Origin of the sequence: Paraburkholderia aspalathi (assembly GCF_900116445.1) — a bacterium.
Lineage (GTDB): Bacteria > Pseudomonadota > Gammaproteobacteria > Burkholderiales > Burkholderiaceae > Paraburkholderia > Paraburkholderia aspalathi.
The window spans coordinates 1-115,343 of record NZ_FPBH01000004.1; the positions used below are offsets into that span (position 1 = coordinate 1).

Below are 115,343 nucleotides of genomic sequence, written 5' to 3' on the forward strand. Positions count from 1 at the left end.
GATCACCGGTGGTTCGAGGAACGGGCGCCGGCGTGCACGCTGCTGGTGTACGTCGACGACGCGACCAGCCGGCTGATGGCGCTGCACTTCACGGCAAGCGAATCGACCTTCAGCTACCGCGCATCTGGCGCAACGCAATCAACCAAAGCAACAGCACAAACCTGCGCCATCAGTCTGCAGGAACTCACTGAACGGCCGTAAGCGCCCTGCCCGTTCACGCGCTGTCCTTCAACGCTACATGAGATTCAAACGGTTAAAGACAGCGTCAAAACAGGAACCATTCATCGCAGCTTCAGAAGTTCTCTGCCGCTCAACCCGCGTCACGAATAACCTCCTTAATCCAGGTTGTGAAAGCATCCATCGTGACCTGGGTCCGTGTCGGCAGATGGCGGTCTCTCGGATAGAGAATCGACACTTCGGGCGCTGGCGTCTCCCACGACGTCAGGAGCCGCTCCAGCTTGCCTTCGCGTAGTGCGGGTGCCGCGATGAAAGAGAGACTCTGCACGATACCCATGCCCGCAATCGCCAGTTGCAGCCGGGCATCGGAGTCCCCAATCGACGCGATACTGCGAGGAAATAGTTCCTCCCGCTTCCCTTTCCTGTCGAACTCCCACTCGAGCCGTGCGCCTGGTTGCGGTAACAGGAAGTCGATCAGATGGTGTTCCGCGAGGTCTTCCGGACACTTCGGCCTTCCCATTTTCCGCAGATACTCGGGAGACGCGACCGTGACGCGTCGTGGACGCCCCAACGGCCGCAGTACCAGATCCTGATCCTCAAGTCCGCCAATGCGTACCGCGAAATCGATCCCGTCGCGTACAAAATCGCTGCGCCGGTCATTCATCACCAGTTCGATGTGGATCTGCGGATGCTGTTCAAACCACTGAGGAAGGCGGGGTATGAGAATCGACCGGGCAATCGAGATGTTCGCGCTGACCCGGACCCGCCCCGCAAGCGCTTCTTGAGAGCAAGTCAGTGAAGCCTCGACTTCGTCCAGTTCGCCGAGCACCCGACGACAGACCTCGTAATAGCGCGTACCGGCCTCGGTAGGGGCAACTGCACGCGTCGTGCGGGCCAATAGTCGCAAGCCAAGGATTTCCTCAAGGCGAGCCATCCGCTCCGTTGCATTCGAAGACGACATGTCCATTGATCGGGCTGCCTTACCGAAAGAGCCCGTTTCCACAATGCGAACAAAAAGGCGCATGGCCGCCAACTGATCAACACGCATCACATTACTCGCTCAGACCGAAAAGAGTCTTCGTATCTTACGCTCTGGGCGACTTACCGTTGAATCCGTATTGTGTGACCTGTTCTCAACATAAACGGAATTTGCTGTCATGAACTACTGCACATTCGGCCGCTCCGGGCTGCGTATTTCCCGTCTCACACTTGGTACCATGACGTTCGGCGCAGGTGACGGTATCTGGGCATCGATTGCCGGCTTGAATCGTGAGCAGGCAGCACGTCTTGTGGGTCTTGCCGTGGATCAGGGGGTGAATCTGATTGATACTGCCGATGCCTATTCGCAGGGTCAGTCCGAGGTAGTGGTCGGCCAGGTACTGGCCGATCTTGGCCTCGACGAAACGCGCATGCTCATCGCGACCAAGGTGCGTCTGCGCACAGGCCCCGGCCCCAATCAGGTGGGCCTTGGCCGCTCACATATCATCCGCACCGTCGAAACGAGCCTGAAGCGCATCGGCCGCGACCACATCGATCTGTTGCAACTGCACGATCGTGATGCACTCACACCGCTCGATGAAACATTGCGTGCGCTCGACGATCTGGTTGCACAGGGCAAGGTCCGGCACATCGGCGTATGCAACTTCAGCGCTTCTGAACTCGAACAGGCGCACTCAATCACGTCGCAGGCGCATTGGGCGCAGATAACCAGTAACCAGGTGCACTACTCGCTGGCCGCACGCGACATCGAGCACGAAATTGCGCCCGTCGCACGGCGGCACGATGCGGCATTGATGGTTTGGAGTCCACTTTCAGGCGGTTATCTGAGCGGCAAATACACCGCTCAGAACGGCCAATCTGAAAAGGGGCGACGCACCAATCTCAACTTTCCACCAATCGACCCGAAAAAGGTTGATCCCATCGTTGAAGAACTACGCGCCGTCGCAAATGCATTGAACACCACGCCAGCACAGGTCGCGCTCGCGTGGTTACTCGGGCGCGACGAAGTGGCAACCGTGATGATCGGGGCGAGTTCCGAAGAGCAGCTTGGCGCCAATCTGCAAGCAGCAGAACTCCTGCTCCCGCCAGAGTACCGTGACCGGCTCGATCACGTCTCCCAACCGGACGTACCGTATCCGCACTGGATGCAGCGCTTTCATGACAAGGACCGTATCTGATCCCACGGGAAGCCGGATTCGTGACCGGGATCTGCGCCCGGTCACGCTCGAGGAGAATCTCATGCAGATGACAAACAAGTTGCGCTGCTCAGCGCGGCTGCTCGGCATGCTCGCCGCGCTAGCCAGTCCTTTGTGCTGGAGCGATGTTTCGACCGCCCAGACGGTTGCCGCACCACAAGTCGGCTCAGCCACGGCGACACCCGATAACGCGGTGCTGCTCACGGTCTTCTTGCGACATGACCAATCCCGTCCACTGGGTGAGCTGAATGCACAGCTCGCGAAACAGGGTTTCTACAAGGCATTCCCCCCGCCTGGCGTCGAGGTGGTCAGTTGGACCGTCGTAATGGGAATCGGACAGATCGTCACGCTTCGTCTGCCGGCCTCTCGGATCCGCGAGGTCAATCGCGTCCTTGAAGATAGCGCCTGGGGCGTATATCACACCGATTTCTATCCCACCTACGACTACAAGGCCGTCGGCCTGGCCGAACACGACAAGGCCAGGTGACGGGACGCTGCGCGCATGCGCCGACTGGCGGACAGCGTCTGCGACAAAACCGCCATTTGCGTGTTCTGGACGACAAGGAGAGTTGTCGTGCGAATAGCAGACATCGCTGGCATCAAGAAATGGAACTGTCCTTGTTACACAACGTGGGATGCGCAACGACGCTACGGTGTAGCAACTATCTCGAAGCGAGAAAAATATCAGGAGCGGTGAGTCTTGGCCGTGAACCGACCGATCGCATGCGGAGCCGCGTTGATGAAGGCGTCAATTGTTACATCGAGAACCGTTTGGCTTAGCTCGTGGTCCGTTGACGTGCCAAAGGCGCAACGCCGAATTCCATGATAGAAAATCCCACCGTGAAAGGACCATACATAGTCAAGTTCGTCTTCTGTAATGGGAATGTCGACCGCAGACGCCATCCTGTACTCGGCGCGTAATTCCTCGCACAGCGGCATCAGAATGCGCTGCTCAAGGATACGAAAGTACCTGCGATTGATTTCCACACCCGAAAGACCCGCGAAGACATAAAGTCTCATCCAATCTCGATTGAAGACCACCTTCAGGTACGAGTTATAAAATCGGACAAGCCGTTCCCGAAGTGGAAGTGAACGGTCACGGATCAGCTTGGGCCATTGGCTGTCCCAGCGTTGGGTGAACACGGCGTCGAACACGGCGTCAATCAGATCGTCTTTCGATTCGAAGTAACGAAACATGAGCGGCTGCGTGACTCCAATCTGTTTCGCCAGGTCATGGGTCGAACCAGCAAAGCCATGCTCGGAAAAGAAATTGATGCTCTCGCGGATTATCTGCGCCCGCCTCTCATCGGGCGATTGCCGGCGCCGCTTTTCTGGCACAGCAGCCGCAACAGCGCTGGTGCGGGTCGATTTCGCTCTGCCGTTCACGTTACTTTGCATCCTCTCGAAAGTCGGTTGCCATGTTTTGGGCTGTCTCGTGACCTGGATCTTGGGCGATGGCCATCTGCTACGTTGTCAACAAAGTAACTGGCTGCCGACGCGCTGCGATAGGCCCGGATGCGTTTTTTCAGAGCCACTGACCGTAGCCCGGATTGTGCAGCCAGTTCATAGCGAACAAGCCACGGCACTGAAACCCAAGTAGCTCCCATGCGGTGGAGCGTCGATGCCGCGTCGGAAAGTATTATATCGACAATGCGTACAGTAGGACCGGTATTGGGCGATCCCCTGTTGCACCAGGCAGTCGACGCGGCTCAGCCAGACGACCAATCCGGCTTTCCATCCACTACGCAGTATCCGCGATGAACCCGTCGTCACTCGCCGATGACCGTTTCCAATCTCCGTCGTCGAAAAAATAGACTGCCTCCGCCTGGCCGCGCAGCCGGATCGCCTCATCAAGCCAGCGACGCGATCCTGCAGAAATCCTTCGCCACGCGCCACACATTGCGACCCAGTTAAAGTTCATCTCCGCCTCCTGCCCTGTTTGCTCCTCGGAGGGTGACTTTTCCTGACATACGCGATGCTCTGGAGAATCATCACGTTTCATTTTCTATGATAGTTATTGATTGATAATTTATACGTCATGGATGCATGAAGTCAAGACTCCCCGCTTAGGGGTTTCCCCATCAGGATATGATCTGGGTTTACTGCATCCCGAGCCACGGCATGCCGGCGATACACAGCAACGATTCAACGGAAAGCACAGATGAAGTCCGATCCGGTCAATATGGAAGTGGAGTCCGAACGGCGCCCAGCTACTGCCTATGAGGTCGCTGAACTCGCGGGCGTATCCCAGTCCGCGGTATCTCGTGTCTTTACTCCTGGTGCCAGCGTGTCGGCGACCATGCGCGCGAAAGTCCTGGATGCGGCACAGCAACTTGGCTATCGCCCCAACCTGGTTGCCCGCTCGCTAATTACCAGACGCTCGAGTCTCATTGGCGTCGCGGTACCTGGTACCGCCAACCCTTTCTACCAGGCAGCCCTTGACGCGCTTTCCACCTCTTTTGCCAGAATCGGCTACCGGGTATTGCTATTCACCTCCGATCCAATGGCCGGCTCCGACCCGATCCTTGACGAGGTGCTGCGCTACCGGGTAGATGCGCTCGTTCTCATATCGACAAGCCTTTCATCCCATTTCGCGGACGAGTGCCTGCAACTGGGTCTTCCGGTGGTCATGCTAAACCGCAAGACCGACAGCGATTCTGTTTCCAGTGTTACTGGCGATAACCGGCGAGGAGCAAAGGAGCTTGCCGCCTTCCTGCTCGCCGGCAAACATCGGCGTTTCGCGTACGTCGCCGGACTTGAACATTCATCAACCAGCCGGGACCGGGAGGCGGGATTCCTGGAAGGTCTCGCCGAACGCAAGGTCCGCCATGTTGAACGCGTGGTCGGAAACTATTCCACTGCTGACACAGAGTCGGCCGTACGCACGCTACTGTCGTCCGCGACACCTCCAGACGCCATTTTCTGCGCGAACGATTACATGGCACTTGTGGCTATCAATCTTGCCCGGGCGGAATTCGGACTCCAGGTCGGTACCGACCTCTCCATCGTCGGGTTTGACGACATTGAGATGGCGCGATGGCCCATCTTCGGGCTGACCACCTACTCGCAACCCGTCGAGCTAATGGTCCGGCGAGTCATCCAGGTTGTGGAGCGTCAGCTTTCCACCGCGGCGGCGCCCGCCGTGCAGCACATCGTCGACGGAGAATTGATCGTGCGTGGATCCGCGCGCATACCACAGACCGGCGTCGTGCGGTCCGCAGACCATTGGATCTGGCGCTCGCGGAAGCGCTCCGATGCATCACGGTGAGCGCCATCGAGGCTCGCATCAAATCACAAATTATCGACCGATAACTTGAACTTCCACTAAGAGAGCGCTATTCTTGGAGTGCGTTTGCATTCGCATGCAAACGCTATTGCATTCGAATGCAAATTTCTGACCTAAACATGAAGGAGAGCTCCAAATGGCCCAATGGCTCAAGCGCGGCGCAGAAGCCGAAGTGATCAAGTCCGCGGCGAAAGAAGTGCGCGATACCGTGGAAGCAACACTCGCGGACATCGAGACGCGTGGGGATGAGGCGGTGCGCGAACTGTCGATCCGGTTCGACAAGCTGGATCGCGAGGACTACCGGCTGTCGCAGCGTGAAATCGACGATTGCCTTTCCCAGTTGACCAACCGCGACATCGCGGACATCGAATTCGCGCAGAGGCAGGTGGAAAATTTCGCACGACACCAACGGGAATCAATCCTCGACATCGAAGTAGAAACGCTTCCCGGCGTAATCCTCGGGCACAAGAACATTCCAATCAACGCCGCAGGATGTTATGTGCCGGGCGGTAAATACCCGCTACTGGCTTCCGCGCACATGTCGGTCATCACCGCTCGTGTCGCCGGTGTGCCACGCATCATTACCTGCGCACCGCCCTTCCACGGCAAGCCAGCCCCCGCCATCGTCGCTGCACAGCATATGGCCGGTGCGAACGAGATCTATTGCCTCGGGGGCATCCAGGCGATCGGCGCCATGGCAATCGGCACAGAGAAGATTGCACCGGTAGACATTCTGGTCGGCCCGGGTAACGCCTTCGTCGCAGAAGCCAAGCGGCAGCTTTTCGGTCGCGTTGGCATCGACCTCTTCGCAGGTCCGACAGAGACACTCGTGATCGCGGACGAATCGGTCGACGCTGAGATGTGCGCGACCGATCTGCTCGGACAGGCAGAACACGGTCCGGACTCACCCGCCGTATTACTGACAACCTCCGAAAAGCTCGCGCGTGAGACACTGACGGAAATCGAGCGGCTGCTTAAAATCCTCCCGACCGCCGACATTGCCCGCAAATCGTGGGATAAATACGGCGAAGTCATTGTTGCGGACAGCGACGAGGAGATGGTCAAGATCGCCAACGACATCGCCTCCGAACATGTTCAGGTGCTGACCCGCGACGTTGACTATTTCCTGAAAAATATGACCAACTACGGTGCGCTCTTTCTCGGCCCGCGCACGAACGTTGCGTTCGGCGACAAGGCCATCGGCACGAACCATACGCTACCCACGAAGAAGGCGGCGCGCTATACCGGTGGGCTTTGGGTGGGCAAATTCCTGAAGACCTGCACGTATCAGAAGGTAATCACCGACGAAGCGTCTGCGTTGATCGGTGAATACTGTTCCCGCCTGTGCGCGCTAGAAGGGTTCGCCGGTCATGGCGAACAGGCTAATCTGCGGGTGCGCCGTTACGGACACAAGGAGGTGCCGTACGGCGGAGCCGCGGTCTGAAAAACTTTCAGACCGCCTGGTTGTGCTACGCGTAAGGAGCCACTCGCAGGTGGCTCCTTACATCGCGTACCGAACAAGCCAGAGCGACTATTTCACCTTTGGCACTATCGGCAAGAGCACGTAGTTCTCACGTCCACCACCCAGGTGCAGTGTCGTTGTGCCACCGAACACGTCGGCAGGCCGGTCACGAGGATCATCGTGGAGAAACGGGCCACAACCGGTAAACTCATTCTTCATGTTCGACAACTTGCCACCGCTCCCGCCTGGGTAGACGTAATCCTTGCCGCGCACGCTCAGGGCGATACGCGCTCCCGGCGGCACAACGATTGACGTCGGCCACAGCTCAATATCGAGTTCGTAGATCTGGCCAGGCGTGAGTGGTTGAATCTCATCGTGAGTGTGATACGGCCGGAAAGGCAGCGATTTATCCGGGTCGAGCTTCCGGTGGGACGCGCGCAGCCACCCCTGTGCGATCGGCGTATGAGGGTCCAAGGCCCCGACGAATACCACCTCATTGAAGTCGGCAGAAAATACACGCAAGACCAGAAACAGATCCGCGTCCTTTGTCGTAGACGACACATGAAGTCGCGCTGCGATAGGCCCGGTCACCTCCACCTCCTCCTCAACCGGTGGCGTAACAAATGTGAGGCCGTCACCCAGCGCGTCGAATGGCAGTCTCGCAACCTGTTGCTGCTGCAAGGTATCCAGCACGTGACCCTCAGCGTGAAGGTGGTAACGAGTCCACTGCGTGTGCGGGATCGGCCAGTTCTCCTCAAAGCGCTCGACGAATGTCTCCCCCGGATGGCGAACCTGTAAGCGTACCTTCGGTTCCTGATCCCAGCCGTTGCTCTCGCCCTTCAGGAAGTAATCGAAAAACCGCTTCTGGATGGCGATGCCGTAGTCGGTGTAGTAGTGCGTCCAGTGCTCGATACCGTGAACCTCGAGCCACTTCTGCTTCGAGGCCGCGAGCATGTAACCCTCGAAATTGCCGCGTGGATGGAGTCCCTGCCCGCCCCAGTTAGCAGCCGACAGCACGGGCACTTCGATATCGTTCCAGTCGGGCGTGCGGCACGTGTGAAATTCGTCGATCAATGGATGCTTGATAATCTCGTCCCACATGTCGATCCTGTTGCTACCGAGTTCTTCCTCGGTCAGCGTCGCGGGGCCCGACACCCATTCGCCATTCAAGCGGCTACGATGCCCGCGCTTGCCGAGACCGTGTTGCACGGTCTTCACCTGCATGTCGTACCAGTTCTGAGCGAACGTGCAGTAGATCCCACCGTGGAAAAACATCTCCCGGTAGTAATCCTGGAAGCCTTCCCAAACACAGATCGCAGCGAGGTGCTTCGGCTTTTCCGCAGCAACCTGCCACTGATTGTTTGCATAGTACGAGATACCGCTTAATCCGACCTTTCCATTACACCAGGGTTGGACACCCGCCCAGTCAATGCAACGCGCGAAGTCCTTGATCTCCTGAGCCGACCATGTCTCAAGGTAGCCCGGCGAGCGACCCGCACCGCGGCTGTCGACGCGGACGCAGATGTAATCGTGCGGCACCCATTTCTCCGGGTCCGCCACCTCCCAGCTCTGATACGCGTTGGAGGAGCCAGCTGCCACGTCGGGATGTTCGTCCACCATCCGATCCCACGCCGTCTTGTAGCCGTCTTCGAAATGCAACAGCTTTCCATAGGGTCCATGCGACATCAGGACCGGAAAACGGCCCTCTTTGGCCGGCCGGAATATGTCCGCCCTCAGGACAGTGCCATCGTTCATTCTGATCGGCACATCCCATTCGATAATCATACCCAGCCGGGTCTCGGTCCTCAGCGCCCGTGATTCGCCAGCCGGCGCATGATCGGGCTCAAGTCTCGTTGAAGTCATTTCGTTTCTTCCTCTTTCAGGTGAATCCTGGGGTCCAGGGCGCGACAGCCCCTCTATCTCGACCGCGTTCAATGGGCGATACCGTTGACCGCTTGTCCCGGTGTATCTGATAGCGTTTCAATGCCGGTTTCGCCTCGTTCAGAGGCGTCAGCGGGAGCCAGCACGGCAAACAGAATGCCGATCAGAAGACCACAACCGGCGAGAAACAGAAACGCGGGAAGAACCGCATCTGTTGTTGCGCGCGGTGTGATGACGTTGCCCGTTCCCGCAATAACGGCGAGGCACAACGGGCCGAGAATCTTGCCAATGCCGTTGGCGGCCTGGCCTACGCCGATGGCGCGAGCTGCAAGCCGTGTGGGGAATATTTCCGCCGAATAAGGGCCGATCACGCACCAGCCACCGTCGAAAAATAGAGCACCAACCGCAACCATGGCCACAAAGAACGGAAATCCCGCGACGGTATGCTGGGCGCCCAGCCCGGCGACACCAAGCGAGAGCGCGATGCCAAAGCCGAAAAGAGCGCAAACCCTCCTACGCGTCATCCACCTGGGTAGCAAGGAAAGAAGCAGCCGGCCAGCAATTCCCGCGAGCGCTACGACGATGAAGTATCTGGCGGCTTCTGCAGGCGATATCTTTAGCAGCAACGCGACGATCGTTGGCCCCCAGAGATAGACTCCGTAGCCAGCCGTACTCAGTGCGGCCCACGTCACGATCACCAGTAGTGTGCGACCGGGAAACAACAGTAGCTCGCTGATCCGCCCATTGGGCGCAGGCGCATTTGTAACGCTCGTCGCTGTAGTCATCGTGGGTAGGTCATCAGCATCCACGCCGAGCAGGAGCGCGAATACGTTGCGTGCCTCGCTAAACCGCCCTTTGCTGATCAGCCACTGTCCTGATTCGGGGACGAACAGCGTAGCGAACAACGTCACGAGCAGCGGTGCAAAACCCAGGGCTGCGACGCCTCGCCAACCGAATGCGTGCAGAAGGGTCGCAGCGGAAATCGACGCAATCAGCGATCCGACAGAAGCGGCGATGAACGGAAAACCCGTCAACCGCGTGCGATAGCTCGCTGGTGTGTGCTCGACGAGAAGAACTGTCTGTGTCGTCGCCGCGCCTGCAAGCCCGCAGCCGACGAGAAAGCGCAACGCGGCGAACCCCAACCACGCCCCTTCCGGTAGGAATGCAACCGCGCCTGCACCGAATCCGCAGATCGTTGTACTGATCAACAACACGCGCTTTCGGCCAAACGCATCCGCCAGAGAGCCACTGAATAGCGAACCCACGATCGCACCGGCCCCAGCGCTAAGGAGAATCAGCGACGATTCTCCATACGTCAGGTGCCATCCTGGACCGAGAACAGCGAGCAGGAAGCCGACGAGGTAAAAGTCAAAGAAGTCGAGTGTAAAGCCGAGGCAAAACACGGAGAATGCGCCGAAGTAGCGCTTTGTGGGTCGCGAACTCGCGTATAGATTCAGCAAGTCCCGCCGCTGCGTGAAGGGTTGCATGAGCTGTCTCCATCTGTAATTTAGTCTGTGTAGCGATATCGTCGCTGCTAGCGGTTACGGCATGCAGCGCGCCATCTGCTGCTTCCATCACTGCGCAGTCCAGCCTCCGTCTATCCTCAGACTTGTTCCTGTCACCATCGCAGCTGCGGGTGACGCCAGGTAACAAACGGCCGCCGCGACATCCTCCGCCGGTAACAGCCGCCCCATTGGCAATCGCTCCATGACCCAGCTATGAAACCTGGCGTCCTCGAAGAAGGACTTCGTCATCGGAGTCTCGACGAATGTTGGAGCTACCGTATTCACGCAGATGCGGTATGCGGCGAGCTCCAGAGCCATCGCCTTGGTAAGCCCCTCGATCGCATGCTTTGTCATGCAGTACACCGACCGACGGGTGGCACCCACATGCCCCATCTGCGACGACATGTTGATAATCGAGCCTCTGCCCGTACTGCTCGCAATCATCTTGCGAGCACACGACTGCGCTACCGTAAACATTGATCGCACGTTGAGCGTCAGCATGGTGTCGAGCTGCTCCAAAGTAACGTCAACGAATTCGGTCGGGAAATTCGTTCCCGCGTTGTTCACGAGGACATCCAGCCGATCCATGCGGTCGACCATCGCAGAAAACGCGTCGACATCTGTGACATCGCATACGAGTGCAGACGCCTGACCGCCGGCATCGTGGATTTTCGTCACCACCTCGTCAAGTTCGCTCGCACTGCGACTTAGTGCGTAGACTTTGGCGCCACGTTGTGCGAGCGCGCCTGCGATTTCCGCACCGAGCCCTCTTCCGGCTCCCGTCACGAGAGCCGCCAGACCATCAAGGTCTGAAGACGATTTCTGCGACCGCATCATTGTTCCCGTGGAGTTATCTTCGGCATCCCGCTCTTCCGATGTACCGTTCAAGGGACTACTTGATGGCGAGCGGATTGAGAGGCGAGCCAACTGCTTTCGTAATCGGCAATGGCGGCGCGGTGAACATGAACTCGTACACGCCATCTTTCGCACAGTCCTCCGCGAGTTCCTTCACGTAGAAAATCTCCCCCATGCTGATCCCAATCATCGGGATCACGACCCAATGCCACGGCTGCGTGCAGTCGTCTGTTTCATTCGGGCGCACTTCACATCCCCATGTGTCAGTGCAGATTGCCGCGATCTGTTTGTCGTGCACCCAGTTCGCCGTCTCAAAGGCGAGACCTGGAGCCGAACCACCTGCGTATCCGCCCCAGTCCCCCTCGTGAAGACAACGCTCCATATGGCCCGTCCGTACGATCACAAAGTCGCCTCGACGCACGGTCACACCCTGAGCTCGCTGTGTCGCCTCGAGATCCTCGATCGAGATTGCATCGCCGTCCCGCAGCGAATGGACACCCAGATAGCGCGCAACGTCGAGCAACACACCGCGGCCTACCATCTTCGCCTTCGTCTTCTCAATGCCGTTCTTCTGCGCGCCATCGCTATCCACAAGTCGTGCGTCGTAGCCGTTCCACATCTTGTCGTCGAAGAAAATGTGACTCAGGGCGTCCCACTGTGTGCCGCACTGCAATGGCAGCGACACGGCGTCATCCGCATATCTAAGACCGCCCGCGTCCTGGTTTCCGGCAACCGCGTCGGTCCCAGTGGCGAGCATGGTGTGGATCGGGTTAAAGCGATTGCCCCAATGCCCCTTCTGCGGACCGTCGCGATCGAAATTCAAACCGAGGGAGAACACCTTGCCTTTGCGGACAAGCTCCGCAGCGGCCTGGATGTCTTCTTCCGCGACGTAGTTGAGGGTTCCAATTTCGTCGTCGGGCCCCCACTTACCCCAGTTCTTGCACCGCTCGGCGGTGCTACGCACGTGGTCCAGAGTGAATTTGTTTGCGTCGTAACGATGTACCATTTTCCGTCTCCTTGTTTATTATTTGATAAATTATAAGTCGCCAAGGCAAATGTCAAGAGACTCATCTGTCGTCAGCCAATTTTTTTGCAGAACCTGGGGTACTTCCTGATCTACCGTACAGCGATGAATACAGAATCCCCTGGCGTCGCTGCGGCCGCATCATGGGGCCGCCGGGCCGGCCGAGCGATAGCGGCACACGGCACACTCAACCGGTCAGACGCCTCGTCACACCGCTTTACGTTTGGATGAGCTTGTCAGGTGTGATTGGCAGATCGCGTACACGTACGCCGATTGCGTCGAATACAGCATTCGCTACGGCCGCTGCGACGCCTGTCGCGCCGAGTTCACCGATCCCCTTGGCACCAAGCGGACCGGAGTTCGCGTCGAATTCGTCGATAAACGCCACGTCTATGTCAGGTGGGATGTCCGCGTTCACCGGGATGGGAACGCCCGCAAGATCTTTTGCAAGCCAGCGCCCGAGTGTCGGCTCGTAGTGGCTGGCCTCCATGGCGGCCATACCCCAGCCCCAGACAATGCCGCCGATCATTTGTGATCGGGACGTCATGGAGTTGATGATTCGGCCCGCGCTATAGACTCCTGTTGCCCGGCGAAGTCGCAGCAGTCCCAGCTCGGGATCAACAGCGACTTCCACAAAGACAACCCCGAAAGATCGCGTTGGGAATCCCGGAGAACCCATATCGACCGGCGCGTTGCCAGGCAAATCAAATGCGCCCTCCGATGCGAGTTCGGCCACACCCGCTTCGCCCAGAATGTCCCGGATAGTGCGCGACGTACTGCCGTAAGCGATATGTCCGCCCTCCAGCGAAACCTGGTCCGCGGGCCAACCGGCGAGCCTCGCCAGTTTGGACCGAACATCCTGTGCGGCCTTTTGTACTGCGGCACCCGTGCTTATTGTGGTGCTCGATCCGTAGGTGGGCCCGGCATACGGCAGGTTCGTGTCGCCCGATAGCGCCGTCACCTGCGCCGGGTCCAGCCCGAGCACATCGGCAACGATCTGAGGAAACACCGTGGCAGGCCCCGTGCCAATGTCGCAGAAGCTTGATTCAAGTTGAGCCGTCCCGTCCGCGCGTAGCCTCACCTTCGCGGTCGAGTGAAACCGTGCCTGCCCCTGGCTGCAATCCGCCATTCCGCATCCGATCCGCCAATGACCGTCAAGCGTTCCGCCTTTCGGGCGCTCGCGCCACCCGAAGCGTCTTGCACCTTCGTCGTAGGCTTCCCGAAGCTTTTTCGACGACCACGGCTTTCCGCTCTCGGGGTCCAGCTCCGTGTAGTTAGCCAGGCGCAGATCGAGAGGATCGACGTTTAGCGATCTCGCCAGTTCATCCATGGCCGAGCCCAGTGCCCAGGACCCCGGACCATCCCAGGGTGAACGCATGAAGGTCGGCAATACAACGTGACCACGGCGGATTCGGTGGGTAGCAGAAATGTTCTCGCAGGCGTAGAAGGACTTCGCGGGTACCGCACCAAATTCCACATAGTCGTCGGTCATACCTGTGACATTTACGGCCTCATGGCTAACACCGAGAAGCCTACCCTGCGAATCCGAACCAAGACGTACTTCATGGGTCATCTGGGGTTGATAGCCGACCATGCCGTACTGCTGCTGGCGGGTCAGCACCATCTTGACCGGCCGACCCGCGACGCGGGCAGCCATGCTGACCAGGATTTCATGAGGCCATACAAAGGCCTTGGTGCCAAAGCCTCCGCCCGTGTGCGGGGCGACAACGCGAACTTTAGAATGATCGATTCCGAATGCCGCCGCCAGTGTGTTCTGCACTGCTGGAAGATGCTGCACCGCATCGTACACAGTCAGCCTCCCGCCCTCCCAAACCGCGAGAATGGCGCACGGCTCCATCGGATTGCCATGACGAGAGGGTTGCGTATATTCGCCGCCTGCGCGGAATGCAGCACCCGCAATCGCCCCAGCGGCATCGCCCTTGTGGAATTCGAGTGCATTCGCTTTCGAATAATTACCCTTATCTGGAGCAACGTCTGCGGCAGGCGCGGTGTCAGGTACGACAAACGGGCGCCTTTCATAGCGCACGCGGACGACAGCTGCGCCCGCTTCGGCTGCCTGCAAACTCTCAGCCAACACCATGGCAACCGGCTGCCCCTCGTAGACGATGTCGTCCGATTGCATGGGCATGAATCGCGTCGCAAGCGGTGGCACACTGATTTCGTCCAGCTTCCGATGCACTCGCGGCATGTCGGACGCCTTCAACACTCTGACCACGCCGACTCGTGCCAGAGCGGCCGTCGTCTCGATCGAGACGACATGTCCTGCTGGAATCGTCGCATTGACGAACACCGCATAGAGTTGGGACGGGAGGTTCCGGTCGCCCGCATAGAGCGCGGAACCTGTGACCTTGATGGGGCCGTCATGCCGGGGGATGGATTGACCCAGATTGCTCATCATGTCCTCGCTGCCGTATCGATGGTGCGCAATACTGCGTTGCGTGCGATAACAACCTTATAGCCGTTGCGCGAGAGTGGGCGCGCATCGACAAGACCTGCGTCGACGGCCGCATTTATGCCTGCGGAGCCCAGACGCTGACCAACCAGCCTGCGCTCAGTTTCGTCCAACCTCCATGGCCGCATCGCCACCGAACCCAGCGCGATCCGCGCATTCGTGATGACGTCACCGTCAAGTTCGAGCGCCACGGCTGCCGACACAGTCGCGTACTCGTAGCTTTCGCGCTCGCGAATCTTCAGATAGGCGGACTTTGGCCAGGCTCTCGGCAATTCAACCGCCGTAATCAACTCCCCGCCCGCGAGTCGGTGATGCGCCGCCGGGTTCTCGCCGGGCAGCACGTGGAAGTCGCGGGCTGGAATTCGCCGGCCTCCCCCGGGACGGTCGGTTATGAATACCGCGTCGAGGGCCGCAAGCGAGACCGCTGGGTCGGATGGTTGTACGGCCACACAGTCCTCGGTCCAGCCGAAAATGGCGTGCTTCTCGTTGAAACCGTGCAGCGCAGCACAGCCCGAACCCGCAACGCGTTTATTACAGGGGGTCGGCTCGTCCGCGCGGAAATATGGGCATCGCACACGTTGCAGCGGATTTCCACCTATCGTCGCCAGATTCCGGATTTGCGCCGATGCAGCCTTCAATATCGACTGCGAGAGGACAGGATAGTCACGCATGACCTGCGGATGCAGGGCGATATCGTTCAGCTTGCTCAACGCACCGATAGTCAGCCCCCCGGACGATGTCTGACGGATCTCCGACAAGCCCTCAATTCGACCGATATCAATGATCTTCGTTGGCCGCTCGATCCCAATGCGCATCCAGTTCAACAGCTCGGTGCCACCTGCAAGGAACGCTGAGCCGCTGGAATGGGCAAGTGCGAGTGCTTCACCTGTCGATGACACCCGTTCATATTCAAACGGCTCCATGGACGCCTCCGTGCATTTCGACCGAAGCAGTCTGGACTGCCTCGGCGATTTGAGGGTAGGCCGAACATCGACAGATGTTTCCGCTCATCCATTCCCGGATTTCCGCATTGGACTTGGTGTGCCCCTCTTCAATGCAGCCGACCGCGGACATGATCTGCCCCGACGTGCAGAACCCGCACTGGAAAGCATCGCATTTTATGAAAGCACGCTGCACCGGATGCAACGAATCGCCAGCCGCGAGTCCCTCGACCGTCGTCACGCGCCGGCTCTCCAGGGTGGCCGCGAGAACGAAACAGGAGTTGACTCGTCTTCCGTCCAGCATAACCGTACAGGCGCCGCACTCCCCGCGGTTGCAACCTTTCTTGGCACCGGTGAGGTGCAACTGCTCCCGCAGTAGATCGAGCAACGTCACGTCGGAGCGCACCTCTACACGATGCGCGACGCCATTGATCGTGACCGATATTCGAACAAGATTGTTTGCACGCGGAGCGTGAGACCTGCCCTGCGCCGACGTAGGAACGGGTGCAGCCTGGACGCCATTCAGCGCCACTGACGTCGCGGCGGCGAGAGTTGACCGGAATAGACCGCGGCGAGTCATCGCCACGCCGCCCCCTCCTTGGTGTACATCGCCGTCGGCCAGATCTGATTTTGCTTCCTGATCGTCTTTCATGTGTATTCCTCAATATCTGCATAACATCATGAACACAAAGCGTGCTTCGATTTCATGGAAGACAACCACTCAAGAACCCGTCGAGACGCTTTCGAACCGAGGATCTGGTTTATTGTGCGCGCACGACACCGAAGGCTCGATAGCGTTTATGTCATTTTTTAAATGACGATTTGTCATCAATATCGACTGCGAGTTGCTTGTTCCCCGTCTAAGTGCCGCGTACAACCCCAACTCCACGCACGACCAGGGCGATTCGTTTGCTCCATCGAGCCGTCATTTAATTATTAAACGATAATTACAAGAAATGCAAGCGACGACTGACACCTTTACCAAGGTCGAAACAGCGGTACAGTCAGACGGTTTCAGACATACGTTGGATCACCCCGCGCACGACTGTTTCCAGCGGAACGCTGCCTTTGACTGTACTCGCCGGGCGTTCGAATTCGATCCACCCTTCGTTGAAACCATCCAGCATCTGGATACGCGGCAATGAATTTTTCATTCCTTGGGACGCGAACAGACGCTCCCACGTGTCCCGAGCCACAGGCTCCATCCGAACATTCCTACCTAGTAATCGGGAGAACACTTCAGCGACTTCGTTGGGCGTCGTCCGACGCGGTCCCTCGAGTTCTATGATCCGGTGCTCAGTCCAATTTTGGCGGAGCAGGTTCGCCGCCATCCGGCCTACATCGGTGGTTGCTACCATAGGAACAGGCCTGTCCAACGGATAAAGGAAACTGGGAATTACACCGGACGCGAGCGCCGGCTCCAGGTCGAATGCCGTGTTTTCCATGAACCATCCCGCGCGGAGGCACGCGACTGGCATAGGCAGCAAGCCGAATGCTCGCTCCATCATTCCTGATTGCTGCAGCAGGTTGGGCTGCGTTGCCTGGGCACCGATCGTGGACAGACAAACTACACGCTTGGGCATTGACGCGGTCAGGGCGTCGCTCAAAGCGGCGATTGCGGCCTTCGACTCAGGAAACCCGGGCGCCGGATCAAAATTCGGGGGGAGCGAAATGAAGACCGCGTCGGCTCCGTCAAAAGCACGTGCCAAGGCGACTGCGTCGTTCATTTCGGCTATTGCCACCTCACATCCCTGGTTTGCCCAGCCCTCTCCTTTGACAGGATCCCGAACGACTCCACGCACGTCCAGTCCTGCCGCAAGCAGAACACGTGCAACGACCCCTCCTACTTGCCCGGTAATTCCGGTAACCGCAAACATTGGCCCCTCCTGATTCGCATCATTCAATGCGGCAATTTTGTGCGTCGACACGTCCTTTCGCGATAACATCAGTGTCATTTGATAAATGCTGCGGAGGCATTGATGGCCGGCTTCGACGAACGAATTCTGAACGGGATGAGTGTTCTGTCCGCGATAGTCGACACCGGTAGTTTCGCTGGTGCGGGTGACATGCTCGACATGTCTCAGTCCGGTGTCAGCCGCTGCATAGCACGGCTTGAAGCGCGCCTCGGGGTCCGTCTCCTGGATCGCACGACGCGCTCTGTCACGCTGACGGATGAGGGCCGTCGCCTCTGCGAACAAGTGATACCACTGCTTGCGGCGCTTGAAGAGGCCGCGACGTCCGCTACCGAAGGAGCGACTGCCGTACGCGGTCGCCTGAGGGTCAATGTCGATCCATTTTTTTCCCGCCTGCTCCTTGCTCCGAAGCTAGGGTCATTTATCGATCAGTATCCGGAGCTCCGACTGGAATTGGTCACAAGAGATCAGCTCGGCGATATGATCGCCGACGGCTTTGACCTCGCGGTCCGATTTGGTGAACCCCGACCTTCCAGTCTTGTGGCACGAAAGCTCCTCGATACGCGCATCCTGACGGTTGCAGCGCCCGCTTATCTCAAGCGCAAGGGCCGCCCCGAGCAACCCTCCGAGCTCGAAAATGATACTCATCAATGCATCAGGTTTCGGGATCCCGAAACAGGGCGGCCCTTCGACTGGGAATTTCACCGCGGACGCAAAAAAATTTCCGTTGAGGTGGCTGGGCGACTCACGGTCAACGATGTCGGCACCATGCATAGCGTCTGCGTGGCCGGGCACGCCATTGCTCAGGTAATGGAGCTCGGTGTAGAACAACTACTCGCGGATGGCCGGCTCGTGGAGCTGTTCCCCGACTGGCCTGACGATCGATTCCCTCTCTACGCACTCTATCCTTCCCGCCACCATGTTCCGGCAAAGGTGCGCATGTTTCTCGATTTCATTGTGTCGCTCAGCGCAGCGCCAGAAAAAACGCTTGATAGGCGACCCAAGGCTAGTCGTCCCTAACGACAAGATCGTTCACCATCTTTGAGCTCGAAAGCTTGTCCCGCGTGGATGAGCGGTTCACCCGTCCGGCCGTGACCCCGCGCTGACGATTTCGCATCTCCCTGCCGTTGAAAACCGGCGCATTTCAGAGGCTTTCACGAGGCCAGTCCCCTATCGCGGTAGACAGTCGCTTCCGGCTCCCAGCTGAACCGTCGTCCGCCGCGACCTCAAGACATATCGGGGACATCATACCCGCAGCCCGTCTCCCAACGACGCGGATACCTGTCGAACATTTTGCCAGCAGCGCTGGCCGCAGAATTTAGCTGCGACGCGTTTCGGTTGCGCGATTCATTTCTTCCTGCCAGCTTCCCGGCGATTCATTTCATGACAATCCGGCATCGATGAGATGACCGCGATGCTATTTCAGTTTCATCTCCTTTTGTCCAGAATCCATTCCGAACCATACGTTCTTCTCTTAACCCAAACCGAAGGAGATTTGCCATGAACTTCCGTCAACTCACCCTGGCCGTCGCAACTGCCCTTGCCTTTCCAATCGCGAGCCATGCCCAGGAAACCGCTTCCCCCGTAACCCGTGCCCAGGTGCGCGCCGAACTCGTGCAGATCGAAAAGGCCGGCTACCTCCCGGGTAAGAACGATCCCCACTACCCGGACGACATTCAGGCTGCCGAGGCCAAGATCAGCGCACAGCGCGACACCGATGCCAACGTCGAAAGCAGTTTCGGTGGCGTACAGGACGGCTCCGTGGCATCGGGCAGCCGCACTGTCGCTAAAGGGCTCAGTTCTCTCTTTGCGCATCACTGAACGACATGCCGTCCGGCCCGCAAATCTGCACTCTGCCTCGCCGGACGGTCGCCTTCAGGCTGGACTTTCACTCGCCCGAATTACCTGTAGCCAATCGCCCGCGCGCTTTACTACGGACCCAATGCCAGCATGCGTAGCCTCGCCACTGTCACACACTCTCAAGTCTATTGAATCAAATCGTTATTTTTAATGACATTTTGTCATATGACTTCTGACGTGGCGGATATTCATTTACCAGGTCGTTCAACTTAAGCTCCAAGACGCTTCATCAGAAGGCAGCGATGCATTGAATCAGCGCTCTGCCGGGTTACTCGCCGTCAACCAATTGTCTGGATGCCAGATTGAACGGTATTCGAGCGGTTTTCGTCGTTTCCTGAAGTTCGGCGAGGTCCCCTTCCTTCGCCGCTGATCTCCGAAGGCAGGCTATGTCCGCCGCCCCGACAGTTTCAATATCGTTTAAAGGACTAAATCAAATGTACGCAATTACAGGAATTACAGGAAAAGTCGGCGGTGTCGTCGCTCAATCGCTTTTGAAGGCAGGACTACCTGTTCGTGCCGTTGTCCGCGACGTCGCGAAGGGTCAATCATGGGCAGAGCTCGGTTGCGAGATCGCTCTTGCGGAAATCGGCGACGCCGAAGCGCTTACGAAGGCTTTCGAGGGCACAGACGGCGTGTTCCTGATGACACCTCCGAATTACGATCCCCAACCAGGCTTCCCGCAAACGCAGGCTAACGCTGTTGCAGTCAAGAAAGCGCTGCTGGCTGCGCAGCCAAAACAGGTAGTGTTCCTTTCGACAGTTGGTGCGCATGTCGCGGAGCCCAACCTGCTCAATAACTCCAGGATGACCGAGGAGATGCTTCGCACGCTGGACCTCCCAGTGTGCATGCTTCGTGCGGCCTGGTTCATGGAAAACGCAGCGTGGGATGTAGATGCCGCGCGCACCGGGGCAATTCATTGCTTCCTGCAACCGCTAGACCATCCCATCCCGATGGTGGCCGCTGATGACATCGGACGCAACGCAGCAGAAATCCTTCGTGACGCATGGACCGGCGTGCGAATTGTCGAACTGGAGGGGCCTGCACGCTATAGCGCAAACGACATCGCGTCCGGATTCAGCGCCGCCCTGGGCCATCCTGTGCGCATGGTTCCGGTGCCGCGCGATACATGGGAAACACTGTTTCGGTCACAAGGCATGCAGTATCCAATGCCCCGTATCCGCATGATCGATGGCTTCAACGAGGGTTGGATTGACTTCCAGGGCGGTATTGGCATTGAGCACCGTAAAGCTCAAATTCCGCTCGATGATGTTCTGAAGACGCTGGTTGCGTAACTGGGCAAAGATACGCCGACTGAAAATCGGTTTCTGTTTCCAGCTACATACCTGCCCGAACAAATGACAAAACGGCATTGATGAGATGAGAGCAGTGGGAACAGATCTATCAATTGAGGAATCGCCTGCTTCCTCGACTCACCACATCGGCTTTGCGATGACTGCGCTTATGGCGCTCGCATGCGGACTTATCGCAGCCAGCAGTTACCTCGCACAACCGCTTATCGTCTTCATCGCGCCCAAGGTCGGACTGCCGCTTTGGGGCGCAAGTCTGGTCATTACACTCAGCCAGGCGGGCTACTGCGTTGGACTAGTCATTCTCGCCCCCCTCGGGGATCTCGTGGAGAATCGACGACTCGTTTTGCTGACACTCACCGGACTCTGCGTCGCGTTGACTGTGATGGCAGGCGCAACCAATGCTGTTCTGCTCCTGGTCGCCGCGTTTTCTCTTGGTGTCGGCACCACCGCCGTACAGATGCTTATCCCTTTGGCGGCGCACATGACTGACGATGCGTCCCGAGGTCGAGTAGTTGGCAAGATCACTGGCGGACTACTCGCGGGCATCATGCTTGCGCGACCTATTGCGAGCATCGCTGAAAACGTCTTGGGGTGGCGCGGTCTATATATTCTCGACGCCGTCATTCTCGTCGCGCTCACGCTTCTTCTCAGTCGCCAGCTTCCGGTTAGGCAACCGGAAGCAAGGCACAGCTACAAGGCGTTGATCGGATCTTTACTTTCGCTAGCGCGGGCGCACCGATCCCTGCGGCAACTTTCAACGGCCCAGGCATGCCTATTCGCGTCATTTAGCCTCTTCTGGGGTACTGCGCCGATCATCCTCATGCACCGATTCGGGTTCAATTCGATGGCTGTGGCATTGTTCGCGCTCGTCGGGGCAGCTGGCGCACTGTCGGCACCTCTCGCTGGCTACGCAGCCGACCATGGGTTCGGGCGGATTGGTCGCATCGCTGGGATTTCGCTTGTCGTCTGCGGGTTCGCGATGGTAGGGGCACTGGACTCGGTGACAGGATGGGTCATAGGAGCACTGATGATCGACGCAGGTGTACAGGTGTCTCACGTCATTTCACAGCGAGCCATACTAGCGCTGGATCAATCAGCCAGCAGTCGCCTGAATAGTCTTTACATTGCCATCTTCTTTCTTGGCGGCGCATTGGGCTCTGCTCTGATCTCCCCCCTGCTGCTGATCGATTGGCGGTGCATCGCAGCGGCAGGCGCGCTGACTGCCTCATTAGCAGCGGTATTTTCTCCAGACAGGGAGTTATAGAGAACCCTTCAACATCGACTTCATCATTTGCTTCGATAGAGACGGGGCGATCCGCGTCTGCGCGGACGCGGTCGGAGTCGGCACGCGACTCATAACAGAATTGGAGTTTCAGTTGTGTATGTAGAATGACATGTGTGCTTTCCTCCGTACCGTTCGTCCATCAATACACGGAGCGGGTGCAGTGCACCCGCATCGCCGTAGCCTCGCCGCCACTTCTCGTTCAAAATACGCTGTCGCCTACGTGGATCGAACCATGCGCAGAGGAAAACTCGACTTGAATGTTCTGGAGACGTACGCGACGGTCTGCCTTTCCGGCAGCCTCAAAAGTGCGGCGGAACACCTTCATCTGACGCAGTCGGCAGTCAGCATGCAGATCAAGCGGCTCGAAGACGCTGTCCAGCAGCGGTTGCTGGAGCGGAACAATCAGAGCCTCCGCGTCACGCCGGCTGGCGAGCGAATGTTGATTCACGCGCGTGCCCTACTCCGGCTTGAGAACACGTTGGTCAATGCGTTCGCGAGCGATCCTATTGCTGGTGAGGTGAGAATAGGCGTACCGGCGGACTATGCACCTGCGCTCCTGTCTGCGGCGTTGCCGTACCTGCACGGCAATTTCCCAGCGGTAGTGCCTTCAGTTGAATGTGACCTGAGCCGGAAGCTGCGCCGAAAGATCGAGAATGATGAGCTTGACCTCGCCATTCTGACCCAGGATGTAGACATCGACTCCGGCTTGCCCCTTTGGGAGGAGCGTCTCGTCTGGGCCGAGCCCTTGCCGGTCGAGCCTATTACCGGCGGCTATACGCCGATCGGACTACTGGACGTCGATTGTGTGCTGCGAGACATGACCCTACGTCTCGCAGCTCAGCACGCTCCATTACACAGAATCGCCTTCCGTTCAGGAAATCTGGCAAGCATTGTCTCGGCCGTTGAGAACGGGTTTTGCGCGTCCCTCATCCCCCAGAGCTCGCTGAGCCTGACAACCAACGTGGCGAACAGACTTAGGATCACGCCGGTCAACGATCGCCTCCGGATCCGCCTCGCAGTCTCTAGCGGAGGAAAGCCGGGAATGGAGGCGATTGCGGCCTTTCTGCAAACGCAGCTGATTATTTCGGCCCGGCGTACCGAAGGAAGCCCTTGACCGGAATTTTCAGGTGTTCAGGCATATGCGAAGGCACGTCGTTGCTTACCTCGTTCGGCAAGTGCCAGAATTACTGACTCGCGCCGACCCACGTGTTCACGCGCTCTCCGTGCGCGGCGATCCACGAAGCAGCGGCATCCTCGGGCTTAGCGCCGTTCTCCGTGGCAAGCATAATGCTGTCGAGCTCGCCGGGCTTCCACTGGAACTTCTTCAGGAATGCAACCACCGAAGGCGCTTTCGAGTCGAGGCTCGGGTTAACTACGCTATCGTAATGATCTCCGTCGCCGAAAGCACTCTTCGGATCCTGGAGGAACTTCAGCTTCCATTTCGCGAACATCCAATGCGGTATCCATCCCGTCACGACGACAGGCTTGTGTGAGTTGATGGATCGGGAGAGTTCCGCGACCATTGCCGGTCCCGAGCTGGGAAGCAATTGGTAATCCAGGTTGTAGACCTTGATCGCGTCCGCAGCCTTTTTCATGATGCCCGCACCCGCATCGATCCCGACGATGCGCCCAGAAAAGTCCGCCTTATGCGCCTGCAGGTCGGCAATGCTGTCGATGGAGACATAGTCGGGTACGACGAGCCCTATCTTTGCTCCAAGATAGTTGGCGCCAAGGTCGTGGACCTGATCCTTGTATCGTTCCCAGTAAGCGGCGTGTGAGTTGGGCAAAGCCGCCGCGAGAATGATATCGAGGTCACCTCGCGCGACGCCTCCCCACATGATGCCAGGTGCTGCGGGAATAAGCTTGACGGGATATCCGAGGCGCTTCTCGATGACTTGTGCCGCCACCGTTGCAGACGCGACGCTGTCATCCCAGCCTTGCACATAGCCAAGGTTCAGCGTCGGCTTTGAGTCCGCCATCGAGTTTCCGGTGATGAGACCGGTGAGCGCAAATGCGCCGGCCAGAACAAGCTTCTTGAGATGTTTCATTTGGTTCTCCTTTTCCCTGGATATGTGGAGTGGTATTTCCGACTAGTGCGCAACATTGTGGCGGTCTCGTCTCGATCAATTTGATCCCTCATCGCCTGGAACCGATCGAAGTGAATCTCACGAGTGAAATTTCAGAGCAACGGGACTCAGCGGTTTCTTTCCGAGTATCAGGTCGCTGGCGCGTTCGGCCAGCATGATCGTCGCGGCGTTGATATTGGCGCTTGGCACGGACGGCATGACGGAAGCGTCAATGACTCGAAGTCCGTCCACTCCCAACACCTTGAGATCAGCGTCTACGACCGTCATTGGGTCGTTTCCTGATCCCATGCGGCACGTGCCACATGGGTGGTAGGCGCTGGCGGCATCTTCGCGGATGAACTCATCAAGGCGTTCGACGTCAGTTATGTCGACTCCTGGCATGTCTTCCCGAAAGTGATAGCGTCGGAACGCTGGCTGGCTGGAAAACAGAAGCCCCAGGCGTATTGCCTCACGCATGACACGCCAGTCTTCTTCAGTGGCAAGATAATTCGGGTCGATCAGAACAGGATCATCAGCCCTGCCACTTCTGAGGCGTACCTGTCCTCGACTCGTCGGACGCATCGGGCCAACGCCGATGCGATACCCATTTGTATGCCTGGTTGGCGTCCAGTCCTTGTTGAAGAACACGGGAAAAAAATGGAACTGGATGTCTGGATGCGGAATGTCCGGTGCGCTTTTCAGAAACGCACCGACGTGGCATTGATTCACCGCCGCGACGCCTGTTTTGCAACCGAACCACTGAACTCCGGCGATCAGCATTCTGTGCAGTTGAAGTTCCCGGTTCAACGATACCGGCTCACGAGTCTCGATCTGAATGTGGCACTCAAGATGGTCCTGAAGGTTTGACCCGACGCCGCGAAGATTCACGCGTGAGTCGACGCCGTGTTCGCTGAGATGCTCCCCGGGTCCAATCCCGGACAGCATCAGCAGTTGTGGGGAGCCAAAAACGCCAGCACAAAGCAAGGTTTCCTTACGTGCCACAACGTTCACGAGCTCACCATGCCGCTTCACGTTGAATCCGGTGGCTCTATTCCCGACGAAGTTGATTCTGCGCAGGGTACTGTCGGTCCAGACAGTCAACCGGTCGTCATCGGGCCGGCTATGCAGGTACCCATACGAGGCGCTATTTCGAATACCTCTGTCAACGCTCATTTCAAAACGCGACACGCCTTCCTGCTGATATCCGTTAACGTCTTCGGTCAGCGGATAGCCTGCCTGCTGTCCAGCAGCCAGGAAGGCCTGGTTCAGAGGGCTCAGGCGCTCCTGGCGCTGTGCGCGAATAAATCCCTCCGCACCGCGGTACTCGCTTTCGACCTCGCTTCGCTCGATTTTGCGGAAATACGGGAGACAGTTTTCCCATCCCCAGCCTGTTGCACCTTCCTTTACCCATCGCTCGTAATCCAGTGGATGACCTCGCAGCCATGTCATACCGTTGATCGATGAGGACCCCCCTAGCACGCGTCCGCGGGGCTGTGTTATCCGGCGGTCATTCAAATGATGTTGCGGCTCAGTCTGGAACCAATAGTTATACTTCGAGGTCGGCCGAAAAATCGATCGCAGCCCGGCAGGCATCCGAATGATCCAGGAGTTATCGCTCGGACCCGCTTCGATGAGCAGAACCGTGTGGCCGGCGTCAGCCAGTCTTCGAGCCAATACGCAGCCCGCCGAGCCTGCGCCTCCGATAACATAGTCGAATATCACCGTCTGGCTCATGCGCTCACCCGCGAAGCACGGTTGCCGCTCGTGGGCACATCGGCGTGATAGCAGTATCTAGTTTCGATCTCGGCGTCGATTTTCCACGTTGCCTCGGCACCCGTGGCTATTGACACAAAATCGCCCGCTTCGATATCAACAGCCGTCCCATCTGGGAAAGTTAGACGTGCCCTCCCCCTCACGACGTAAAACGAAGCGCCGGGGAAATATCGATGGGCATAGCTGTCGTCATTGCATACCCACGTTGACCACTCAATCGTTTTTCTTTCAATATCTTTAGTAGCACGAATGTTGTAAATCGGCGCAGTGCTGAAAAAATACTTCTTGGTGGACATGACCTGAGACCGGGATCGAGAAAAAAGTGGAAATCGACGATTGCCCGCTTATCTTCAAAGATAGTCGAGCTCAAACGGACAGTCAGAAAGAGCGACTGGGCCGGTTGATGTAATCAAGGCGGGTTGTTCGAGCTTGACACCATCTGGACCTCCGACCGCGCCAATATAGCTTTCAACACAAACGGTCATACCCTCCACGAATTCGCCAGGGTACTGCCACGCCGGAGCATCCTGTCGGAAATAGACGAGTGGGTATTCCACGCCAAAACCGATTCCGTGAACCATCTCCGCGTAACGGTTGGGGACGTAGAGATCCGGCATCTGCCACGACGCCTGGACGTATTCTTCGAAAGTTAAGCCTGGGCGCAGCAACGACAGATTGTGTTGCAACTGCTCGTAAGCGAGAGCGTAGTTGGTCCGCTGCTCGGGTGTCGGACGACAATCTCCAATAACGAACGAGCGAGTCTGGTCAGTGAAGATGCCGTTTGGACCCACCAGATCGCTGTCAAACACCAGCATTTCCCCTGCTTCAATGATCTTGGCGGACGCTTCCGTGAACCACGGATTGGTGTGATGGCCAGACGCGAGGCATCGTGTCTCCTGATGTTCACCACCATGTTCGATGTTGTACTGATTCAGCAGAGAGAGGAGATAGTTTTCCGACACTCCTGGTCTGGCATGCTGACGCATGAAGGTAATGGCATCGGTGCAAACTTGCATCGAGCCACGAATGATCTCAATCTCTTCGGTTGATTTGACAGATCTTGCGAGTTCGAGAGGACCTTTGGCGTCGACCACATGTACGCCTAGCCGGTCGAGCGCTCGCAATGGCAAGAGATCGGCCCGGTCCAGACCGAGCGTGGCATCCTGTCCGCAGACTTCCCGCAGGAGGTCAGCTATCTCGGACGCCCATAGGGTTGCGTGTTCAGCGGCCCGGCTTCCGGAGCCGAAGTAATCCCATGATTTCGCGGGTCTCGTTTCACTGATCAATGTGTTGCTGTCGGAAAGATGCATCGCGCCACCGTAATCGAACAGAACAACGGGGCCAGAGACCGGAACGAACACGTAGCGGACCATATGGTGCGAACTCCACACCTGCATGTTGCGACTGCCGGTCGCGTATCGAAGGTTCAACGGGTCAAACAGAATGGCGGCGTCGACACCTGCTTCCGCGAGCATCAAGCGCGTTCGCTCGAGCCGATAAGCGCTCACCCTGTCGTAACCGATTGCCTCCATTTCCTTCCTCATCAAGACTCAAACGTCACTGGTGAGTTTGAAGATACCCGGTCGAATTTCAGTCGGCAAACGAAAGTATCTGACGCGGTACTTCAAATTTTTTGAATCACGCGTCGGGAGCAATCTATGGGCCGTGACGGGACGCTGCGTCGCAGACGGGGATCAAATATCGGCTGAATGGCGCGTTAGGGCAGATGGTCCGGCTGGCCGATTTCCCGCTATCTGCCTTTCAAAGGCGATGTCGAAAAGTACCGCCGCTCACCCATTACGCTCACTAATGCTGAAAGCGCGGACGAATATGTCCTGCCGCGTCGAACAAAGACCTGAGCGCGTGCGGACTGCAGAATCGGGTTCGAGCTCGGCAGCGCAAAAAGGCTAGCCTGGTTCAATTCAGGCTGAACCGATATCTTCGGCAAGAAGGTCACAGCGTTGTGCGTGGCGACAATCGCTTTAAGCGCACGCACCGAATTTGCCACAAAGCGCGCCTCCACCTCTATCCTTTCAAGAGTCATCCTGTTTAATGGTCGCTCCGCTAGGAGGCCAATAGCACAGCCGATGATAAGGCGAGCGCTCGTTGAGGCTCGCCGGTCACCGGATTTGGCATACACCTTCTTCCGCTTAAACCTCTACCCTTTGCGCCACGACGCCATGGCCTGAAAAACGCCATCGCGCCTGACCAGCGCATGAAAGAGCGCGGCTGCGATATGAAGAACGATCAGCGCAAAGAAGCACAGCGCAAGAAATCTGTGCGCATTCCAGAGCAGCGTGTGCAGTTCGTTGCTGTGAGGCAAAAATGACGGCAGTCGAATGCCGGCCACCACGACGGGATAATCGGCTGCTGACAGCATGCCCCAGCCGAGTAGCGGAAGTGCAAACATCAACGCATAGAACGCTACATGCGAAAGATAAGCCGCAAGCTTCATCGGCTCAGGCATATCTGATGGTAGTGGCGGCGCACCTCGCACAAGTCTTACTATCAGCCGGATCAGCGCGAGCACGAGAATCAGCATGCCCAACGGTTTGTGAATCGAAACCAGCGTGAGATAGTCGGGCCGAACGGTCGACACCATGCCGACGCCAATAAACAGCATCGACAGAATGCATATCGCCATGATCCAGTGCAAAGCGCGCTGTATTGGCGTGAAGCGCTTGTGGCTCGATGTCATGGCTTGACCCCTGCGGTTGGCGTGTGCGGATAATCTTTGTCCTCGGCGGTCCGACGGTTGAACGATACCGAGTAGGCCGCCGAGCGCGCAGCGGGGAACGGATCGTCAGAAACACGAATGCCCGAAGGAAGCACTGTCGGATCGAAGTTGAGATCACGGCACGGCCCATTGGCTTCGGGTTCGATGGCGTTGACCACCAGTGTGCCGGCCTCCACTTTGCGGCGATCATCAGGCCAGGCTTTGCTCGGATCGGCAGTCGGGTCACCCGGATTGGCGAGGGTGACGATCATCGTCCAGCGTTGCGGAGCGCTGCTCACCCGCTGCGTAATGTCCGAAGCAAGGAAGTCGGGGCTGCGCTGTTTAAGATCGTCCGGAGAGACAGGCTCAGGCTTCGCTTCCGGTACAAAGGACCAGCGCACGACCTGATCCTGTCCTTCTGCGTTCGTGAAGATAAAGCTGTTGAGGCTGTTATACCGCTCTTGCGCATAAGACGCCGTCCAGGGTGCGCCGGTTGCCCACGCACCGAATCTCGCAAACTCAGGGTGGGCGGCAATGAAGTTCTTCATCGCGTCGGGGTCGTCCGTTCGCGCCGAAGCTTGCAACAGGGCATAGAAGCCTTGGGGCGTCGCAACGGGGAAGAAAGGCGCATCGATCATCGCCGAGCGCCATTCGTTTCCATCCTGTGTGACCACACGCAGGCTGAGGCCGCGAACGCGCACGGTAGCGTCTGTGGCTTTGGCATCCGGCGTGGCCAGATTGAACCGTCCTGTGACCGGATACGAGCCCGGCGCAAACATCTGCGCCTTTGACAGCGCTGCTGCGCCTCCATTCGACTCGAATATGCCGGTAAAACAGACGCCTTTAGCGTGGTTACGCCGGAAACCCAAAGCGGGTCCGCCTGGAGGCGCCAGGCCATTGACGATTTTTGCGGGGGTCAGGCGGTCTGGCGAAAGCCAGCCTGCGGTGTAGGCGAAGGCAAGCACTACCACGGCAACGACAAGTGCGATCAGGGCCAGCGAACGCGTAACGGAAACGTTGGAGCTCGGTCTGTCGGTCATGGGACTCTCGATCAAGAGTGCAGGTAGCGAAAATCTAGCAGCATTATGAAACTCGTGCCAGGAAGATGCGCGTTGAACCGGCACTCGTCTCGCTTCCCCCTACCCCGCCACCCGCCATCCCGGCAAATCAGCCGAGACGCTTCGTACATTGACTAAGGGAAATCCTTCCCATCCAGTCAATTGACAATTCCCCATTGTGGGAATATAAATTCCATCCATGCGATCCCATTCGTGACGCGAAGCACGGCTTTGCGCATGCGATCGTGTCTCACGCGCTTCGGTCTCGAAAATCGCAATCGCATCTTCGGCAAAGTTTGCCGATAGAGAAAGCGCCGGCGACCAACCGCGCACCAAGGAAACGCGAAAAGGCTGGAGGTCGCCGAACGTTAGGTGGAAATGCTTTCCAGACTGCTTCACATCAGTTAGTACTATAAAATATACATTGGAGACAGGCATGAATCGGATCACGGCGATCTCAGGCGTTCTCGTAGCTGCGCTCGCTTCAACGTGGTGCAGCGCGGCCCGCGCCCAGAGTGTCACGCTATACGGAATCATCGATACGGGCATTGAATACGTGAATCACGCGAACCCGACGGGCGGTTCGCTCGTGCGAATGCCGAGCACCACCGGCGAGCTACCCTCGCGGTGGGGTCTGAAAGGCTCAGAGCCGCTTGGCGAAGGCTACAACGCGGTGTTCACGCTCGAAAGCGGTTTTGCAACCGGCACAGGCAGCCTCAATCAGGGTGGTCGCTTGTTCGGCAGACAAGCCTTTGTCGGGATCGACGGTCCGCTCGGTGTGTTGACCTTCGGTCGGCAGTATTCAATGCTGTTCTGGTCGCTGCAGCCCGCCGATATCGTCGGCACCAACATCTATGGACTGGCCTCGCTCGATGCATGGATTGCAAATCCTCGCAGCGACAATACGGTCGTCTATCAGAAGCACGTCGGAGGCCTGACGGTCGGCGCAAGCTACTCGTTCGGTCGGGACGCGTCACCGGCAAACGGATTCAATACGCCCGGAGAGGGAACCTGCGCAGGTAGTATTCCCGGCAATGCCGCGGCATGCCGGGAATGGTCGCTTCTGCTGAAATACGACGCCAGAAGCTGGGGCGCCGCGGCGAGCTACGATCGTCAGAATGGTGGTCCGGGTGCCGCGGCTAGCCTCTTCAACGGCCTGACACCCGTTGCTCTGACCAGCAGCGGCAATCGGGACGCACGTCTGGTGCTGGACGGGTATGCGAAGGTGGGCAAGTTCACCTTCGGGGCAGTATGGCTGAATCGTCATGTGAACTCGGCCTCAACGACAACACCCACCATCACGTCGAATCAATATGCGCTGGAGGCGGACTATCAGATGTCGCCGGCGCTGTTTTTCGACATGCTGCTGCAGCGGGTTATCGATCGCCAGCAAGATACGCGAGCAAGCATGGAAGTGGCCCGCGCCACCTACCTTTTGTCGCCGCGCACGGCAGTGTATGCGCAACTTGGTTTTCTGCAGAACAGCGCCAAGGCCGCTTATTCAGTAAGCGGCGGCGGAGCGTCCACGCCAGGCAAAGGGATGAGTCAGGTGGGCAGCATGCTTGGCATCCGGCACTCGTTCTAGCCGCTCCCCGATGAACGGCCGCCTGCTCGGTTGTTTCGAGGCTGGCCGTTCTGAAGCAAGCCTTCCGGCTACTCCGGAATGCTGGCCAGTTCGGGATCGATCTCGGCTAGCAGCCTCACATCTTCCTCGGGATGCTTGATCAGAAACTCCGGCAGATTCGCAACCCAATGCTGATTTGCAAACGGCGGGTTCCAGATTCTCGGTTGCCAGCGATCGTCCAGACAGTCGGTATCGGCCGAATACTCCGCCTCACCGCCTGCGGGATTGTTGATGTAAGCGTATATCGTCGAAGAAAGCCGATGCCGCCCCAGCCCCAGGTTGCTTGTCCAGCCCGTGCGTTGCATATGATTCGCACCCGCTACAAGCTCATCCAGATTTTCGACGCCGAACGAGATATGGACAAATCGGGCGCGCGTGTCTTTTAGCCAGAACAGGTTGTGATGATCGGACCGCCCGTCGGCTCGAAGAAATATGCCGCGATCGCGTGAAACATCCGTTATGCGGAACTTAAGTCGATCCCGATAGAACCGCGCCGCCTTCTCGTAATCCGGGCAGGCAAAGACGACATGATGGATGAGTTGAGGCGCCGCGCGCTTGAACCATTTACGGTGGCGATTCCAGCGTAGCGAGCGGCCAGGCGAGTTGACCAGCTCTTCGTCCGAGATCAGCGGCTGGCGTTCGAAGAGACCAAACCCGATCGACAAGCCCGCATCGTCGATACAATAGATTCGCCCGTAAGCGTCTTTTTCGACGGCCCGATCACGACGCAGATCAGCCTCGATCGCGTCGAGGCTTGCCTGACTATCGACTCCCCAGATGACCTGCCGGACACCCGGCCCCGAACCGAAAGACGGCGGCAGCGCGGAATCTGTACTCTGCCGCAGAACTACGTTCGAACCTTCGCGTAGTCTGTACTCTACGGCATCGGTACCTTCTCTCACCAGGCCAAAATCATCGAAGAACTGTGTGCAGCGCGCCATATCGTCGACGCCGAACACCACTGTTTGCACACCCAATATAGCCATTTGTGTCTCCATTCAAGAACGCGAAAAAAGCCGCTTATTCCAATTCTCCGAAGCGGCCACGCTGTCACAAAGACAGCTTCAAACGGAGATTTCTTCGAGAATGCGGCCCTTGGTTTCGATTGCGGCAACGGCAACCGTCAGGCCACCGATCAATCCCATCACGGCAAGGAAGAGAAACACCGCACCAACGCCGATGTGGCTAAGGAGTGCCCCAATCACAAGCGGACTCACCACCTGAGCGATACGCAGCCAGGCCATGGCCGCGCCTGCACCTAGCGCCCGCATGCGGGTCGGATAAATTTCAGTGGCATAGGTATGGATACTGCCGAGCCCAATGGCGAGCAGGTAGTTGCTCACCGTCAGCAACGACACCACTGCGAGCATCGGCACCTGCCCGGCCAACCCCAGCACGATCAGCGGCACGGCGCTGCCGAACAACGACAACATGAAAGTGCGGCGACGGCCGATGCTGTCGATCACGAGAACGCTCGTAATGGCACCAGACAGGCCCGCGATGCCCAGCACACTGCTGAGTAGGAACGTGTTGGTGAGGGTGACGTGATAAACGGTCTTGTAGATCGTCGGCAGCCAGGTGATCAGCGCATTGCCACATGCGGAAATGCAGAACATCAGGACCCAGATGCAGACGGTACGAACCGCATAGCCGTTGCGGAACAGATCCGCAAAGCGGCCATGCCGCCGCATAGGATGAAGTGTGAGCGGGCCGACCGCCGGAAGGGTTCGCGTGCCCTGCTTCGATATAGCCGTCTCGATACGCTCCGTGGCAGCGGTGGCTTCATCGATCCTACCTCGCAACGCTAGCCATCGCGGCGATTCCGGGACCACGCCGCCAATCACAAAGATCAGCAAGCCCGGCAGCGCGCCCAGGTAAAACATCGATTTCCAGCCAAACTGCGGAATCAGCCAGACTGCAGCGAATGACGTCAGAAAAAGACCGGCGGCGAATATGCTCTGTAACGAACTGATAACGCGGCCACGAAAACGGGCCGGCGTTAGTTCGTTGACCAGGGTGGCGGCAACCGGCACTTCGCCGCCGAGTCCCAGCCCCTGGATCAGGCGCAGGATAACGAAGGTCATGTAGCTGCCGGCGAACGCGGTCGCCAGGCTAAGAACAGCCATGATACCCAGCGCGAGACGCAGTACACGAAGGCGCCCGAAGCGTTCCGACAACCAGCTCAAGCCGATCGCTCCGACGATCTGCCCAAGATACCCGATGGAAAAAACCAGCCCGACCTGACCCGGGGAAAAGTGCCAGAGCTCGATCAGTACAGGCAGCACGAGCGCAATGGCCAGCGAGTCGAACGCATCGAGCAAATGCGCGATACCAACCACGGCAACCAGGCGCACATGCCAGGAAGAGAACGGCAGCCGCTCGATACGTGCGGTGATTTCCGCCGCAGCGGCCGCATGATTGGCATCGGCCGCTGTTGCCGGCGAATGGGTTGCATGCTCCTCGGTGGGAACAATTGCTTTTACCGTCAACACGTCAAGTCTCCTGATATCGTCTGCCCGTCGACGAGGGCAGTTATTATTGAACGTCGATTCCGACGGTGAATGAATCTAAGCTTGTTCCACCATGCGGCCGATGGCTGGCCAGGGATCGACGGAAATCTCTTCGAACGGCGCCCGATCCACCGCCGTCATGCCGCTGACGATTGCGCGCTCGACCGCCGGGCGTTTTCGCGTGCGCTCGTACCATGCCGCCACATGAGGATAGGAATGCAACATCGGCGCGAGGCGCAACATGTCCAGACGGATCACATAGGGTATGACCGCGATATCCGCGAGTGAGAATTCGCCGCCTGCCAGATAGTCATGATCGAGCGTTGCACGTTCGATCCACTGCAATAGCTTGATGAAATGCCCGACTGCCTCGACACAGAATTTCGAGTCCAGGCCGTGGGCTATCACATCGCGCTTGTAGTCGGAACGCTTCTGATTCGGCGCGCCCGATAGATAGCTTTCGCGGTTGACCGGATCCATTTTCTGGAAGCGTGTCCGGAATGCGATAGCAAAAGTCAGCACCGTGCAGGCGTTGTGCACGTACTCGTCGATGAACTTGTTGAACAGCCGCACGGTAACGCGACCCATCGGGTCTTTGGGCATCAACCGCACGTCAGGAAAACAGTCCTCGAGATAGTAGAGAATGACTGACGATTCGATGACAGGCTGTCCGTCATGGATCAACGTCGGCACCACACCGTTCGGATTGAGCTTGAGATAAGCCTCGTCGAACTGATCGCCGCGTAAGGTCATCCGATGGCTTTCCCAATCCAGGTCCTTTTCTGCCAGTTCGATCCTGACTTTCTGCGCGCAGACGGAGTTCACCGTGTGATAAAGCTCAAGCATTGACTTTCTCTCCTATCCGCTGAACACTGTCAATGATTTAATTCCCATTTATGGGAAATGTCAATATGCTTCGACTGCGGGTACCGCCAACCTCGTCCTCACCACAGTCGCGGATTGGGCATAATTCCGCTGCGATGCTCCAATCCTCCGAGTACGATTACCCGTCACCACCAGGAAAAGAACCACCCGGATATGCCAGCCCGAAAAACTGAAAAGACTCGACGCCCGCAAGGCCGCCCGTCCACTGCTGGCGCCGTCGGCAAGGAAGCTATCCTGGCCGCGGCGCGGGAGACACTGAAAACCGTACCGCCAGGAGAGATCACGTTCCAGCAGGTGGCGCTGCTGGCAGGCATCGACAAGAAGTTGATCCGCTACTACTTCGGTCAGATGCCGGATCTTCTCAAGGTGGTCGCCATCCAGATCACGGAGGAACTGCGCAACCGCTTCATCGCCTCCAACGTCCACGACGGTTCCGTCAGAGATCGTCTGCGTCTGCGCATCTCGATCTTTTTGGACTTTTTCGGGAGCAACCCGCACTACCATCGTCTGGTGGTCGACTATCTCTTCAACACGATCGGCCCCGAACGCGATGCCGCGCTCGAGAGGTTCCGGCATTCCATCGGCGAATTGCAGACGCTCCTGAGCGGTGAACACGCTACCGGACAGGCCTATCCACTGGATGCGCGATTCATTCACGTTTCGATTGCCGCGCTTTGCGAATTCATGTTCAGCGCGAAACCTGTCTTCACTGCATTGTTCGGAAACGAAGTCGACTCCCCCGCATTCAAGGAACGATTTTGCGACTTCGTCACCGATCTGGTGATGGGCTCCGCCGCAATCAACGTAGCGGCGAGCGACAAAAGCTTGGACAAGCCATCGGCAGCCGCGCGAACGCCGCGCAAGCGATAACCGGTGAGCGTGCGCCCTTCACCGCTCTCCCACACGCTCTAGATCGGCTCCGCGAGGCGCCGTTCGTGCGGCCGCGGCTGCGGGTCCTGAAAGGCAGCGCGCATTCGCTCATTACGCAGTTCGCAAAGGACGGGGTCGTCGAGATTGCCGTCCTGTCCGATCTGGTGCGAGATGTCCTGCACGAATTTGCATCGCTCGTAGCGGCGTTCCATGAACCTCGCGAGCGTTTTCTCCGCGCCCTCACCCTCCGCGATCAACTCTGCCAGCACGACCGCGTCCTCGATCGCCATGGTCGCTCCTTGCGACACGTGTGGACCGGAGGCATGCGCGGCATCGCCGATTAGCAACACACTGCCGCGATACCAGGGCGATGGAATGATGACCTCCTCGATCGGACCATAGATGACGCGCGCCGGGTCTTCAATCTGTTCGCGGATCTGTCGGACGAGAGGCGCAGTAAATGATTGCAGGCGTTCGCGCAGCAGGCGTGGAAGCTGAGCGGCTTCGAAGCGCGGATTGCCGGGTTCATTGGTGACCAGCAGGAGATACATCTGGTCCTTGGAGACCGGCATGATCCCCGCTTTAACCCCCACGCCGAAATACATGATCTGATGGTCGATCTCAGCAGGCCGGGTAGTCGTAAAACGCCAGACACCGTGGCCCGTGTATTGAGGGTCGAACTGACTGCCGAATAGCAACGTCCGGATCCGCGAGCGGATACCGTCTGCCCCGACGACGAGATCGTATCTTTCCCGCGAGCCATCGGTCAGTGTCACGTCCACCTCGTCGCCGACCTGTTCAAGCGCCTGCACGCTCAACCCCAGCCGAATCCTCGCGCCAAGAGCGTTAGCCGTCTCGGTCAGGATGCGGTGCAGCGCCGTGCGCGGCAAACCGTTGACGGCAGGAATATCCGGACTTGCGATCCGCAGCAGCTTCATCCTGGCAATGAACCCGCCGTCACTGTCGTTCATCACGTAGTAGTCGATCTGAAGCCCTTCGGCGAGACAACGCTCCATCAGGCCAAGACCGTTCAACGCACGCAGCGCATTACCGGGCTGGATGATGCCCACACCGTAGACGTTGTGTTCAGACTTGATCTCGACGATTTCAGCCTGAATCCCCCGGCGCCCTAATGCGACGGCCAGTGACAGACCGCCGATGCCTCCACCTACAATCAGCACCCGCCTAATCGGCTTCATCATATTTCCTTTCATAGTGTTCAACTGCTGAGGATCTTCATTCATAAATTTGCGAATCATGCAGGCAGTGCGGCAATAAATCACCGGCAGGTGGTCCGTACCGACTACCGGTGTCTTTGCGTCATCCGACCGCGGTCATCGCGTCGCCCGCGATCGTCACCGGCGCGGCATCGATCAGGACAAAAGCGATGACACATGGCGCATCACCTCGATTGACCCAGTTGTGAATCGTGCCGCGCTGCACGAGCACATCTCCAGCGCGCAGCACCACAGCTTCATGATCGATTTCCATCGCGATCTCACCGGCGAGCACGATGGCGTAGTCGATCGAATCGGTTCGATGATTGCGCGGCGCGACACCCGGCGCGTATTCGATGACACGGAAGACTGAGCGCCCTTTCATCGCCGTGCCCACGATCTGTTTCGCCCCGTCGTTGGGGTCGTCGTTATCGGCCGGCAACGCCGCCGACCAGATATTGCAGACCGTGGCGCCTGGACGGAAGCTGACAACATCCTTGGACGATTCGTCGATCAGGATCGTGGCCTCGCCGTTCGGCTTGTGTCCGGTGACTACCCTTCGAATCTGCATTGCCTGCTCCTCTCAATCGTTAGTTCCGGGGATATGGGGAAGCGTCAGATAGGACGCACGAGTCCCGCCGGTCAGAATGCGACTGCTGCCCTGGAAGGTCGCGCCGCCGCGGTCGGATGCATGCTTGTGCAGGATCCGGCCCGGAATGTCGGGGAACTCGAAATCCTTGCCCATGATGGTCAACACCAATCGATAGCCCTTCGGAAAGACCATCGAGGTTGGCCAGATCTCGACGTCCACTTCATAGAACTCACCCGGCACCAATGGCTCGACCCGGTCATGAGTATGGAAGGGACGTAGCGCATTGCTCCGCTGTGGATCGAGCCTGCGATGCGATACACGCAGCCAGCCGCGCGACACGGGAGACGCTTCGTGCGCACCATTGATGACGAGCTCCTTGCCGGCCGCATCGACCATACGCAAGACGGCAAACAGGTCCATGTCCTCCGTCGATGAAGACACCCAGAGATGGGCCGTGATGAAGCCGGTAAATTCGGTATCGACTGCGAAGGGTGCTGTCGTGAAGCTCACCCCGTCTCCCATGGCGTCGAAGATCGCGCTGCACTCCTCTGCGGGACAATCGGTGGAGAGCATGCCCGACGCGACGTCGAGGTAGTGGCGTGTGGGTTGCGTCTCCGGCAGCGGGAACGACGCCGCTGTGCGCACCCGATCGCCTCGAGGATCGCGCACAACGAGCCGCACTTCAGGCTCTTTCTGCCAGCCGTTCTGCTCATCGCGCAGAAAATGATTGAAGAAGCGCTTCTGCATGGCGACGTATTCGGGAAGATAGAACCCCTCCCAGTGCTTGCCGACGTGCAGGGAGAGCCACTTCTGCTGCGAACCCGTTCCGAGAAAACCCTCGATGTTTCCGCGCAGATGCATGCCGGGACCGCCCCAATTGCCGGCCGACAGCACCGGCACCTCGATACGATCGAGCACCGGCGTCCGTTCGCGCCACCAGGCGCTATCCAGCGAGTGCCGCAGGATATCGGCGACATAGTCAGTGCGATTGGCGATGAGTTCCTGCTCACTCAATGCTTCTTCGCCGGTGACACGCTTGCCGGTTTCCCGTTCCCGATGCGGTGAGGCGCCATTGCCGTGCTGCACGGCGAGACATTGCTTCGGCCACCAGTAATTAGCGAAACCGCTGCTCAGGATGCCGCCGTGATGCGTGCTGTCGCGGTAGTAGTCTGTATAACCCTCCCAAGGGCAGATCGCTGCCAGATGAGGTGGTCTCAGCGTCGCGACGCGCCACTGCGTCACGGCGTAGTAGGAAATACCCAGCAAGCCGATTTTGCCGTTCGACCAGGGTTGCCGGGCCGCCCATTCGATGGCGTCGTAGTAGTCCACGATCTCGCGCGGCGAGCGAGGATCCAGGTAGCCGGGCGACTTGCCGCTTCCCCTCGAATCGACCTGGATGATCACAAAACCATCAGGAACCCAACGCTCAGGATCGGCCGTTTCCCAGCGAAGATATTTGCCCGTGGAGCCGTTGCTGCAAAGGTCCGGATACACGCTGACTAGCTGATCCCATTGCGTCTTGAAGCCGTCCTCGAAATGGAGATCCTTGCCGTATACGCCCTGCGCCATGATCACAGGAAAGTTGCCTTCTGCGTCCGGACGGAATACGTTCGCACGCAGAACGAGCCCATCGCTTACGGGAATCGGAACGTCCTGCTCGAAGATCATGCCGTAGGAGTTTTTATGATCCAGCTCGCTTCGTTCCAATCCTGTTTCTTCAGTCATCCTCATCCTTATCTCCACTTCTTTGCACTGGACCGATGCCTTCATCGGTCGCTGTTCTGAACAGCCCGGAACACGTAGCCCATCCAGACCGTGGACGACACCGGTCGCCCATGCTTTCGTGCAATATATTCCCCATAATGGGAATATGTCAAGACGGTACTCGCTCCTTCGCTGGCTGTCCTCCCTCACGGAACAACAGCCTCGACGGCGAAGAGAAATCCGGCTTCCATGGAAGCCTTAGGATTTCAGTTGAAAAATTCCTTATTTTAGGAATAAACTGACGGCAGCACGATCCGCTAACAACAGAACTGGAGAACTTGGAATGTCTGATCGACCCGTTTTACTTGGGATCTCGGGAAGTCTGCGTAAGGCCTCGCACTGCACGGCGATCCTGAAGAACATCGTCGATGCCGCTGAGAGCCGCGCGACGCTCGAAATTTTTCCGCTCGACGCTGTGCCCTTGTACAACCAGGATCTCGATAACGAATCGCCTCCCGAGTCGGTGACTGCCCTGCGGCAGGCAATCGAACGCGCGGCAGGTCTGGTGATCGTCACGCCGGAATACAACTACGGCATGTCCGGTGTTCTGAAGAACGCGCTGGACTGGGCATCCAGACCCTACGGAAAATCAAAGCTGAAGGGGAAAGCCGTGCTGACGCTCTCGGCATCGCCGGCCTTTACGGGAGGGGTGAGAGCGCAGGCGCAACTCAACGAAACGCTGCTCTCGAACGCTGCTTTACTCGTATTGCGTCCGCAGATTGTCATCGGCATGGTGCATGAAAAAATACGGGACGGTCGGGTTGTCGATCAGGAGACCGCAAGATTTATTTCCGAAGGATTGAACGATCTGCTCCGCGATATCGCCAGCAAAGCAACAGTCGCTGATCAGGAAGCCTGAACCATGGCAACCGGGATAACCCCGGCAGAGTCGTCGTCTCAATCGACGCAACGGAGATAACATGAAACTTCTGTCTTACGAGTTCGAAGGTGCTTCCCGTCTAGGGGCGCTCGTCGATGATGGTGTCGTCGACATCGGCAGGCGGCTGGGTGTGAACAGCCTGCGCCACCTGCTCGAAGCCGGGAAACTCGGCGCGGCGACTGAACTCGTTGGAGCACAGCCCGACCACGTCCTGGGCGACGTGGCCTTCCTGCCGCTCATCCCGGACCCGGCCCATTTTTATTGCGTCGGCGTCAACTATGCGGATCATTTGAAGGAGGTCCAGGATGCCGGCATCGTACGCCCGAAACCGAAGCACCCGTCGCTGTTTCCCCGCTTTCCGGAATCGCTGGTCGCGCATGACCGGCCTCTGCAAATACCGAAGGTATCGGACGAATTCGACTACGAAGCAGAACTGGCTGTGGTCATTGGAAAAGGCGGGCGCTATATCGATGAAGCCGACGCGTTGAATCATGTCGCCGGATATACCTGCTTCAACGACGGCAGCGTGCGCGACTGGCAATATCATTCGAGCCAGGTGACCTCGGGCAAGAATTTCTGGCAAACCGGTGGGCTTGGTCCGTGGCTTGTCACGGCAGACGAGATCCCCGATCCGGGTTGCCTCGACATCAAGCTTTTGCTCAATGGCAAGACGCTTCAGGACAGCAATACCCGCCACCTGATCTTCAATGTCGCGCAAATCATTGCTTATGCTTCGGCACTCATCCCGTTGAAACCAGGCGACGTCATTGCCACCGGTACACCCTCGGGTGTGGGTTTCTCCCGCACGCCGCCGATTTTTATGAAAGCCGGCGACATCTGCGAGGTCCAGATCGAGAAAATCGGTACCTTGCGGAATACGGTCGAGAAGGCAGTCGGCTAATCCGTTCGCCGCGCAGGCTGCCTGGCGGCAGGCGCGGCAGTGCATGCTTCCCTGCGGCAACGCACACTTCGGCGTCGTTCGCATCGCGCGCAAGCGGCGCCAGAGTTCCAGCTTTATGTAATAGCCACCCTGCGCCGCACTCACTACTATCAAAGGATATTGACCAACGCTGACGGTGCCCCCGCGACGCCCATCCAGCTTCGCGACCCCGAACATCCGGACCGACACAATCCTTTGAGCCGGCATGAACCAAGACGCCCTCCCTCGCCAAGGCCCCATAGACGAAGTGGACACCGTCTCATTGGCAGCCTCACTGCTATTCACGCACGGGCAGACCACGGAAAGGACGGTCGTCGCGGCGCAGCAGTTCGGGCGCACCCTTGGCGTACCGGTCAGGGTGTTGCCACACTGGGACGAACTCGTGGTCGAGCTTGACCACACCTCCTTCTCGGAAATTGTCCCGGCCGCGCCGCTTGGCGTCGACATGGGCAAGGTACTCGCCGTCCAGACAATCGTGCATCAGGTGTGCGACGGCGCCATGTCGACCACAGACGCCCGCCCGGCGCTCGTAGCGGCAGAGCGCATGCCACCCGTCGCGGTACTCCGCTTTGCTCTCTTCGCGGCCATCGGCGCTGCGTCGCTCGGCGTGATCTACGGCGTGTACGATGCGGCGAGCCTGGCGCTGATCGCCCTGAGCGCCGGCGCGGGGGCCCTGATCCGTCGCTGGCAGGCAAAGCTTGGCAGCGACCCTTTCCTCGAACCGCTGACCGCGGCCACGCTCGCTGGTGTGATCGGCGCCCTCGCGGGTCGCTTCCACCTGTCAGACGCGCAATCGCTCGTCGCGTTTTGCCCCTGCATGGTGCTGGTTCCCGGCCCGCATATCCTCAATGGTGCGATCGATCTTGCACGCACCCGGATCACCCTGGGTGTCGCGCGGCTGACCTATGCCGGTCTCATCGTGCTGATGATCTGTACGGGCCTGCTGATCGGAACCGCCGCCAGTGGCGGCGCGCTTCAGGCCGGGATGTCCGCGGCCGCGCCCGCGCCCTTCGCGGCCGATGTCCTCGCCGCAGGATGCGCGGTCGCGAGCTTCGGGACTTTCTTTTCGATGCCGTGGCGCCTGCTGCCGCTGCCAATCGCCGTCGGCATGCTGGCGCACGCCGCGCGCTGGGCGCTCGTCTCGATCCTGAGCGCCAACGCTGCGATAGCGGCGTTTTTCGCCTGCCTTCTGGTGGGCCTGATCGTCGCGCCGCTGGTCGATCGCCTGCGCCTGCCGTTCGCCGCCGTCGGCTTCTCCGCGGTCGTCTCGATGATGCCGGGCTTCTACCTGTTCCGTGCCGCAAGCACGCTGCTTGAGTTGGTCGCCATCGGACCGCGTGCGTCGGCCGACCTTGTCCCGGCCCTCGTTGCGAACGGCGCCACGGCGTTCCTGATTATCCTGGCGATGACCGTGGGACTGGTTCTGCCTCGCATGCTGTATGCGCGGTTCGCGACGGCGCGCTCGGCGTTTTGAAGGACCTTCAGACCCAAACCACGGCGAATGCTTGTTGCCTGATCCGAAAAGTAGGCAGCTTCCGGGCGACAACCATGCGACTGTCCCTTTCGCTCGGAGCAACAACCGTCACGAAGTTCTCGCACAACCTACGGTAGTCTGTCGGGAATGGTTCAGCAGCGGCGGGTCTGCGCATCGACTCCGCCAGTACGACAACGGTTATCGACACCTGATGGAGGGTACTTACTGTGGCTACGAACAATGGCGGTACGCTGTATGTCCTGCAGGCACGTCCACCGGCAATCATCGCTCTGTCGCCGGACGGTTCACACGAGGTCGTTCTCGCGAACCTCACGCGCACGCCCGACGGCATCAAGGTCGATGCTGAAAGCCAGATGGTCTACTGGACCAACATGGGAACCGGCATCCATCTGGTCGACGGCGATCCGGCTTCAGGCGCCGTTCCCCCGAACGACGGCACGATCGAAAGCGCGAAGCTCGACGGAACCGGGCATCGGGTGCTGGTGCCTTCCGGTAAGGCCGGAACGCCCAAGGAAATCGTGCTGGATAAGGAAGGTGGTCACCTGTACTGGTGCGATCGCGAAGGCATGCGAGTCATGCGTGCGCGGCTGGACGGCTCGGAGGTCACGGAACTCGTCCGCACCGGGAATTTCCCGGAAGATACGCACGACGCGAAGCGCCATTGCGTAGGCATCGTCCTGGATAAGGCAAACGGGCATGTCTACTGGACACAAAAGGGCGCGCCGGATGCCGGCGAGGGCCGCATCTTCAGGGCGGGCCTTGAGCTGCCGCCTGGCGCGACACCCGATCGGCGCCCGGATATCGAATGTTTGCTGGCCGATCTGCCCGAGCCCATCGATCTCGATATCGATCAGCGCGACACCATGCTTTACTGGACGGATCGTGGCGACGATACGCATGACGGCAATACCCTGAATCGCGCAAGAATCACAGCGTCCGGACTGGTTGATCGCCAGGTGCTCGCCCGCGAGCTGAAAGAAGGGATTGGCGTATCTCTGGACTCCCGCGGGCGCCGTGCATTCGTGACCGATCTGGGCGGCAATGTGCGCGAGTTGGACATCGATATGAACGAGGAGGCGCATTTCACTACCGTTGCTCATCTGGGTGTGCTGACCGGTATCGACTACGCGGAAGACATCTGAGTCGGATCCCGCAGAACCGCCCGGCTCAACGCGCCTGACGGGTCGGCCTGAACAGGATTTCGTTCAGGCCGACATCGCCCGGTTGGCCCATCGCGAAGACCACCACGCGGGCGAACGATTCCGCGGGCATTGTCACCCACTGTAGCCACCCATGGCACACCGACAAAGTGGCTACCTAAAAATAGACAAAATCGGTCATTTAATAACACCAGTCGAACGCCTAATCTTCACTCATCGGCCCACGAAGTGGGTCCAACACCAAGGAGTGAATCATGGAACAACGTCTCGACTTCTATAAAGCCAACCCCGCTGCCATCAAGGCGATGCTCGGCGTCGAAGAACGCATCGGCAAATCGGCCCTCGAAAAATCGCTCACCGAACTGGTCCGTCTGCGCGCCTCGCAAATCAACGGCTGCGCGTTCTGCGTCGACATGCACACCACCGACGCCCGCAAAGGCGGTGAGTCCGAACGGCGTCTCGCCACCGTCGTGGTGTGGCGTGAAACGCCCTTCTTCACCGACCGTGAACGCGCGGCGCTCGAATGGACCGAAGCGCTCACGCTGGTGTCGCAAGAACACGTACCCGACGCCGTGTGGCAAGCCGTTCGCCCGCACTTCAGCGACGAGGAACTGGTCGACCTAACGTTGCTCGTGTCCGCCATCAACGCATGGAACCGTTTTTCGATCGCGTTTCGCAAGATCCCGGCCTAAGCGCGCCGCCGCCCTATCCCAGCGCCCCCTTTCTGCATAACCCGGAAGGAAACAAGTCATGAAAATCATGCACGTCGACGCGAGCGCCAAACGCGAGCGATCCAACTCGCGCGCGTTGAGCCAGCATTTTCTGGAGCGCCTGCGTGAAGAAGGTCTGGATATCGAGGTCGACTACCTCGACGTCACAGTCGATACGCCGCCGCATGTGAACGAAGCATTCGCCATCGCGACCTACACGCCGTCGCATGAGCGCACGCCTGCCATGAAAGCACGGCGAAGCCGGAATCGGCCTCAGCATTGGCACAGGACAGCAATGTCCTGGCACTCAGCCAGGAGTAGCCGCATGAAAATTCGTACGCTGACGGCGACAGTAGCGCTCGCCGGTCTTTCCCTCGCGGGACTCTCGCCAACCGTCTTCGGCGCGGATACGGCCGCAGGACGCGAGACGATTACGCCCGCGTTCACTGAGGCGATCGCCAACGTTCCGGGTAAAACGATGACGGCGCTTGTCGTCGACTACCCACCGGGCGGCAAGTCGCTACCGCATCGGCATGGGCAGGCGTTTGTGGTCGGCTACGTGCTGTCAGGTGCGATCCGCAGTCGTATCAACAATGGCGAGGAGCACGTGTTTCATGCGGGCGAATCCTGGACCGAGAAGCCCGGCGCGCATCACACGGTCAGCGAAAACGCGAGCGATACCGAACCCGCGAAGCTGCTGGCCATTTTTGTGGCGGACACAAAGGATAAAAAGCTGGTGACGTTCGACAAGCAATAAACGCGTAACGTGAGCTGCAGCCGCGCCCGCCTAGAACTTCGGATGACACTCAAAATTCACTGACGACGCGTGCGCGGTCATCATCTCCACGCCGCTCACCGTTTCAGTCGTGACACTGCTCTGCATGCCGCGACGCTCGCAGTAGTCGCGCGCCTCGCTTATCGCGTGTTCATGCGCGCGAGCCCAGGCCATCTTCCCGCCGGTCGCGCTCGCCGCTACCGTGTAAGTGCCGGGTTTGTCGGTCGTGACGACATCGGTCGTCGACGCGCAGCCCACGAGGCTCGCGCACGCGACCACTGCAGCGATGAGCGCCCGCCCCCGGTTCGACAACAAGCTTCCGCTCTGCGGCATTTCGGACGCTCGCTCCAGATCGAGCACGGAATCTGACATATGGTTGAACATATTCGCCCACATTTTTTAACCATTTTTCCAATCTCGGAATTATGCGCAATCAGGCGCGTCAGATCAGCCTCGTCACCCGAAAACACTGTTGCACACGCCTGAACAATCGCCCGTAGTCCACGCCAGGAAGGGACTCCGCAAGTCCACGGCATAACGGATCAACATCGCGTCCCCGCGGGCCCAAACCCTGTTTTTGCGCCTCTTCCGTTTCATGCAATTTCTGCACTCTCTTCATACGAACAATGCACTGGCTTTATTCCGCCAGTTGGCCGAAATTAGCACGGTCATTCCATTTTGTGGCGCGCAGGATTCGGGTCGCAGAACCCTACCCGCGATAACCCCGCAGCAAGACTGTGCAATCGAGTCCGCAGCAGGCGGATATAAAAAGAGGAGACATGCATGCGTTTTATCAACCACGGCGTTTGCGGAGCCACGCTGATTCTTGCCGCTGGTGGCGCCGCGGCCGCCGAGTCGAGCGTGACCTTGTACGGCGTCGTCGACGCGAACATCCAGTATCTCGACAACGGCGGCGTGCATTCGTATGCCGAAAAGAGCGGCGGCTCGACGGGCTCCCTGTTCGGGCTGAAGGGCACGGAAGACCTTGGTGGCGGCCTGAAGGCGCAGTTCAACGTCGAAACCGGCTTTAACGTGAACAACGGCGGCTTGTTCGCCGACACCTCGGCGCTCTTCTATCGTCAGGCATGGGTCGGCCTGAGCCACGACCAATACGGTTCGTTGACCATGGGACGGCAGTACGAGCCGAGTTTCCGGGTCATCTATCCGTCCGATCCGTTTCGCGCGAACGAAGTGTTGTCGCCGTTCTCGGCCAACGTCCTCGCAGTCGACCGCAATACGCTGTCAACGCAATACGATTCCGGGCGCGCCAGCAATTCGATCATGTATCAATCGCCGGATATGAAAGGCCTGAAGTTGTACGGCATGTATGCGTTCTCCGCCACGGTGAGCCAGCCTATACCGGCCACGACCGGCAACATGCTGAACGTCGCGGCCACTTACTCGGGCTACGGTTTCTACGCGGGTCTTGCCTATGTGAACCAGCATCCGGGCCAGGAAACCATCGCCGGCCTGCCCACGTCGCTGAGCCTGCTGGGCACCGAGCACTTCATCGGCGCGCTAGCCTACCGGATCGGCATCGTGAACTTACAGTTCAACTATTCCTACAACCGCGCGCAGGACCCGGCGCCTGGGTCGCTGGCCGCGCACCTGGGCACCGGCCATTCGCTGAGCATTGCGGAGCTGGGCGCAACAATTCAGGCAACCCCGGCCGATACGATCACGATTGCCGGCGTTCAGCGCAGCGTGCGCGGCGCGCATGACAATACGTCGAGCATCGAAGTGGGCGCCGACCATTCGCTCTCCCAACGTACGAGTTTCTACGTGCGGGCGGGCTACATGAAGAACAACGGCACCGCCACGGTGAGCTGGCCGGGCGTGACCGTGACCGCCCCCGGGACCAGGCAGATTCTTGCAACGGTGGGTATGACGCATCGGTTCTAAGGCGAAACGCTGCCGCCGGGTGACGCAAGAGCCTCGCCTGGCGGCAGGTGCTCCCGAAGGCAAAACACTTTCGGAATCGCGCTCCACCGACTAGTCTGTATGCACATCAAGCAAACAGACCGGACGCTGAACCGGAGGAGACGTCGATGGATATCGAAGCACGCACCATAACCCGCGTGACGGTTCGGCTCGTACCGTTCCTGATCGTCTGCTATTTCATTGCCTATCTCGACCGGGTCAACGTCGGTTTTGCTGCACTGCAAATGAACAAGGCGCTTGGTCTGTCCGCCAGCGCGTTCGGCTTCGGCGCGGGCATTTTCTTCATCGCGTATTTTTTCTTCGAAGTCCCGTCCAATCTTCTGCTCGAAAAATTCGGCGCGCGACGCTGGATCGCCCGGATCATGTTCACGTGGGGGATCCTGGCCGGCGCGATGGCCTATATCCCGGACATTGCACGCTTCACCGGCCTCTCGCCCGCGCACGTGTTTTATGGCTTGCGCATTCTGCTGGGCGTGGCCGAAGCGGGTTTCTTCCCCGGCATCATTTTTCTGCTGACGCTATGGTTTCCCGCCGCCTATCGTGCCCGCGTGGTCGGCTATTTCATGGCGGCGATTCCGCTCTCCACGGTAATCGGCGGCCCGATTTCCGGCGCCCTGCTCTCGATGGATGGACGCGGTGGATTAGCCGGCTGGCAATGGGTCTATCTGATCGAGGCGCTGCCCGCGCTGGTGCTCTCGTTCTGCGTGCTGTTCTATCTGACCGACAAACCGGCGGACGCCACCTGGCTTGCCAATGACGAACGTGACTGGCTGGTCGCCCGTCAGGCTCAGGAACGCGAGCATCGTGAGGCCGTGCGCACGTTCAGCGTGAAGGAAGCGCTGTTCAATCCGCGCGTGCTCGCCGTCGCGCTCATCTATTTCGGTGCGAACGCAACCAACTATGGCCTCAGTTTCTTTCTGCCGCAGATCGTCAAGTCCTTCGGTCTCACCAACCTGCAGACCGGTTTCGTGACGTCCTTGCCTTACATCGTCGGCGTGGTCAGCATGATCTATTGGGGACGGCATTCGGACCGCAAGCTCGAACGCAAATGGCACGTGGCGATTGCGTTGCTGGTCGCGGCCGGCGGCATTGCGGCGGCGGCCGGGCTCGACAATCCGGTGCAGAAGATGATCGCGTTGTCGATTGCCGGCTTCGGCATCTTCGGCTGCCTGCCCGTGATCTGGACCTTGCCGGCCGCGTTCCTCTCGGGCGCGGCGGCGGCGGGCGGTATCGCCGCGGTCAATTCTCTCGGCAATCTGGCGGGATTTTTCGGCCCGTACGCGATGGGCTGGATCAAGGACAGCACCGGCGGCTTCGGCGCCGGTCTGCTGTGTCTGTCGGGCGCGGGACTCGTCGGGGTAGCCGCCGTGCTTCTGCTGCATCACGACACCTCGCTCGAGGCATCGTGCAGTCTTCCGGACTCCGGCGCGGCAGGCAGGGAGAAAGTTGCCAGACCGTCCTAGCTGCGTCTGCGAAGCGCCGATTTGGCTACGCGGCCCGGCTTGGTCGAACCTCAGGGCGAGGCACTCCCCGGCGCGCTGGCCGGCGCGCTCGGAAGCGAGTTTGCCGCGCCGCCTGCGTCCGGCGGCAGCACGTCGTCCGGCGTGGGCGTCGGCGCCAAAGCCGGCTCACCGTTGCCATGCACCTCACCGTCGACCGCCCTGTTTGCAGGCGCAACCGCTGACGCCGGTGCTTGAAGGAGGGGCGGCTGTGGCGGCAGCGTGCGCGGTTCGACATCAGCGGCAGTTGCAGAAGACGCCGCGACCGCCGATGCAGCGGACGTCGGCGCCGTGGCAACAGCAGGCGCATGGCGCGTCGTATTGCGCGTGACAACCGGCGCCCCCGTCTTCGCGGGCGACGCTGCAAACAGATGCTGGAACCACTCGCGCAGTCTGCCTGAGCGTTCCGCAAACCAGCCCGGCTCCTCGTCGGTCGCGAACTTGACGCGGCTGTCCACCAGCTTCGAGCGTTGCGCGCGCTGGAAAAAGTCGCCGACGATCGGCAACGCGCTGTGCGCCCCCTGGCCCCAATAGTCGCTGCGCAAGGTCACCCGGCTGTCGTTGAAGCCGACCCACGCCCCGGCCACAAGCTGCGGTTGAATCAGGATGAACCAGCCGTCCGCGTTGCCCTGCGTCGTGCCCGTCTTACCCGCCACATCGCCACGCACGCCGAAGCGGCTGCGAATGCTCGAACCCGTGCCGCGGCTCACCACATCGCGCATCACATCGACGAGCGTACGCGCGGCGCCGGCCGGCAACTCCTGTTTCGGCGATGTCGGCTCGAACTCGGCCAGCACCTCGCCGTTACGGTCTTCGATGCGCGTGACCATCACCGGCTCCACGTAACCGCCGAGGTTGGCGATCGTGCCGTAGGCTGAGACCATCTCCTTCAGCGTCACCGGGCTCGTGCCGAGCGCGAGCGACGGCACCGGGTCGAGTTCGCTGTCGCGCACGCCCATGGCGCGCGCCAGCTTCGCGACCTTGTTCGGACCGACCGTTTCCATCAACTGGGCGGTGATCCGGTTGCGCGAATAAGCGAGGCCGTCGCGCAGGCTGATTGCCCGGTCGCTCGGCTCGTCTTCGTCGCTCGGACGCCAGACTTCGCCGCCGGCCAGCGGAATCTCGACGGGCTTGTCGATAAACGTATCGCTGGGTTTGGCGCCGTCTTCGAATGCCGCAGCGTAGACGAACGGCTTGAAGGTCGAACCCGGCTGGCGCCGCGCCTGCTGGACGTGGTCGAACGGGTCCTGGCTGAAGTCGCGGCTGCCGACCCACGCCTTGATCTGGCCGTTGCGCGGGTCCATGGCGAGGAAGTCCGCCTGCACGCGGGTCTTGGACTCGCACACGCTCTTCACCAGGTCGCGGTCGGAGGAGACGCGCTTCATCGCGTCGTCATCCGTCAGGCCGGCGTCTTTTGCGGCGCGATAGTCGGGCGTTTCCCGCAGGAAAGTCTGCAGCAGGTCGCGGCCGTTCGCACAACCCGCACGCGTGCCCCACGCCGAATTCGCGATGCCCTGCAACTGGTTGCCCTGCAAGGTCACGGCCTGAGTGGCCATGGTCTGCAAGCGTGAATCGATGGTGGTGCGCACCACCAGGCCATCGGAATAGATGTTGTAGTCGTTGCGGTCGGCCCATGCCGCGAGCCACTTGCGCAGTTGCTGCGCGAAGTGCGGCGCGGGCCCGGGCGGCTCGGTTTGCCGCTCGAAATCGATGCGCAAGGAACGGCGCGAAAGCGTTGCGTAGGCCGCGGGCGTGAGCTTGCCGTACTTGACCATTTGCGCCAGCACAGTGTTGCGCCGTTGCAAGGCGCGTTCCGGGTTGAGCACCGGGTTGTAGTAGCTATTGCCCTTGAGCATGCCGGTAAGCGTCGCGCTTTCCAGCACATTCAGGTCGCCGGCCGATTTGTCGAAATAGGTCCGCGCCGCCATCTCGATGCCGTACGCGTTGTAGAGGAACGGCACCGTATTGAGGTAGGTCTCGAGGATCTCGTCCTTGGTGTAGAGCGCCTCGATCTTGAAGGCCGTAATGGCCTCCTTGATCTTGCGGGTCAGCGTGGGCGCGCGGCCGATCTCGTCGGGATAAAGGTTGCGGGCGAGTTGCTGGGTAATCGTCGAACCACCCTGCCGGTCGCCAGAAAACGTGTGCAGCGCGGCGGACGCCGTGCGGCGCCAATCCAGCCCAAAATGCTGGTAGAAGCGGTGGTCTTCCGTGGCGATCAGCGCATTCACCACATTCGGCGAGATGTCCTTCAGTTTCACCCACTCGCGGTTCGAGGGCTTGAATTCGGCCAGCAGTTTGCCGTCCGCCGAGAGAATCTGCGCCGGCTGCTCGATTTTTGCCTTGCGGATGTCGCCGATGCTGGGCGTGAACGGAATCAGGATCAGCACATACAGAACCAGCAGCACCGGGCTCGCGGCACAGGCCCATGCCACGCCGCGCAGCGTGGGATGGCGCAGATGCCAGAGGCCCCGCACGATGGGCTGGTTCGCCCGGGTTAGCCCTTTTTCAAGGGTCTGTAAGAATGAGGTGATCAGGCGCTTCACACTTGCTACCGTCTGCTGGGAAAGGCTGAATCCTACCAAGATGCGGGGCGATGGCCGATTTTTGCGCTGCAAACGGACAAACCCAGACGCCGCGCACAGGCAGAAACCCAAGCCCACTATAATGTCGGCAATTCTGACAAGAGGTGCTTCATGATCATCAAACCGCGCGTGCGTGGCTTCATCTGTGTATCGACCCATCCGGTTGGCTGCGAAGCCAACGTCAAAGAACAGATCGAATACGTCAAGGCACGCGGCCCCATCGCCAATGGCCCGAAGAAAGTGCTCGTGATCGGCGCCTCCACGGGCTACGGCCTCGCCGCCCGCATCAGCGCCGCATTCGGCTCGGACGCGGCCACGCTCGGCGTGTTCTTCGAGCGCGCCGGCAGCGAAACCAAAGCCGGCACCGCAGGCTGGTACAACACCGCCGCCTTCGAGAAATTCGCCACGGAAAAAGGCCTGTACGCGACCAGCATCAACGGCGACGCCTTCTCCGACGAAGTCAAGCAACGCACCATCGAAGTCATCAAGCGCGATCTCGGTCAGGTCGACCTGGTTGTCTACAGTCTCGCCGCGCCCAAGCGCACGCATCCGAAAACCGGCGAAGTGTTCACCTCGACCCTGAAGCCGGTCGGCAAGGCCGTCAACCTGCGCGGCATCGACACCGACAAGGAAGTCATCAAGGAAACCGTCCTCGAACCCGCTACGCAAGCCGAAATCGACAACACGGTCGCGGTGATGGGCGGCGAAGACTGGCAGATGTGGATCGACGCCCTCCTCGAGGCCAACGTGCTCGCCGACGGCGCGAAGACGACCGCGTTCACCTACCTCGGCGAAAAGATCACGCACGACATCTACTGGAACGGCTCGATCGGCGCGGCCAAGAAAGATCTCGATGAGAAGGTGCTCGGCATCCGCGAGAAACTGGCGGCCAAGGGCGGCGATGCACGCGTTTCGGTTCTCAAGGCGGTCGTGACGCAGGCGAGCTCCGCGATCCCGATGATGCCGCTGTACCTGTCGCTGCTCTTCAAGGTGATGAAGGCGAAGGGCACGCACGAAGGCTGCATTGAGCAGGTCTACGGTCTCTACAAGGACAGCATGTACGGCACGACGCCGCACATCGATGAGGAAGGCCGTCTGCGCGCGGACTACAAGGAGCTCGATCCCGAAGTGCAAGCGCGCGTTCAGGAACTCTGGACCCAGGTGACCAACGACAATATTTACGAGCTCACCGACTTCAGCGGCTACAAGACCGACTTCCTGCGTCTGTTCGGATTCGAGATCGCCGGCGTGGACTATGAAGCCGACGTCAATCCGGACGTGCAGATTCCTGGGCTCGTGCAGATGTGATGTTCGTTTGCGGGGTCTTTACGGCCCCGCAAGCAGTGCGTTTTCTGTATGAGCAGTAGACGCGTTCAAGATGGCGTCGTGGCTGAGCTCATCCGGCGTATCAGCAGGGAAACGCCCCCTGAAGCGTGCGCAGAATGGCGAGCCCGATCGGGAAGTCGTCCGAGATGCTTGGATGGTTGGTGAAAAACTGATCGAGTAACGGGTAGACGTTCTGATTGCCGATAGCAAGGTTTTGCGGCGGGCAGAACAGCGGCGGACGCTTCTTCGACACCAGGTCCCCGTTCGCCCACCCCAGCGCATTGATCGTGCCGGTGATGTACGCCGCGTAGACCGAGTTGTTGTCGGTATGAGCCCAGAGCTTGTATTGCGCGGCCGTCATCTCGGCGCTTGCGTTGAGAGTAAAACAGGCCGTCAGCAAAGCCAGTGCAAATTTCGATACCCGCATCTTTAAACCTTCAATCTGTGTCGCAAAAGCGGCCATTGTAGGCGAGTCGGATCGTGGCGAGCAGAAGCACTCGGCACTTAGGTTTTTGTAAGTACTGCGCAGGCTTTTTTGTAAGCGTCGCGCGCGAATTGACCCCGTGATGCCAGGGCCGCCGCCATTACCTGAGAACGAACTGCTCACGGTGTGCCGTTGCGGCAGTACTCCAGATAGCCAGGACGCGTGGCAAGACGCTCCATGTAAGCCGTCAGCGCAGGAAAATCGGCATGCTGCAATGGCGTCTCAAGCCAACGGTTGATCGAAAGCGCGATCGGAATGTCCGCAAGCGAGAACGCCGAACCAGCGATGAAGCCGCCGGTCGTTCCCAGTTGCCTGTCGACGATTGCAATATGCCGCGCCCAGTTCGCACACGACAGATCAATCTGCTGACGGTCCTGGTGAGCCGGCGAGTGCCGGACCAGCGCAAGAAACGCGTAGCTCCACGCCCGGTTCAGCTCGCTCGCCTGCCAGTCGATCCATTGATCGCACCTGGCGCGCTCGCAAGGATCGCTCGGATACAGAAACTCGCCGTCATAGCGGCCGGCCAGGTAACGGATGATCGAGTTGGATTCCCACAGCACAAACTCACCGTCCTTGATCACCGGAACCATGGCATTAGGATTCAAAGCGACAAATTCGGGCACATCAGTCGCCTTGAATCCGGAACCCCAGTCCTCCCGTTCAAACGGCAGGCCGAGTTCGGCACACGTCCACAGTACTTTGCGCACGTTGATGGATGAAGCTTTGCCTAGTATCTGAAGCATAGGATCGGGGCCGCTCGTTCAGTCGCTATAGATAAAGTCACCGGGAATCCGGCTCGAATCGTAGCGTATCGATAGCGCGATAAAGCGAACATAGACACTTCGCACATTGCGCACTGGGCCAGCTTGCGTCACGACAGAGGGTCAGTTAAACCGACTCAAAACCCGTCAGCACATTCACGGCGTTGACCCCGATCGCCGCGACCGCGTAGCCACCTTCCATCACGAACAAGGTCGGTTTCCCCAATCGTCCGATCGCCTCGCCAATGCGCAGATAGTCAGCGCTGCGCAGCTTGAACTGCGAAATCGGATCCTCTTCGAAAGTATCGACACCAAGCGACACCACCAGCGCATCCGGTGCGTAAGCAGCGACACGCGCGCAAGCCGCGTCGAGCGACACCGCATAGTCCGCCCACGCCGTACCCGGCTGCAGCGGAAAGTTCGCGTTGTAGCCGAGGCCCGCACCCGCGCCGGTTTCGTCCGCGTGCCCGAGAAAGAACGGATACTCGGTGCGTGGATCGCCATGCAACGACGCGAACAATACGTCCGGGCGATGATAGAAAATGCTCTGCGTGCCGTTACCGTGGTGATAGTCGACATCGAGAACCGCCACGCGTTTCGCGCCCGCGTCGAGGAATGACTGTGCCGCCACCGCCGCGTTGTTGATGTAGCAGTAACCGCCCATATAGTCCGCCGCGGCATGATGCCCAGGCGGTCGGCACAACGAGAACGCACCGCGTGCGCCTGCCCTCACGTGGTGCGCGCCGGTTAGCGCGACATCCACTGCATCGCTCACGGCAGCCCACGTGCCCGCGGTGATCGGCACACCTGCATCCATCGAGTAGTAACCGAGCTTGCCGTCGATATCTTCCGGTACGCGGTCCTGGCGCATGCCGCGCACGGGCCAGATGAGCGGGAGCGCATCGTGCTTGCGGCCGAGCGCGCTCCATTGGTCCCATGCGCTGGCAAGAAACGCAATGAAGCCCTTGTCGTGAATACGGTGCACGGGATCGAGTCCGAACGATGTGGGCGCAATCACGTCGCCGAGCTTCGTCTCGCGCACCCGTTCCAGGATGAAATCCGCACGGCTCGGCATCTCGAAGCAAGGCTTCATTTCGCCGTCGATCAATTCGGCATGGCCATGATGCAGCCGGTGCCGATCGCTATACACAGTCAACATGCAATGTCTCCTCAGGATGCTTGTTGCTCGAATCCGTCGCTTGATACGTCGTTTAACGCGTTGAGGTTGGCCACGCCCGTGAATACGACACTCAAGATACCTGCTCTTGTGTACGGTGCTCGCCATCGCTCGTCGCAAGGATGCCGTAGCAGGCTGGACGCCGGTCACGAAACACGCCCCATGCATGACGAGTCGCGGCGACCGCATCCAGATCGAAACGATGCAGCAGGATCGCGGGCTCGTCGCGCCCAGCTTTCTGCACCTGCTCGCCGTACTGATCGGAGATAAACGACGAGCCGTAATAGCGCTGCGGAAAGTCGCGGCCCTGCTCGCGGCCGGTGCGGTTCGCAGCAATCAGCGGCACGAGGTTCGCGCCTGCGTGGCCCTGCATCACGCGTTGCCAGTGCGCGCTGCTGTCGAGCGAAGCGTCTTGCGGTTCGCTGCCGATCGCAGTCGGATAGAACAGCAGTTCAGCGCCGAGGAGTGCCATTGCGCGGGCCGTTTCCGGAAACCACTGGTCCCAGCAGATGCCGACGCCGAGCGTGCCGTAACGCGTCAGCCAGACGCGAAAGCCCGTGTCGCCAGGCGTGAAGTAGTACTTCTCGCTGTAGCCTGGACCATCGGGGATATGGGTTTTGCGGTAGCGGCCGAGCACGCTGCCATCGGCATCGATCATCGCCACTGTGTTGTAGAAGACATTGCTGGCCCGCTCGAAGAAGCTGATCGGCAGCACCACGTTCAACTCAGCCGCGACGCGGCTAAAGCGCGTGATGGCGGGATGGCCATCGAAAGGAAGCGCATGGCGGAAGTGCTTTGAATCCTGTTCGGTGCAGAAGTACGGCAGCTCAAAAAGCTCGGGCAGCAGAATCACCTGCGCGCCCTGCGCCGCCGCTTCGCGCACCAGGCGCTCGGCTTGCGCGAGATTCGCCTCGCGATCCCACCCCGGCACGGCCAACTGGATTGCCGCCACGCTGACTGCTCGCATCTCGTGTCTCCTCTGTTTTCGTCTGGGAAAATTCTGCCCGAGGAACGCGGCTGGGCGATAACGGGGAAACGGTCATCGAGGGGATAAATGTGGCCAATCTGGCCGGGCCGACGTGACATTGGAACTGGATTCGACGAAAGAACGTAGTCGCGCCGCTGAAACCGTGCGCTCAAAAGAACTCAGGACAGAACCGCAGGCTACGCGCAGCGATAGTCGCTCGGACAACGGCCGGTCCAACGGCGAAACGCGTGCCGGAACCCGGCCGTTTCGCTATAGCCGAGCCGCTCGGCAATATCCGACATCGACAGCCGCGTACGCACCAGGTAGTCGAGCGCGAGATCGTGGCGCACGCGGTCGAGCAGCGCCTGGAAAGCGGAGCCGCTGCCCGCGAGACGCCGTCTGAGCGTGCGCTCCGACACGCACAGCGCATCGGCGAGCGAGCGCAGTGAACCGTAGCGGCGTGGGTCGGAATACAGCAGGCGCAGGCTGCGCGCCGTGACGTCGTTACCCGCCGCGGTAGCCCATTCGCGCTCGAGTTGCGCGCATTGCTGACGCGACATCAGATAGCTCACCGGCTCGGCGAGGGGCAGCGGTTCGTCGAGCCAGCTGGCCGGAAAAATCAGCGCGTTTTCGGCAGCGTCGAAGGTGGCGCGTTGGCCGATCCGCTCTTCGTAGGCGTCCGCGTGAGCCGGTGCGCCGAACGTTACCTCGAGCGCGGATGGCGCGCGCCGCGCTGACAGCACGTCGCAGACCACCGCCCACATCGACGCGAGACACATGTCCGTATTGATCACGGCGAGATCCGGCCGGTAGCGGTAATCGGCCGCGACGATCGCCGCGACATCTGCGTTGCGGCGCAGCGAAACCTTGAAGTAGCTTCCAAGCAGTAGGGGAAAGTCCTGGGCACACTGCAGCGCGTCGCCAAGCGTGGGACTCACCAGCATCGCGTAACCGAGGATGCCGTAGCTCGAGATATGCAGGGCGCGGCCGATGTCGAGGCCGATGCGCGTATCGCCGCAAGCCTGCAACGCGTTGGCGAACACGATCAGTTCCTGCGCGTGCGTGACGAGCCCGGACGGCTGACGCAAATCGCCCTCGCTAACGCCGCTTCCCGCCAGCAACACCTCAGCGCCAATCCCCTGCCGCTCCAGCAAGGAGACGGCGGCGGCAATCGTATGCAAGGTCGCAACGCATTGGGCCGGCGACGGGCGTGGCGAGCACGGTGCATCGGTCATGGGTGATTCTCAGGTTCCCTCGATCAACCGATGATATTTGATCAAATTTCCCAAAAGGGAAAATCCGTGCGATGATTTGATCAAATCCCATGATGCAAAATGCCCAGCTTTTCCGAACAGGCTCGTTCGCGCAAGGTTTGCAGCCGCGCTTCGCGCCGTCTTCATCAACCGACTGGAGTCAACCTTGCAAAGCGACCTACGCGACGACCTGCGTGAATTCCTGGAACATCACCGCATCCATGAAGTGGAATGCGTGATACCGGACATGACGGGCGTCGCGCGCGGCAAGATCGTGCCGAAGAACCTGTTTCTCTCGGAAGGCAAGATGCACATGTCGAACGCGCTGCTGATGATCACCGTCAACGGCGAGTTCGCGGATTTCGAGCGCTTTGTCGGGCCGAGCGATCCCGACATGGTCTGCATCCCCGATCCGAACACGGTGCGGCTCGTACCGTGGGCAATCGAACAGGTCGCGGTCGTGATCCACGATTGTGTCGGACTCGACGGCAAGCCGATCGGCATCTCGCCGCGCGCGGTGTTGCGGCGCGTGCTGAAACTCTATGAGGAAAAAGGCTGGCGCCCTGTGGTCGCGCCGGAGATGGAGTTCTACCTGATTGCGCAGAACAAGAATCCGCATGAACCGCTGCGCCCGCCGCTCGGTCGCGCGGGGCGCAGCGAAGCCGGCCGCCAGTCGTTCTCGATCGACGCCGTCAACGAATTCGATCCGTTCTTCCAGGACCTGTCGCGCTTCTGCGAGACCACGCATCTCGGCGTCGAAACGCTCGTGCATGAAGTCGGCGCGGGGCAAATGGAGATCAATTTTTCGCACGGCGACGCGCTCGATCTCGCCGACCGCGTGTTCCTGTTCAAGCGCGCGGTGCGCGAAACCGCCTTCCGTCACGGCATTTTCGCGACTTTCATGGCCAAGCCGATGGAGCATGAACCCGGCAGCGCGATGCATATTCATCAGAGCATCGTCGACAGTCAAACCGGCGAGAACATCTTTTCGCTTCCCGATGGAACAGCGAGCCCGCTGTTTTTCAACTACATCGGCGGCTTGCAGAAGTACATGCCGCAAGCCATGCCGATGTTCGCGCCTTACGTGAACTCCTACCGGCGCCTGTCGCGCTTCACCGCCGCGCCGATCAATGTGCGCTGGGGTTACGACAACCGCACCTGCGGCATCCGCGTGCCGAATTCCGGACCGGACGGCCGGCGGCTCGAAAACCGCGTGCCGGGCGTCGACGTCAACCCCTATCTGGCAATGGCGGCCACCCTCGCCTGCGGCTATCTCGGCATGGTGGAGCAGCAGGAAGCGTCGGCGCCGATGATCGAAAGCGCCTACGACCTCGAATACGAATTGCCGCGCGGTCTCGAAGATGCGCTCAAGGCGCTCCTCAAGTGCACCGAACTCGCGGACGTGCTCGGCGACAACTTCGTGCAGGCCTATTGCGCGGTGAAGGAAAAGGAGTTCGAGACCTTCTCGCAAGGCATTACCGCGTGGGAGCGTGAGCATCTGCAACTGCTCGTGTGAGTGCGGGCGGCTTATGGAAACGTCATCGGAGAAGCTGGATTTGAATACTCGCCAAGGTATCAACTGGGAGCACGCACAGGCGCTCGTCGAACGCGAACGCCGCGCGTTTGCCGAAGCCATGCCGACATCGCGCGCGCTGTCCGAACGCGCCGCGCGCCACCTGTTGTTCGGCGTGCCGCTTCACTGGATGAACGATTGGTCGACGCCCTTCTCGCTTTATGTCGAAGAAGCACGCGGCGCCGCGTTTACCGACGTGGACGGTCACCGCTACGCCGACTTCTGCCTCGGCGATACGGGCGCGATGTTCGGCCACTCGCCGGCGCCCGTGGCCCGCGCGTTGGCAGCCCAGGCCGAGCGCGGTTTGACGACCATGCTGCCGGGCGAGGATGCCGCGTGGGTCGGCGAAGAACTCGCGCGCCGTTTCGGCCTGCCCTACTGGCAGTTCGCGATGACCGCGAGCGACGCCAACCGCTTTGCGTTGCGCTGGGCGCGCGCGGCGACCGGGCGCAAACAGATCGTGATCTTCAACGGTTGCTATCACGGCACCGTGGACGACGTGTTCGTCGATCTCATCGACGGCCAGCCGCAACAGCGCGACAGCCTGATCGGCCAGGTGCACGACCTGCTCGGCACCACGCGCGTGATCGAATTCAACGACCTCGCCGCGCTGGAAAACGCGCTGAAAGACGGCGAAGTGGCCTGCGTGCTGGCTGAACCCGCGATGACCAACATCGGCATGGTGCTGCCCGAGCCGGACTACTGGCGGCAAGCACAAGCGCTTATGCGCCGCTACGGCACGCTGCTCGCGATCGACGAAACCCACACCATCAGCTGCGGCCCCGGCGGTTACACGAAAGCGTACGGCCTCGAACCCGATCTGTTCATCCTCGGCAAACCGGTGGGCGGCGGTTTTCCGTGCGCGGTGTATGGGTTCAGCGCGGAGCTCGCGGCCCGCGCGCAGCACGCCAAGCGCAGCGCACCGCCCGGCCACTCAGGCATCGGCACCACCCTCACGGCGAACATGCTGGCAATGAGCGCGATCCGCGCGACGCTCGCCGAGGTCATGACCGACGCCGCCTACGATCACATGTTCGCGCTCGCCGAGCGAATCGAGACCGGTCTGAAGGATGCGATCGCACGCCACGGCCTCGCGTGGTGCGTGACACGCGTCGGCGCCCGCACCGAATTCCAGTTCACGCCGACGCCGCCGCGCAACGGTGACGAAGCCGGCCGCCAGCTTGACCCGGAACTGGAGCACATCGTGCACCTGTACCTGCTCAATCGCGGCGTGCTGATCACGCCGTTTCACAACATGATCCTGGTATGCCCCGACACGTCGGCGGCCGACGTCGACAGACTGGTTTCCACATTCGACGCCTGCCTTGCGGAACTGATCTGTCGAGCTTTATGAAAACTTCGCGCCATCACACGCTGCAGGACCAGACCTACGAAACGCTACGGCAGTGGCTGACGATCGGGCGCTTCGTGCCGGGCGAGCGCATCAAGATCCGTCACGTCGCCGCCGAACTCGGCGTGGGCGAAATGCCGGTGCGCTCCGCCTTACAGCGCCTCGCCGCCGAATCGGCGCTGGTGAACGTGCCCAATTGCGGCGTGACGGTGCCACGTCTGTCGAAAGAACAATTCGACGACGTGCTGCGCGTGCGCCTGATTCTCGAAGGCCAGGCCGCCGAACTGGGCGTGCCGCATCTCAGCGAGCACGATCTGGAAACGCTGGAAAAACTGAATGAGCAGATGGTGCAGGCCTTGCGGATCGCCGACGCCAAGGGCTATCTCGACGCCAACGAGGCGTTTCACCTGATTCTGTACCGCGCGGCCGGCTCGCCGCTTTTGCTCGAATTGATCGAAACGGTGTGGCTACAGGTTGGGCCGATTTCGAATCTGTTGTTTGGCGACGCGCAGTTCGCCGCCACGCTCAACGACGCCCACGACGATTTGCTGACCGCCGCGAAGGCGCGCGACGCGGCCGGCGTGCGACGCGCGATCGAGGACGATCTGAGTCATGCGGCGAGTTGTTTGCGGGCGCAGTGTTTGTAACGGTTGGCGCAGGAATCACGCTTTCAACGTCGCCTGTTCCAGAATCATGTCGTAAAGCGCCTGCGCCGCCGGCGACAACTGAGCGGTCTTACGCGCCACGAGAACAAGCGTGCGCGAAACCACCGGATGCGTGAGCTCAACCGTGCGAACCGTCGGATACGCGCCCTTCTGAATGGCGAGCGCCGGCACGACGGCCGCCCCCACACCCTGAGCGACCAGCCCCACGGCAGTCGAACTGCGCTGCACTTCGTAAAACGAGCGCAGCGCCAGTTCGCTCTTTTCCAGCGCGATATCGAGCAATGCGCGATTGCCGCTGACCTCGCCGGCAAAAATCAGCGGATACGGTTGCAGTTGCTGCCAGGCGATGCGCCGCCGTTTCGCCAGCGGATGATCTTCATGGCAGATCAGCACGTAGCGGTCTTCCGTCAACGGCACGCTGGCAAGATCCGGATGATGCTCGCCGGCGATATTGATGCCGAATTCCACCTCCCGGCGCAGCACCGCCTCCTCCACTGCGGACGACGCGTGATCGAGAATCTTGATGCGGTTATGCGGATAACGCGCGGCATAGGCCTGCAGAATGCGCGGCAGATACTGCACGCCCACGGTCGGCACGCAAGCGATCGACACGTCGCCGCGACGGGCCACCCCCGTCTCACGAATTTCCACCAGCGCATCGGCAAGCTCGCCCAACAAGCGGCGCGCTTGCGGCAGAAAACTGCGCCCTATTTCCGTCAGTGCCATGGAACGCGTGGTCCGCTCGATCAGCGTGACGCCGAGATACGTTTCGAGCTTACGCAGACGCTGCGTAATGGCCGTTTGCGTGACGTGCAGCGAATCGGCGGCGCCTTGAAAGCTGCCGCGATCCGCGATCGCGACGAACGCCTGTACGCCGAGCGTGTCGATTTTCATTAGAAAAATGAAGGAATTGAAATGATAAATTCATTTTACTCCGCCTTCGCCGCCGCACAGAATGAGCGCATTGGATCGATTTGACATCACACCCTGTGGGTGGATGTCAGCGAAAACGGTCCGGAAATCGGATGCAATTGGGTGCAATCGGGACAAAGGAGCGCGAGATGACTTCATCGACAAATTGGCAGGCAAAACAGTACGTGTTATTCGAAAACGAGCGCACGCGTCCGGTCAGGGATCTGCTGGCTGCGGTGCCGGCAACGGATGTGCGAGTGGCGGTGGACATCGGCTGCGGGCCCGGCAATTCCACCGAAGCGCTGGCGGCCCGCCTGCCCGGCGCGAAGGTCAGCGGCATGGACAGTTCCGCCGACATGATCGCGGCGGCCGTCAAGCGCCTGCCGCAATTCCAGTTCGAGGTGAGCGACATCGAAACGTGGGATGCGCCAGGCCCTTACGACCTGATCCTCGCCAACGCCGTGCTGCAGTGGGTGCCGAATCACGAGCAACTGTTTCCATCGCTGGTAAAAAAACTTGCGCCGGGCGGCAACCTGGCCGTGCAGATGCCGGACAACCTCGACGAACCCGCGCACCGTTTGCTGCGCGAAATCGCGGCGGACGGCCCCTGGGCGAACAAGCTGAGGGGGGTGGAACGCACCATGCGCTATGGCGCCGACTGGTACTACGCGTTACTCAAACCACTGTGCGCGCGGGTCGACGTGTGGCGCACCGTCTACCATCACCCGCTCGCGGGCGGCGCGGACGCGGTGGTCGAGTGGTTCAAGGGCAGCGCGCTGAGGCCGTTCCTCGCCGAACTCGACGAGAGCGAACAAGGCGTCTTCCTCGCGCGCTACCGTGATGCGATCGCGCGAGCTTATCCGGCCCAGGCTGACGGCACCGTGCTGCTGCCCTTCCCACGGCTGTTTATCGTCGCTACGCGCTAGCGGAGTCAGGCCGCCTGCGGGTTACCCCGTGGTGTTTGTGGTGCCGGAGTCGCCAGGGTCAGTCAGGCATTGCCGCTCGTGAATTCTGCGTGATATTGTGTAACGTAAGCGGAGGGCGGCTTGCCGCCCTAATCGGAACGCAAATTTCAGCAGCGAGCGTCGCCATGAGTGATGTACGCCATCATCTGAGTCCACGGGACCGTTTGGAGCTGTTGTGCTGGCTCACCTGCGGCTGCCTGGGCGCTTATTACCTGAATGAGGACTGGCCTGACGCGGCGTTTCACGTGCAGGCCGCTCATAAGTGGCTCGACTATCGGTCCCGGGAAGCAGACTGGTTGAGTATCGCCAGGTTGTCGGCAACCGCGCTGGAGATTGCGCAGCGGCACGCGAAATTTGTCGAGGCCGATTGGGCGCGGGACGCGGTCGAAGAAATTCTCGATACAGACGAACTCGACCCGCAGGCGCGGCTAGTCAAGCAGGTGCTGGCGGATTGCCAGAACGCGCTTTCGGACAAGCGCCTCGCCGATTAATTTTTTCCCGCGCGACATGTTGCGTGAGTCGGGATGCGGCGTTGGCTCCGTTGATCGGTTTGCCAGCGCCGCGCAGGCAAATTAAAAATTGTGCCGCAAACCCACGATCACGGAGAGTTGTTTATCCGTGTCCGAATTGACGATATTCGGAATCTGCGCCAGATTCTCCGTCTGCCCCGTCGACGGATTGATCCCCAGCCCGGCGCCGGAAGATTTCTGCCCGATCGCCACCGCATAAACCGCCGTCCGCTTCGACAGGCTATACACCACGCCAAGGTTGATCTGGTGCACGCGGGTCGAAGCGCTGCTGCTCGGTTTGGCATCGTTGAAAATATAGGCCAGACCAAGCTGCAAATCCGGCGCGACCATATAGGTCGTATTCAACTCGGCAATGTCGAACGAAATATCTTGCCCCGCGGGCGTTGCCGCACTCGCGAAATACTGGCTCTGTGATAGGCGCGTATGCGTATAGGTGAGCGCCACGCCCGCCTTGCCGAACGCGTACGAGCCCCCTGCTCCGAAAATCCTCACCTTGCTCGCCTGCTGCAGCAGACAATACGACGCGTCAGCATTCGCGCAACTGAAATCGCCGATATAACCGGTCGTGCCGCCTAGGGCTGCCTGCAACGGCTGATTCAACTCGAGATACCCCGCGCTCAGCGACAACGGCCCCTGCGCGTAATTCGCCGCCAGTGCCCAGCCCTTGTTCTGCGAGAAATTCCCCGCCACGCCACCCAGGCTGAACAAGCCGCCCACCGTCAAACCACCGAAGCTCGGGCTGATGTATTTGATCGAGTTGTTGAAGTTGAACGCTTCGTTGAGGTTGTCGACGTCGCCGAAATGCGAGCCGTACAACGTCGCCCAGTTATTGCTCGATGCGTACGCTCCCATGTAGTCGGAGAACGGATCGTATTGACGGCCGAACGTCAGCGCGCCGTACGTACCGTTGTTCAAACCGACCCATGCGTTGCGGTTGAACAGCGTATTCGATTGCAGCATCGCACCGTTGCCGATCAGAAAGCTGTTCTCCAACGTGAAGTTCACCGTGGTGCCGCCACCGATATCTTCAGCGCCCGTCAAGCCCCAACGCGACGGCACCAGATTGCCGCCCGCCAGCTGATAATTCGCGTGGCCGTTGGTGCTGCCGTCGGCGAGCGTCGTCTGCTGGTTGGTGGTGTACACGACGCCGGCGTCGACCGTGCCATAGAGCGTCACCGAAGATTGCGCATGTGCGCCCATCGCGAGGCCGCACGCGGCCAGCGCAAGCGCCGAGCGCTTGACGAATGTGTCTGCCATATTTTTTAGCCGGAAGTTGAGTGGTGAAATCAGCAAGAACAAACTGGACGCCCTGAACGAACGACACCATTCCGCCGCCGTTCAGGAATGAACGACAACAGTCGATCGTTAGAACGTGGCGAGCTAGCGCGCGCTGGGTGCCTTGCGCGCTATTCGATTACTGCCCGAAGCGCGCGTAGATATCCGGTCGCTTCTTGCGCAAGATGAGACCGATCACGACGCCGGAGAGCGCCACTGCGAATACGATCCAGGGGAAGGACTTGACGATCGGGCTATCGGAGCCGCTGAGCGCATCGAGATTGCGCACCAGAATCACGCCGATATACAGCAGGCCGATGCCACCGACGAGAGGCGCGACGAACGAATGCCATACGCGCGTGTCCTTGCGCGTCTTGCGAAAGAACGCAATGACGGAGAAACTCGTCACCGCTTGCAACATCACAATACCAATCGTGCCGAGCGCCGAACTCCAGCTGAACACGATGTTGAATGCATCGCTGCCTGCCGCGATGAAGAGCCCGAGCAGAACGCATACGGAGAGCGTCTGCAGATAGCTCGCCACATACGGCGAACGGTATTTTTCGTGCACACGGTTCAGCACTTGCGGCAGGATGCCCTCCAGGCTCAGCGCGTGGATATAACGCACCAGCGTGTTATGAAACGACAAGAGGCTCGCGAAGATACTGCTGAGCAACAGGAAGCTCATCACCGTCGTCACCGCACCGCCGAGGTACTTGCCGGATTGAATGAACCAGAAGTCGCCCGGCTGCTTCGTCGCGACTGCGACCACGTCGTTGAGTCCATACGCGCAAACAATCGTCCACGTGACGAAAGCGAAGAACACGAGAATCAGCATTACCGACACATACGTCGCGCGTGGCACGGTCACCTTCGGGTCCCGGCATTCCTTGCCGTAAATCGCCGTCGCTTCGAAACCGATAAACGACGCAAAGGCAAACATCACCGCAATGCCCAGGTGGCCGCTGAACACATGCTCCGGCGTGAACGGCGCGAGCGTGAGACCGTTCGGGCCACCACCATGCACGACGATCGCAATCGCAAGCAGCAACAGGATGCCCAGTTCGAGACACATCAGCACGCCGAGCAGCCGGCTATTCAGATCGATACCGCGGATGCCGGTGAATTGCACCACCGCCACGCAGATCAGCGAATAGCCGTACCAGGGCATCGCCGTGTGCAGGAGTGGAGAAAGAATCACCGTGCAGAAGAATCCAAACAGGCCATACAGCGCGATCTGGATGAAGGTGTACGACATCAGCGCGACGAGTGCGCCGGCCATGCCCAACGGCCGGCCAAGTCCGGCGGTAATGTACGCGTAAAACGCACCGGCGCGCACCACATGCCGGCTCATCGACGCGAAGCCCACGCTAAAGATCAGCAGCACGACGCCGGCAATCACGAACGCGCCCGGAATGCCGGCGCCATTGCCCAAGCTGATCGCGGGCGGCACCGCACCGAGCATGCCGGTAAGCGGCGCGGCCGCGGAAATCACAAGAAACACGATCTGCCACAGGCCCAGCGTATTGCCCTTCAGTTCCACGGGATTCTCCGCGTCGACCAGACGGGTCGGAGAGTAGGGTTCATTCATCGCTGCCTCTATTTTGTTGGCTAGTCTGGAACTCGCCTAAACCCTGGAAATACTGGTCCAGACGCTCGCTTGACCGACGTTCGAAGTTTCGGTGTGAGCGCATGGTAGGTAGCTAAAAAATAAAGCGACTTCGCGAACTGCGCCAAATTTTCGATAAATTGCGCCAATGCTCGCGAGCGTCTCATGCACTGCAGTTCGCAGTGAATAGTTAGGAAACTGAAGTTTTTATTTCGTGTGAGGATTGCGCCTTTACGCGCTTTCAGAATGAAAGCAACTGCAGCGCCACTACCTTTATTGTTTTTTCCAGTTGCGCGTGGCGCGCCACAGCACGGTCGCGTCGGCATAACCCACGGCGCGGGCGATTGCCGCATTGGTGAGCCCTTCGCGTTCAAGCAGTCCTTCCACACTGCGCTGCCGCTCTTGGCGCACGATCTGCCGCACGGATGTCCCCGCCTCGGCCAAATGCCGCTGCAATGAACGATGAGAGAGACCGAGATCTTTCGCGATGTCGGCAACGATCAGCTTTTCGTGCGCGAGCCGCCGCGTCACCAGATCGCGTACCTGGTCGGCGATGCTGTGGGGCACCGCATCGCGCGCAATCAGATCGGTGGCGTGGCGCTCCATCATGCGCGCCATTTGCGTGTCGGCGCTTTTGAGCGGTGCATCGAGATCCGACGGACGCAGGATCACACCATTGAAAGGCTGCTGAAAGCGTACCGGTACGCGGAAAATGCGCGCATACGGTTTGAGGTCAGCGGGCGCGGCATGTTCGAAATGCACTTCGGCCGGGTTCCACGCCGCGCCGCGCACGGCCCGGATCATATGGCACATCGTCGAGAGGCTGTATTCCGCGTCCTGCCGGCGCGGCCAGATCTGCGGATTGGCGATCTGATAGGTCCATACCGGCCATTCGCCGTCGCGCAGCAACTCGCAGGTCGTGGTGTTCTGCCACGACGCTAGCGCGAGCGAGAACTTGCGCACTGCCGCATTCAAGGTCGGCGACGATAGAAACACGAGACCTGCCGGCCCGAGCTCCGTCACCTGCAATTCGCTGCCCAGACGCAAGCCGAGCGACGGCTCGCCGAGTACTTCGGCCGCGCGCTCGAATGCCGCCACGTAACGCGTCAGCGGCAGGATTTCATAGGGATTCGACAGGAGCTTGCGGCTCATGCCGAACGCTTCGAGCAGCGCGTCGCAATTGGCGCCTGATGCATCGAGTGCGCGCACAACCGGCCCCATGACCGCTGCGCGGATCATAGGGAAACTACCGTTGAGCGTGACTTTTTTCATGCTGAGCGTCTCCTCTCAAGTCTTCGCTGGTGTGCTGCAGTGTTCTTCCTCGTGGCGCACTTTATCGTTCATTTGGCGCGATAAGCAAGCGCGAAAATATTATTGGGTTCCTACGATTTGCCATCGACTCAGCGTTCGGCACGTTTCACGCAGCCTCGCACGCAGTCCGGTCCAGCACACTCCTTACGGGAACCTTATGAACACGAATGCCACGAAAACCGCACACGCCCCCGTTCATCCGCTCGATCCGCTGAGTCCGGACGAAATGCAGCTTGCCTGCGATCTCGTGAAGGCCGCTGAAAATCTCGACGGGCACGTGCGCTTTCCGATGGTTGAATTGCGCGAGCCGCCGAAGGCCGAAGTGATCGCATTCAAGACCGGCGAATATTTTTCGCGCACGGCGTTCGTCCTCGCAATCGATCGCACGAATGGCACGACCACCGAATTCCATGTGGACCTGAGAGAGAAAAAAATCGCCTCGCGCAACGTGCTGCCGTTCGATCAGGCGCCATATGGCCAGCCGCCGATCATGATCGAAGACTTCATGAACGCCGAGCAGATCGTCAAGAGCGACGACGCATGGCGCATTGCGGTGATGAAGCGCGGCCTCACCGAGAAGGATCTGGAGCGCGTCCAGGTCGATCCGTTTTCCGCCGGCTGCTTCGACCGCGAGAACGAGAATGGCCGACGCCTTGTGCGTTGCGTGAGCTACTACCGCGAGACCGTGACCGACAACGGTTACGCGCATCCGATCGAGGGCGTGGTGGCGGTGGTCGATCTGCTCGAGAAAAAAGTGATCGAACTGGTGGACGATGGCCGCATCATTCCGATTCCGCGCGCGAAGCACAACTACGACACGCCGAGCCTCGGCGAGCCCCGCAACACGCTCAAACCGCTGTCGATCAATCAACCCGATGGCCCGAGCTTCAAGATCGACGGCTGGCACGTAAGCTGGCAGAACTGGAGCTTCCGCGTCGGCTTCACGCCGCGTGAAGGTCTGGTGCTGCATCAACTGTCATGGGACGACGGCAAGAACGCGCGGCCGATCATCTACCGTGCGAGCGTGACGGAGATGTGCGTGCCCTACTCCGACCCGAGCACGAATCACTACTGGAAGAGCGCATTCGATGCCGGCGAATACGGCCTCGGCAAACTGGCGAATCAGCTTGAACTCGGTTGCGATTGCCTCGGCACAATCCGTTATTTCGACATTCCGTCCGCCGACGATTTCGGCAATGCGTTCGTGATGAAGAACGCCGTGTGCATGCACGAAGAGGACTACGGCACCCTGTGGAAGCACTACGAGTTTCGCACCGGCGTTTTCGAAATGCGTCGCTCGCGACGCCTCGTGATCTCCTTCTTCGCGACGGTCGGCAACTACGACTACGGCTTCTACTGGTACCTGTACCAGGACGGCACCATCCAGCTCGAATGCAAGCTGACCGGCATCGTACAAACCTCCGCGGTAGCTGACGGCGACACGTATCCGTGGGGCGGCATGATCACCGAGAACCTTGGCGGCCCGACCCATCAGCACTTCTTTAATGCGCGGATGCACATGATGGTGGACGGAGAGCGCAACACTGTAACCGAACACGAATTCGTGCCGCGTCCGATGGGCGAAACGAATCCGTACGGCAACGTCTTCGACACCACCAAACAGGTGTTCAAGACCGAGAGCGAAGCCGCGCGCCTCGCGAACGGCCGCACCGGACGTTACTGGAAAGTGACCAACCCGAACGTGACGAACGCCGTCGGCGCGAATCCTGGCTACAAGCTGATCGTGAACGACTCCCCGCTGATGCTCGCCGACGAACGCTCGAAGGTCCGCCAACGCGGCGGCTTTGCGACACGTCACGTGTGGGTCACGCCATTCGATCCGGCCGAGCGCTATGCGAGCGGCGACTATCCGAACCAGCACGCGGGCGGTGACGGCTTGCCGCGTTATATCGAGGCGAACCGCAACATCGAGAACGAGGACATTGTCTTGTGGCACAGCTTCGGCCACACGCACGTATGCAAACCCGAGGACTTCCCCGTGATGCCCGTGGAATACGCCGGCTTCATGCTCAAGCCGAACAACTTCTTCTCCGCGAATCCGACGATGGACTTACCGTCCGAGCGGGATCAGAACAGCGTTGAGGATGGCAAGTCTGCGGATCATGGCTGCTGCAAGCGGTGATTCGATGACGTGCGACGTGCGGCGTGCTGCTGCGGGCGTGGCCGACGCGAGATACATGCGGCCCGCGACTGCATGCAGCGTAGTACGTCGGCTGACTCCACGCGGAGGCGGCGTGGCAGGCATGCTGAGGGCGGGTGCAGGCGGTGCGATACGCGGGCGGATTGCGTCCACGAGGGGCACGGTGCGCGGGTTAATTGCGAGCGTAAGCGGCACGGCCTGTGTGTTGCTCGTGGGCGGTGCCGCGACACTGGTGACTCAAACCGGTCTTGGTCAACGAGCCAACGCGTTGTGGATGAGCGTATTGGCGTTAGCAACGATGACGATCGTGCCGTTGTTGATGTCACGCGTATCCCGGCCGCACACGACGTTTGCGACGGCGGTGACACTGATTGCCGCGACGAGTGCGATGGGGATCATGCCGGCGTATGTGGGCGGATTGGAGCATTCAGTCACGATAGCTGGGTTGTTTGTGGCGGTAGGTAGCGCATTGCTGTTGTGCGGGTGGCATCTAGTTGATGCGCCCGTGTCGCCTCCTAAGGATTTCGATCGGAATCAATACGCGAATCAAAACACGGCCCAGCCGACCGAAGCCATCTGCGCAACCGGTGCAACGGTACTGCTCGCAGTATTTTCGGGCTTATCGAGCGGCAGTCTCGCGCGTTTCCAGTTGTTTGCGATTTGCGGCATGAGTGGCGCCCAACCGATATGGCAGGTCTTGCTTTCGGTGGGGGCGGTTTGCGCACTGGCGTTCATCGCCGACCGTTCCGGCAACAACAAACGAATGTTGATTGTGCTGTACGTGCTACGAGCGGCGTTAATTGGAGCCCTCGCAGCCGTGGACAGTCCAACCCTAGCACTACTCGCAGCAAAGATATTTCTGATTCTCGACTGCCTGACGATTCCGGCGCTGATGAAACTGCGAAGAAATTCGTGCAGCGCGTTGAGCGCAAGTTGTCCCGGCGCAGCCCACCACATCGGGATGGTATTGGGCGCAACGTTATCGACAACACCCTACTTTTTCGGCGAAGGATTCATCGTGCTGTACGCACTAAGCGCGATCACGAACCTGCTATGCGCCGGCACATTAGCAACCAACTGGTTCGAAAGAAAGGCGCGCCACGAGCATCTAAACCATGACCACCGCCTGGCAGACTCTTCCGACGAGCACAAAGTGCGAGTCGGGAAGTATGACTCCCTTGTCACGAACGTTGAATGTGAGAGAACACAGATTCCAGATGCACCACTGCCGTCTGCGAGCTGCGGGCCCCACTTAGCAGGCGTGGTTTGAGCCGCTTTCTTTTGCCTACTTTTCTTTGCGGCGGCAAAGAAAAGTAGGTGCTGCCCCGCACAGGGGCAACGCTAATAGACCACTAACAAAACAAGGAAAGGCACCACCGCAGGCAAACAGCAAAAGCGCCAACCAAACATCACCAATCTAACCCCGTCGGAGACAAAAACCATGCCCGAACAAAAAACCCAAGCAGCGCAGCTACCAAAAACAATGTTCATCAACGGCGAAAAAACCCCAAGCGCCGCAGGCAAAACCTTCCCCATCTACAACCCCGCAACGGGCGAAGAACTATCCCACCTCCCAGACGCATCAGAAACCGACATCGACCACGCGGTCAAAACCTCAAGAGCAGCCTTCGAGTCAGACACCTGGCGCAGAATGCCGCCAGCCACCCGTGAACGTCTGCTGCTAAAACTAGCCGACCTGTTAGAACAACACACCGACGAACTAGCCACATTAGAAACCCTGAACCAGGGAAAACTAATAGCCTTCTCCAAGATGCTGGAAGTCTCAGGCAGCGTCCAATGGCTCCGCTACATGGCCGGCTGGGCCACCAAAATCGAGGGCACCACCTTCGACCTGTCGATCCCCTTCCCACCCGGCACCCGCTACAACGCCTCAACAAAACGCGTCCCAGCAGGTGTAGTCGCCGCAATCGTGCCGTGGAATTTCCCACTCCTGATGGCGGTCTGGAAAATCGCCCCAGCCCTCGCTTGCGGCTGCACAGTCGTGCTGAAACCAGCGGAAGAAACGCCTTTAACAGCGATCCGCCTGGCCGAACTGGCTCACGAAGCCGGCTTCCCTCCAGGCGTATTCAACGTCGTCACAGGCCGCGGCGAAACCGCCGGCGCAGCCCTGGTCAAGCATCCCCTGGTGAACAAGGTCACCTTCACAGGATCGACCGAAGTCGGCCGCATCATCGGCCGCCAATGCGCTAGCGATCTGAAGCGCGCATCGCTGGAACTGGGCGGCAAGAGCCCCGTGATCGTGCTGGACGACTGCGACCCGAAGAAAGCGATCGAAGGCGCGGCCGGCGCGATTTTCTTCAATCACGGACAGGTCTGCACCGCGGGTTCCCGCCTGTACGTTGCGCGCTCGATTTACGACGAAGTGGTGCAAGGTATCGCCGCCGTGGCTGATGGCATCGCCTTGGGTTCCGGCTTCGATCCCGCAACACAGATGGGCCCGATGGTTTCCGCACGGCACCGCGACAAGGTCATGGGAATGATCGCCCAAGGCCGCCAGGAAGGCGGCGAAATCCTGTCACGTGACGCGGCCGTTGATGCGGACGGCTTCTTTGTCCGCCCGACGGTCATTGCCAATCGCGCATGCAAGCCGCTTTCCGTGGTCAGGGAGGAGGTATTCGGACCGGTGCTGGTGGCCATGCCCTACGACGATATCGACGAAGTCCTGATTCAGGCCAACGCATCGGAATATGGTCTTGGCGCGAGTGTGTGGACAAATCAGCTCGACGAGGCATTGAGGCTGGTCGACGGCATCGAGGCGGGAACCGTTTGGGTCAACACGCACAATATGGTCGATCCGGCGATGCCGTTTGGCGGGTTCAAGGCATCCGGAATCGGACGCGAGCACGGCAAGGCCATCGTGGATGCGTATACCGAGAGCAAGTCGGTCTGCATCGCGTATTGACCAGTCGGTCTCTGCACGTCTTGCGGCACCAACGCATCGCCGCCACAAGACGTGCACGCTTCTAGCGCCTCGAGGGCAACACAGTAAAATAGCGGGCACCCGCGCCGCCGCGCGTCAGCCTACCCTTGGGTGCCCCACCTTGAAACGCAAAATGCCCGCGCTGAACGCGCTGAAAGCCTTCGAAGTCGCCGGCCGCACGGGCAGCTTCACGCGCGCAGCGGAACTGCTGAACGTGACGCAAAGCGCGGTCAGCCGGCAAGTCCGGCAACTGGAAGCCCAACTCGGCGAGACCTTGCTCCAGCGTCACCATCACCACCTCGAGCTCTCGGCCGCCGGCCGCATCCTCCTGCAAGCACTGCAACAGTCATTTGACCGCATCGAACTCACGGTCCGCAGCCTGCAGGAGAAAACCCACCGCAACCGTCTGCGTATCAACGCGCCGCCCACCTTCACGAGCCGCTGGCTGATGCCGCGCCTCGGACGTCTGCGTGACGCGCATCCGCATCTCGAACTCAGCCTGTCGACCCGCGTCGACGACAATCTCGCCGAATCGGGCGTGCTCGACTGCGCCATCCGTTTCGGCAACGGCGAGTGGGAAGGTTTCGACAACCGTCTGCTGATGAACGAACGGCATATCGCCGTCTGCGCGCCCGCCTTGCTCGCGCGCCAGGCCGGCCGCGCGGCCATAGATCTGAATCAGTTCACGCTGCTGCACGTGCTCGCGAGCACCGATCAGCGCTATCTGACCTGGCAGCACTGGTTGAAAGCCGCGGGCATCGAAAACGTCGACACTCGCGGTGGCTACGAATTCGATCTGCTCGATCACGCAATCCGGGCCGCTATCGACGGGCTCGGCGTGACCATCGCCGATCGTCATATGATCGGGCGTGAGCTGGCTGACGGGCAGTTGGTACAAGTGCTCAATGTGCACGTCGACGGCCACCAGTCGTACTGGCTCGTCACGCGCGCGGAACAGGACGAGCTACCGCACGTCGCACTCTTCCGCGACTGGCTGCAGCAGGAAATCTGGCTGACCGAACGTGCACTCGATTCGTCGGAGTCGGCGCAATTAGGCGAAGCGGGTTGAGGCGGACGAACTCAGGCGGCCGCAGCCAGCTCCGCCGCTTCGGGTTTAAAAGCAGCTTCGACGGCCGCATCCATGAGGATCATCTCGGCGCCCTTCTCCGCGACCATCATCGTTGGCGCGTTGATGTTGCCCGATGTGATGTTCGGGAAGATCGACGCGTCGACCACGCGCAAGCCGGTAACGCCGTGCACCCGCAAGCGCGCATCGACCACTGAGGTGCGCGGGTCGTCGCCCATCGCGCACGAACCGCACAAGTGATAGATCGAACCCGATTGCTCGCGGAAATACTGCAGGAAGCCTTCGCGCGTGTTCACCTGCGGTCCCGGCGAGATTTCCTCGACCGTGATCTCTTTCAACGCCGGCGAAGCCATCACCTTGCGCACCAGTTCGCAACCCTGGATCACTTCGTCGATGTCTTTATCCGTGGTCAACGCGTTGATGCGGATTTTCGCGGCGTCTTCCGCACGGTTCGACGCGATCTCGATCGAACCGCGGCTCGTCGGCCGGCACGGATTGAATGCCAACAGGAAACCCGAATACGGTTCAGGTTCCAGATTCGCCTTGTTGCTCTTCGGAATCCGGTACGACAGCGGATTGAAGTACAGTTGCAGATTCGGCTGCGCTTCGTGGTCGTTGCCCTTGAAGAACCCGCCCGACTGGTTCACGCTCATCGCGAGCGGCCCCTTGCGCGTCAGCAGATACTGCAGACCGAGCTTGAGCTTGCCGAGCAACGGGCGCAATTCGTCGTTCAACGTCTTCACGTTCGCGCGATAGTAGAAACTCACGCACAGATGGTCCTGCAGATTTTGCCCCACAGCAGGCAGTTCCTTGACCATCGCAATACGATGTTTCGCGAGCAATGCGCTATCGCCTACGCCGGAGAGTTGCAACAGTTTGGGCGAATCCACCGCGCCCGCCGACAGAATCACCTCGCGATTCGCCATGAACTGCCGCGTCGCGCCGTTCTGCGTCACGCTCACACCAATGGCCCGTTGGTTACCGTCGAATAGCACGCGGCTCGCGAGCACGTCACGCTCGACCGTCAGGTTCTTACGCGTCAGCACCGGATGCAAATACTCGAAGCTGCTCGACGAACGCTGCCCTTTGCGCGTATTCACGTCGTAGATACCCGCGCCTTCGAATCGTTCGCCGTTGAAGTCGTCGCTGCGCTTGTAGCCGGCCTGGTCGCAGCCTTTCAGGAACACATGGCAGATCGGATGGACTGCATCCTTCATCGGCGAGATACGGATCGGGCCGTCCGCGCCGTGATACTCCGTGTTGCCGAGCGGATGCGACTCGAGCTTGCGGAAATACGGCAGCACGTCGCGAAACGCCCAGCCCGGGTTGCCCGCTGCAGCCCAGTCGTCGAAATCATGCGGCTGGCCGCGCACGTAAATCATCGCGTTGATCGAGCCGGAACCGCCCTGCACCTTGCCGCGCGGGCAATAGATCGGCCGGCTGTCGAGTTCCTTTTCGGGCTCGCTGTAATACATCCAGTTATAGGTTTCGTTGTAGTACGTCTTGGTGAAACCCACCGGGATCTTGAACCAGAACGAGCTGTCCTTGCCGCCCGCTTCAAGCAGCAGCACCGAATATTGGCCCGACGCCGAAAGGCGATTGGCGAGAATGCAGCCCGCCGAACCCGCGCCGACGATGATGTAATCGTAGTTCATGCTCTATGTCGCCAAGCGGCGCCCAATCCATTGAATGCGTAAAACAGCTGGAAACCCACAGCTTGAAACCCGGCAGCTTCAGCCCGGCCTCAACCCTTGGCCGGCGCGAGATCCTTCACGTCGGCAGGAAGTGCTGCCATCTGCAGATGCAGACGCTCGCCGGTGTAAGGTGCGTGCTGCCGAACGACGTCCATGTTCAACTCCACGCCCAGACCCGGTTCCTGCGAAGGAATGATGTAGCCGTCTTCCCATTGAATCGGCTTCTTCAACACTTCGGCGTGGAAGGCGTCCCACGTGCCGATGCTTTCCTGAATCAGGAAGTTCGGCGTGCAGGCGGCGAGCTGAATGCTGGCGGCTGCGCCGATCGGACCGTTGTACAGATGCGGTGCGATCTGCGCGTAATACACCTCGGCGATCGCCGCGACTTTCTTCGCTTCGAGCAGGCCGCCCACACGCGCGACGTTCAGTTGCAGAATGGACGCCGCGCCCGCTTCGAGCAGCTTGAAAAACTCGTACTTGGTGGTCAGGCGCTCGCCCGCGGCAATCGGAATGCTTGTGTGCTGCGCGACTTGCGCCATCGCGCCTTCCTGTCCTGGCGGCACCGGTTCTTCGAACCACAACGGATCGTATTTCTCGAGGCGCTTGGCAAGCCGGATTGCCGACGACGGCACCATCTGCCCATGCGTACCGAACAGCAGATCGGCCTTGCTGCCGACAGCCTCGCGCACACGGCGGCAGAAGGTCTCGCAACGGTCGAGCACTTCCATCGACAGTTGATGACCTGAATAAGCCGTATACGGCCCCGCCGGATCGAACTTCACCGCAGTGAAACCACGCTTGACGTTCTCAACCGCACATTCGGCAGCGAGATCGGGATCGTCGTAGTCGTATTCACCGCGACTGTTCTTCGGATACAGATAGGTGTACGAGCGCAGACGCTGATTCACCATGCCGCCGAGCAGTTCGTACACCGGCTTGTTCGCCGCCTTGCCGATGATGTCCCAGCACGCCATTTCCAGCCCGCTGACCACGCCCATCATCGTCAGATCGGGGCGTTGCGTGAAGCCGCTCGAATACGCTTCGCGCCAGAGCCGCTCGATATGGTGCGGGTCCTTATCGAGCAGATAACGGCCGAATACATCGTCGATGATGTGGGTCATCGCTTTCGGATGGAACGTCGCCGAATAGATTTCGCCGACGCCTTCAATACCGCAATCGGTCTTGAGCTTGACGAAGATCCAGTACATGCCGCCCACATGCGGCGGCGGTACGGCGACGATATGCGTTTCGAGCGAGACGACTTTCATTTACGCAACCCCTTTTTTGCTAAGCATGTTTCTCAGCGCGAGGCCGGCAAAGCCGCCGAGCGCCGCCATTCCGGCCACATAGCCGAAGTAAAGCTGGTAACCGAAGACGCCCGGGAAGTTCTGCGTCAGATAACCGTTGATCAACGGCAGGAACACGTCGGGCGAATAGCCGAGTACGGAGATCAGGCCGATAGCGAGGCCCATCGTTTCGACCGGGATATTGCAGCGATCCAGCAGCGACCAGTAGAGCCCGCGAATCGCGTAAGTCAGAATGCCGATGAACAGCACGAGGAACACCAGCAGCACATGGCTCGAGATACGCGGCGCCGCCATCAGACCAAGCAGCGACAGTGCGGCGAAAAAGAGCGCGATCACCAGCACAGAGACTTTCGAATAACGGTCGCCAAGAAATCCCCCGCCGATGCCGCCGATCGGTCGCATCCACAGCTTGAGCGTCGTGATCGTGCCGGCCATCACCACCGTCAAGCCGATTTCGCCTTCGTGCAGATACGCGGAAAAGCTGTAAGTCGCCCAGAACACCTGGTAACCACAGAACACAATAGCCGCGACCAGCCACAACTCAGGAATCGACGCGAGCGTTTTCAGATCGACCAGCACGTTGCTGCGTTTCTTCGTGGCGCGGTTGGCCGCCGCGTCTTTAGCGCCTTGCGGATCTTTAACCAGCGCAAGCACCACGCCCAGTGCGATGCACAGAAACGCGTACATGTAGACGACCAGCTTGAAGCCGGCCGTCACCGGTTCGCCTTTGGTCTGCGTGAACCAGGCGAACAGCGTGATCGCGATGGTCGCGAGCATGGCTTCGATCAGGCCACGTCCACCATCGAGCAAACCGAAGAAACGGCCCTGCTCGTGCGTGCCGGCGATCATCGTCACGCGCTTGATCACGGCAGCCCAGAAGGTCAACCCGGTCGACAATCCCCAGCCACCGAAAATCAGCATCAGCATCTGGAACGACGGCGCGGTCGAATACCACAGCCCGAGCACGCCGGTTGCGATCAGCGAAAAACAGATCAGCAGACGCGGCGCGATCCGGTCGGCGAGCCAGCCACTCGGCAGGTAACTCAGCAGGAAGATCGTGCCGAGCGACGAATACAGATAGCCGAGCTGACTGTCGGTGATGTGAAACACTTCGAGCATCGTCGGCTGATAGACCTGCCGCAGATACAGAATCGGGTAAATCGCGCCGGCCGCCACGACCAGCAACATGAGCTGGATGTAGCGTTGAGCCTTGTTGGCTTGCAATGCGGTTTCCGCGGCGCTCGAGGCGAGCGAAGCGGTGGTTTGAACCGGTTGAGATGACACGTGAGCGCTCCTGGAAGACGCAGCGCCGGTTCACCGGGCCGCCGGGTCTTCAAATATTTTTATAAGTGCAGCGGATTTGCTGCGTTTTTTGCGGGTTTCAAAACAACGCGTGCCGTCTACTCCGAATCGCGCGGCACGCGCCGGTTTCAGCTTTTCAGCTTTAGTACTTCATGACCACGAGACGGGTCTGCGTGAATTCGAGCATGCCGTGCTTGCCGTCGTCGCCGCCGAGACCCGAGCGTTTCCAGCCCGCGTGGAAACCTTGATACGGATCGGCCGGCGTACGGTTCACATACAACTCGCCTGCCTCGATGCCGTTGGCGATCTTCATCGCACTACGGTAGTTCTCGGTATAAAGCACCGACGACAAACCAAACTGATGGTCGTTCGCCATCTCCAGTGCTTCGTCGAGCGTGCGGTATTTGACGACCGGCATGATCGGACCGAAGGTTTCTTCCTGGATGATTTCCATGTCCTGACGGCAGTTCGACAACAACGTGGCCGGATAGAAAAAGCCCTTGCCTTGCGGCAGCTTGCCGCCGGTTTCGAGCGTGGCGCCCGCAGCGATCGCGCGTTCGACCATCCCGTGAATCGACTGGCGCGACGCGTCGTTGACAAGCGGCCCCATCAGCGAAGGCTGTTCGGCACGATCGCCGCTTTCCACCGCGCTCATGTGCTTCTTCAGCAGCGCGACGAAACGGTCGTGGACGCTTTCCTGCACGTAGACGCGTTCGATCGCCGTGCAAAGCTGCCCGCAGTGCGTGGTTTTGGATGCGACCAGGTCGCGCGCGGCCTTCTCGAGATCGGCATCCGCCTCGATGATGGCGGGCGTCTTGCCGCCGAGTTCGAGCGACGGCTTGGCGATGTTCGCCTTGCAGTATTCAAGCACCTTGCGCCCCGCGCCAACGCTGCCGGTCAGCGTGATCATGCCGACCTTCGGATGCGTGCAAAGCGCCTCGGCGGTTGCGTGATTCATCGCGAGAATGTTCACAACGCCGGCCGGCAGCCCTGCTTTCTCTACTGCCCTGGCGATCTCGAACGCGGAGGTCGGCGTGTTGTTGCTGGGGCGCACCACCACGGTATTGCCGGCGATCAACGCGGGCGCCACCTTGCGCATGAACGTATAGACCGGGTAGTTGAACGGGATCAGGCATGCGACCACGCCGATCGGCTCGCGATGCAGCACGAGGTTTTCGTCGGGCGTGTCGCTCGGAATCACCTCGCCTTCGATGCGGCGCGCCCATTCGGCGTGGTAGCGGGTGATCTGGCCGGCGTAGATCGCTTCGTTGGTGGCGTCCGCGACGCTCTTGCCCGACTCCAGCGCGAGCGCCGCGCCGATGGCGGGCGCGCATTCGGTGAGCGCGTCGGCGAGCTTGTGCAGATAGACCGCGCGCTCGGCCGAAGGCAGCTTGCGCCAGCCCTTCTGCGCGGCGGCTGCGGCGTCGACCGCGGCGATCGCCTCGGCTTCGGTAACGCCCGTGACGTGGGCAATCACGGCTTCGGTGGCGGGGTTGGTGACGGCGATGAGCTCGTCGCTTGCCGCGTCGATAAAGCAGCCGTTAGCAAAATTCCGATCGAGTCGCATCTCGTCTCCTGAAAACCTGGTGCGGTGGCGCATTGCCTTCGGCTATCGCCTTCATGCCAAAGGTGCATGGACGGAATTTTTCTCTGGGGCACGGCGCACCACAAGCGAATAATTCGCGGAACAAACATTCTAAAAAATCACGTTTATCCAGGGATGTGCCTCATACGCGAATCCCATCTCGAATAGCAGAATCCGGGCTTTGCCAAAAGCAGCGGCCTTTACAGGCGGTCGAACCCCGTTTCGCCCCCTGAGGTCACTCATTACCAAAGTCTGGAGCTCACAATGAAAAAGAATGTCATCGCCACCGCCGCCTTCACGGCACTCATCTCGCTGGCGGCCCCGTCCGTCTTCGCGCAAAGCAGCGTGACCCTGTACGGCGTGCTCGATGAAGGCATCGACTACACCAACAACGCCGGGCGCGGCGCGGTCTGGGAAATGGCGAGCGGCTATGCGCAGGGCAGCCGCTGGGGCATGAAGGGATCGGAAGATCTGGGCGGCGGCATGAAGGCCGTGTTCCAACTGGAAAACGGCTTCGACGTGAGTTCGGGGCGGCTCGGCCAGGGCGGCCGCATGTTCGGCCGCCAGGCCTATGTGGGCTTGAGCGACAACCGGTTCGGCACGGTCACGCTCGGGCGCCAGTACGACTCGGTGGTCGACTACCTTGCGCAGACCACCGCCAACGGCAACTGGGCCGGCTACCTGTTTGCGCACCCGTACGACAACGACAACACGGACAACTCGTTCCGTCTGGGCAACAGCGTGAAGTACGCGAGTCCGGAGATTGCGGGCTTCCAGTTTGGCGGCGTGTACAGCTTCAGCAACGACACGAACTTCGCGAACAATCGCGCTTATAGCTTCGGTGGCCAGTATGCGAACGGCGGACTGCTGATTGCGGCAGCGTACCTGCAGGCGAACAATCCGGGCGCAGGTGCGACCGGTGCGATCACCGCGAACGACGCGAGCTTTATCGCCGGGCGCATGCGGGTATTTGGCGCCGGCATCAACTACACGTTCGGTTCGGCGACCGCCGGTTTTGCTTACACCAACTCCAACTATAAGGACCCGACCGGCAACGGCTATATCGGCATCCCGCTGGCGGCATCGGGTGTCAGCCTGAATACGCTGAAGTACCAGAACTTCGAAGTGAACGGCAAATACCAGTTCACGCCGGCCTTCTTTATCGGCGCGCAGTATGTGTACACGATGGAGAACTACGATGCGTCGACGGGCAGCGTGAAGCCGAAAATTCACTCGGTCGGTGTGATGGCGGATTACAACCTGTCCAAACGCACGGACGTGTATGTACAGGGCGAGTATCAGAAGGTCGCGGGCGACTCCACCCACTCGATTCTCGACAACGCGTTCATTCCGGGCGTGCAGGCGCCGTCGTCGACGGGTAATCAGGTGGCCGTGCGACTCGCGCTGCGGCACAAGTTCTGAGGATCGGGGGATTCGTGCGCTGGAGCCGCGCCGTGAGCGGCTCCAGGCCATAGGTGTTCAATTTTTCGCGATGTTCACGTTCCGTATACATTCTGATTTTCTGAACGCCCCTGGGTTGCTTCGCCGGCGTTCAATTTTGCAGGCTGTTCACGTTACGTATACACTCATAAAAATTGAACAAGGGTGGACCATGCCACGCAAATCCCCGCCGCCGTTCGTGCCCGATCCGACGGTTCAAGCCGCAGCAGCAGCGTTTTCCGCTGCGACAGGCGTGTCCACCCGAATCCTCCGGCCGCCACATCGCGCTCACTATGCAGCGAAGATACAGTTCCAGGCATCGCCGGACAGGACCTGGTCGCGACCGGTGCTGCTGATGGACAACGTCGACCGTTTCGCCACGCTGGCTGCGCTCAAATCCACGGCCCATATCCATGCCGACGATCCGTTCGTGCTCGTCGCGCCCTACCTGTCGCCCAATCTGCTTCGACATTGCCGGGAGTTAGGCCTTGATGCGCTGGATATGTCCGGTAACGCCGTCATGCAAAGCGACGGCAACCTGATCATGATCTCCGGTGAGAAGCGCACCGGCATGGCAAGCCGTATCAAAGACCGCGCCTGGACCACCAAAGGGATGAAGGTGGTACTGGCCCTGCTTTGCGACCGGTTGCTCATCAATGCGGGCCAACGCCCCATCGCACAGCGGGCGGGTGTCAGTCTCGGCACCGCACAGTCGACGTTTCGAGACCTCCTCGAGCGAGGCGACATCGTCCAACGCAAAGATAGTTACGTCTTTGCAGACGCCGCTCGACTGCTCGACGAATGGGCCGCACTGTACCCTTCCCGCCTTCGCAACCAGTTGCTGGTCAACCGCTACCGCGCCGAAGATCCGGCATGGTGGCGCAGCATCGATCCGACCAGTGAGCAATGCCAGTTCGGCGGTGAAGTGGCCGCGGCGCTCCTCACCGGCTATCTCAAGCCGGCGACCGTGACGCTTTATTGTGAACAGGCAATACCGCGTAAATGGCTGATCGACGCCCGCCTGCGCCTCGATCCGGACGGCGAGGTGGAAGTCCTGAACATGCCGATCCCGCTTGCAAGGACGCCGAACCTGCCGCCATCTGTCGTGCATCCTGTGCTGATCTATGTCGACCTGATCGCAACAGGTGATTCCCGCAACATCGAAACGGCACGGATGCTACGTGAGCAATACCTCTCCACTTGATATTCCCGACCGCAGACCACTGCCGGCGCTCGTTGTCGAACTGTTAAGGCATGTCGCTGAAACAGCCCATGCCTCGAACGTCGAGTGGTTCGTTGGCGGCGCGACCGCGCGCGACATCATGCTGACCCACGTACACGGCATCGAGGCAACGCGTGCAACCGCCGACGTCGATATCGGCGTAAGCGTGGAAAGCTGGACGGGCCATGCAGCACTCAAGGCTGCACTGATCGCCGGCGGTGCTTTCGAGCAGCGCAGCGAGGCGCACCGGTTGTACTATCGCGCCCCCGGCAGCGGCGAGTTGATGTGGCTCGACATTGTTCCTTTCGGCGGCGTGGAGCGCGATGCACGCAATGCAAGTCATACAGGCAATGCCGCAACAAAAGAGATCGCCTGGCCACCGGATCACGCGATCAGGATGAACGTGGCCGGTTTCGCCGAAGCGCTGACCGGTGCCATCACGGTCCGGGTGGCAACAGACCTGACTGTGCCCGTCGCATCGCTGCCGGGCCAGGCGATGCTGAAAATCGTCGCCTGGCGTGACCGTCACGCATCCGACAGAAAAGATGCGACGGATTTGCTGTTCCTACTTGGTCACTATGCTGCGGCAGGTAATCACGCGCGTCTTTACGACGAGAATTACGAACTCGTCGAACACTATGATCATCACTTGGAGCTCGCCGGCGCCGCGCTGCTTGGACGCGACACAGCAGCGATCGCCTCGGCGGAGACCACCGGATTGATCACGCAAGTGCTGGCGTTCGACGAGGACTATCCGCGCATTCTCGACCACATGATGGGGCGCCGTGCGCAGCTTTTCGAACCGACGCCCGCCTTCATCGAGTCTGCATTCAATGCGTTTCGCGAGGGTTTCCGCAATTCCGGCTGACCTGCGGAAAACGTCGGCCCATAGTCGCGCCTCAATCCCCCTCCACCGCCGCCTTCAACCTCAGCAACGCGTGATCCCACTGCTGCGAGATCGCTTCAAGCGCGCGTCGCGCTTCGTCGAGGTGCGCCGGTTCGAACGCCCATAGGCGTTCACGGCCTACCTTGACGTCGCGCACGAGGCCCGCATTGGCGAGCACCTGCAAATGCTGCGTGACCGACTGCCGCGTAATCTCCGTGCCGGCGGTCAACTGCGCAATCGACATCGCACTGCCCGCGCACAACACGGCGATCAGACGCAGCCGCGTTTCGTCGCCGAGCGCCGCAAAAATCTGCGCGGAACTTCGCAGCATGGCCGCCTTCACTCGCGCATTGCCCACTGCCGGCTTATCCCTTGGCGACATGCTTTTCGATATTGATCAACTGCTCTTCCCACCCGCCGCTATTCATGCGAAACGCTTCCTCGCGGCGTGCAGCGGGAATTCGATCGAAGCCTGATTCGACCACCCGCAGCAACGTGCCCGAGTCGACCTCGCTCAGCTCGAATACGACCAGTGTGGTGGGCTCGGGCGAGTAGTCGACCGACACATCGACCGCGGCCGGATGCCAGCGAAACGACAGAAGATGTTCCAGCTCGACGCGCTCGACCAGTACATCCATGACGAGATGCTCATAGCCCGGATAGGTGATGTTGCCTTGGATGGATTGACCGGCGATAAACTGTTTGCCGCTGAAATCCACACGAAACCATTTGCCGAATTCCTCGGCATTGGACACCGCGCGCCACACTCGTGAGCGCGGCGCCTTCAGCAGAATCTGTTTCTCGATGCGGTCAATCGACGCATTATTGGGTGTGTCAGATGAGATTGTCATACGCAGCCTCCTGACTGCATATTAGGCTCGCAACTGGCAACATGCAAGTATTTGCCTGCGTATTTTCAGGCAGCGCCCTGCTTTCTACTGAAGGACGGCGAAACAGATCGCCACAGGCGCTTGCTTATCCCGCCGACGTCTTCTGCACAAACGCGCTCACCACAGCCTCAAGTTCCTTGGTGATCGAAGTCATTACGCCCGCAATCACGGCGAACTCCCGGCCTGTCACATTCGAGCGGCTCGCCACGATCTGACCGTTGAACGAGACAATATGCGCTTCCTTTGCGATCGCTTTGATCCGCTCGATGAGGTCCTGCTGACCTTTCTTCTGCGCCCGCGCAATGCGCCGGCTTTCCTGCTCGTAGACAGCGGTCACGGCGTGCAGATGCGTCAGCAACGGATCGACGGAACCGATTAACGCGTTCAGTGCTTCATTGGCGCGCGGCGAGCCGCGTTCGATCGCCTCCAGTGCTACCGAGGCCAGCGAGATAAAGTCTGTGATCTTCTTCGCCACGTTCCCGCTGCCGTGAAAAGCTTCGTGCAACGCCGGCGAGAACAGTCCGGGCAAGCCGTCGCGGCCTTGCACCAGCGCTGTATGGCTGTCGGAAAACGTACGCAAGGTCTCCTGCGCAATCGCCAACGCACCGTCGAACTGTTGAAACGCCAACATCGACTGCAACGCGATGCGCTGCGACAGCATCCGTTGACGCCCTGCCAGGTTGATCAACGAGCTCAATACCTCGCTGGAGACGTCCGCTTCGGACTGTGGTGCCTGAACCCGATCTTTCGTGATGCTCATGTCTTCTGCTTATGATTCGATTGACCCTTTCGCTCCGCCCGGCATCCTCGCTGCGTGAGCGCCATCGCGCAGACACGCAGCATCGCTCGCGGATGCCGAATTCCATCACTCCGTTGCGTGCGCATGCATCACATTGGTATGCATCGACCACGCCATCCACGGACGGCGCAGCGCGACGATCGCGAGGAATGCGCAAGCCGCCAGCGCGCCGAAGGTCGCGAAGCCCATCTGATAGCTGCCCGTGCTTTCCTTCGCGATACCCATCACGACCGGCAGATAGAATCCACCGATGCCGCCCGCGGCGCCGACGATGCCCGACATCAAACCGGTACGGCCGGCCCAGCGATGCGGCACCAGTTGGAAGGTCGCGCCATTACCCAGACCGAAGGCCACGTACAGGCACAGCAGCAGCACAATCCCGCCCAGCATCGACGGCATAGCGGCAGCAAAAACGAAGTCGCACAGCGAAATGACCGCGAGCAGGAAGGTCAGCGCGCGCACGCCCGACACTTTGTCGGCGATCAGGCCGCCGAGCGGCCGCACGATCGCGCCGGTTGCGGCAAGCAGCGCCATGAACAGGCCCGCGTCGATCTTCGACAGCTGATACAGGTTGGTCAGCAGCAGCGAAACATACGACGACATGCCGACAAAACCGCCGAATGTGATGCTGTACACCAGCATGATCGCCCACGTGTCGCGCTCGGACAGCACCGAGCGATAGCGCTTGGGCAGCACAGCAATTGCAAGCAGCGCGCCGATCACCGGCAACAGCAGCACACCGGTCTTGCCCGAGCCGAACATGCCCGCTTCGACCAGCAGCACGAGCACGATCAAGCCAACGAGCGTCACCGCGAAGCTGCCGAACGCGCGCAGCACGCTGCCGGATTTGATACCGGAATCGTTGGCCCAGAAGTACAGCGTGATCGCGGCAATCCCGAGCAACGGCAGTGCGCCTGCGGTCGCCATTTGCCAGCCGTAGTGCGTTGCCAGTTGCGGGAACAGGAAGCCGTCGAGCACAGCGCCGATGTTGCCGGCGGCGGCCAGACCCAGCACCAGACCCTGCACCTTCGGCGGATAGTTGCTGCCGGCCATCGGCAGCGCCACCGCGAAGCTCGCGCCACCCACGCCGAGGAACACGCCGAGCACCAGTAGCAAGGTGTACGACGGCACGAACGGCAACAACGGCAGCACGATCGTCGGCACCGCGGACAGCAATACGCCCATCAGCGCGATGCGTTTGCCATGCGCGGATTGATAGAGATTGCCGAGCGTCACGCGCAGGATCGCTGCCGACAGCACCGGCACGGCGACCAGCAAACCTTGCTGCGCAGGCGTCATTGCAACGCTCTTGCTAATGAACGGCGCGAGCGGCCCGTATAGCACCCAGACCGTGAAGCCGGTGTCGAAATAGAGGAAACACGCCACCAGCGCGCGCCAATCTCCGCTCTTTAGAGAGCTCATCACGTTTTTCATTAGACATCCTCACATTGACTGGTTGTTCGCTTACCTGGTACACGGCTTTGAGGCGCCGCGCACCGGAATGGTCACGATGTTGAATACCGGTCCTGGCACGCAATCTCCATGCCATCCGGGCCCTTCTTTCAAGCTTGACTGCGTACTCTCTGAAACCGTGATGCCGCGTCTGAGCCGGCCGCTTTAAAAATCAATAAACGTCGCGTACGTAGCGCTTTTCCTGCGCTAAACAGCTCACATACTCAGCGGCTTTTTCTTCGCTCATGCCGCCGTGTTGAGCGACCACATGCTTGAGCGTCGCATCGACATCTCTGGCCATTCGGCTTGCGTCGCCGCAGACATAAAAATGCGCACCTTCTTCGAGCCATGCCCACAGTTGCGCACCCTGCTCGCGCATGCGGTCCTGCACGTAAACCTTCTCCGTTTGATCGCGCGAGAAAGCGACATCGAGGCGGGTCAGCAGACCGCTGTCGCGCATCGCTTCCAGTTCGTCGCGATAGTAGAAATCCGTCGCCGCATGTTGTTCGCCGAAGAACAGCCAGTTGCGACCCTTATCGCCGCGTGCACGCCGCTCGTGCAGAAAGCCGCGAAACGGTGCGACGCCGGTGCCGGGACCGACCATGATGATCGGCGTGTCCGAAACATGAGGAGGCCGAAAGTGTGCGGATTTCTGCACGAATACCGGCACATTCACATCGCCGGCGCGGTCGGCCAAAAACGTCGACGAGACGCCCTTGCGATTGCGGCGGCCATTGCTGTAGCGAACCGCGGCAACCGTCAGATGAACTTCGCCAGGATGTGCTTTCGGGCTCGATGCAATCGAATACAACCGTGGCTGCAGGCGCTTGAGCATGCCGGTCAATTCCGTGGCAGTCAGGTCCACGGGAAATTCGTGGAGCACGTCGGCGAGTTGCTGGCCCCACAGCCAGTGTTTGAGATCGGCTTTGCGTGCGGGCGTCAACAGATCGCGCAATGCGCCGTTGCTGCTTCGCGCAGCGATGAATGCCAGTGCGTCGGGGCTGGGACGCGCGATTTCGTAGTGCTTGCCGAGTGCGTCGGCGAGGCGCATGTCGCCCACACCGGATACGTTCACGGCCGCGTCGGCACTCAAACCGCTCAGGTCGATCAATTCGTCGACCAGTTCGGGACAATTGCTCGGCCATACACCCAGCGCATCGCCGGCTTCGTATTCGAGGCCCGAGTCGCCCGTGCTCAACGAAAAGTAGCGCGTATCCTTCGCGGCGCCCTGCTTATTCAGTTGCAGGTTCCTGACGAGACGCGATGCGGCCGGACGCGTCCGGGTCGGCACGGCGCCGGATACCACGGCGTTGATCATGCCGCCAGGAGGCACTGCATGCAGCGCCGCATCTGCTTCCTTGATGTGCACGATGATGCTTTCGAGCCACGCGTCGGCATTCTCCTGATACTCGCTGTCGCAGTCGACACGATCCATCAGACGCTGCGCGCCTTGCGCGGCGAGACGTTCATCGAGGCGGCGGCCGTGACCGCAAAATTGATCGTAGTTGCGATCGCCCAGCGCGAGCACGGCGTAGCGCAGGCCTTCGAGACGCGGTGCTGCATCGCCGATCAGTTCGCTCCAGAAACTCTGCGCGTTATCGGGTGGATCGCCGTCGCCGAAAGTGCTCGACATCAGCAGCACGTATTGCGCTTTCGCGAGCGCCGAGGCCTGATAGTCCGCCATGCATGACGTGCGGATTTCAAAGCCGGACTCCATCAGACGTGTGGCATAACGTTCGGTCAGCGATTCGGTGTTGCCGGTTTGCGAGGCCCACAGCAAAGTGACTTTGGGTCGCACGCGCAAGATACGCACACCGGACGCATGTGCCTCATCTGAGTGCAAGGTGGCACGCGCGGAGGCTGGTACGGCCGCCTGGGTCCCACTGCGGCTATATAGTCCGGCCAGCAAACCATCCACGTACAAGCGGCTCGCCGGATCAAACGGTGCACTGGCTGGCAGAACCGGCACGCCGTCGATGCCCGGCCCTTCCGTCGAACGCAGGCCGCTGACGAAACCGGCCAGATACATCCGCTCGGCATCGGTCAACGACGGCGCGGGTGTCGGCGGAAGCTGCAACAGACGAGTGAGGGCATCGATACGGGGCATGTCCAGATCCTCGACGTTCGCCGATATAGCGCTTGCCGGCGCAGTGTCGGCTGTAACCATGGGCGCGTCGCTCAGCGTCTCGTCGTCCGCATTCGAAACCGGCTCACGGGCGTCGATCGCGACCGGGCTGAGCGCGACTGCGCAGAATTTGAGTTCGGGCTGCTGCGAGACCGGATCGATGGCGTCGCTCGTCACTGCGTTGATGCACAGGTCGTCGCCGAAAACGTCGTTCCAGTGCATCGGCGCGAAGCAGTTCCCTGCTTGCACACGCTCCGTAACGACCGCCGGCAACACGGCACGTCCGCGGCGCGAACGGATTTCAACCGGATCTTTTGCCTTGATGCCAAGCGTGGCCGCGTCTTCGGGATGAATCTCGACGAACGGTCCCGGGTTCAGCTTGTTAAGCATCGCGACCTTGCCGGTCTTGGTCATGGTGTGCCATTGATGCTGCAAGCGGCCCGTATTCAACACGATCGGAAATTCCCGATCGGGCAGCTCGGCCGGGGCGGCAAACGCGCGGGCGAAGAACATAGCTTTGCCGCTCGCCGTCGGAAACACGAGCCGCGGAAGGCGGCCGTTGGGCAGTTGCTTCAGCGCCTGGCTGACGCCGTCGTTGATGTAGCGAACTGGATTGCGGTCGGCGGCATCGTCAGCGGCGAGCGGCCATTGCAACGGCGTTTCCTTCAGACGGCGATGGCTCGCGCCGCGCAGGTCGTAGCCGGTTTTCGGATTCGATGCGCGCGTAATTTCCGCGAAAACTTCTTCGGCGCTTGCGTAGGTAAACGCTTCGGCGAAACCCATTTCACACGCGACACGCGCGATGATCTGCCAATCCGGCAACGCAACGCCCGGCGGTTCGATGCCCTTCTGCATCAGCGTCAGGTTGCGCTCGGAGTTGATCATCACGCCTTCGGCTTCCGCCCACAGCGCGCCGGGCAACAGCACGTCGGCGTAACGATTGGTCTCGGTGTCGAGGAAGGCATCCTGCGAAATCACGAGTTCGGCCGCACGCAATCCGGCGATGGCATTCTGGCGATTCGCAACGCTCGCCACCGGATTCGTGCAGATGATCCAGCACGCCTTGATCTCGCCCGCAGCCATGCGAGTGAACATATCGATCGTGCCGTTGCCGACTTCAGTCTTCAACGTGCCCTTCGGAATGCCCCACAGGTCCTCAATAAACGCACGGTCTTCTTCGACCAGGACTGAACGCTGTCCGGGCAAACCGGGCCCCATGTAGCCCATTTCACGGCCGCCCATCGCGTTGGGCTGACCCGTCAGCGAAAACGGACCGCTACCGCGGCGGCAGATCTTGCCTGTCGCCAGATGCAGATTGCAGATCGCATTCGTGTGCCATGTGCCATGCGTGCTTTGATTCAGGCCCATGGTCCAGCAGCTGATCCACTCCGGCGCGGCGCCGATCATTTGCGCGGCCCGGTGGATATCTTCTACAGAAAGGCCTGTAATCGCGGACACATTCTCTGGTGTGTAGTCCGCGAGAAAGGCTGGCATTCCGTCCCAGCCTTCCGTGAAGTCCGCAATAAAGGCCGCATCCGTATGGCCGTTTTCGTGCAGCAGATGCAGCAAGCCGTTCAGCAACGCCAGATCGGTGCCCGGCTTGATCTGCAGGAAGAGATCCGCCTTGTCAGCCGTCGTATTGCGACGCGGATCGACCACGATAAGTTTCGCACCCGCCTTCACGCGATCCATCATGCGCAGGAACAGAATCGGATGACAGTCGGCCATATTCGCGCCGATCACGAAGAAAAGGTCGGCGTGGTCGATGTCTTCGTACGATCCCGGCGGGCCGTCCGCGCCGAGCGAAAGCTTGTAGCCGCTGCCCGCGCTCGCCATGCACAGACGTGAATTCGATTCGACGTTGTTGGTGCCGACAAAACCCTTGGCGAGCTTGTTGACGAGGTACTGCGCCTCAATCGACATCTGCCCCGAGACGTAAAACGACAGCGCGTCCGGTCCGTGTTCGTCGAGCAGGCCGCGCAAACGCGCCGCCGTGGTGCTGATCGCCTGCGCCATCGGTAGCGGCGTCGGATCCTGGTCGCGCGCATGACGCACGAACGCGCCCTCCAGACGGCCCGACTTGCGCAACGCGACGTGCGCCGACTGGCCCTTCGTGCAGAGCCGCCCGAAGTTAGCCGGATGCTCTTTATCGCCGGAGATCTTGACGACCTGCCCGTCCTCGACGTGCAGCACCATTCCGCAGCCAACGCCGCAGTAGGGGCACACGGTTTTTACGCTAGAGGAAGACATGGAGCGCGACGTCGTTCGAATAGACACAAAGAGAAATCAGCAACTCAGGCCGCGACCCACACCTGCCCGTCTTCCACCCGCGCGGCGAACGCGCTAACGGAATACGCCGGCGTTTCGAGGCACTCGCCGGTACGCAGATCGAAGTGATGCTTGTAAATCGGCGAAGCAACCACGAGGCGCTCGCCGAGACTGCCGATCAATCCGCGCGAGAGCACCGCGGCTTGCGAGCCCGGATCATAGTTTTCGATCGCATACACAGCGCTGTGCGCGTCGCCGTTGTTTACGTGAAATACCGCTACCTGCTCGCCGTTGACAAGCGCGCAGACGCCCGTATTGGGGACGATGTCGTCGAGCGGGCAAATCGGCGTCCAGGCGAGCGGCAGGCGGTCAAGGTTCATGGCGGAAGTCCTCGGTGAATAGCGCAAAAAAATTAGACGGTCTCGACAACCACGGGAATCGACGTGAGCTTCGACAGCCGCTCGGCCACCGTCGCGGGCCGGATCTGGCCGCGTTCCTCGACAAAGGTGACGTTGCTGTCGGGCTCGCCACTGTTGACGAAGTGACGGAAGCGCTTACGCGTTTCCGGATCGGTGACGGCCCGCTTCCATTCGCATTCGTAGGTGTCGACCACGTGCTGCATTTCCACCTCGAGTTCCGCGACTACGCCCAGACGATCGTTGACGACCACGTCGATCAGATAGTCCAAGCCCCCTTCAAGGTTGTCGCGCCATACGCTGGTGCGTTGCAGACGGTCCGCCGTGCGCACGTAGAACATCAGGAAGCGGTCGATGTAGCGCACCAGCGTGTCCTTATCGAGGTCCGAGGCGAGCAGTTCGGCATGGCGCGGTTTCATCCCGCCGTTGCCGCAGACGTAGAGATTCCAGCCCTTCTCGGTGGCGATGATGCCGACGTCCTTGCCCTGCGCCTCCGCGCATTCGCGAGTGCAGCCGGATACGCCGAACTTGATCTTGTGCGGCGTGCGCAGGCCCTTGTAGCGGTTCTCGAGTTCGACCGCGAGGCCCACTGAATCGCCGACGCCGTAACGGCACCATGTCGAACCGACGCACGACTTCACGGTGCGCAGCGACTTGCCGTAGGCGTGGCCTGACTCGAAGCCTGCGGCGATCAGTTCTTCCCAGATGAACGGCAGTTGCTCGACGCGCGCACCGAACAGATCGACTCGCTGACCGCCGGTGATCTTGGTGTAAAGGCCGTATTTCTTTGCCACCTGACCGACGGCGATCAAACCATCCGGCGTCACTTCTCCGCCCGCCATGCGCGGCACGACCGAATAGGTGCCGTCACGCTGGATGTTGGCGAGGTAGTAATCGTTGGTGTCCTGCAGCGCCGCGTGCTCCTTCTTCAGCACGAATTCGTTCCAGCACGACGCGAGAATGCTCGCCGCCGCCGGTTTGCAGATGTCGCAACCGAGGCCGTGACCATGCTTCGACAGCAATTCACCGAAGCTGCGCACACCCTCCACGCGCACGAGGTGATACAGCTCCTGGCGCGAATACGGGAAGTGCTCGCACACGTGGTTATTGACCGCGAGGCCCTGCTTTTTCATCTCGGCCTTCATCACCTGGGTGACGAGCGGTACGCAGCCGCCGCACGACGTGCCGGCCTGGGTCGCGCACTTCAACGCGCCGATGTCGGTCGCGCCCGCGCACACGGCGGCGCACAGGTCGCCCTTCGAGACGTTGTTGCACGAACAGATTTGCGCGCCGGCGGGCAATGCCTCGACGCCGAGCGCCGGTTTCGCTTGACCGTCGGACGAAGGCAGGATCAGGAATTCGGGCGACGCCGGCAACTCGATCCGGTTCAGCATCATCTGCAGCAGCGTGCCGTATTCGCTCGCATCGCCGACCATCACGCCGCCGAGCAGATACTTGCCGCATTCGGACACCACCAGCTTCTTGTAGATCTGCTTGCGTTCGTCGCTGAACTGATAGGCGCGGCTGCCCGGCGTGTTGCCATGCGCATCGCCGATACTCGCGACGTCCACGCCCATCAGTTTCAACTTGGTGCTCATGTCGGCGCCGGCGAATTCCGCCGAGTCGCCGTGCAGTTGCTTCGCCACCGCGCGCGCCATCTCATAGCCGGGCGCAACGAGGCCGAACAGCTTGCCTTCCCACAGCGCGCACTCGCCGATCGCGTAGATGTGCGGGTCGCTGGTGCGGCACGCGTTGTCGATCACGATGCCGCCGCGTTCGCCTAGCGCGAGCCCGCTTTGGCGCGCGAGATCGTCACGCGGACGAATGCCCGCTGAGAACACGATCATGTCGGTGTCGAGGTGACTGCCGTCGGCGAATTGCATGCGATGCGTGCCCGACTCGCCATCGACAATCGCCGAGGTGTTCTTCTGCGTGTGCACCGTCACGCCGAGTTCCTCGATCTTCGCGCGCAGCACACGGCCGCCGCCTTCATCGACCTGCACCGCCATCAGGCGCGGCGCGAACTCGACCACGTGCGTTTCCAGCCCCATGTCACGCAACGCCTTCGCGCATTCGAGACCGAGCAGGCCGCCGCCGACCACCGTACCGGTCTTCGAACGGGCGCCGCATTCCTGCATCGCTTCGAGGTCGTCAATGGTGCGGTAGACAAAGCAGTCGGCGCGCTCCCGCCCTTGCACGGGCGGCACAAATGGATAGGAACCCGTAGCGAACACCAGCTTGTCGTACGGCAGAGTCTCGCCGGTCGATACCGTTACGGTGCGGGCGTCGCGATCGATCGCCACGGCTTTTGCATTGAGCTTCAGCAAAACGTTCTGGCGCTCGAAGAAACCCGGTTCGACCAGCGACAGATCATCCGCCGTTTTACCCGCGAAGAATTCGGACAGGTGCACGCGGTCGTACGCAGGGCGTGATTCCTCGCACAGCACGGTGATGTCGAGGCCATGCGCCGCATCTTGTGCGAGGCATTCAACCAGTTTGTGGCCGACCATCCCGTGACCGATAACGATGATTTTCATGACCGCGGCTTCCTCAATGTGCTGGGCTCGAATCGCTGCCGGCTGGCTGCTGCGCGAAAGCGATTCCGGAAATAAAAACGGCGTCCCGCGAACCCAGTCGATGACTGAGTTCGGGGGACGCCGTTGTCCTGACCTGTGCTGCGGCGAGTACTTTGTTGTTGCACTCGCGACGGATCCACGTTGATCCGCTGGCAGGGCTTAATGCAAAGCTTGTGCCAATCGAGAGAAATTCCCGCTGTGGCGCCGTGGGACGGGGCTTTGCGGCATATGACACGGGTCTGCTGTCAGCAGGATGTGGGGCACGTCTTGATGCAGCGAGGCACAGGGATGGTGCGACGCAGCACCGTGTACGTGCGGGCAGCGTTTCGCGGCACTGGGCGAGACTTACCGCGCACGATCTGACCGATCGGTACGGAAATGTACCTACCCAGGTTGTAGATCCGCGCTGTGTGACAGCCGTGATAGACCGGCGGCGGCAAAGCCCATCCGGGTGTTCTTGCAGATCAGACGCAGGACCTTGGACACGGCGTGAATGCGGCTGCCCGCGGCGCTATCCCGTGCGATTCGCGCTTCCTCGTCGTCCCCGGGTGGTAACTCATTCGTACGAAAGCCGCGCCAAATACCTTGCTGGAATGAGCGAAAAAACAGAATAAAGGGCTTCGATTCTATCGGGACCCCAAATTGCTCAATACAAGGTACGCAACCTGGAGAAGCCGGATGTCCATTTATGATGCCGCCCGCCTCCTGATCGCCGACGACGATCCGGATCTGTTGGCCGCCTACGTACTCTATTTCAGCGCACACGGTTTCGACATCCGGACCGCGCGCAACGGCCTCGACGCGCTCGCGCAGTATTGCGCGTGGCATCCGGGCGCCGCGCTGCTCGACGTCGAAATGCCGCGTCTCGATGGCCGCGCGGTCGCCCGGCGCATCCGCCATGAAGCCGACACGCCGGCGCCCATGCTGGTCGCCGTGACCGGCCTCGCGCGCGACGAGGACAGGCGCGAGTCGTTACGCTCCGGATTCAATCATCACTTCGTCAAACCCGTGCCGATGCCGGTAATCCTCGCGGCGCTGACCGGGCGCGGCCGGCATTAATCGCCAAAGCCCAATTCAGCGTTGACCGTTTGACCGACGCGCAGCCACGCCCCAGCCCCGCGCGCGACAAGCGCATTGTTGCCGAACGTCACCGCCCCATCCCGCTGCGGATTCGCCCGGTAGACGCTCATCGTATCCGTAGGTTCGTTCGGCCAATCGGGATCCGGCGCGCCCTTTGCCTGATCGACGGTCGGCATCGGACAGCGCGCACACGGCTTGACCAGTTTCAGTTCCACGGCCTCCTCCGCCGCACCGCCGACACTCAGACTCTCGACATAGTCCTCTTCGTACGCTTCGAGCCCTGTCAGCACGACGTTCGGGCGAAACCGGTCAATCGGAATGGACGGCGCGCCCTTGCTGTTCAGGCGCACGTTCAGATCGTCGAGCGAGGCCTGGCCGATCACCAGCAGCGGAAAACCATCGGCGAAATACGTGGTGGCCCCGGGGACGCTAGCGGTGTAGTCCGGATCGACCTGCCGTTCGCGTTCGGGATCGAAGCGCAGAAGCCGCGACGGCACGCCGAGAAACGCCGAAAACCATGCTGCGCTCTCTTCTCCGGTGTCGAGTCCGTAAGCCGCGTCGCGCCAGACCACGGTTTGCACCTTGTGCGGAGCGCTGAGCCCGGCGGCGTCGAGCGGCGTGCGCAACTCACTCATACCCGGCGCGCGGATCACGAGCTCATGTTCGCCGAGCTCGACCCTGATCAGCGCCATGCGGGGATACGCGCGCTGCGTGAGCATCGCGCCGCTCGGGTCGGTCACCATCCAGTATCGATCGTATTCGAGGCCGGTGGCGAGCAGGCGCGCCTCGTTCAACGCAATGCCGGCGCAGGATTTGATCGGATAGACGAAAAGCTCGCTGATGGTAGGCATAGTGTGGGTGGTGTGGGAAACACGCGCTTTTTGTGTTGAACTCCGATTGTAAAGCGCTGGCGCGTGCTGCCGGACATTGGTCGCGCCGAACTTGAGCGGCCTATCGAGCTTCCTCTTGAGCGGCCCGCCCCGAAACGCCTGCTGAGCAAGAGTTTGCGCCACGCGATCGCGAATCCGGCGGGAGTTGCCATGCGGCCTGAAACCGGCCGGGCGATGCGGTCGTTTCTTCCGGCCACGCTTGGACGTAAAATCCCCAATCGAACCGCTCGGGCAACGACAGAGCCGGCGCCGGGCACACTCCGGTGCGTTACAGGATTGAACTTGTAGAAGCATCCCTACCATAAACGAAACAGGAAATTCATTATGCTGAGCAAACCCGTGTTGACCGTTGCCGAAACGACCCGAATTCTCGAAGCCGCCCGCGCGGAGGCCGAGAAGAACCAGTGGGCCGTGGCCATCGTGGTGGTCGACGACGGCGGCCATCAACTCGGCATGCTGCGTCTGGACGGCAGCGCGCCGGCCAGTTCGTACATCGCGACGGAAAAAGCCCGCACTTCGGCGATCGGCCGCCGCGAAACCAAGGTATACGAAGACATGATCAACAACGGCCGCACGGCATTCCTGAGCGCGCCGCTGCAAGGCACGCTGGAAGGCGGCGTGCCGGTGATCGTCGAGGGCCAGGTGGTCGGCGCGGTCGGCGTGTCGGGCGTCAAGTCGGATCAGGACGCGCAGATCGCCAAGGCCGGTATTCAGGCAATCGCCGCTTAAGTCCGGAGCCATTCGGAATCCGTTCAAAGCGGCGGCAATAAAAACGAAACACAACACGGACCGATGCCCCCTCATCGGTCCCATTCAAGGATGGAGCAGTCGATGACTCAGATGAACACGCGCGGTGGACTGCAAGTCGCCGCCAACCTCGACCAGTTCGTCGAAACCGAAGCCCTGCCCGGCACCGGAATCGACAGCGCCGCATTCTGGTCAGGTTTCGACGCACTCGTGCATGAGCTGGCGCCGAAAAACCGTGCGCTGCTGGCCGAGCGCGACCGCCTGCAAACCGAACTCGATACATGGCATCGCGCCAATCCGGGTCCGGTGCGCGATCTGCGCGCGTACCGTGCCTTCCTCGAAGGCATCGGCTACATCGTGCCGTCGCCGGCGAGCGTCAAAGCCACGACCGACCAAGTGGACACCGAAATCGCCGAACAGGCCGGCCCGCAGCTCGTCGTGCCGCTCTCGAATCAGCGCTATGCGCTGAACGCGGCTAACGCCCGCTGGGGCAGTCTGTACGACGCGCTCTACGGCACCGATGCGATCCCCGAGACCAACGGCGCCGAAAAGCAGAAAGCCTTCAACCCGGTGCGCGGCGCCGCAGTGATCGCTTATGCCCGCAAGTTTCTCGACCAGGCCGCCCCGCTCGCGAACGGCTCGCACGTCGACGCCACGCTGTATAGCGTCGAAGGCGGCAAGCTCGTCGTCACGCTGAAGAGCGGCAAGACCGAACTGAAAACGCCGGCGCAGTTCATCGGCTATCAGGGCGACGCGAGCGCACCGTCCGCCGTGCTGTTGAAGCACAACGGCCTGCACTTCGAAATCCAGATCGACGCGAACGATTCGATCGGCAAGACCGATTCGGCGCACGTGAAGGATGTGCTGGTCGAAGCCGCGGTGAGCACGATCATCGACTGCGAAGACTCCGTTGCAGCCGTGGATGCGGACGACAAGGTCCAGCTCTATCGCAACTGGCTCGGCCTGATGAACGGCACCCTGACGGAAGAAGTCACGAAGGGCGGCAAGACCTTCACGCGCAGTCTGAACGCCGATCGCGTGTACACCGCCGCGAACGGCACAGCGCCAGTCGTGCTGCATGGCCGCTCGCTGCTGTTCATCCGCAATGTCGGCCATTTGATGACGAATCCGGCCGTGCTGACGAAAGACGGCAAGGAAATTCCGGAAGGCATTCTCGATGGCGTCATCACCACGTTGTGCGCGCTGCACGACCGCAAGCACAAACTGAATTCGCGCACCGGTTCGATCTATATCGTGAAGCCGAAAATGCACGGCCCGGCCGAAGTCGCGTTCGCGAGCGAACTGTTCGCGCGCGTCGAAGACCTGCTGAAGCTGCCGCGCAACACGATCAAGATGGGCATCATGGACGAGGAGCGCCGCACCAGCGTCAACCTGCTCGCCTGTATCGGCGAAGCGTCCGAACGTGTCGCGTTCATCAACACGGGTTTCCTCGACCGCACCGGCGACGAAATGCACACGGCGATGGAAGCCGGCCCGATGATGCGCAAGGGCGACATGAAGTCGAGCGCATGGATTGCCGCGTACGAGCGCAGCAACGTGCTGGTCGGTTTGAGCGCGGGCCTGCGTGGCCGCTCGCAGATCGGCAAGGGCATGTGGGCGATGCCGGACCTGATGCACGCCATGCTCGAACAGAAGATCGCGCATCCGAAGGCCGGTGCGAACACCGCATGGGTGCCCTCCCCGACCGCCGCGACGCTGCATGCGCTGCACTATCACCAGGTCGACGTACAGGCGGTTCAGCAGGAGCTCGAACGCACCGACTACTCGAAGGTTCGCGACGAACTGCTCGACGGCCTGCTGACGATTCCAGTCGTTGCCGAAGCGAAGTGGAATGCGGATGAGATCCGCAGCGAAGTTGAGAACAACGCTCAGGGCATTCTCGGCTACGTGGTGCGCTGGGTCGATCAGGGTGTGGGCTGCTCGAAGGTGCCGGACATTCACAACGTCGGTCTGATGGAAGACCGTGCCACGCTGCGTATCTCCAGCCAGCACATTGCGAACTGGCTGCATCACGGCGTGGTCACGCGCGAGCTGGTCGAAGAGACCTTCAAGCGCATGGCGAAGGTGGTCGACGAGCAGAACGCGGGCGATCCGCACTACCAGCCGATGGCGCCGGGCTTCGACACGCTGGCGTTCAAGGCTGCGCAGGCGCTGGTGTTCGAAGGACGTAAACAGCCGAGCGGCTACACGGAACCGTTGCTGCATAAGTTCCGTCTGGAAGTGAAGAAGGCGCAGTAAAGGCCTTTTACGCGTGATCTGGGTACCAGCAGCAAATCCGGCCAGAAAAGCCGGTCAGATAAGCAGGCCAGATAGAAAGACGGGCGCCGCATCATGCGGCGCCCGTTTTAATTTGCGCGATAGTGCTGCGCGTTGCTTCTGCGTGAAGAGTTTCCTACACCTTAAGCTGCTTCAGCCGTGTACTGCGCCGGCACGCCGGCCGACATATTCGCCTGCATATAGGTTTGCAAATACGCTTCGAATTCCGCCTTCACTTCCGGATGGCGCAGCGCGAATTCCACGGTCGCCTTCAGATAGCCCAACTTGCTGCCGCAATCGAAGCGTGTGCCGAAGTAGCGGTACGCAAGCACCTGCTCTTCGGTCAGCAGCGATTGCACCGCGTCGGTCAATTGCAGCTCACCGCCCGCGCCCGGCTTGAGCGCGCGGATATGCTTGAAGATGGTCGGCATCAGCACATAGCGGCCCACCACGCCGAGGTTCGACGGCGCCTTGTCCGGCGCCGGCTTTTCGACGATGCCCGACAGCTTGATCACATTGTCTTCCCACTCGCGGCCATCCACGACGCCGTACGAACGGCTGTCTTCGCGTGCGATGGTTTCGACGCCGATCACCGAGCTGTGATAGTGGTTGAAGGTGTCGACAAGCTGGCTCATCACCGGCTTCGAACTGTGCAGCAAGTCGTCCGCCAGAATCACGGCGAACGGGCTGTCACCCACCAGTTTCTCGGCGCACAGCACCGCGTGGCCCAGACCGAGGGCTTCGGCCTGACGCACATAGAAGCAGTCGACGTTAGCCGGCTTGATGCTGCGCACGAGGTCGAGCAGCTTCTGTTTGTTGCGTGCCTCGAGTTCGGCTTCGATCTCGTAGGACTTGTCGAAATGATCTTCGATAGCGCGCTTGCTGCGGCCCGTCACGAAGATCATCTCGGTGATGCCGGCGGCAATCGCCTCTTCAACCGCGTATTGAATCAGCGGCTTGTCGACGATCGGCAGCATTTCCTTGGGGCTTGCTTTGGTAGCCGGCAAAAAGCGTGTCCCGAGGCCCGCTACGGGAAACACGGCTTTGGTGACTTTCAGCATGGTAGGCATTCCCACATCGGTTAGAAATTAGTGTGTTCGCGGGCCTCGCGGCCACTCGATGTCGCAGAAAAGACTAACAAAAAAATTAATCCATTTCGTGCGTTAATTTTTCTCGATCCAAATAAATAAATCGATTGGCTTTCGATATTCCGGATCGTGGCATGCATCAGGAAACAATTACGTATCGGTGTCGAATTATTTTCTGAAATTCCGAAAATTTTACGTATCCGGCGAAGCGGATCACGGGCCATCTCAAGCTCGTCCGGGGGCGCATCGTGGATGCACGAAAGCGCCCCCGGGCACCGCTCATTCGTTCTCGTCGATCTGGGGCAGCTTGCCCGGGTTCATCCGAAAACGGCGGATCGGCTCGTTGCGCAGCGCCTCGCGGTAGGCGGAGGCGGCGACAAGGATCAGCAGCACGGCAATGCCGGCGAGTAAATGCAGGTTCATGACTTCACCTCTGGTCAAGAGAATCCGTGCTTTAAATTAGCACAACAAAAGCGGTAAATAATTCGATGTAGCAAGTACTTATGCGGAATTACACTTCGTCACAAAATCGCCATTTAATTCGATTTGCCACGCAATTTTTTATCGTTTTTTTACCTCCGCTGTGCACTAGCATGTGATGCACCGCGGGCGCGCACGGCGTGCCCGCGGAATAAGCTTTTTCTTCCTTCAGATTAAGGACCGCGTATGAGCGACTCAGCACTGGATGCCGCCGGCTCATCCCTGCCCCTTTCCCCGTCACGAAAGGCCGCCGCGCCGCGCGCGCAGAGCGAAGCGCGCGCCGAGAGCGCCGGCAAGGAACATGTAATCGACGCCATGCGGGGCTTCGCCGCGCTTCTGGTCGCCTATTTTCATTGCCGCCAGGTCGAATGGGTGGGCATGCAAACCTTTCACCAAAGCGTCGGCCATTCTTTCAGTCTGAGTACGATCGCCGCCTACCTGACCTTCCCGATTGCGTGGGGCTCGGCCGGCGTGCCGATTTTCTTCGTGATCAGCGGTTACTGCATTCATCGCGGCGGCGCGCTACGTCTGGCAAAACATCCCGACTACCGGCTCGACACCGGCAATTTCTGGATCCGCCGTTTCGCACGTATTTATCCGGTATTGCTGGCGGCGCTCGTGCTGACCTTTGCACTCGACTGGGTCAGCTTGCAGCTGCCGCCGGTCAACCACAAGATTCGCGAGATCGGCCTGCAGGCCTTCCTCGTCAACCTGTTTTCGCTGCAAGGGGTGGCCGGCAAGACGTTTGGGTCGAACGGCGCGCTCTGGACGCTATCGCTCGAAGTACAGTTCTACGCGATCTATCCGCTGCTATTCGCGCTGCGCCGGCGTCTGGGCATGACTTCCGTGCTGGCGATCGTCGCTGTCATCAATGTGGTGTCCGCCTATGTGCTCGAACGCCACGATTTGCAGTTCTTCACGTCCTACTGGTTTTCGTGGACGCTCGGCGCGTGGATCGCCGACGCGAAGGCCCGTAGCACGCCGGAGGCGCGTTCGTCGGTCTGGCTCTACGTGCTCGCCGCGGCGTTCATTGCGCTCGGCTGCGCGGCGTTTCATTTCGGCCAGTACGGGGCATTCCAACTGTGGGCGGTCGGCTTTGCCTTCTACCTGTACAAGGCGCTGGAGCGCCCTAATGCTGATAAGGCCGATACCCCAGGCGTGCGCCTCCTGTCACGGTTCGGCGATTTCAGCTTCTCGCTGTATCTGATCCATCTGCCCATCTTCGTGCTGCTGTCGTCGATCCTGTTCCGTTCGTCGCTGCAGATGTCGATCTGGCCGTCGTTCGGCTACATGCTGGTGGCCGTGCCGGTGGCCTACGTGTTCTACCGGCTGGTCGAACTGCCGGCGATGAAGTGGTCCGCGAGTTTCAAACCGAAGAACGTAGTGAAGCCAGCCTGAGAGCGATGTAAGAGAAAGGTCGGAGAAACACACTGTTCAGTTCAGAAACAGGTTTCTCCTTCGACAATGTGAAGAAGCCGTGCCGCCGGGACCACGTTGTATAACCCGGTTGCATAGCCGGTCGGTTGCATAGCCTGTGTGTCGCGCGAAAAAAACGGAGCGGAAGTCCTCAGGACTTTCGCTCCGCTGCGCTAACGACAAAGACTGGCCGAGTCCCTGCCTACCCCCGCGTTAAATCACTTCGCACGTTCATCTGCTCAAGAAGCGCCCGCACAAGCCCCTCAACGCCCCGCCACGCGCTTCAGAATCCGTTCGACACCTTCCACATACGTTGCCGTCCCGAACCGGCTCAGCGCCGTCTGATAGCCGTTTCTGACCAGCTTGTTGCGCAGGTCGTCGTTCGAGCGCAGCTCGGCGAGCGTGTCGGCGAGGCCATGCGCGTCGCCGGGGGTGCATAGCACGCCATTCTCGTAATCGTCGATGATCTCCAGCACGCCGCCTGCGCGTGCCGCCACTACCGGCCGCTGCGCCAGCATCCCCTCGACGATCACGCGACCGAACGGCTCCGGCGTGATCGACGTATGGACCACGGCATCGACCGCGCACATGCAGGCCGGAATGTCGTGCTGGAAGCCGAGGAAATGCACCCGGCCACCCAGGTTGTGCGCGGCGACGAACGCATGCAGCTCGATCTCGTACGCGTCCTCGCCGAACAGCGGCGCACCCACCAGCACGGCATGCATCTGCGGATTGAGGACCATCGCTTCAAGCAGCACGTGTTGGCCCTTCCAGCGCGCGAGGCGGCTGAACGAACCGACCAGAAACGCATCCTGCGGCAGGTTCAGGCGCTGGCGCAGGGTCGCTTGCGGGACCGTGCGCAACGCGTCGAAGGGCGTCGCGGAAATACCGTTGAACACCACGTCGATACGCTTTTTGTCGAAGTGCGTGAGTTCCGCGAAGGCGTGAGCGGAGGCCGCCGAATTGGCGATCACGTGCGTGAGGCCGAGACGCGCGCACCACTTGATGATCGCCAGTTGCTTGCCGCCGAAATGCTCGGAACTCACGATATCGCGCAGGTGCCAGACCACCGGCCGTCTGGCCAGCTTGCCGGCAATCGCGCCGATCACCATCGCGCGCTGGGTGTTCGCGTAGATCACCTCGGCGTCGCGCGCGCGTTTCGCGGTGGCGCGCACGAGCGACGTCAGGCCCTTGAGTGCCTGCCCCTTCGGCAACGAGCCGCCCTGCTTGCGAACGTTGCGCAATGCGCCGGCTTCCAGCACGTTGACCGTCACGCCGGCCTTGGCCAGAGCGGTGCGGAACGGACCATCGTCAAACAGCACGACTTCGATGCGCGAGCGCAAAGCTTTAACGATTTCCAGCAGCGATAACTCAGCGCCGCCGAGCACGCCGCTCTGGTCGACCGCGAGAATGCGCGGCGCGTTGGCGCCCGGCTCTGCTTTGTAGGGGATGTACGTCGGCAACGTCGCTGAGCGCAATGCCGGCACCGAAGCCCGCACGTGGGCGAAGAAACGTTCGCGGAAATTCGCGGCCGAAAACTGCTCGGCATTCGCGCGGCAATCCGCCGGCGAAAAACGCTTCACGTGGCCGTCGAAACGCTCGACCGCCGCAACGATCGACTCGACATTCTGCTCATCGAAGAACATGCCGGTGGGTTTGGACTCGGACAGATCGCGCACGGTTTCAAGCGCCCCGCCCTTGCCGTAGGCAATCACAGGTGTGCCGCAGGCCTGCGCTTCGACCACCGAAATGCCGAAGTCTTCTTCCGCGGCGAACACGAACGCCTTCGCGCGGCTCATCTTTTCCTTGAGCACCTTGAACGGCTGGTAGCCCATGATCTCGACATTCGGCCCTGCCTTCGCGCGGATCTTCTGCATATCGGGGCCGTCGCCGATCACCACGAGCTTACGCTCCGGCATCTGCGCGAACGCTTCGACGATCAGATCGATCTTCTTGTACGGCACCATCCGCGAGGCGGTCAGATAGAAATCATCCTTGTCGGTGCACAGCGCAAACGCTTCGACATCGACGGGCGGAAAGATCACCTGCGCTTCGCGTTGATAAACCTTCCTGATCCGTCGCGCGATGAAATCGGAGTTCGCAACAAAGCCGTCTACCGAATTCGACGTGCGGATATCCCAGTTGCGGATGTAGTGCAGGATCAGCCGCGCCATCGCGGACTTCGGCCCGGCGGTCAGCTTCGACTGCTGCAGGTACTGATGCTGCAGATCCCACGCATAACGAATCGGCGAATGCACATAGCTGATATGCACCTGATCGGGGCCGGTCAGAACGCCCTTCGCCACCGCGTGACTGCTGGAAATCACCACGTCGTAGGCCGACACGTCGAGCTGCTCGATTGCGAGCGGCATCAATGGCAGATACGTGCGGTATTTGGTCCGTGCAAGCGGCAGTTTCTGGATGAATGAGGTCGTGACTGGCTTGCCGCGCAGGAAGCTGCGATCGTCGAGAAAATCGACGAGGCTGAACAGGTCCGCGTCCGGAAAGCACGCAACGATCTGCTCGAGCACCTTCTCGGCGCCCGCATAGGTAACGAGCCAGTCGTGCACGATCGCGACACGCACCGTCTTGTCGCTACGCAACGCCGAGCGGCGCGACGGCGCCTGAACACCGGGAACGGTGGTGAGTTCAGCCAGTGCGCTGCGCGTCGCAGGTTGCAGCACGGCTTCTTCAAGGACTTCGTGGTTCATGCGCTTTTCCTCGGATTCAGTCGCAACAGCAGTGAACGCGCAAGATCGCGCAAAGCGGGTGTCATCGTGATCGACCAGGCGACGTTCGCGCCAACCATCAACAGGCCGGCGACGATCGCCAAGGCGAGACTCGGCAGGAAGCTGGCAAGCCACAGGCTGGCCAGCAGAAAAGCGAGGTGGGCGAGCATGTCGAGCGCGATCTGGCGGGCGCGAATCGCCGACAGGCGCAGCAGCACGGCGTAATCGAACAGCGCCCGGCCGGCCACGGCCATCGCCGCGCCCGTCAAACCGAAATGGGTAATGCCGAGCCACAATGCCCCTGCAAACAAGGGCAATTCAAAGAGGCCGACGCGCGCGGCGGTGGCCGGATTGACCTGCGACTGGATCAGAATCCGCGTCACGTTCGCCTGGCCGACGAGCCACACGGCGACGATCATGATCCGGCCCACCGGCGCGGCCACGGTGGCGATCTCATTGCCGACCCACAGATGCAGAAACGGTTCGAGCACCAGCATCGCGACCAGCGCGACCGGCGTGAACACGCCATTGAGGAATTCGAGCGACTGTTGTGTGATGGTGTCCGCATCCGCGCGGCCCACGGCTGACAGGCGCGGAAACAACGTACGCACCAGCGCGGTCGGCACGATATTCAGACGCGTCACGAGGTTCTGCGGCACGGTGTAGTACGTAACGAAACGCGCGCCGAGACTTGTGCCGAGCATCACGCGGTCGAGCGATTCGGCGATCATGTTGGTGACGCTCGCAATCAGCATCCAGCCGCCGAAGTTGAAGAGCCCCTTCGCCACGCCGAGTTGCGGCGGCAGAATGCTGCGGATCTCCAGTACCTTCAGTGCGGAGCGGCCCAGCAGAATCGCCGCGAGAATCCGCGCGAACACCGCGGCAGCGAGCACGTTCTGCAAGGTCGCCCCCAGCCACAGCGCGGCGCCGAGCGGCAGCAACTGGAACAGGAAGGTGCCGATCGTCTGATTGGTGTTGTAGACACCAAAGCGTTCCGCGCCATTGATCGCACCGGCGAAGACCCACGACACGTTGGCAATCGGAATCGCCACCGCGAGCCACGGCAGCGCCATATAGACCTCATGCTGCAACTCGGGCGACACCTTGGTGAAGTACGCGGTGTACAGAAACGCGCCGAAATAGATGATCAGGCCGCCGATCACACCGGTCGCGAGATTGAGCCACGTCGCGCTCCAGAACACGCGTGCGCTCTCGCCCTTGTCGCCCGAGGCCCGCGCCTTCGAGATGTGGTTCTGCGCGGCCATGCTCATGCCGAGATCGAGAATCCCGAAGTAGCCGATCAGGGTCCACACGAGACTGATCACGCCGTAGCGCTCGACACCGAGCAGCTTGATATACGACGGCACGGTCACGAGCGAGACGAAAGTCGGCAGCACCAGCCCGAAGAAGTTGATCGCTACGTTCTTGAGAATGCCTTTGTCCATCGGATGCCTTGGGTTTGACTACATTTGCCTGGTATTACGAAGAAAGCGGTCATGCCATACGTTGTGTCATGGTTTCCAGCGATACATCATTACTTTGCCGCGGGCGTCTTCTTCGACGAACACGAGGTACTCGCCGTTGCTGCGCTTCGCGGCGCTGATGCCGTTGGGTACGTCGACCCAGCCCGACGCGCTGCCCACTTCCGGACCCGGACGGATCACACCGATCTCCTTGCCGCTGTCCTTGTCCCACACGTGCACCGCGCCGACCGGTTCCACGCCGAAGATGTATTGCCCTTCGACGGTTAGGCCGATGATCGTGGCGATGGGTTTGGTCTGCGTGGTCCACGGCAGCGTGATCGAATAGCGCTGCACCGGATTGCCGCTCGACCATTTGTCGTAGCGCACCAGCACGCGGCCCACTTCCTTCCAGAAGCCGCGATCCACCGACGTATCGGGCGTATAGCCAGTCACGTACATCGTGTCGGTCTCGGGCTCATAGATCGCGCGATGCAGTTCGGTGAACGGCTGCGGCACCGGATACTGCGTCAGGTTCGAATACGAGTAGATGGCGTTGCCCTTCCCATCGAGTCCACCGAAACGGAAGCGATAAATGCCCTTGTTATCGCGGGTGCGCCAGATGTCGCCGGCGCTGTCGACCCACCAGCCCCAGCCGCCCGCGAGCTTCGTGCCGCTTGTGTTGAGCGTGAATTCGTCCGTGTTGAACTTGCCGTCGCCGTTCACGTCGCGCCAGATCCAGTCGCCGCCCGGCGGCGCATTCGGCACCTTGGAGACCGCGCGCTCACGCCCGGCGATGAAGCCCGAAGGAATCGCAGTCTCGCCGTCGTGCTGCGGGTCGAAACGATAGATCTTCAGGTGATCCGCGTACATGTCGGTTAAGTACAGGAACGTGCGGCCCTTGAGCTTGCGAGCGATCGGCAAGCCGGGATATTGGTCGGTGTGAAAGACCGGGTCGTCGGGATACTTGAAGCGGTTCGACAGAAAGCCCGCGTATTTCCAGTCCTGCCCCGCAGGCTTCGAGAGATCGAGTTCGAAACGCTTGTTGCCCGTATAGACGCTGTCCGGACGCGACGGATCGATCCACGCGCCGTCGACGAATAACAATCCTTGCACCTGCCAGTTCTGTTTGCCGTCCGGCGCGTAACTCTCGAGCGTGGCGCCGAGGCCCGCGCCGATCGGGTCGTAACGCGGACCGATGCCGTTGGTCGACACATAGACGTTGCCGCGTGCATCCACGCCCACACCGGTCAAACCATTGAAGCGCTGCGGCCCCGGCTTGCCGGGCGTACCGCTGAAAATGCCGCCGCGTTCACCGAGCGAGCCCGACTCGGCATAACGGCCGTTGTTCTTGCTGAAAAACAGCACCTGTTGGCGCGGGCCGTTGTCCGCGATCAGAACGCGGCCTTGTGCATCCAAAGCGATATCGACCGCCACCGTATCGGCGGGCAACGTGAACGTTTCGTCGATGCGCTTGCCCGCGGCGGTGTAGTGCTCCACCTGCGGCGTCTTATCGTTGCGCGTGCCGGTCAAAACCCAGAGCGTGCCGTCAGGCGCTAACGCGATACGGCCCGGCTCATGCACGGTCCAGGTTGTTTTCTGCTGCATCGATTCCGCGTCATACACCTCGATGCGATCGCGCGCGGTGTTCGCCGCGTAAAGCGTCGTGTCATTCGCTGCCAAACCGCCGATTTCGGCACTCGTGCCGGTCGGCACTTCGTTCATCATCAGAAAGCCCGCTGCCAGTTGCGCATGCGGGTCGGCGCTTTTCGCGGCCGGCTGGAACGGCGCGGCGCGCTTCGGATCGGCGATCTGCCTGCGCGAAATGCCGAACCATTGCTTACCCTTCTCCGGCCACACGCCCTGCTCGACCAGACGTCCTTTCTCGTTGCCAACCTGGATCGCCACAAAGGCGTACTTCCGATTCACCGCGATCGCGCTGCCGCCAGCGTTGCCCCAACCATGCGTGCCGCCCGCGAAGCCGAGCATCTTGCCGTTCTGGTAGACACTCGCTTCGGCGCCGCTTTCGTCCCACGGCGCGTTCGTATAGACCTTGCCGTCGGGCGCGACCGCGATGGCGGTGATGTTGATCTGCGTCCACGTGCCATCGCCGAAACCGAAGGTGTTGCCGATCCAGGAGTTTTTCGCGTTCAAGGCGGTTTCCGCGGATGCCGTGAAGCTGACCGATGCCGCCGTCATTCCGGCCGCATAGGCAAACACAGCAAACCAGGTTTTGAACGTGAAACGGGCCAAAGTTATTCCTCCAATCAGGGCCGTGCCGCGATGGGGTAAAAACCCGCGCGGATGCAAAATCCAATGAGATGACAGCTGGGGCCGCTAGAAGCGACGCAAGAACACGAGACTGATTCCCGCAAGACACGACGTATAAGAAGGGGCGTTGAGCGCAGATTCGCCGCAGCCCGAACCCGGTCGAATACGAGCGCTCGGCGCGTGACGCACGCGCCATCCCCGGCCCCCGTCCACACGGCTCACATTACGCGGAAAGAATGCCGCGACGAAAATCGAAAATAATTCAAAAATATTCGACGCTTTAAGCGTCGTGAAAGAAAATGATTTAAAAATCGATTAAATGAAAATGGCCGTGCACGGCGGGGTCCCGCGGCGCCTTGGCGCCCCATCCTTACCGATGCCGCCTGACTCCGGCTGCACTTCTTACGGATTACGACAGCCACAAGACACAAGCATAAAAATCTATTGCGAATGGATAACGAAACACCCTGTTGCAATCTGATTCATTTATCCATTTCATTCCCGTTTTTTCATCAATTTATTTTCCCTAGAATCGAATGCACTTCCGTTGCGATGCGAAGCGAGCGCGCTCTTGCCCTCAAGCCCTGTTCCTGACTTGAGACGACTCGCGCGATCCTTCGCCCGGCCCATCCGCTTCACACCATGGACGGTTCATGACTGCTAGCGCACTGCCCTTAGCGCCTTCTCACTCTCGCCGCATCCTGCAGCTCGACGGCTTGCGCGCCATCGCCGTGCTCGCGGTATTCGCCCAGCACGCCTTGAAAGCGCCGCTGTGGATGGGCGTCGATCTGTTTTTTGTTTTGAGCGGTTTCCTGATTACCGGCATCCTGCTCGAGCGCAAGGCGCGCCAGCAGTCGTATTTCGGCTATTTCTATGCACGCCGGGCGCGGCGCATCCTGCCGCCTTATCTGCTGCTGATGGTGGTGTCGTCGATTCTGTTCGGCATCGGCTGGGCGCAGCACTGGCAGTGGTATGCGTTCTTCGCGACCAATATTGGCGACGCGCTCAATCAAAGCGGTCACGACAGCCTGAATGTGCTGTGGTCGCTGGCGGTCGAAGAGCAGTTCTATATTTTCTGGCCGTTCGTGATCCTGTTGCTGCCCGAGCGCGTGCTCGGCTACGTGGCGGCTGCGTTGATCGTGCTGGTGCCGGTGCTGCGCGCGGTCGCCACGCCCTGGTTCGATTCGTTCTGGCCGATCTACTACCTGACGCCGTTCCGCATGGACCTGCTGGCCGCCGGCGCATTGCTCGCCGTCGCCGTACGGCGCGACCGCAACGCACTCGAGCCGTTCAAGGGCCTAGCCGTGCTCGGCTTTTTAGCCGCGCTCGCGGTGCTGGCATGGCTGCATCTGCACTATCCGCGGTTCCGGGCGGCCAATACGCCGCTATCGAATGCCGCGCTCTACAGCGTTTCATTGGTGCTTTGTACTTCGGTCGTGGTCATCGCCCTGCAAAGCAAGGGCATCGTCAAGCGGCTGCTGTGCAACCCCGTGCTGGTCTATATCGGCACGATCAGCTACACGATCTATCTGATTCACCTGAGCGTGCTGTACACGCTGTGGCCGCTGCATCTGAACCGCTATCTGACCGCGGCGCTGGCACTCGCGATCACCCTCGCCTACGCCAGCATCACGTGGTTCGCGTTCGAAAAACGTTTGATCTTCGGCTCGGCAGGCAAAGCGCATGCACCCGCCGGCAGCGTGTCGGGGGGCGCATCGCGAGCGCCGCAAAGCCGCGCATGAGGCGCCGCGCGTGGCTCGCTGCGGGCGTGTCGGCCGCTGCGTCAGTGCTGGTTTCGCTGACACTGGATGCGCACGCCAGCGGACCTGCATCGCAGGTGCTGGTGGACGCCTACGGCGATTCGACCACGCTCGGCATTACGTGCAGCGAGGGCCACTGCGGACCGCAGCCACAAAACGCCGTGTCGTATCTGCAGGACGAGTTACAAGCCAGGTACGGTCAAAAGGTGCGCGTCACGAATTACGGCGTGGGCGGCACGATGGCGAGCCAGTTGCGCGACGGCACCGGCAACCGCCGCGCCGGCCCGACCGCCGGCTTGCCGTGGCAGGAACGGCTCGCCGCTTCGTCCGCGCAGATTGTGTTGATCAACTACGGCATTAATGAAGTGATGCAGAACCAGACGCCCGAGCAGTTTTACGCAGCGGAAACAACGCTCGTGAAAACCGCCCGCGCGCTTGGCAAGGAGCCGGTTCTACAGACCTCGAACCCGATGCCCGACAACCACCTGAACGCGCGGCTCGCCGCGATGGTCGCGATGACGCGCCGGGTGGCCGCCGAACAGCAGGTGCCGCTCGTCGATCAGTTCGCGTACGTCAGCAATCTGCCGGACTGGAAGACGCTGATGTCCGACGGCGCGCATCCCAAGCCAGGTTTGTACCGGCTCAAGGCGGAACAGGATTTTCAGGTCGTCGATCCGCTAGTGCGGCGACTGCTGGACGGCACGCTTTGAAGCTCCTTTTTCAAGTGCACTTCTCTTTCTCTTTTACCAATATCGAAGGCAAGCTATGAGCCAACCACGCAAAGCGATCATCACCGGCGTTTCCGGACAGGACGGCGCCTATCTGACCAAACTGTTGCTCGACAAGGGCTACCACGTGACCGGCACCTACCGGCGCACGAGTTCGGTCAACTTCTGGCGCATTCGTGAGCTCGGCGTGCTCGATCATCCGAATCTGCGTCTGGTCGAACACGACCTGACCGATCTGGGCTCGACGCTGCGCCTGCTCGAAGGCGCGCAGGCCGACGAGCTGTACAACCTCGCCGCGCAGAGCTTCGTGGGGGTCTCGTTCGACCAGCCCGTGACGACCGCCGAAGTGACCGGCATCGGCGCGCTGAATCTGCTCGAAGGCATCCGCATTCTGAATCCGAAGACCCGTTACTACCAGGCGTCGACCTCGGAAATGTTCGGTCTCGTGCAGGCAGTGCCGCAACGCGAGGATACGCCGTTCTATCCGCGCAGCCCGTATGGGGTGGCCAAACTGTTCGCGCACTGGTCGACCATCAACTATCGCGAGTCGTACAACCTGTTTGCAAGCAGCGGGATTCTGTTTAATCACGAATCGCCGCTACGTGGCCGCGAATTCGTCACGCGCAAGATCACGGACACCGTCGCGAAGATCAAGCTCGGCAAACAGGACGTGCTGGAACTCGGCAACCTGAGCGCCAAGCGCGACTGGGGCTTCGCGCTCGAATACGTGGAAGGCATGTGGCGCATGCTGCAAGCCGATGAACCCGATACCTTCGTGCTCGCCACCGGCCGCACCGAGACGGTTCGCGACTTCGTGCGCATGGCGTTCGCCGCCGCGGGTTATCAGATCGAATGGTCGGGCAAGGAAGAACGTGAGACGGGTATCGACGTGGCAACCGGCAAGACGCTGGTGCGCGTGAATCCGAAGTTCTATCGCCCGGCGGAAGTGGATCTGCTGATCGGCTGCGCGGACAAGGCGCATGAGAAGCTCGGCTGGAAGCCGGAAACCACGCTTGAACAGCTGTGCCACATGATGGTTCATGCGGACTTGGGCCGCAACGAGCATCACGAGACGTTCTAATACTGTCCTGAGTGACGGCTGCGCGAGCGGCCGTCACTCCATGAAAAAAGGCCTGGTCGCAATGATTCAGGCCTTTTTTCTATTGCGTCATGAAGCCTTCAATGCACGCCACCCGCCGCGATCGCCTCGCTATACACCGACGCCACACGCTTCGCGATCACCGAATTGTCGAAGTTCTCGCGCGCATAGCGGCGGCAGGCATCGGCATCCGGCAACTTCAGTGAACCGTTCAACGCGCCTGCCAGGCCTTCCGCAATCGCCTTCGCACCCGTTTCCGGCAACACCAGATTCGGCGACAGACCCGCCACCGCTTCCGGCAAACCGCCCACCGGCGTCACCAGCACGGGCGTGCCGGAAGCCAGCGATTCAACGGTAATCAGCCCGAACCCTTCGAGCGCCACAGTCGGCACCACGCTGATATTCGCCGCACGGTACAACGCGGCCAGATGCTGATCGGGCACGAAGCCCAGCAGCTTCACGTTGTCCTCGAGGCCCGCTTCGGTGATACGCGCCTGCAATTCGCCTTCGAGCCGCCCCTTGCCCGCGATCAGCAACAGCACATCGGGCTCAGTGCGCTTGAGCAGCTTCACCGCATCGATCAGATCCTCAAGACCCATGCGGCGCACCAGACGCCGCACGGCCAGCACGATCGGCCGGTCCTGCGGCAGTTGCAGCTTCAGTCGCGCTTCGGCCGGCGTGATCGGCAGATTGAACTGCTCGACATCCACGCAGCCCGGCACCACGCGCACGCGGTCCGGCGCGATGCGATAGCGCGAAGTCAGAATCTTGCCGAACGCTTCCGACAACACGATCAACCGCGACGAACGCGCATACACCGATTGCTCCAGATAACGCTTCGCACGTTGACCGAGCGAATCGGCGCCTTCGACGTGACTCTCGTCGGCCCACGGTCCCTGGAAATGCGACACCTGCGGAATGCCACGCGTCACATCGAGACCCGGAAACGTGTACAGCGCGAAGTGCGACGAAATCACATCGGGACGCGAGGTGCTGATCTCCTGGCGCAGCGCGCGGCGTGCCGCCATCAGGCGCAGCGGCAACGATTGCGCGGCGGAGCCGAAACCGTTGATCGCGCCACCGGTGTCCGCGGCCACTTTGGGTGAGCCGGCCACCACGCCGCGCACCGCGACGCCCGCGCCCGGCAATGCGCCGACCAGCGAGTAATACATGCGGTCGAGACCGCCCGCGCGTTCCGGAAACCAGTGCATCCCGATCTGCAGCGATTTGATTGATCTTGAGGTCATAGTTGTTGTCCCTGAGCGTTCTGAGCGTTGTGGTGGATTGTCTGCCCGGCCAGCGTGTTCAGCGTCAGCGCGTCGGTCTTGGCGACCACTGCGGCTTCCGCTTCGCTGCGTCGGCGGTCCTTCTGCTGCCCCGCCAGTTGCCGGTACAGCGCGATGTATTGCTCGGCCATCCGCGCCCAGCCAAAGCCGGTCGCAAGTTCGTTGGCGGCGACGCCCATCGCGCGGCGTGCGTCGTCGTTGTCAGCAAGACGTGCGACAGCGCCCGCCAATGCCTTGGGATCGTCCGGGTCGTCGAGCACGATGCCGCATTCCGGCGTGATGATTTCCGCACCGCCCGCCGTGCGCGCCGTGACCACCGGCAGGCCCGCGGCCATCGCTTCGAGCAGCGACAGGCTCATCGCCTCGTAACGCGACGGGAACACGAACGCGTCGACCGAATGCATCAGCACCGGCATTTCTTTGACCAGCCCGAGGAAATGCACGCGATGCGCAATGCCGAGCGCCTTCGCCTGTTCCGGATACGGGCTGCCCGGCAGAAAACCGGCCACTGCGATCTGCACGTGTTCGGGCAGATGCTTGAGCGCCTGCAACACCGTGCCGAGGTTCTTGCGCGGCGTGCGCAAGTCGCCGACGAACAGCAGCAGGAACGCGTCCGCCGGCAAGCCGAACTTCGCGCGGTCGCCCGTGGCGGCCGCGAAGCCTTGCGTATCGACGCCGTTGTAGATCACGTCGACCCGGTTATCAGGCGTCAAGCCGATCGCGCGAATTTCATCGGCGACCTTCTGCGACACCGCCGTGATCACCTTCGAGCGCCGGTAAGCCCAGCGTTCGAGCAACGCGTTGCAGCGCGTATAGACCGACTGATACGCGGACCACACACCCTTCGTGAGGCCGAACGGGTAGTACTTGCTGCCGAACCAGCCGCTATGCACGAAGTGCGAGGTGTTGACATCGGCAGGCGCCCACGTAATGAAGCCGTTCACGTGCAGCACGTCGAATTCGCGGCGATGCGCGCGCAGCCACATCGCGCTTTTGAAGGCGAACACCTGCTGGCGCAGCAGATTGGTGGGCCACCAGCGGCCGATCTTCATCGGCACCCAGCGTACATTCGGATGCGCGAGCAAATCCGGCGCAACGTGCGACGCAACCAGCGTCACACCGATGTTTTCCTCGAGGGCGGCGCGCGCAATCTCGTGGTTGACGCGCCCCTGGCCGTCGTTATGGCGCACGACGTGCGTGACAATGGCGACTCTCAATCAGTGCCTCCGTGGAAAAGTAGCGTGCGTCTGCGGTTCATCTTTTCGTAGTGCACCGCGGATAGGATCGAAAAAACACTCATGAAAAGCAGCAGGCCGCCGGTGCCGACCAGCGAATTGGTGAACACCAGCATCGCGAAAGTCGCGAGACTGAGACTCAGGCAGGCGGACACGAATTTGTCGTTGCGCAGCTTGAACGACGCGAGCGCCGCGCGCACCACCAGCCACACGATGCCGGACATGTAGAGCAAGGTGCCGGGCCAGCCCAGCACGAACGGAATGTTCATCACGCCGCTGTCGAAGTTGCCGTACTGGCCGAGTTGGCCGCCGTCGTTCGAGAGCTTGGTCGAGGTACCGGTCGCGCCCATGCCTTCGCCGGAGACGTCGGTAAAGGCCGTCTTCGCAAAGGTCGCGTAGAACTCGTTACGCGCGGCGTAACTCTGGTCGTCGCTCAGGTTGACGAGCGTGTTCAGGCGCGCCTGCATCCGCTCGGCCACCGGGCCGACCGTAAGCAGCGGCACGCAAAGACCGGCAAGCAGCACCGCACTCGCCACGATCCGCACGCGCACCTTGTTGTTCGCCTTGACCAGCTGAATCAGGAGCGCGATCACCCAGCCGCCCCACGTCGAACGCACGAGGCTCAGCGCGAAAGCGAAGAAGCCCAGCGCCGCCGCAACCCAGCGCACGCGGTGCGTCGCCGCCATCACGTAGACCATCGCGCCCATCATCGCGAATGCGAACGGTCCCGACGAGTTCATCGTGCTGAACACGCGCACGCCCATCGGCACAGGATCGCCCTGCGAATTCATCTGCGAGCCGAGCATCCACAGCGCGTCCCACGGCGGCATGATGAAGAACTGGATCAGGCCGTAGCCGCCCATCACCAGCATGCCCCAGATGAAGGTACTCACGATCGTGTCGCGATACTTCGGGTACTGGCGCGTGTGCGCCATGATGTGAAAGCCGATCAGGATCGGATAGAGCCAGTTCGCGAGGTCATAGGTCGCGGCGAGCGGCCCGCTCGACATCACACCGATCATGAACGCGTAGGCGAGCCCCATCAGAACCAGCAGCACCGGCAAGCCGCGCCGCTGCGAAAGCAGCTTGTAGTAACGCAGCAGCGAGAGCGCACTGATCATCGTCACCGCGAGCGGCGCGACCTGGATCAGGCTGGTCGGCGTGAACGAGCCTTTGGACCAGTCGGCAAGTCGCCGCACCTCCGGGCTCAGGAACCACAGCCACCACATGAAGCCGATGTAGCGCGCCGGGCTCTTGAAGTAG

Annotated in this window: 97 protein-coding genes and 1 pseudogene (1 of these 98 running past the window's edge); 41 read left to right on the forward strand and 57 right to left on the reverse strand. The window is 60.4% G+C overall.

Annotation, left to right across the window (positions count from 1 at the left end; genetic code table 11):
• The coding region (locus tag BM438_RS07430; RefSeq protein ID WP_143131661.1) for a hypothetical protein at window positions 1-201 on the forward strand (201 nt) is incomplete at its 5' end.
• Between the two features lie 109 nt (window positions 202-310).
• Here the strand turns inward: BM438_RS07430 and BM438_RS07435 are convergent.
• The gene (locus BM438_RS07435; RefSeq protein ID WP_093633663.1) at window positions 311-1,225 is read right to left on the reverse strand and encodes a LysR family transcriptional regulator; all 915 of its coding nucleotides are present in this window, start codon (window positions 1,223-1,225) and stop codon (window positions 311-313) included.
• A gap of 109 nt (window positions 1,226-1,334) precedes the next feature.
• Here BM438_RS07435 and BM438_RS07440 point away from each other — a divergent pair, with 109 nt between their 5' ends.
• Together BM438_RS07440 and BM438_RS07445 are read left to right on the forward strand one after the other, a co-directional pair.
• The gene (locus BM438_RS07440; protein WP_093633664.1) at window positions 1,335-2,354 is read left to right on the forward strand and encodes an aldo/keto reductase; all 1,020 of its coding nucleotides are present in this window, start codon (window positions 1,335-1,337) and stop codon (window positions 2,352-2,354) included.
• Window positions 2,355-2,421: 67 nt separating this feature from the next.
• Complete coding sequence (locus BM438_RS07445) at window positions 2,422-2,859, forward strand: hypothetical protein (protein ID WP_093634039.1); 438 nt, start codon at window positions 2,422-2,424, stop codon at window positions 2,857-2,859.
• Window positions 2,860-3,056: 197 nt separating this feature from the next.
• Here the strand turns inward: BM438_RS07445 and BM438_RS07450 are convergent, their stop codons facing one another.
• Together BM438_RS07450 and BM438_RS07455 are read right to left on the reverse strand one after the other, a co-directional pair.
• A complete protein-coding gene (locus tag BM438_RS07450; protein WP_093633665.1) occupies window positions 3,057-3,770 on the reverse strand; it encodes a TetR/AcrR family transcriptional regulator in 714 nt (237 codons plus the stop codon).
• Window positions 3,771-4,113: 343 nt separating this feature from the next.
• A complete protein-coding gene (locus BM438_RS07455; protein ID WP_143131662.1) occupies window positions 4,114-4,374 on the reverse strand; it encodes a hypothetical protein in 261 nt (86 codons plus the stop codon).
• 159 nt (window positions 4,375-4,533) lie between these two features.
• Here BM438_RS07455 and BM438_RS07460 point away from each other — a divergent pair, with 159 nt between their 5' ends.
• Together BM438_RS07460 and hisD are read left to right on the forward strand one after the other, a co-directional pair.
• Window positions 4,534-5,640: a LacI family DNA-binding transcriptional regulator gene (locus BM438_RS07460; protein ID WP_200620006.1), complete on the forward strand. Its 1,107-nt coding sequence runs from the start codon at window positions 4,534-4,536 to the stop codon at window positions 5,638-5,640.
• Window positions 5,641-5,794: 154 nt separating this feature from the next.
• Window positions 5,795-7,102, forward strand: a complete 1,308-nt coding sequence (gene hisD / locus BM438_RS07465) for a histidinol dehydrogenase (RefSeq protein ID WP_093633667.1) — start codon at window positions 5,795-5,797, stop codon at window positions 7,100-7,102.
• 87 nt (window positions 7,103-7,189) lie between these two features.
• Here the strand turns inward: hisD and BM438_RS07470 are convergent, their stop codons facing one another.
• From BM438_RS07470 to BM438_RS07505, 8 genes are all read right to left on the reverse strand, one after another.
• Complete coding sequence (locus BM438_RS07470; protein ID WP_244179277.1) at window positions 7,190-8,983, reverse strand: CocE/NonD family hydrolase; 1,794 nt, start codon at window positions 8,981-8,983, stop codon at window positions 7,190-7,192.
• A 68-nt stretch (window positions 8,984-9,051) separates the two neighbouring features.
• A complete protein-coding gene (locus BM438_RS07475; protein WP_093633669.1) occupies window positions 9,052-10,488 on the reverse strand; it encodes an MFS transporter in 1,437 nt (478 codons plus the stop codon).
• A gap of 87 nt (window positions 10,489-10,575) precedes the next feature.
• Window positions 10,576-11,394 carry an SDR family NAD(P)-dependent oxidoreductase gene (locus BM438_RS07480; RefSeq protein WP_244179278.1) on the reverse strand — a complete coding sequence of 273 codons (819 nt, stop codon included), beginning with the start codon at window positions 11,392-11,394 and terminating at the stop codon, window positions 10,576-10,578.
• A 4-nt stretch (window positions 11,395-11,398) separates the two neighbouring features.
• Complete coding sequence (locus BM438_RS07485; RefSeq protein ID WP_093633670.1) at window positions 11,399-12,367, reverse strand: cyclase family protein; 969 nt, start codon at window positions 12,365-12,367, stop codon at window positions 11,399-11,401.
• 235 nt (window positions 12,368-12,602) lie between these two features.
• Window positions 12,603-14,804, reverse strand: coding sequence for a xanthine dehydrogenase family protein molybdopterin-binding subunit (locus BM438_RS07490; RefSeq protein WP_244179279.1), 2,202 nt, complete (start codon window positions 14,802-14,804; stop codon window positions 12,603-12,605).
• On the reverse strand, window positions 14,801-15,781 hold the full coding sequence (locus BM438_RS07495; RefSeq protein WP_093633671.1) for an FAD binding domain-containing protein: 981 nt from the start codon (window positions 15,779-15,781) through the stop codon (window positions 14,801-14,803). The genes BM438_RS07490 and BM438_RS07495 overlap by 4 nt, the downstream gene beginning before the upstream one ends.
• Window positions 15,768-16,451, reverse strand: a complete 684-nt coding sequence (locus BM438_RS07500; protein WP_307857197.1) for a (2Fe-2S)-binding protein — start codon at window positions 16,449-16,451, stop codon at window positions 15,768-15,770. The genes BM438_RS07495 and BM438_RS07500 overlap by 14 nt, the downstream gene beginning before the upstream one ends.
• Window positions 16,452-16,803: 352 nt before the next feature.
• Complete coding sequence (locus BM438_RS07505; RefSeq protein ID WP_093633672.1) at window positions 16,804-17,676, reverse strand: NmrA family NAD(P)-binding protein; 873 nt, start codon at window positions 17,674-17,676, stop codon at window positions 16,804-16,806.
• A gap of 102 nt (window positions 17,677-17,778) precedes the next feature.
• Here BM438_RS07505 and BM438_RS07510 point away from each other — a divergent pair, with 102 nt between their 5' ends.
• The 5 genes from BM438_RS07510 (at window position 17,779) to BM438_RS07530 (ending at window position 23,281) form a co-directional block, all read left to right on the forward strand.
• Complete coding sequence (locus tag BM438_RS07510) at window positions 17,779-18,732, forward strand: LysR family transcriptional regulator (protein ID WP_093633673.1); 954 nt, start codon at window positions 17,779-17,781, stop codon at window positions 18,730-18,732.
• A 480-nt stretch (window positions 18,733-19,212) separates the two neighbouring features.
• Window positions 19,213-19,533, forward strand: a complete 321-nt coding sequence (locus tag BM438_RS07515) for a DUF4148 domain-containing protein (RefSeq protein ID WP_093633674.1) — start codon at window positions 19,213-19,215, stop codon at window positions 19,531-19,533.
• Between the two features lie 473 nt (window positions 19,534-20,006).
• Window positions 20,007-20,864: an NmrA family NAD(P)-binding protein gene (locus BM438_RS07520; RefSeq protein WP_093633675.1), complete on the forward strand. Its 858-nt coding sequence runs from the start codon at window positions 20,007-20,009 to the stop codon at window positions 20,862-20,864.
• A gap of 94 nt (window positions 20,865-20,958) precedes the next feature.
• Window positions 20,959-22,146 carry an MFS transporter gene (locus BM438_RS07525; protein ID WP_167378333.1) on the forward strand — a complete coding sequence of 396 codons (1,188 nt, stop codon included), beginning with the start codon at window positions 20,959-20,961 and terminating at the stop codon, window positions 22,144-22,146.
• A 253-nt stretch (window positions 22,147-22,399) separates the two neighbouring features.
• The gene (locus BM438_RS07530) at window positions 22,400-23,281 is read left to right on the forward strand and encodes a LysR family transcriptional regulator (protein WP_167378334.1); all 882 of its coding nucleotides are present in this window, start codon (window positions 22,400-22,402) and stop codon (window positions 23,279-23,281) included.
• A 70-nt stretch (window positions 23,282-23,351) separates the two neighbouring features.
• Here BM438_RS07530 and BM438_RS07535 read toward each other — a convergent pair whose 3' ends face one another.
• From BM438_RS07535 to BM438_RS44695, 8 genes are all read right to left on the reverse strand, one after another.
• On the reverse strand, window positions 23,352-24,215 hold the full coding sequence (locus BM438_RS07535) for a glycine betaine ABC transporter substrate-binding protein (RefSeq protein WP_093633678.1): 864 nt from the start codon (window positions 24,213-24,215) through the stop codon (window positions 23,352-23,354).
• A gap of 117 nt (window positions 24,216-24,332) precedes the next feature.
• A complete protein-coding gene (locus BM438_RS07540; RefSeq protein WP_093633679.1) occupies window positions 24,333-25,967 on the reverse strand; it encodes a choline dehydrogenase in 1,635 nt (544 codons plus the stop codon).
• Window positions 25,964-26,302 (reverse strand): cupin domain-containing protein, encoded by a 339-nt coding sequence (locus BM438_RS07545; RefSeq protein WP_093633680.1) that lies wholly within the window; start codon window positions 26,300-26,302, stop codon window positions 25,964-25,966. The genes BM438_RS07540 and BM438_RS07545 overlap by 4 nt, the downstream gene beginning before the upstream one ends.
• Window positions 26,303-26,356: 54 nt before the next feature.
• Window positions 26,357-27,538: a M24 family metallopeptidase gene (locus BM438_RS07550; protein ID WP_167378335.1), complete on the reverse strand. Its 1,182-nt coding sequence runs from the start codon at window positions 27,536-27,538 to the stop codon at window positions 26,357-26,359.
• Between the two features lie 218 nt (window positions 27,539-27,756).
• Entirely contained in the window at window positions 27,757-28,050 is a 294-nt protein-coding gene (locus BM438_RS46945; RefSeq protein WP_093633682.1) for a LysR substrate-binding domain-containing protein, read from the reverse strand.
• A 114-nt stretch (window positions 28,051-28,164) separates the two neighbouring features.
• Window positions 28,165-28,704, reverse strand: a complete 540-nt coding sequence (locus BM438_RS07560; protein ID WP_093633683.1) for a cytochrome b — start codon at window positions 28,702-28,704, stop codon at window positions 28,165-28,167.
• Window positions 28,701-29,762, reverse strand: a complete 1,062-nt coding sequence (locus BM438_RS07565) for a catalase family peroxidase (protein ID WP_093633684.1) — start codon at window positions 29,760-29,762, stop codon at window positions 28,701-28,703. The genes BM438_RS07560 and BM438_RS07565 overlap by 4 nt, the downstream gene beginning before the upstream one ends.
• Window positions 29,763-29,861: 99 nt before the next feature.
• The gene (locus tag BM438_RS44695; RefSeq protein WP_143131663.1) at window positions 29,862-30,230 is read right to left on the reverse strand and encodes a hypothetical protein; all 369 of its coding nucleotides are present in this window, start codon (window positions 30,228-30,230) and stop codon (window positions 29,862-29,864) included.
• Between BM438_RS44695 and BM438_RS07570 the strand changes: the two genes are divergently transcribed.
• Window positions 30,217-31,365: a porin gene (locus BM438_RS07570; protein ID WP_093633685.1), complete on the forward strand. Its 1,149-nt coding sequence runs from the start codon at window positions 30,217-30,219 to the stop codon at window positions 31,363-31,365. The genes BM438_RS44695 and BM438_RS07570 overlap by 14 nt on opposite strands.
• Window positions 31,366-31,433: 68 nt before the next feature.
• Here BM438_RS07570 and BM438_RS07575 read toward each other — a convergent pair whose 3' ends face one another.
• The 3 genes from BM438_RS07575 to BM438_RS07585 all read right to left on the reverse strand — a co-directional run bounded on the left by BM438_RS07575 (window position 31,434) and on the right by BM438_RS07585 (window position 34,760).
• Window positions 31,434-32,402 (reverse strand): VOC family protein, encoded by a 969-nt coding sequence (locus tag BM438_RS07575; protein WP_208620626.1) that lies wholly within the window; start codon window positions 32,400-32,402, stop codon window positions 31,434-31,436.
• Between the two features lie 66 nt (window positions 32,403-32,468).
• On the reverse strand, window positions 32,469-33,896 hold the full coding sequence (locus BM438_RS07580; protein WP_167378336.1) for an MFS transporter: 1,428 nt from the start codon (window positions 33,894-33,896) through the stop codon (window positions 32,469-32,471).
• Between the two features lie 75 nt (window positions 33,897-33,971).
• Window positions 33,972-34,760, reverse strand: a complete 789-nt coding sequence (locus BM438_RS07585; protein WP_093633688.1) for a glutathione S-transferase family protein — start codon at window positions 34,758-34,760, stop codon at window positions 33,972-33,974.
• Window positions 34,761-34,874: 114 nt separating this feature from the next.
• On the opposite strand from BM438_RS07585, the gene BM438_RS07590 reads away from it, so the two are divergent.
• The gene (locus BM438_RS07590; protein WP_143131664.1) at window positions 34,875-35,669 is read left to right on the forward strand and encodes a TetR/AcrR family transcriptional regulator; all 795 of its coding nucleotides are present in this window, start codon (window positions 34,875-34,877) and stop codon (window positions 35,667-35,669) included.
• Between the two features lie 38 nt (window positions 35,670-35,707).
• On the opposite strand, the gene BM438_RS07595 is transcribed toward BM438_RS07590, so the two are convergent.
• The 3 genes from BM438_RS07595 to BM438_RS07605 form a co-directional block, all read right to left on the reverse strand.
• On the reverse strand, window positions 35,708-36,928 hold the full coding sequence (locus BM438_RS07595; RefSeq protein ID WP_093633690.1) for an FAD-dependent monooxygenase: 1,221 nt from the start codon (window positions 36,926-36,928) through the stop codon (window positions 35,708-35,710).
• 61 nt (window positions 36,929-36,989) lie between these two features.
• Window positions 36,990-37,457: a cupin domain-containing protein gene (locus BM438_RS07600; RefSeq protein WP_093633691.1), complete on the reverse strand. Its 468-nt coding sequence runs from the start codon at window positions 37,455-37,457 to the stop codon at window positions 36,990-36,992.
• A gap of 12 nt (window positions 37,458-37,469) precedes the next feature.
• On the reverse strand, window positions 37,470-39,248 hold the full coding sequence (locus BM438_RS07605; protein ID WP_244179280.1) for a CocE/NonD family hydrolase: 1,779 nt from the start codon (window positions 39,246-39,248) through the stop codon (window positions 37,470-37,472).
• A gap of 277 nt (window positions 39,249-39,525) precedes the next feature.
• Between BM438_RS07605 and BM438_RS07610 the strand changes: the two genes are divergently transcribed.
• The 4 genes from BM438_RS07610 (at window position 39,526) to BM438_RS07625 (ending at window position 43,699) form a co-directional block, all read left to right on the forward strand.
• Entirely contained in the window at window positions 39,526-40,101 is a 576-nt protein-coding gene (locus tag BM438_RS07610) for an NADPH-dependent FMN reductase (RefSeq protein WP_093633692.1), read from the forward strand.
• A 61-nt stretch (window positions 40,102-40,162) separates the two neighbouring features.
• A complete protein-coding gene (locus BM438_RS07615) occupies window positions 40,163-41,023 on the forward strand; it encodes a fumarylacetoacetate hydrolase family protein (protein ID WP_093633693.1) in 861 nt (286 codons plus the stop codon).
• A 244-nt stretch (window positions 41,024-41,267) separates the two neighbouring features.
• Window positions 41,268-42,536 carry a threonine/serine exporter family protein gene (locus BM438_RS07620; RefSeq protein ID WP_093633694.1) on the forward strand — a complete coding sequence of 423 codons (1,269 nt, stop codon included), beginning with the start codon at window positions 41,268-41,270 and terminating at the stop codon, window positions 42,534-42,536.
• A 227-nt stretch (window positions 42,537-42,763) separates the two neighbouring features.
• Complete coding sequence (locus tag BM438_RS07625; protein ID WP_093633695.1) at window positions 42,764-43,699, forward strand: hypothetical protein; 936 nt, start codon at window positions 42,764-42,766, stop codon at window positions 43,697-43,699.
• A 25-nt stretch (window positions 43,700-43,724) separates the two neighbouring features.
• Here BM438_RS07625 and BM438_RS44700 read toward each other — a convergent pair whose 3' ends face one another.
• On the reverse strand, window positions 43,725-43,835 hold the full coding sequence (locus BM438_RS44700) for an alcohol dehydrogenase (RefSeq protein ID WP_372450259.1): 111 nt from the start codon (window positions 43,833-43,835) through the stop codon (window positions 43,725-43,727).
• Window positions 43,836-43,971: 136 nt separating this feature from the next.
• Between BM438_RS44700 and BM438_RS07630 the strand changes: the two genes are divergently transcribed.
• The 3 genes and pseudogenes from BM438_RS07630 to BM438_RS45415 all read left to right on the forward strand — a co-directional run bounded on the left by BM438_RS07630 (window position 43,972) and on the right by BM438_RS45415 (window position 45,184).
• Complete coding sequence (locus tag BM438_RS07630) at window positions 43,972-44,409, forward strand: carboxymuconolactone decarboxylase family protein (RefSeq protein ID WP_093633696.1); 438 nt, start codon at window positions 43,972-43,974, stop codon at window positions 44,407-44,409.
• A gap of 67 nt (window positions 44,410-44,476) precedes the next feature.
• Window positions 44,477-44,647: pseudogene (locus tag BM438_RS46125) on the forward strand (NAD(P)H dehydrogenase); the annotation flags it as partial.
• 105 nt (window positions 44,648-44,752) lie between these two features.
• Window positions 44,753-45,184 (forward strand): cupin domain-containing protein, encoded by a 432-nt coding sequence (locus BM438_RS45415; RefSeq protein WP_167378359.1) that lies wholly within the window; start codon window positions 44,753-44,755, stop codon window positions 45,182-45,184.
• 30 nt (window positions 45,185-45,214) lie between these two features.
• On the opposite strand, the gene BM438_RS07640 is transcribed toward BM438_RS45415, so the two are convergent.
• Window positions 45,215-45,535 carry a hypothetical protein gene (locus BM438_RS07640; protein WP_244179322.1) on the reverse strand — a complete coding sequence of 107 codons (321 nt, stop codon included), beginning with the start codon at window positions 45,533-45,535 and terminating at the stop codon, window positions 45,215-45,217.
• A 450-nt stretch (window positions 45,536-45,985) separates the two neighbouring features.
• Between BM438_RS07640 and BM438_RS07645 the strand changes: the two genes are divergently transcribed.
• Both BM438_RS07645 and BM438_RS07650 read left to right on the forward strand, forming a co-directional pair.
• A complete protein-coding gene (locus BM438_RS07645) occupies window positions 45,986-47,104 on the forward strand; it encodes a porin (RefSeq protein ID WP_093633698.1) in 1,119 nt (372 codons plus the stop codon).
• Between the two features lie 146 nt (window positions 47,105-47,250).
• Window positions 47,251-48,606 (forward strand): MFS transporter, encoded by a 1,356-nt coding sequence (locus BM438_RS07650; RefSeq protein ID WP_093633699.1) that lies wholly within the window; start codon window positions 47,251-47,253, stop codon window positions 48,604-48,606.
• Window positions 48,607-48,656: 50 nt separating this feature from the next.
• Here the strand turns inward: BM438_RS07650 and BM438_RS07655 are convergent, their stop codons facing one another.
• Window positions 48,657-51,185, reverse strand: a complete 2,529-nt coding sequence (locus tag BM438_RS07655; protein WP_093633700.1) for a penicillin-binding protein 1A — start codon at window positions 51,183-51,185, stop codon at window positions 48,657-48,659.
• 150 nt (window positions 51,186-51,335) lie between these two features.
• On the opposite strand from BM438_RS07655, the gene fabV reads away from it, so the two are divergent.
• Entirely contained in the window at window positions 51,336-52,532 is a 1,197-nt protein-coding gene (gene fabV, locus BM438_RS07660) for an enoyl-ACP reductase FabV (RefSeq protein WP_093633701.1), read from the forward strand.
• Window positions 52,533-52,632: 100 nt separating this feature from the next.
• Here the strand turns inward: fabV and BM438_RS07665 are convergent, their stop codons facing one another.
• The 5 genes from BM438_RS07665 to BM438_RS07685 form a co-directional block, all read right to left on the reverse strand.
• A complete protein-coding gene (locus BM438_RS07665; protein WP_234475165.1) occupies window positions 52,633-53,013 on the reverse strand; it encodes a hypothetical protein in 381 nt (126 codons plus the stop codon).
• Window positions 53,014-53,153: 140 nt separating this feature from the next.
• Window positions 53,154-53,777 (reverse strand): glutathione S-transferase family protein, encoded by a 624-nt coding sequence (locus tag BM438_RS07670; protein WP_093633702.1) that lies wholly within the window; start codon window positions 53,775-53,777, stop codon window positions 53,154-53,156.
• 145 nt (window positions 53,778-53,922) lie between these two features.
• Window positions 53,923-54,954 carry a histone deacetylase family protein gene (locus BM438_RS07675; protein ID WP_093633703.1) on the reverse strand — a complete coding sequence of 344 codons (1,032 nt, stop codon included), beginning with the start codon at window positions 54,952-54,954 and terminating at the stop codon, window positions 53,923-53,925.
• A gap of 91 nt (window positions 54,955-55,045) precedes the next feature.
• A complete protein-coding gene (gene aguB / locus BM438_RS07680; RefSeq protein WP_093633704.1) occupies window positions 55,046-55,939 on the reverse strand; it encodes an N-carbamoylputrescine amidase in 894 nt (297 codons plus the stop codon).
• 197 nt (window positions 55,940-56,136) lie between these two features.
• Window positions 56,137-57,174 carry an AraC family transcriptional regulator gene (locus tag BM438_RS07685; RefSeq protein ID WP_093633705.1) on the reverse strand — a complete coding sequence of 346 codons (1,038 nt, stop codon included), beginning with the start codon at window positions 57,172-57,174 and terminating at the stop codon, window positions 56,137-56,139.
• Window positions 57,175-57,358: 184 nt separating this feature from the next.
• On the opposite strand from BM438_RS07685, the gene BM438_RS07690 reads away from it, so the two are divergent.
• From BM438_RS07690 to BM438_RS07700, 3 genes are read left to right on the forward strand one after another with little or no spacing between them, the layout of a single operon-like run.
• Window positions 57,359-58,708 (forward strand): glutamine synthetase family protein, encoded by a 1,350-nt coding sequence (locus tag BM438_RS07690; RefSeq protein ID WP_093633706.1) that lies wholly within the window; start codon window positions 57,359-57,361, stop codon window positions 58,706-58,708.
• Between the two features lie 13 nt (window positions 58,709-58,721).
• Window positions 58,722-60,119, forward strand: a complete 1,398-nt coding sequence (locus BM438_RS07695; protein WP_372450260.1) for an aspartate aminotransferase family protein — start codon at window positions 58,722-58,724, stop codon at window positions 60,117-60,119.
• A complete protein-coding gene (locus tag BM438_RS07700; protein ID WP_093633707.1) occupies window positions 60,116-60,763 on the forward strand; it encodes a GntR family transcriptional regulator in 648 nt (215 codons plus the stop codon). The genes BM438_RS07695 and BM438_RS07700 overlap by 4 nt, the downstream gene beginning before the upstream one ends.
• A gap of 15 nt (window positions 60,764-60,778) precedes the next feature.
• Here BM438_RS07700 and BM438_RS07705 read toward each other — a convergent pair whose 3' ends face one another.
• Complete coding sequence (locus tag BM438_RS07705; protein WP_093633708.1) at window positions 60,779-61,675, reverse strand: LysR family transcriptional regulator; 897 nt, start codon at window positions 61,673-61,675, stop codon at window positions 60,779-60,781.
• Window positions 61,676-61,842: 167 nt separating this feature from the next.
• On the opposite strand from BM438_RS07705, the gene tam reads away from it, so the two are divergent.
• Together tam and BM438_RS07715 are read left to right on the forward strand one after the other, a co-directional pair.
• Window positions 61,843-62,619: a trans-aconitate 2-methyltransferase gene (tam, locus tag BM438_RS07710; RefSeq protein ID WP_093633709.1), complete on the forward strand. Its 777-nt coding sequence runs from the start codon at window positions 61,843-61,845 to the stop codon at window positions 62,617-62,619.
• 164 nt (window positions 62,620-62,783) lie between these two features.
• Window positions 62,784-63,149, forward strand: a complete 366-nt coding sequence (locus BM438_RS07715) for a hypothetical protein (protein ID WP_054037539.1) — start codon at window positions 62,784-62,786, stop codon at window positions 63,147-63,149.
• An 81-nt stretch (window positions 63,150-63,230) separates the two neighbouring features.
• Here the strand turns inward: BM438_RS07715 and BM438_RS07720 are convergent, their stop codons facing one another.
• The 3 genes from BM438_RS07720 to BM438_RS07730 all read right to left on the reverse strand — a co-directional run bounded on the left by BM438_RS07720 (window position 63,231) and on the right by BM438_RS07730 (window position 67,344).
• Window positions 63,231-64,445 carry a porin gene (locus BM438_RS07720; protein ID WP_093633710.1) on the reverse strand — a complete coding sequence of 405 codons (1,215 nt, stop codon included), beginning with the start codon at window positions 64,443-64,445 and terminating at the stop codon, window positions 63,231-63,233.
• A gap of 157 nt (window positions 64,446-64,602) precedes the next feature.
• Entirely contained in the window at window positions 64,603-66,054 is a 1,452-nt protein-coding gene (locus BM438_RS07725; protein ID WP_208620627.1) for an APC family permease, read from the reverse strand.
• A gap of 291 nt (window positions 66,055-66,345) precedes the next feature.
• Entirely contained in the window at window positions 66,346-67,344 is a 999-nt protein-coding gene (locus tag BM438_RS07730; RefSeq protein WP_093633711.1) for an AraC family transcriptional regulator, read from the reverse strand.
• A 196-nt stretch (window positions 67,345-67,540) separates the two neighbouring features.
• Between BM438_RS07730 and BM438_RS07735 the strand changes: the two genes are divergently transcribed.
• The 4 genes from BM438_RS07735 (at window position 67,541) to BM438_RS07755 (ending at window position 73,554) form a co-directional block, all read left to right on the forward strand.
• Entirely contained in the window at window positions 67,541-69,526 is a 1,986-nt protein-coding gene (locus tag BM438_RS07735; RefSeq protein WP_093633712.1) for a primary-amine oxidase, read from the forward strand.
• A 181-nt stretch (window positions 69,527-69,707) separates the two neighbouring features.
• Window positions 69,708-70,814, forward strand: coding sequence for a hypothetical protein (locus BM438_RS44705; protein WP_143131665.1), 1,107 nt, complete (start codon window positions 69,708-69,710; stop codon window positions 70,812-70,814).
• Between the two features lie 171 nt (window positions 70,815-70,985).
• A complete protein-coding gene (gene styD, locus BM438_RS07750) occupies window positions 70,986-72,467 on the forward strand; it encodes a phenylacetaldehyde dehydrogenase StyD (protein WP_093633715.1) in 1,482 nt (493 codons plus the stop codon).
• A 151-nt stretch (window positions 72,468-72,618) separates the two neighbouring features.
• Window positions 72,619-73,554, forward strand: a complete 936-nt coding sequence (locus tag BM438_RS07755; RefSeq protein ID WP_093633716.1) for a LysR substrate-binding domain-containing protein — start codon at window positions 72,619-72,621, stop codon at window positions 73,552-73,554.
• Between the two features lie 11 nt (window positions 73,555-73,565).
• On the opposite strand, the gene BM438_RS07760 is transcribed toward BM438_RS07755, so the two are convergent.
• The 4 genes from BM438_RS07760 to aldA form a co-directional block, all read right to left on the reverse strand.
• The gene (locus BM438_RS07760) at window positions 73,566-75,227 is read right to left on the reverse strand and encodes a GMC family oxidoreductase (protein ID WP_093633717.1); all 1,662 of its coding nucleotides are present in this window, start codon (window positions 75,225-75,227) and stop codon (window positions 73,566-73,568) included.
• Window positions 75,228-75,316: 89 nt separating this feature from the next.
• Window positions 75,317-76,534, reverse strand: coding sequence for a mandelate racemase/muconate lactonizing enzyme family protein (locus BM438_RS07765; RefSeq protein ID WP_093633718.1), 1,218 nt, complete (start codon window positions 76,532-76,534; stop codon window positions 75,317-75,319).
• Window positions 76,535-77,857 carry an MFS transporter gene (locus tag BM438_RS07770; RefSeq protein ID WP_093633719.1) on the reverse strand — a complete coding sequence of 441 codons (1,323 nt, stop codon included), beginning with the start codon at window positions 77,855-77,857 and terminating at the stop codon, window positions 76,535-76,537.
• Window positions 77,858-78,017: 160 nt separating this feature from the next.
• Window positions 78,018-79,442 carry an aldehyde dehydrogenase gene (gene aldA / locus BM438_RS07775; RefSeq protein ID WP_093633720.1) on the reverse strand — a complete coding sequence of 475 codons (1,425 nt, stop codon included), beginning with the start codon at window positions 79,440-79,442 and terminating at the stop codon, window positions 78,018-78,020.
• A gap of 282 nt (window positions 79,443-79,724) precedes the next feature.
• Here aldA and BM438_RS07780 point away from each other — a divergent pair, with 282 nt between their 5' ends.
• From BM438_RS07780 to BM438_RS07790, 3 genes are all read left to right on the forward strand, one after another.
• A complete protein-coding gene (locus BM438_RS07780) occupies window positions 79,725-80,882 on the forward strand; it encodes a porin (protein WP_093633721.1) in 1,158 nt (385 codons plus the stop codon).
• A 373-nt stretch (window positions 80,883-81,255) separates the two neighbouring features.
• Window positions 81,256-82,104 carry a type IV toxin-antitoxin system AbiEi family antitoxin gene (locus BM438_RS07785; RefSeq protein WP_167378337.1) on the forward strand — a complete coding sequence of 283 codons (849 nt, stop codon included), beginning with the start codon at window positions 81,256-81,258 and terminating at the stop codon, window positions 82,102-82,104.
• Complete coding sequence (locus tag BM438_RS07790) at window positions 82,082-82,990, forward strand: nucleotidyl transferase AbiEii/AbiGii toxin family protein (RefSeq protein ID WP_093633723.1); 909 nt, start codon at window positions 82,082-82,084, stop codon at window positions 82,988-82,990. Before BM438_RS07785 ends, BM438_RS07790 begins: the two co-directional genes overlap by 23 nt.
• A 31-nt stretch (window positions 82,991-83,021) precedes the next feature.
• On the opposite strand, the gene BM438_RS07795 is transcribed toward BM438_RS07790, so the two are convergent.
• From BM438_RS07795 to nirB, 7 genes are all read right to left on the reverse strand, one after another.
• Window positions 83,022-83,390: an ArsR/SmtB family transcription factor gene (locus BM438_RS07795; RefSeq protein WP_093633724.1), complete on the reverse strand. Its 369-nt coding sequence runs from the start codon at window positions 83,388-83,390 to the stop codon at window positions 83,022-83,024.
• Entirely contained in the window at window positions 83,374-83,859 is a 486-nt protein-coding gene (locus BM438_RS07800) for an SRPBCC family protein (RefSeq protein WP_093633725.1), read from the reverse strand. Before BM438_RS07800 ends, BM438_RS07795 begins: the two co-directional genes overlap by 17 nt.
• Window positions 83,860-83,983: 124 nt before the next feature.
• Window positions 83,984-84,658 (reverse strand): type IV pili methyl-accepting chemotaxis transducer N-terminal domain-containing protein, encoded by a 675-nt coding sequence (locus tag BM438_RS07805; RefSeq protein WP_093633726.1) that lies wholly within the window; start codon window positions 84,656-84,658, stop codon window positions 83,984-83,986.
• Between the two features lie 105 nt (window positions 84,659-84,763).
• Complete coding sequence (locus tag BM438_RS07810) at window positions 84,764-86,131, reverse strand: MFS transporter (protein ID WP_093633727.1); 1,368 nt, start codon at window positions 86,129-86,131, stop codon at window positions 84,764-84,766.
• 190 nt (window positions 86,132-86,321) lie between these two features.
• Window positions 86,322-90,524, reverse strand: a complete 4,203-nt coding sequence (locus BM438_RS07815; protein WP_093633728.1) for a bifunctional nitrate reductase/sulfite reductase flavoprotein subunit alpha — start codon at window positions 90,522-90,524, stop codon at window positions 86,322-86,324.
• 44 nt (window positions 90,525-90,568) lie between these two features.
• The gene (nirD, locus tag BM438_RS07820) at window positions 90,569-90,922 is read right to left on the reverse strand and encodes a nitrite reductase small subunit NirD (RefSeq protein ID WP_093633729.1); all 354 of its coding nucleotides are present in this window, start codon (window positions 90,920-90,922) and stop codon (window positions 90,569-90,571) included.
• Window positions 90,923-90,954: 32 nt separating this feature from the next.
• Complete coding sequence (gene nirB, locus BM438_RS07825; RefSeq protein ID WP_093633730.1) at window positions 90,955-93,495, reverse strand: nitrite reductase large subunit NirB; 2,541 nt, start codon at window positions 93,493-93,495, stop codon at window positions 90,955-90,957.
• 717 nt (window positions 93,496-94,212) lie between these two features.
• Here nirB and BM438_RS07830 point away from each other — a divergent pair.
• Complete coding sequence (locus BM438_RS07830) at window positions 94,213-94,593, forward strand: response regulator (protein ID WP_093633731.1); 381 nt, start codon at window positions 94,213-94,215, stop codon at window positions 94,591-94,593.
• Here the strand turns inward: BM438_RS07830 and BM438_RS07835 are convergent.
• On the reverse strand, window positions 94,590-95,465 hold the full coding sequence (locus BM438_RS07835) for an MOSC domain-containing protein (RefSeq protein WP_093633732.1): 876 nt from the start codon (window positions 95,463-95,465) through the stop codon (window positions 94,590-94,592). The genes BM438_RS07830 and BM438_RS07835 overlap by 4 nt on opposite strands.
• Before the next feature lie 363 nt (window positions 95,466-95,828).
• Between BM438_RS07835 and BM438_RS07840 the strand changes: the two genes are divergently transcribed.
• Window positions 95,829-96,233: a heme-binding protein gene (locus tag BM438_RS07840; protein ID WP_093633733.1), complete on the forward strand. Its 405-nt coding sequence runs from the start codon at window positions 95,829-95,831 to the stop codon at window positions 96,231-96,233.
• Between the two features lie 102 nt (window positions 96,234-96,335).
• Window positions 96,336-98,510, forward strand: coding sequence for a malate synthase G (locus BM438_RS07845; RefSeq protein WP_093633734.1), 2,175 nt, complete (start codon window positions 96,336-96,338; stop codon window positions 98,508-98,510).
• 161 nt (window positions 98,511-98,671) lie between these two features.
• Here the strand turns inward: BM438_RS07845 and galU are convergent, their stop codons facing one another.
• A complete protein-coding gene (gene galU, locus BM438_RS07850; RefSeq protein WP_093634048.1) occupies window positions 98,672-99,589 on the reverse strand; it encodes a UTP--glucose-1-phosphate uridylyltransferase GalU in 918 nt (305 codons plus the stop codon).
• A gap of 306 nt (window positions 99,590-99,895) precedes the next feature.
• Complete coding sequence (locus BM438_RS45420; protein ID WP_167378338.1) at window positions 99,896-100,039, reverse strand: hypothetical protein; 144 nt, start codon at window positions 100,037-100,039, stop codon at window positions 99,896-99,898.
• 243 nt (window positions 100,040-100,282) lie between these two features.
• On the opposite strand from BM438_RS45420, the gene BM438_RS07855 reads away from it, so the two are divergent.
• Complete coding sequence (locus BM438_RS07855) at window positions 100,283-101,494, forward strand: acyltransferase family protein (protein WP_093633735.1); 1,212 nt, start codon at window positions 100,283-100,285, stop codon at window positions 101,492-101,494.
• Window positions 101,495-101,775: 281 nt separating this feature from the next.
• Here BM438_RS07855 and BM438_RS07860 read toward each other — a convergent pair whose 3' ends face one another.
• The 3 genes from BM438_RS07860 to BM438_RS07870 form a co-directional block, all read right to left on the reverse strand.
• A complete protein-coding gene (locus tag BM438_RS07860) occupies window positions 101,776-104,223 on the reverse strand; it encodes a glycosyltransferase family 4 protein (protein WP_093633736.1) in 2,448 nt (815 codons plus the stop codon).
• Window positions 104,220-105,686 carry a flippase gene (locus BM438_RS07865; protein WP_093633737.1) on the reverse strand — a complete coding sequence of 489 codons (1,467 nt, stop codon included), beginning with the start codon at window positions 105,684-105,686 and terminating at the stop codon, window positions 104,220-104,222. The genes BM438_RS07860 and BM438_RS07865 overlap by 4 nt, the downstream gene beginning before the upstream one ends.
• 66 nt (window positions 105,687-105,752) lie before the next feature.
• The gene (locus BM438_RS07870; RefSeq protein WP_093633738.1) at window positions 105,753-107,954 is read right to left on the reverse strand and encodes an NHL repeat-containing protein; all 2,202 of its coding nucleotides are present in this window, start codon (window positions 107,952-107,954) and stop codon (window positions 105,753-105,755) included.
• A 671-nt stretch (window positions 107,955-108,625) separates the two neighbouring features.
• On the opposite strand from BM438_RS07870, the gene BM438_RS07875 reads away from it, so the two are divergent.
• From BM438_RS07875 to gmd, 3 genes are read left to right on the forward strand one after another with little or no spacing between them, the layout of a single operon-like run.
• Entirely contained in the window at window positions 108,626-109,714 is a 1,089-nt protein-coding gene (locus BM438_RS07875; RefSeq protein ID WP_093633739.1) for an acyltransferase family protein, read from the forward strand.
• Complete coding sequence (locus BM438_RS07880; protein WP_093633740.1) at window positions 109,711-110,442, forward strand: SGNH/GDSL hydrolase family protein; 732 nt, start codon at window positions 109,711-109,713, stop codon at window positions 110,440-110,442. The genes BM438_RS07875 and BM438_RS07880 overlap by 4 nt, the downstream gene beginning before the upstream one ends.
• Before the next feature lie 55 nt (window positions 110,443-110,497).
• Complete coding sequence (gene gmd, locus BM438_RS07885; protein ID WP_093633741.1) at window positions 110,498-111,541, forward strand: GDP-mannose 4,6-dehydratase; 1,044 nt, start codon at window positions 110,498-110,500, stop codon at window positions 111,539-111,541.
• Between the two features lie 98 nt (window positions 111,542-111,639).
• On the opposite strand, the gene BM438_RS07890 is transcribed toward gmd, so the two are convergent.
• The 3 genes in view from BM438_RS07890 to BM438_RS07900 are tightly spaced (each overlapping or abutting the next) and all read right to left on the reverse strand, a layout consistent with a single transcriptional unit that may run on beyond the window.
• Window positions 111,640-112,806: a glycosyltransferase family 4 protein gene (locus BM438_RS07890; protein WP_054037586.1), complete on the reverse strand. Its 1,167-nt coding sequence runs from the start codon at window positions 112,804-112,806 to the stop codon at window positions 111,640-111,642.
• Window positions 112,803-114,062 carry a glycosyltransferase family 4 protein gene (locus BM438_RS07895; protein WP_093633742.1) on the reverse strand — a complete coding sequence of 420 codons (1,260 nt, stop codon included), beginning with the start codon at window positions 114,060-114,062 and terminating at the stop codon, window positions 112,803-112,805. Before BM438_RS07895 ends, BM438_RS07890 begins: the two co-directional genes overlap by 4 nt.
• A protein-coding gene (locus BM438_RS07900; protein ID WP_093633743.1) for a glucose-6-phosphate isomerase crosses the window boundary here: on the reverse strand, window positions 114,059-115,343 show its 3' portion. 176 nt of this gene lie beyond the right edge of the window; 1,285 of the gene's 1,461 nt are visible here — the last part of the coding sequence; its start codon lies beyond the right edge, outside the window — the gene reads right to left on this strand; the stop codon is at window positions 114,059-114,061. Before BM438_RS07900 ends, BM438_RS07895 begins: the two co-directional genes overlap by 4 nt.

Excerpts from the sequence above, each read along its gene's own strand:
- BM438_RS07435 (WP_093633663.1), bottom strand. The coding sequence starts at position 1,225 with ATGCGTGTTGATCAGTTGGCGGCCATGCGCCTTTTTGTTCGCATTGTG.
- BM438_RS07440 (WP_093633664.1), top strand. The coding sequence starts at position 1,335 with ATGAACTACTGCACATTCGGCCGCTCCGGGCTGCGTATTTCCCGTCTC.
- BM438_RS07445 (WP_093634039.1), top strand. The coding sequence starts at position 2,422 with ATGACAAACAAGTTGCGCTGCTCAGCGCGGCTGCTCGGCATGCTCGCC.
- BM438_RS07450 (WP_093633665.1), bottom strand. The coding sequence starts at position 3,770 with ATGCAAAGTAACGTGAACGGCAGAGCGAAATCGACCCGCACCAGCGCT.
- BM438_RS07455 (WP_143131662.1), bottom strand. The coding sequence starts at position 4,374 with ATGAAACGTGATGATTCTCCAGAGCATCGCGTATGTCAGGAAAAGTCA.
- BM438_RS07460 (WP_200620006.1), top strand. The coding sequence starts at position 4,534 with ATGAAGTCCGATCCGGTCAATATGGAAGTGGAGTCCGAACGGCGCCCA.
- hisD (WP_093633667.1), top strand. The coding sequence starts at position 5,795 with ATGGCCCAATGGCTCAAGCGCGGCGCAGAAGCCGAAGTGATCAAGTCC.
- BM438_RS07470 (WP_244179277.1), bottom strand. The coding sequence starts at position 8,983 with ATGACTTCAACGAGACTTGAGCCCGATCATGCGCCGGCTGGCGAATCA.
- BM438_RS07475 (WP_093633669.1), bottom strand. The coding sequence starts at position 10,488 with ATGCAACCCTTCACGCAGCGGCGGGACTTGCTGAATCTATACGCGAGT.
- BM438_RS07485 (WP_093633670.1), bottom strand. The coding sequence starts at position 12,367 with ATGGTACATCGTTACGACGCAAACAAATTCACTCTGGACCACGTGCGT.
- BM438_RS07490 (WP_244179279.1), bottom strand. The coding sequence starts at position 14,804 with ATGATGAGCAATCTGGGTCAATCCATCCCCCGGCATGACGGCCCCATC.
- BM438_RS07495 (WP_093633671.1), bottom strand. The coding sequence starts at position 15,781 with ATGGAGCCGTTTGAATATGAACGGGTGTCATCGACAGGTGAAGCACTC.
- BM438_RS07500 (WP_307857197.1), bottom strand. The coding sequence starts at position 16,451 with ATGAAAGACGATCAGGAAGCAAAATCAGATCTGGCCGACGGCGATGTA.
- BM438_RS07505 (WP_093633672.1), bottom strand. The coding sequence starts at position 17,676 with ATGTTTGCGGTTACCGGAATTACCGGGCAAGTAGGAGGGGTCGTTGCA.
- BM438_RS07510 (WP_093633673.1), top strand. The coding sequence starts at position 17,779 with ATGGCCGGCTTCGACGAACGAATTCTGAACGGGATGAGTGTTCTGTCC.
- BM438_RS07515 (WP_093633674.1), top strand. The coding sequence starts at position 19,213 with ATGAACTTCCGTCAACTCACCCTGGCCGTCGCAACTGCCCTTGCCTTT.
- BM438_RS07520 (WP_093633675.1), top strand. The coding sequence starts at position 20,007 with ATGTACGCAATTACAGGAATTACAGGAAAAGTCGGCGGTGTCGTCGCT.
- BM438_RS07530 (WP_167378334.1), top strand. The coding sequence starts at position 22,400 with ATGCGCAGAGGAAAACTCGACTTGAATGTTCTGGAGACGTACGCGACG.
- BM438_RS07535 (WP_093633678.1), bottom strand. The coding sequence starts at position 24,215 with ATGAAACATCTCAAGAAGCTTGTTCTGGCCGGCGCATTTGCGCTCACC.
- BM438_RS07540 (WP_093633679.1), bottom strand. The coding sequence starts at position 25,967 with ATGAGCCAGACGGTGATATTCGACTATGTTATCGGAGGCGCAGGCTCG.
- BM438_RS07545 (WP_093633680.1), bottom strand. The coding sequence starts at position 26,302 with ATGTCCACCAAGAAGTATTTTTTCAGCACTGCGCCGATTTACAACATT.
- BM438_RS07550 (WP_167378335.1), bottom strand. The coding sequence starts at position 27,538 with ATGGAGGCAATCGGTTACGACAGGGTGAGCGCTTATCGGCTCGAGCGA.
- BM438_RS46945 (WP_093633682.1), bottom strand. The coding sequence starts at position 28,050 with ATGACTCTTGAAAGGATAGAGGTGGAGGCGCGCTTTGTGGCAAATTCG.
- BM438_RS07560 (WP_093633683.1), bottom strand. The coding sequence starts at position 28,704 with ATGACATCGAGCCACAAGCGCTTCACGCCAATACAGCGCGCTTTGCAC.
- BM438_RS07565 (WP_093633684.1), bottom strand. The coding sequence starts at position 29,762 with ATGACCGACAGACCGAGCTCCAACGTTTCCGTTACGCGTTCGCTGGCC.
- BM438_RS07570 (WP_093633685.1), top strand. The coding sequence starts at position 30,217 with ATGAATCGGATCACGGCGATCTCAGGCGTTCTCGTAGCTGCGCTCGCT.
- BM438_RS07575 (WP_208620626.1), bottom strand. The coding sequence starts at position 32,402 with ATGGAGACACAAATGGCTATATTGGGTGTGCAAACAGTGGTGTTCGGC.
- BM438_RS07585 (WP_093633688.1), bottom strand. The coding sequence starts at position 34,760 with ATGCTTGAGCTTTATCACACGGTGAACTCCGTCTGCGCGCAGAAAGTC.
- BM438_RS07595 (WP_093633690.1), bottom strand. The coding sequence starts at position 36,928 with ATGATTCGCAAATTTATGAATGAAGATCCTCAGCAGTTGAACACTATG.
- BM438_RS07600 (WP_093633691.1), bottom strand. The coding sequence starts at position 37,457 with ATGCAGATTCGAAGGGTAGTCACCGGACACAAGCCGAACGGCGAGGCC.
- BM438_RS07605 (WP_244179280.1), bottom strand. The coding sequence starts at position 39,248 with ATGAAGGCATCGGTCCAGTGCAAAGAAGTGGAGATAAGGATGAGGATG.
- BM438_RS07610 (WP_093633692.1), top strand. The coding sequence starts at position 39,526 with ATGTCTGATCGACCCGTTTTACTTGGGATCTCGGGAAGTCTGCGTAAG.
- BM438_RS07615 (WP_093633693.1), top strand. The coding sequence starts at position 40,163 with ATGAAACTTCTGTCTTACGAGTTCGAAGGTGCTTCCCGTCTAGGGGCG.
- BM438_RS07620 (WP_093633694.1), top strand. The coding sequence starts at position 41,268 with ATGAACCAAGACGCCCTCCCTCGCCAAGGCCCCATAGACGAAGTGGAC.
- BM438_RS07630 (WP_093633696.1), top strand. The coding sequence starts at position 43,972 with ATGGAACAACGTCTCGACTTCTATAAAGCCAACCCCGCTGCCATCAAG.
- BM438_RS45415 (WP_167378359.1), top strand. The coding sequence starts at position 44,753 with ATGAAAATTCGTACGCTGACGGCGACAGTAGCGCTCGCCGGTCTTTCC.
- BM438_RS07640 (WP_244179322.1), bottom strand. The coding sequence starts at position 45,535 with ATGCCGCAGAGCGGAAGCTTGTTGTCGAACCGGGGGCGGGCGCTCATC.
- BM438_RS07645 (WP_093633698.1), top strand. The coding sequence starts at position 45,986 with ATGCGTTTTATCAACCACGGCGTTTGCGGAGCCACGCTGATTCTTGCC.
- BM438_RS07650 (WP_093633699.1), top strand. The coding sequence starts at position 47,251 with ATGGATATCGAAGCACGCACCATAACCCGCGTGACGGTTCGGCTCGTA.
- fabV (WP_093633701.1), top strand. The coding sequence starts at position 51,336 with ATGATCATCAAACCGCGCGTGCGTGGCTTCATCTGTGTATCGACCCAT.
- BM438_RS07665 (WP_234475165.1), bottom strand. The coding sequence starts at position 53,013 with ATGGCCGCTTTTGCGACACAGATTGAAGGTTTAAAGATGCGGGTATCG.
- BM438_RS07670 (WP_093633702.1), bottom strand. The coding sequence starts at position 53,777 with ATGCTTCAGATACTAGGCAAAGCTTCATCCATCAACGTGCGCAAAGTA.
- BM438_RS07675 (WP_093633703.1), bottom strand. The coding sequence starts at position 54,954 with ATGTTGACTGTGTATAGCGATCGGCACCGGCTGCATCATGGCCATGCC.
- aguB (WP_093633704.1), bottom strand. The coding sequence starts at position 55,939 with ATGCGAGCAGTCAGCGTGGCGGCAATCCAGTTGGCCGTGCCGGGGTGG.
- BM438_RS07685 (WP_093633705.1), bottom strand. The coding sequence starts at position 57,174 with ATGACCGATGCACCGTGCTCGCCACGCCCGTCGCCGGCCCAATGCGTT.
- BM438_RS07695 (WP_372450260.1), top strand. The coding sequence starts at position 58,722 with ATGGAAACGTCATCGGAGAAGCTGGATTTGAATACTCGCCAAGGTATC.
- BM438_RS07700 (WP_093633707.1), top strand. The coding sequence starts at position 60,116 with ATGAAAACTTCGCGCCATCACACGCTGCAGGACCAGACCTACGAAACG.
- BM438_RS07705 (WP_093633708.1), bottom strand. The coding sequence starts at position 61,675 with ATGAAAATCGACACGCTCGGCGTACAGGCGTTCGTCGCGATCGCGGAT.
- tam (WP_093633709.1), top strand. The coding sequence starts at position 61,843 with ATGACTTCATCGACAAATTGGCAGGCAAAACAGTACGTGTTATTCGAA.
- BM438_RS07715 (WP_054037539.1), top strand. The coding sequence starts at position 62,784 with ATGAGTGATGTACGCCATCATCTGAGTCCACGGGACCGTTTGGAGCTG.
- BM438_RS07720 (WP_093633710.1), bottom strand. The coding sequence starts at position 64,445 with ATGGCAGACACATTCGTCAAGCGCTCGGCGCTTGCGCTGGCCGCGTGC.
- BM438_RS07725 (WP_208620627.1), bottom strand. The coding sequence starts at position 66,054 with ATGAATGAACCCTACTCTCCGACCCGTCTGGTCGACGCGGAGAATCCC.
- BM438_RS07730 (WP_093633711.1), bottom strand. The coding sequence starts at position 67,344 with ATGAAAAAAGTCACGCTCAACGGTAGTTTCCCTATGATCCGCGCAGCG.
- BM438_RS07735 (WP_093633712.1), top strand. The coding sequence starts at position 67,541 with ATGAACACGAATGCCACGAAAACCGCACACGCCCCCGTTCATCCGCTC.
- styD (WP_093633715.1), top strand. The coding sequence starts at position 70,986 with ATGCCCGAACAAAAAACCCAAGCAGCGCAGCTACCAAAAACAATGTTC.
- BM438_RS07755 (WP_093633716.1), top strand. The coding sequence starts at position 72,619 with ATGCCCGCGCTGAACGCGCTGAAAGCCTTCGAAGTCGCCGGCCGCACG.
- BM438_RS07760 (WP_093633717.1), bottom strand. The coding sequence starts at position 75,227 with ATGAACTACGATTACATCATCGTCGGCGCGGGTTCGGCGGGCTGCATT.
- BM438_RS07765 (WP_093633718.1), bottom strand. The coding sequence starts at position 76,534 with ATGAAAGTCGTCTCGCTCGAAACGCATATCGTCGCCGTACCGCCGCCG.
- aldA (WP_093633720.1), bottom strand. The coding sequence starts at position 79,442 with ATGCGACTCGATCGGAATTTTGCTAACGGCTGCTTTATCGACGCGGCA.
- BM438_RS07780 (WP_093633721.1), top strand. The coding sequence starts at position 79,725 with ATGAAAAAGAATGTCATCGCCACCGCCGCCTTCACGGCACTCATCTCG.
- BM438_RS07785 (WP_167378337.1), top strand. The coding sequence starts at position 81,256 with ATGGACAACGTCGACCGTTTCGCCACGCTGGCTGCGCTCAAATCCACG.
- BM438_RS07795 (WP_093633724.1), bottom strand. The coding sequence starts at position 83,390 with ATGTCGCCAAGGGATAAGCCGGCAGTGGGCAATGCGCGAGTGAAGGCG.
- BM438_RS07800 (WP_093633725.1), bottom strand. The coding sequence starts at position 83,859 with ATGACAATCTCATCTGACACACCCAATAATGCGTCGATTGACCGCATC.
- BM438_RS07805 (WP_093633726.1), bottom strand. The coding sequence starts at position 84,658 with ATGAGCATCACGAAAGATCGGGTTCAGGCACCACAGTCCGAAGCGGAC.
- BM438_RS07810 (WP_093633727.1), bottom strand. The coding sequence starts at position 86,131 with ATGAAAAACGTGATGAGCTCTCTAAAGAGCGGAGATTGGCGCGCGCTG.
- BM438_RS07815 (WP_093633728.1), bottom strand. The coding sequence starts at position 90,524 with ATGTCTTCCTCTAGCGTAAAAACCGTGTGCCCCTACTGCGGCGTTGGC.
- nirD (WP_093633729.1), bottom strand. The coding sequence starts at position 90,922 with ATGAACCTTGACCGCCTGCCGCTCGCCTGGACGCCGATTTGCCCGCTC.
- nirB (WP_093633730.1), bottom strand. The coding sequence starts at position 93,495 with ATGAAAATCATCGTTATCGGTCACGGGATGGTCGGCCACAAACTGGTT.
- BM438_RS07830 (WP_093633731.1), top strand. The coding sequence starts at position 94,213 with ATGTCCATTTATGATGCCGCCCGCCTCCTGATCGCCGACGACGATCCG.
- BM438_RS07835 (WP_093633732.1), bottom strand. The coding sequence starts at position 95,465 with ATGCCTACCATCAGCGAGCTTTTCGTCTATCCGATCAAATCCTGCGCC.
- BM438_RS07840 (WP_093633733.1), top strand. The coding sequence starts at position 95,829 with ATGCTGAGCAAACCCGTGTTGACCGTTGCCGAAACGACCCGAATTCTC.
- BM438_RS07845 (WP_093633734.1), top strand. The coding sequence starts at position 96,336 with ATGACTCAGATGAACACGCGCGGTGGACTGCAAGTCGCCGCCAACCTC.
- galU (WP_093634048.1), bottom strand. The coding sequence starts at position 99,589 with ATGCTGAAAGTCACCAAAGCCGTGTTTCCCGTAGCGGGCCTCGGGACA.
- BM438_RS45420 (WP_167378338.1), bottom strand. The coding sequence starts at position 100,039 with ATGAACCTGCATTTACTCGCCGGCATTGCCGTGCTGCTGATCCTTGTC.
- BM438_RS07855 (WP_093633735.1), top strand. The coding sequence starts at position 100,283 with ATGAGCGACTCAGCACTGGATGCCGCCGGCTCATCCCTGCCCCTTTCC.
- BM438_RS07860 (WP_093633736.1), bottom strand. The coding sequence starts at position 104,223 with ATGAACCACGAAGTCCTTGAAGAAGCCGTGCTGCAACCTGCGACGCGC.
- BM438_RS07865 (WP_093633737.1), bottom strand. The coding sequence starts at position 105,686 with ATGGACAAAGGCATTCTCAAGAACGTAGCGATCAACTTCTTCGGGCTG.
- BM438_RS07875 (WP_093633739.1), top strand. The coding sequence starts at position 108,626 with ATGACTGCTAGCGCACTGCCCTTAGCGCCTTCTCACTCTCGCCGCATC.
- BM438_RS07880 (WP_093633740.1), top strand. The coding sequence starts at position 109,711 with ATGAGGCGCCGCGCGTGGCTCGCTGCGGGCGTGTCGGCCGCTGCGTCA.
- gmd (WP_093633741.1), top strand. The coding sequence starts at position 110,498 with ATGAGCCAACCACGCAAAGCGATCATCACCGGCGTTTCCGGACAGGAC.
- BM438_RS07890 (WP_054037586.1), bottom strand. The coding sequence starts at position 112,806 with ATGACCTCAAGATCAATCAAATCGCTGCAGATCGGGATGCACTGGTTT.